The organism is Psychrobacter sp. 28M-43 (assembly GCF_014770435.1).
Taxonomy (GTDB): Bacteria; Pseudomonadota; Gammaproteobacteria; order Pseudomonadales; family Moraxellaceae; genus Psychrobacter.
In genome coordinates, this window is record NZ_CP061739.1 from 1,209,877 (window position 1) to 1,325,219 (window position 115,343).

General features: G+C 43.5%; 91 protein-coding genes (2 of these 91 only partly in view). 41 read left to right on the forward strand and 50 right to left on the reverse strand.

Features of this window, described 5'->3' with window-relative positions; translation table 11 throughout:
- From IEE84_RS05190 to pncB, 3 genes are all read left to right on the forward strand, one after another.
- Positions 1-1,233, forward strand: the 3' portion of a protein-coding gene (locus IEE84_RS05190) for a glycine betaine ABC transporter substrate-binding protein (RefSeq protein WP_191115102.1). The gene continues 696 nt to the left of window position 1, outside the view; the window shows 1,233 of its 1,929 coding nt (coding positions 697-1,929); the start codon falls outside the window, past its left edge; it ends in the stop codon at positions 1,231-1,233.
- An 85-nt stretch (positions 1,234-1,318) separates the two neighbouring features.
- Positions 1,319-2,230 (forward strand): ATP-binding cassette domain-containing protein, encoded by a 912-nt coding sequence (locus tag IEE84_RS05195; protein WP_191115103.1) that lies wholly within the window; start codon positions 1,319-1,321, stop codon positions 2,228-2,230.
- A gap of 272 nt (positions 2,231-2,502) precedes the next feature.
- On the forward strand, positions 2,503-3,729 hold the full coding sequence (pncB, locus tag IEE84_RS05200) for a nicotinate phosphoribosyltransferase (protein ID WP_191115104.1): 1,227 nt from the start codon (positions 2,503-2,505) through the stop codon (positions 3,727-3,729).
- An 85-nt stretch (positions 3,730-3,814) separates the two neighbouring features.
- On the opposite strand, the gene xseB is transcribed toward pncB, so the two are convergent.
- From xseB to IEE84_RS05215, 3 genes are all read right to left on the reverse strand, one after another.
- Positions 3,815-4,060 (reverse strand): exodeoxyribonuclease VII small subunit, encoded by a 246-nt coding sequence (gene xseB / locus IEE84_RS05205; RefSeq protein WP_101205385.1) that lies wholly within the window; start codon positions 4,058-4,060, stop codon positions 3,815-3,817.
- Between the two features lie 58 nt (positions 4,061-4,118).
- Positions 4,119-5,651, reverse strand: coding sequence for an exodeoxyribonuclease VII large subunit (xseA, locus tag IEE84_RS05210; RefSeq protein WP_191115105.1), 1,533 nt, complete (start codon positions 5,649-5,651; stop codon positions 4,119-4,121).
- Positions 5,652-6,020: 369 nt separating this feature from the next.
- Positions 6,021-6,389, reverse strand: a complete 369-nt coding sequence (locus IEE84_RS05215) for a hypothetical protein (protein ID WP_191115106.1) — start codon at positions 6,387-6,389, stop codon at positions 6,021-6,023.
- Between the two features lie 302 nt (positions 6,390-6,691).
- Between IEE84_RS05215 and IEE84_RS05220 the strand changes: the two genes are divergently transcribed.
- From IEE84_RS05220 to purF, 11 genes are all read left to right on the forward strand, one after another.
- The gene (locus tag IEE84_RS05220) at positions 6,692-7,351 is read left to right on the forward strand and encodes an alpha/beta hydrolase (RefSeq protein WP_191115107.1); all 660 of its coding nucleotides are present in this window, start codon (positions 6,692-6,694) and stop codon (positions 7,349-7,351) included.
- Between the two features lie 133 nt (positions 7,352-7,484).
- On the forward strand, positions 7,485-8,585 hold the full coding sequence (gene zapE / locus IEE84_RS05225; RefSeq protein WP_057759500.1) for a cell division protein ZapE: 1,101 nt from the start codon (positions 7,485-7,487) through the stop codon (positions 8,583-8,585).
- A gap of 256 nt (positions 8,586-8,841) precedes the next feature.
- Positions 8,842-9,375: a nitroreductase family protein gene (locus IEE84_RS05230; protein WP_416383483.1), complete on the forward strand. Its 534-nt coding sequence runs from the start codon at positions 8,842-8,844 to the stop codon at positions 9,373-9,375.
- Positions 9,376-9,501: 126 nt separating this feature from the next.
- On the forward strand, positions 9,502-10,794 hold the full coding sequence (locus IEE84_RS05235) for an NAD(P)H-dependent glycerol-3-phosphate dehydrogenase (protein ID WP_191115109.1): 1,293 nt from the start codon (positions 9,502-9,504) through the stop codon (positions 10,792-10,794).
- A gap of 57 nt (positions 10,795-10,851) precedes the next feature.
- Positions 10,852-11,310 carry a SixA phosphatase family protein gene (locus IEE84_RS05240; protein ID WP_191115110.1) on the forward strand — a complete coding sequence of 153 codons (459 nt, stop codon included), beginning with the start codon at positions 10,852-10,854 and terminating at the stop codon, positions 11,308-11,310.
- A gap of 191 nt (positions 11,311-11,501) precedes the next feature.
- A complete protein-coding gene (gene gspL / locus IEE84_RS05245) occupies positions 11,502-12,773 on the forward strand; it encodes a type II secretion system protein GspL (RefSeq protein ID WP_191115111.1) in 1,272 nt (423 codons plus the stop codon).
- 32 nt (positions 12,774-12,805) lie between these two features.
- Positions 12,806-13,375 carry a type II secretion system protein GspM gene (gspM, locus tag IEE84_RS05250; protein ID WP_191115112.1) on the forward strand — a complete coding sequence of 190 codons (570 nt, stop codon included), beginning with the start codon at positions 12,806-12,808 and terminating at the stop codon, positions 13,373-13,375.
- A 202-nt stretch (positions 13,376-13,577) separates the two neighbouring features.
- Positions 13,578-13,979, forward strand: coding sequence for a DUF4870 family protein (locus tag IEE84_RS05255; RefSeq protein WP_224737910.1), 402 nt, complete (start codon positions 13,578-13,580; stop codon positions 13,977-13,979).
- A gap of 214 nt (positions 13,980-14,193) precedes the next feature.
- On the forward strand, positions 14,194-15,228 hold the full coding sequence (locus IEE84_RS05260) for a quinone-dependent dihydroorotate dehydrogenase (protein WP_191115114.1): 1,035 nt from the start codon (positions 14,194-14,196) through the stop codon (positions 15,226-15,228).
- 30 nt (positions 15,229-15,258) lie between these two features.
- Entirely contained in the window at positions 15,259-15,756 is a 498-nt protein-coding gene (locus tag IEE84_RS05265) for a CvpA family protein (protein ID WP_191115115.1), read from the forward strand.
- 236 nt (positions 15,757-15,992) lie between these two features.
- Positions 15,993-17,528, forward strand: coding sequence for an amidophosphoribosyltransferase (gene purF, locus IEE84_RS05270; protein ID WP_191115116.1), 1,536 nt, complete (start codon positions 15,993-15,995; stop codon positions 17,526-17,528).
- Between the two features lie 118 nt (positions 17,529-17,646).
- Here purF and IEE84_RS05275 read toward each other — a convergent pair whose 3' ends face one another.
- From IEE84_RS05275 to yajC, 6 genes are all read right to left on the reverse strand, one after another.
- Complete coding sequence (locus tag IEE84_RS05275; RefSeq protein WP_191115117.1) at positions 17,647-18,006, reverse strand: AzlD domain-containing protein; 360 nt, start codon at positions 18,004-18,006, stop codon at positions 17,647-17,649.
- Complete coding sequence (locus IEE84_RS05280) at positions 17,996-18,727, reverse strand: AzlC family ABC transporter permease (protein ID WP_224737912.1); 732 nt, start codon at positions 18,725-18,727, stop codon at positions 17,996-17,998. The genes IEE84_RS05275 and IEE84_RS05280 overlap by 11 nt, the downstream gene beginning before the upstream one ends.
- Positions 18,728-18,874: 147 nt before the next feature.
- On the reverse strand, positions 18,875-20,278 hold the full coding sequence (locus IEE84_RS05285; RefSeq protein ID WP_191115118.1) for an MATE family efflux transporter: 1,404 nt from the start codon (positions 20,276-20,278) through the stop codon (positions 18,875-18,877).
- A gap of 230 nt (positions 20,279-20,508) precedes the next feature.
- Positions 20,509-21,771 (reverse strand): protein translocase subunit SecF, encoded by a 1,263-nt coding sequence (secF, locus tag IEE84_RS05290; protein ID WP_191115119.1) that lies wholly within the window; start codon positions 21,769-21,771, stop codon positions 20,509-20,511.
- Between the two features lie 9 nt (positions 21,772-21,780).
- Positions 21,781-23,658, reverse strand: a complete 1,878-nt coding sequence (secD, locus tag IEE84_RS05295; RefSeq protein ID WP_101205370.1) for a protein translocase subunit SecD — start codon at positions 23,656-23,658, stop codon at positions 21,781-21,783.
- A 392-nt stretch (positions 23,659-24,050) separates the two neighbouring features.
- Positions 24,051-24,380, reverse strand: a complete 330-nt coding sequence (gene yajC, locus IEE84_RS05300) for a preprotein translocase subunit YajC (RefSeq protein ID WP_057759529.1) — start codon at positions 24,378-24,380, stop codon at positions 24,051-24,053.
- A gap of 835 nt (positions 24,381-25,215) precedes the next feature.
- On the opposite strand from yajC, the gene IEE84_RS05305 reads away from it, so the two are divergent.
- The 3 genes from IEE84_RS05305 to IEE84_RS05315 all read left to right on the forward strand — a co-directional run bounded on the left by IEE84_RS05305 (position 25,216) and on the right by IEE84_RS05315 (position 30,331).
- Positions 25,216-26,226 (forward strand): CNNM domain-containing protein, encoded by a 1,011-nt coding sequence (locus IEE84_RS05305; protein ID WP_323969959.1) that lies wholly within the window; start codon positions 25,216-25,218, stop codon positions 26,224-26,226.
- A 374-nt stretch (positions 26,227-26,600) separates the two neighbouring features.
- Complete coding sequence (locus tag IEE84_RS05310; RefSeq protein ID WP_191115120.1) at positions 26,601-27,095, forward strand: hypothetical protein; 495 nt, start codon at positions 26,601-26,603, stop codon at positions 27,093-27,095.
- Positions 27,096-27,340: 245 nt separating this feature from the next.
- Positions 27,341-30,331, forward strand: coding sequence for a LysM peptidoglycan-binding domain-containing protein (locus IEE84_RS05315; RefSeq protein WP_191115121.1), 2,991 nt, complete (start codon positions 27,341-27,343; stop codon positions 30,329-30,331).
- Positions 30,332-30,495: 164 nt separating this feature from the next.
- Here IEE84_RS05315 and IEE84_RS05320 read toward each other — a convergent pair whose 3' ends face one another.
- Positions 30,496-31,704, reverse strand: coding sequence for a transglycosylase SLT domain-containing protein (locus IEE84_RS05320; RefSeq protein WP_191115122.1), 1,209 nt, complete (start codon positions 31,702-31,704; stop codon positions 30,496-30,498).
- A 1,094-nt stretch (positions 31,705-32,798) separates the two neighbouring features.
- Positions 32,799-33,623, reverse strand: a complete 825-nt coding sequence (locus IEE84_RS05325) for a Nif3-like dinuclear metal center hexameric protein (RefSeq protein WP_191115123.1) — start codon at positions 33,621-33,623, stop codon at positions 32,799-32,801.
- 380 nt (positions 33,624-34,003) lie between these two features.
- Here IEE84_RS05325 and IEE84_RS05330 point away from each other — a divergent pair, with 380 nt between their 5' ends.
- Positions 34,004-35,329 (forward strand): S1C family serine protease, encoded by a 1,326-nt coding sequence (locus IEE84_RS05330; RefSeq protein WP_191115124.1) that lies wholly within the window; start codon positions 34,004-34,006, stop codon positions 35,327-35,329.
- Positions 35,330-35,489: 160 nt separating this feature from the next.
- On the opposite strand, the gene yfaE is transcribed toward IEE84_RS05330, so the two are convergent.
- From yfaE to IEE84_RS05385, 11 genes are all read right to left on the reverse strand, one after another.
- Positions 35,490-35,759: a class I ribonucleotide reductase maintenance protein YfaE gene (gene yfaE / locus IEE84_RS05335; RefSeq protein ID WP_101205363.1), complete on the reverse strand. Its 270-nt coding sequence runs from the start codon at positions 35,757-35,759 to the stop codon at positions 35,490-35,492.
- 170 nt (positions 35,760-35,929) lie between these two features.
- On the reverse strand, positions 35,930-37,063 hold the full coding sequence (nrdB, locus tag IEE84_RS05340; RefSeq protein WP_057759544.1) for a class Ia ribonucleoside-diphosphate reductase subunit beta: 1,134 nt from the start codon (positions 37,061-37,063) through the stop codon (positions 35,930-35,932).
- A 97-nt stretch (positions 37,064-37,160) separates the two neighbouring features.
- Positions 37,161-37,532: a hypothetical protein gene (locus IEE84_RS05345; RefSeq protein WP_191115125.1), complete on the reverse strand. Its 372-nt coding sequence runs from the start codon at positions 37,530-37,532 to the stop codon at positions 37,161-37,163.
- Between the two features lie 34 nt (positions 37,533-37,566).
- On the reverse strand, positions 37,567-37,806 hold the full coding sequence (locus IEE84_RS05350; RefSeq protein ID WP_191115126.1) for a hypothetical protein: 240 nt from the start codon (positions 37,804-37,806) through the stop codon (positions 37,567-37,569).
- Between the two features lie 14 nt (positions 37,807-37,820).
- Positions 37,821-38,351, reverse strand: a complete 531-nt coding sequence (locus tag IEE84_RS05355) for a toll/interleukin-1 receptor domain-containing protein (RefSeq protein ID WP_191115127.1) — start codon at positions 38,349-38,351, stop codon at positions 37,821-37,823.
- A complete protein-coding gene (locus tag IEE84_RS05360) occupies positions 38,352-39,350 on the reverse strand; it encodes a caspase family protein (RefSeq protein WP_191115128.1) in 999 nt (332 codons plus the stop codon).
- A gap of 59 nt (positions 39,351-39,409) precedes the next feature.
- The gene (locus IEE84_RS05365; RefSeq protein ID WP_191115129.1) at positions 39,410-39,682 is read right to left on the reverse strand and encodes a hypothetical protein; all 273 of its coding nucleotides are present in this window, start codon (positions 39,680-39,682) and stop codon (positions 39,410-39,412) included.
- A 17-nt stretch (positions 39,683-39,699) separates the two neighbouring features.
- Positions 39,700-40,071, reverse strand: coding sequence for a TIR domain-containing protein (locus IEE84_RS05370; protein ID WP_191115130.1), 372 nt, complete (start codon positions 40,069-40,071; stop codon positions 39,700-39,702).
- 75 nt (positions 40,072-40,146) lie between these two features.
- Positions 40,147-42,423 (reverse strand): class 1a ribonucleoside-diphosphate reductase subunit alpha, encoded by a 2,277-nt coding sequence (gene nrdA, locus IEE84_RS05375; RefSeq protein ID WP_102090443.1) that lies wholly within the window; start codon positions 42,421-42,423, stop codon positions 40,147-40,149.
- Positions 42,424-42,925: 502 nt separating this feature from the next.
- Positions 42,926-43,216: a YbeD family protein gene (locus IEE84_RS05380; protein WP_057762424.1), complete on the reverse strand. Its 291-nt coding sequence runs from the start codon at positions 43,214-43,216 to the stop codon at positions 42,926-42,928.
- A gap of 543 nt (positions 43,217-43,759) precedes the next feature.
- Positions 43,760-44,719 carry a bestrophin family protein gene (locus IEE84_RS05385; RefSeq protein WP_191115132.1) on the reverse strand — a complete coding sequence of 320 codons (960 nt, stop codon included), beginning with the start codon at positions 44,717-44,719 and terminating at the stop codon, positions 43,760-43,762.
- Positions 44,720-45,373: 654 nt separating this feature from the next.
- On the opposite strand from IEE84_RS05385, the gene IEE84_RS05390 reads away from it, so the two are divergent.
- Positions 45,374-46,873 (forward strand): SulP family inorganic anion transporter, encoded by a 1,500-nt coding sequence (locus IEE84_RS05390; protein ID WP_191115133.1) that lies wholly within the window; start codon positions 45,374-45,376, stop codon positions 46,871-46,873.
- Between the two features lie 367 nt (positions 46,874-47,240).
- On the opposite strand, the gene IEE84_RS05395 is transcribed toward IEE84_RS05390, so the two are convergent.
- The 7 genes from IEE84_RS05395 to IEE84_RS05425 all read right to left on the reverse strand — a co-directional run bounded on the left by IEE84_RS05395 (position 47,241) and on the right by IEE84_RS05425 (position 56,230).
- A complete protein-coding gene (locus IEE84_RS05395) occupies positions 47,241-47,549 on the reverse strand; it encodes an ArsR/SmtB family transcription factor (RefSeq protein ID WP_101204781.1) in 309 nt (102 codons plus the stop codon).
- A gap of 543 nt (positions 47,550-48,092) precedes the next feature.
- Positions 48,093-48,608 carry a DUF2798 domain-containing protein gene (locus IEE84_RS05400; protein ID WP_191115134.1) on the reverse strand — a complete coding sequence of 172 codons (516 nt, stop codon included), beginning with the start codon at positions 48,606-48,608 and terminating at the stop codon, positions 48,093-48,095.
- Positions 48,609-48,638: 30 nt separating this feature from the next.
- Positions 48,639-49,433 carry a siderophore-interacting protein gene (locus IEE84_RS05405; RefSeq protein ID WP_191115135.1) on the reverse strand — a complete coding sequence of 265 codons (795 nt, stop codon included), beginning with the start codon at positions 49,431-49,433 and terminating at the stop codon, positions 48,639-48,641.
- Positions 49,434-49,449: 16 nt separating this feature from the next.
- Positions 49,450-49,893, reverse strand: a complete 444-nt coding sequence (locus IEE84_RS05410) for a MarR family winged helix-turn-helix transcriptional regulator (protein WP_191115136.1) — start codon at positions 49,891-49,893, stop codon at positions 49,450-49,452.
- Positions 49,894-50,261: 368 nt separating this feature from the next.
- Positions 50,262-52,184, reverse strand: a complete 1,923-nt coding sequence (gene rpoD, locus IEE84_RS05415; protein ID WP_191115137.1) for an RNA polymerase sigma factor RpoD — start codon at positions 52,182-52,184, stop codon at positions 50,262-50,264.
- Between the two features lie 530 nt (positions 52,185-52,714).
- On the reverse strand, positions 52,715-54,901 hold the full coding sequence (locus IEE84_RS05420; protein WP_191115138.1) for a DNA primase: 2,187 nt from the start codon (positions 54,899-54,901) through the stop codon (positions 52,715-52,717).
- 147 nt (positions 54,902-55,048) lie between these two features.
- Positions 55,049-56,230, reverse strand: a complete 1,182-nt coding sequence (locus IEE84_RS05425; protein WP_102094802.1) for an outer membrane protein assembly factor BamD — start codon at positions 56,228-56,230, stop codon at positions 55,049-55,051.
- A 757-nt stretch (positions 56,231-56,987) separates the two neighbouring features.
- Between IEE84_RS05425 and IEE84_RS05430 the strand changes: the two genes are divergently transcribed.
- Entirely contained in the window at positions 56,988-58,223 is a 1,236-nt protein-coding gene (locus tag IEE84_RS05430) for an RluA family pseudouridine synthase (protein ID WP_191115139.1), read from the forward strand.
- A gap of 40 nt (positions 58,224-58,263) precedes the next feature.
- On the forward strand, positions 58,264-59,142 hold the full coding sequence (locus IEE84_RS05435) for a purine nucleoside phosphorylase YfiH/LACC1 family protein (protein WP_191115140.1): 879 nt from the start codon (positions 58,264-58,266) through the stop codon (positions 59,140-59,142).
- 234 nt (positions 59,143-59,376) lie between these two features.
- Here the strand turns inward: IEE84_RS05435 and IEE84_RS05440 are convergent, their stop codons facing one another.
- Entirely contained in the window at positions 59,377-60,630 is a 1,254-nt protein-coding gene (locus tag IEE84_RS05440) for a YeeE/YedE family protein (RefSeq protein ID WP_101204789.1), read from the reverse strand.
- 718 nt (positions 60,631-61,348) lie between these two features.
- Here IEE84_RS05440 and IEE84_RS05445 point away from each other — a divergent pair.
- The 5 genes from IEE84_RS05445 to guaD all read left to right on the forward strand — a co-directional run bounded on the left by IEE84_RS05445 (position 61,349) and on the right by guaD (position 69,752).
- Complete coding sequence (locus tag IEE84_RS05445; RefSeq protein ID WP_191115141.1) at positions 61,349-61,966, forward strand: flavodoxin family protein; 618 nt, start codon at positions 61,349-61,351, stop codon at positions 61,964-61,966.
- Between the two features lie 935 nt (positions 61,967-62,901).
- Positions 62,902-64,608 carry a xanthine dehydrogenase small subunit gene (locus IEE84_RS05450; protein ID WP_191115142.1) on the forward strand — a complete coding sequence of 569 codons (1,707 nt, stop codon included), beginning with the start codon at positions 62,902-62,904 and terminating at the stop codon, positions 64,606-64,608.
- 95 nt (positions 64,609-64,703) lie between these two features.
- Complete coding sequence (gene xdhB / locus IEE84_RS05455) at positions 64,704-67,277, forward strand: xanthine dehydrogenase molybdopterin binding subunit (RefSeq protein ID WP_191115143.1); 2,574 nt, start codon at positions 64,704-64,706, stop codon at positions 67,275-67,277.
- Positions 67,270-68,241, forward strand: coding sequence for an XdhC family protein (locus IEE84_RS05460; RefSeq protein ID WP_191115144.1), 972 nt, complete (start codon positions 67,270-67,272; stop codon positions 68,239-68,241). The genes xdhB and IEE84_RS05460 overlap by 8 nt, the downstream gene beginning before the upstream one ends.
- A gap of 104 nt (positions 68,242-68,345) precedes the next feature.
- A complete protein-coding gene (gene guaD / locus IEE84_RS05465) occupies positions 68,346-69,752 on the forward strand; it encodes a guanine deaminase (RefSeq protein ID WP_191115145.1) in 1,407 nt (468 codons plus the stop codon).
- A 125-nt stretch (positions 69,753-69,877) separates the two neighbouring features.
- Here guaD and IEE84_RS05470 read toward each other — a convergent pair whose 3' ends face one another.
- The 7 genes from IEE84_RS05470 to uraD all read right to left on the reverse strand — a co-directional run bounded on the left by IEE84_RS05470 (position 69,878) and on the right by uraD (position 76,408).
- Positions 69,878-70,672: a DUF5020 family protein gene (locus tag IEE84_RS05470; RefSeq protein WP_224737917.1), complete on the reverse strand. Its 795-nt coding sequence runs from the start codon at positions 70,670-70,672 to the stop codon at positions 69,878-69,880.
- A 499-nt stretch (positions 70,673-71,171) separates the two neighbouring features.
- Positions 71,172-71,702 carry an ureidoglycolate lyase gene (locus IEE84_RS05475; protein WP_191115147.1) on the reverse strand — a complete coding sequence of 177 codons (531 nt, stop codon included), beginning with the start codon at positions 71,700-71,702 and terminating at the stop codon, positions 71,172-71,174.
- Positions 71,702-72,826, reverse strand: coding sequence for an allantoicase (gene alc / locus IEE84_RS05480; protein ID WP_191115148.1), 1,125 nt, complete (start codon positions 72,824-72,826; stop codon positions 71,702-71,704). The genes IEE84_RS05475 and alc overlap by 1 nt, the downstream gene beginning before the upstream one ends.
- Positions 72,827-72,911: 85 nt before the next feature.
- On the reverse strand, positions 72,912-73,892 hold the full coding sequence (puuE, locus tag IEE84_RS05485) for an allantoinase PuuE (protein WP_191115149.1): 981 nt from the start codon (positions 73,890-73,892) through the stop codon (positions 72,912-72,914).
- 81 nt (positions 73,893-73,973) lie between these two features.
- Positions 73,974-75,329, reverse strand: coding sequence for a urate hydroxylase PuuD (locus tag IEE84_RS05490; protein ID WP_191115150.1), 1,356 nt, complete (start codon positions 75,327-75,329; stop codon positions 73,974-73,976).
- A gap of 111 nt (positions 75,330-75,440) precedes the next feature.
- Positions 75,441-75,809 carry a hydroxyisourate hydrolase gene (uraH, locus tag IEE84_RS05495; RefSeq protein WP_057759601.1) on the reverse strand — a complete coding sequence of 123 codons (369 nt, stop codon included), beginning with the start codon at positions 75,807-75,809 and terminating at the stop codon, positions 75,441-75,443.
- A 65-nt stretch (positions 75,810-75,874) separates the two neighbouring features.
- Positions 75,875-76,408 carry a 2-oxo-4-hydroxy-4-carboxy-5-ureidoimidazoline decarboxylase gene (gene uraD, locus IEE84_RS05500; protein ID WP_191115151.1) on the reverse strand — a complete coding sequence of 178 codons (534 nt, stop codon included), beginning with the start codon at positions 76,406-76,408 and terminating at the stop codon, positions 75,875-75,877.
- Positions 76,409-76,931: 523 nt separating this feature from the next.
- Here uraD and IEE84_RS05505 point away from each other — a divergent pair.
- The gene (locus IEE84_RS05505) at positions 76,932-77,597 is read left to right on the forward strand and encodes a TetR family transcriptional regulator C-terminal domain-containing protein (protein ID WP_191115152.1); all 666 of its coding nucleotides are present in this window, start codon (positions 76,932-76,934) and stop codon (positions 77,595-77,597) included.
- 142 nt (positions 77,598-77,739) lie between these two features.
- Here IEE84_RS05505 and IEE84_RS05510 read toward each other — a convergent pair whose 3' ends face one another.
- From IEE84_RS05510 to tolQ, 5 genes are all read right to left on the reverse strand, one after another.
- Positions 77,740-79,146, reverse strand: a complete 1,407-nt coding sequence (locus IEE84_RS05510) for a nucleobase:cation symporter-2 family protein (protein WP_191115153.1) — start codon at positions 79,144-79,146, stop codon at positions 77,740-77,742.
- Positions 79,147-79,655: 509 nt separating this feature from the next.
- Positions 79,656-80,948: a PD40 domain-containing protein gene (locus tag IEE84_RS05515; RefSeq protein ID WP_191115154.1), complete on the reverse strand. Its 1,293-nt coding sequence runs from the start codon at positions 80,946-80,948 to the stop codon at positions 79,656-79,658.
- Between the two features lie 136 nt (positions 80,949-81,084).
- Positions 81,085-82,107, reverse strand: coding sequence for a cell envelope integrity TolA family protein (locus IEE84_RS05520; protein ID WP_224737919.1), 1,023 nt, complete (start codon positions 82,105-82,107; stop codon positions 81,085-81,087).
- A 73-nt stretch (positions 82,108-82,180) separates the two neighbouring features.
- On the reverse strand, positions 82,181-82,639 hold the full coding sequence (gene tolR / locus IEE84_RS05525) for a protein TolR (RefSeq protein WP_191115155.1): 459 nt from the start codon (positions 82,637-82,639) through the stop codon (positions 82,181-82,183).
- Positions 82,636-83,358: a protein TolQ gene (gene tolQ / locus IEE84_RS05530; protein ID WP_057759620.1), complete on the reverse strand. Its 723-nt coding sequence runs from the start codon at positions 83,356-83,358 to the stop codon at positions 82,636-82,638. Before tolQ ends, tolR begins: the two co-directional genes overlap by 4 nt.
- 628 nt (positions 83,359-83,986) lie before the next feature.
- On the opposite strand from tolQ, the gene IEE84_RS05535 reads away from it, so the two are divergent.
- From IEE84_RS05535 to IEE84_RS05545, 3 genes are all read left to right on the forward strand, one after another.
- Positions 83,987-85,282 (forward strand): NCS2 family permease, encoded by a 1,296-nt coding sequence (locus IEE84_RS05535; protein ID WP_101204806.1) that lies wholly within the window; start codon positions 83,987-83,989, stop codon positions 85,280-85,282.
- Positions 85,283-86,020: 738 nt separating this feature from the next.
- Positions 86,021-89,284 carry a bifunctional proline dehydrogenase/L-glutamate gamma-semialdehyde dehydrogenase PutA gene (gene putA / locus IEE84_RS05540; protein WP_191115156.1) on the forward strand — a complete coding sequence of 1,088 codons (3,264 nt, stop codon included), beginning with the start codon at positions 86,021-86,023 and terminating at the stop codon, positions 89,282-89,284.
- 11 nt (positions 89,285-89,295) lie between these two features.
- Positions 89,296-89,988 (forward strand): 1-pyrroline-5-carboxylate dehydrogenase, encoded by a 693-nt coding sequence (locus IEE84_RS05545; RefSeq protein ID WP_191115157.1) that lies wholly within the window; start codon positions 89,296-89,298, stop codon positions 89,986-89,988.
- A gap of 190 nt (positions 89,989-90,178) precedes the next feature.
- On the opposite strand, the gene IEE84_RS05550 is transcribed toward IEE84_RS05545, so the two are convergent.
- Positions 90,179-91,351, reverse strand: coding sequence for a cupin domain-containing protein (locus tag IEE84_RS05550; RefSeq protein WP_191115158.1), 1,173 nt, complete (start codon positions 91,349-91,351; stop codon positions 90,179-90,181).
- A 190-nt stretch (positions 91,352-91,541) separates the two neighbouring features.
- On the opposite strand from IEE84_RS05550, the gene IEE84_RS05555 reads away from it, so the two are divergent.
- Positions 91,542-91,727 carry an NF038104 family lipoprotein gene (locus IEE84_RS05555; protein ID WP_057759633.1) on the forward strand — a complete coding sequence of 62 codons (186 nt, stop codon included), beginning with the start codon at positions 91,542-91,544 and terminating at the stop codon, positions 91,725-91,727.
- A gap of 213 nt (positions 91,728-91,940) precedes the next feature.
- On the opposite strand, the gene purB is transcribed toward IEE84_RS05555, so the two are convergent.
- The gene (gene purB / locus IEE84_RS05560; protein ID WP_191115159.1) at positions 91,941-93,332 is read right to left on the reverse strand and encodes an adenylosuccinate lyase; all 1,392 of its coding nucleotides are present in this window, start codon (positions 93,330-93,332) and stop codon (positions 91,941-91,943) included.
- Between the two features lie 212 nt (positions 93,333-93,544).
- On the reverse strand, positions 93,545-94,657 hold the full coding sequence (mnmA, locus tag IEE84_RS05565) for a tRNA 2-thiouridine(34) synthase MnmA (protein ID WP_267443119.1): 1,113 nt from the start codon (positions 94,655-94,657) through the stop codon (positions 93,545-93,547).
- A gap of 374 nt (positions 94,658-95,031) precedes the next feature.
- On the opposite strand from mnmA, the gene ispF reads away from it, so the two are divergent.
- The 5 genes from ispF (at position 95,032) to IEE84_RS05590 (ending at position 100,514) form a co-directional block, all read left to right on the forward strand.
- The gene (ispF, locus tag IEE84_RS05570; protein ID WP_191115161.1) at positions 95,032-95,535 is read left to right on the forward strand and encodes a 2-C-methyl-D-erythritol 2,4-cyclodiphosphate synthase; all 504 of its coding nucleotides are present in this window, start codon (positions 95,032-95,034) and stop codon (positions 95,533-95,535) included.
- Positions 95,536-95,651: 116 nt separating this feature from the next.
- Positions 95,652-96,002, forward strand: coding sequence for a Grx4 family monothiol glutaredoxin (grxD, locus tag IEE84_RS05575; RefSeq protein ID WP_057759647.1), 351 nt, complete (start codon positions 95,652-95,654; stop codon positions 96,000-96,002).
- A 268-nt stretch (positions 96,003-96,270) separates the two neighbouring features.
- Positions 96,271-96,819 carry a hypothetical protein gene (locus IEE84_RS05580; protein ID WP_191115162.1) on the forward strand — a complete coding sequence of 183 codons (549 nt, stop codon included), beginning with the start codon at positions 96,271-96,273 and terminating at the stop codon, positions 96,817-96,819.
- 600 nt (positions 96,820-97,419) lie between these two features.
- Positions 97,420-99,315 carry a tRNA uridine-5-carboxymethylaminomethyl(34) synthesis enzyme MnmG gene (gene mnmG, locus IEE84_RS05585; protein ID WP_179797299.1) on the forward strand — a complete coding sequence of 632 codons (1,896 nt, stop codon included), beginning with the start codon at positions 97,420-97,422 and terminating at the stop codon, positions 99,313-99,315.
- A 239-nt stretch (positions 99,316-99,554) separates the two neighbouring features.
- Positions 99,555-100,514 carry an AEC family transporter gene (locus tag IEE84_RS05590; RefSeq protein ID WP_101204815.1) on the forward strand — a complete coding sequence of 320 codons (960 nt, stop codon included), beginning with the start codon at positions 99,555-99,557 and terminating at the stop codon, positions 100,512-100,514.
- Between the two features lie 111 nt (positions 100,515-100,625).
- Here the strand turns inward: IEE84_RS05590 and IEE84_RS05595 are convergent, their stop codons facing one another.
- From IEE84_RS05595 to katG, 5 genes are all read right to left on the reverse strand, one after another.
- Entirely contained in the window at positions 100,626-100,790 is a 165-nt protein-coding gene (locus IEE84_RS05595) for a hypothetical protein (protein ID WP_160021934.1), read from the reverse strand.
- A gap of 48 nt (positions 100,791-100,838) precedes the next feature.
- The gene (locus IEE84_RS05600; RefSeq protein WP_191115163.1) at positions 100,839-101,840 is read right to left on the reverse strand and encodes an LLM class flavin-dependent oxidoreductase; all 1,002 of its coding nucleotides are present in this window, start codon (positions 101,838-101,840) and stop codon (positions 100,839-100,841) included.
- A gap of 347 nt (positions 101,841-102,187) precedes the next feature.
- A complete protein-coding gene (locus IEE84_RS05605) occupies positions 102,188-104,662 on the reverse strand; it encodes a glucose/quinate/shikimate family membrane-bound PQQ-dependent dehydrogenase (protein WP_191115164.1) in 2,475 nt (824 codons plus the stop codon).
- Between the two features lie 204 nt (positions 104,663-104,866).
- A complete protein-coding gene (locus IEE84_RS05610; RefSeq protein WP_057759664.1) occupies positions 104,867-105,796 on the reverse strand; it encodes a LysR substrate-binding domain-containing protein in 930 nt (309 codons plus the stop codon).
- Between the two features lie 380 nt (positions 105,797-106,176).
- Positions 106,177-108,360, reverse strand: coding sequence for a catalase/peroxidase HPI (gene katG / locus IEE84_RS05615; protein ID WP_191115382.1), 2,184 nt, complete (start codon positions 108,358-108,360; stop codon positions 106,177-106,179).
- Between the two features lie 784 nt (positions 108,361-109,144).
- Between katG and IEE84_RS05620 the strand changes: the two genes are divergently transcribed.
- The 5 genes from IEE84_RS05620 to IEE84_RS05640 form a co-directional block, all read left to right on the forward strand.
- Positions 109,145-111,061, forward strand: a complete 1,917-nt coding sequence (locus IEE84_RS05620) for an AmpG family muropeptide MFS transporter (protein WP_191115165.1) — start codon at positions 109,145-109,147, stop codon at positions 111,059-111,061.
- A 50-nt stretch (positions 111,062-111,111) separates the two neighbouring features.
- Positions 111,112-111,984, forward strand: a complete 873-nt coding sequence (gene prmC / locus IEE84_RS05625) for a peptide chain release factor N(5)-glutamine methyltransferase (RefSeq protein WP_191115166.1) — start codon at positions 111,112-111,114, stop codon at positions 111,982-111,984.
- A gap of 47 nt (positions 111,985-112,031) precedes the next feature.
- Complete coding sequence (locus IEE84_RS05630) at positions 112,032-112,835, forward strand: HesA/MoeB/ThiF family protein (RefSeq protein WP_416383484.1); 804 nt, start codon at positions 112,032-112,034, stop codon at positions 112,833-112,835.
- 170 nt (positions 112,836-113,005) lie between these two features.
- A complete protein-coding gene (locus tag IEE84_RS05635) occupies positions 113,006-114,349 on the forward strand; it encodes an ABC1 kinase family protein (protein WP_191115168.1) in 1,344 nt (447 codons plus the stop codon).
- A 128-nt stretch (positions 114,350-114,477) separates the two neighbouring features.
- A protein-coding gene (locus tag IEE84_RS05640; protein ID WP_191115169.1) for a YbfB/YjiJ family MFS transporter crosses the window boundary here: on the forward strand, positions 114,478-115,343 show its 5' portion. The gene runs 391 nt beyond the window's last position; only the first 866 of its 1,257 coding nucleotides appear in the window; it begins with the start codon at positions 114,478-114,480; the stop codon falls past the right edge of the window.

A 115,343-nucleotide genomic window follows, 5' to 3' on the forward strand; every position in this document is an offset into this window, starting at 1 on the left:
CAAAATCTGCTGCTCGCTGATGGTAAGATGGATTGCGTTTCAGGATTCCCAGTGTCACCGTTAGGTATTGCTGTTTCTACCCCGTTTGTCGAATCTAATCCTGAACTAGCAGCTGTCTTTAAAAAGGTGCAATTTACCTCTGATGAGCTCAACGCTGCTATCTTGGAGATGAGCGAAAGTAAACGCACTGGCGATGAGCAAGCCATGGTTTTTTTGCGTGACAACCCAGAGGTTTGGCAAGCATGGTTATCCGATGAGGCCGCTACCAATCTCGCTAATAAGTTAGGCCTTAACTCAACGGGTGCTATCTCTACTGGTACAACTGCATCTAGTATGAATGCGTCAGCGCTCGCTTCAAGCTTTCCTTCATGGTCGCTTGAGACCCCGCTTAATAACGCCTTAGCAAATCTTGTCCAAAACTATGGTGACGTATTTCGTACTATTAGCACGATGGCGCTTACTTATCTGCTATTACCTATTGAACGATTATTAACGGTTATCCCGCCTTGGCTGATTATTGCATTTGTGACTGTGCTTGGCTGGCTTGGTGTCCGCAAGATTTGGTTCGCGCTGGCATGTGGTGCAGGGCTATTTTTGATAGGTGCTTTTGGCTTATGGGGCGCACTGATCGATACTTTAGCGCTGCTTATCGTATCGGTACTGGTCACGGTCGTGATTGGTATTCCTATTGGTATTGCCATGTCAGGCAGCAAACTGCTACGCAAGATTGTGACGCCAGTGCTAGATATCATGCAGACCATGCCAAGTTTTGTATATCTCATACCAGTGCTAATGCTGTTTGGTATTGGTAAAGTGCCTGCGTTATTCGCAACCGTGATTTATGCGTTGCCGCCCTTGATTCGTCTGACGACATTAGGGATTACACAAGTCAATCATGAAATGGTCGAGGCAGGACGCTCTTTTGGTAGTACGCATTTACAGCTACTTCTCTGGATTAAATTGCCACAAGCGTTGCCCAGTATTATGGCAGGTATCAATCAGGCTGTGATGATGTCGCTTGCCATGGTGGTATTGGCCTCAATGATTGGTGCTCCTGGGCTTGGTGAAGATGTATTGCAGTCTATCCAAACGCTCAATATCGGTCAGGGTCTACAAGCAGGTACGGCCATCGTTATCGTTGCCATTATCATTGACCGTATCACGCAAGCATTCGGTCAAGGTAAGCGTACCCGTCAAAAAACTATAGAAGCTGGCAGACGTCCGATTGGGTAGAAGGTTATCTGGTGGTATACAACCGACCCCATGGTAATCGACCGAAGCCCTGATAATAAAAACCACGTGAATAGTGAGAGCACCGATGAATCATATTCAACTAAAAAATATCAGTAAGATTTATAATGCCAGTAGTACGCAAGCACAGTCTGCATTGGCATTGCTGGCTGAGGGTATGGATAGCATCAAAGTAAAAGAGCAAACGGGCTATTCAGTGGGTCTGTATGATATCAATCTAGATATCAAGGCAGGCGAGTTGCATTGCATCATGGGTCTGTCAGGCTCTGGCAAGTCAACGCTGATACGCCATATTAATCGTTTGATAGATCCAACCAGTGGCGAGATATGGGTAGATACTGCTCTGAATAGAGAACATGCGACTCACACAACAGCTGATAGGCAATCAGCGACAGCTAATATGAGTACGGTAGTAGAAGAAAGCTCTGCTACGGCTATTAATATTTTAGCGCTCAACGATAAGCAGTTGCAGCATTATCGTCAGCAGACCGTCAGTATGGTTTTTCAGCATTTCGGCTTAGTGCCGCACATGACGGTCATACAAAACGTCGCTTATGGGCTGCGTGTTCGAAAAATGAGCGCAAACGAGCGACATGAAACGGCACGACATTGGCTCAATGAAGTCGGTCTATCGAATTTGGAAAACAGCTACCCTGATGAGTTGTCAGGGGGTATGCAGCAGCGTGTTGGTCTGGCTCGTGCCTTAGCGACGGACAATCCAATTCTACTAATGGATGAAGCATTCTCTGCGCTTGATCCGCTTATTCGCGCTCAACTGCAAGACCAATTACTCGAATTGCAAGAGCGATTGAACAAGACCATCGTATTTATTACCCATGATATCGATGAAGCTGTCAAAGTAGGTCAGCGTATCAGTATGCTAAATGGCGGTCGTCTTATACAAACGGGGACGCCAAACGAGTTACGGCATAATCCTGCTGATGATTATGTGGAGCAGTTTATGAGTGCAAAAGCGTAAGCCGTGTTAACCATCCATGAATAGGTTGTCTGGATAGACTTATACGATGTTTTTATGAATGGTTTAAATAATCGCAATCGTTTTACTGGCTTTTCACTGTCATTTTACGGTAATCAAAAGTGAACTCTGAAATAAATACCAAACTTCGTTATACTGAACGGTTTATCGATGGCTCATAATGAATGAGCGTGTATTGTTTATCGTCCACATATGATGTCGCTTTGTCTATCAAATGACGTTTGTTTCTTATTTTGCACTTTTAAGGCCATAGCATGACCGTTTCTTATGCACCTATTATTACTTCATTGCTTGATAATGATTTGTACAAATTTACGATGTTACAAGCCATGCTGCATCAGTTCCCGCAAACCCATGGTGTTTATCGCTTTCGCTGCCGTAATAACAAAGATGCCGCCTATCCATTGGCTGATATCCAAAAAGATCTAGAGCAGCAACTAGACAGCTTATGTGAATTGCGCTTTTTGCCAGATGAGCTCGAGTACTTGCGTAGCTTACGCTTTATTCGCTCAGATTTCGTTGACTATCTAGAATTGTTTAAGCTAAAGCGTCGTTTTATTACGGTAAGTACAGACGATAAAGGTCGCCTGTTTATCGATATCGAAGGGCCGATGATTCAAGCGATGTTTTTCGAAGTATTTGTACTGGCTATTGTTAATGAGCTGTATTTTAATGCGCTATCTAATGACAGCGTGATTGAAGAAGGACAACGTCGCCTCGATGCAAAAGTAGCGCTATTACATCAGTACGCCGAAGAGCAAACCCAATACGGTCAGGATATGCCGCCATTTATAGTTGCTGATTTTGGCACGCGTAGACGTTTTAGTCGACGCTGGCAAGCACATGTTGTAGAGACGCTACATAAAGCTGAGCCAAAGATAGTCGGTGGTACATCTAACGTGTATTTGGCCAAGCAATTAGGGATGACACCAATAGGCACCATGGCGCATGAGTTTATGCAGGCGTTTCAGGCATTAGATGTGCGTCTGCGTGACTCACAAAAGGCCGCGCTTGAAGCGTGGGTGCATGAGTACCGTGGCGACTTGGGTATTGCATTGACAGATGTGGTTGGAATGGATGCGTTCTTACGTGATTTTGATTTATATTTTGCCAAGTTATTCGACGGTCTGCGTCATGATAGCGGTGACCCTTACATCTGGGGCGATAAGGCGATTGCTCATTACGAAAAGTTAAAAATAGACCCAAAAACCAAGATTTTGACCTTTAGCGATGGGTTAAATTTAGAGAAGGCGTGGGAGTTGCATCAATATTTTAAAGGTCGCATTAGAACCAGTTTCGGCATCGGCACCAATCTAACCAATGATATGGGCATTACACCGATTAATATCGTGCTCAAGTTGGTAGAGTGCAATGGTCAGCCAGTCGCCAAGCTGTCTGACAGCCCAGGCAAGACCATGATCAATAACGACACGTATCTTGCCTATCTGCGCCAAGTGTTTGAGGTTGATGAGCCTGAATAAGCTAAATATAAGGCTGTGACAGTGTCAAATGAGCTTGATGTAACTAATTTAACTAATCAGCTGCTATCTAGCGGCTGATTTTTATTTAACTATCAACACTGCTGGTAGATTTTTCTTCGGCAAAGGCGGCATCCAATGCTTGCTGTACAGCATTGATACGAGTCTCGCAAACACGATAAGCGGCAATAGATTCTTCGACCGTTGTCATTAGATTATCAATATCAGGCTCATCCTGTTGCTGTAGTTCCGCCGCATTGGTTTTTAAAATATCGTAAGCCGCTTTAAAGGTTTTTGGGGCGGCTTTTTTGCGTCGGCGAGTAGGGGTTGTCATAAAATTTCCTAATTGTTAAAGGTAAGTCGGTGAGTAATCTGTAGATATTATTATGTGGTTAAGTTAGAGCGCCTGAGGTTTCCGTCGCTTCTTTATCCATAGTGACATCGATAATCTGCGCTTTTGCGTTGCCATCTTTTAAAATGATATTAACGGTTTGCTCAGGATACAGTTGGGTACTATTAGTGAGTATTTGCTTGTTTTTAGCATCCGTGAGCATGGTGTAGCCTTGCTTGAGCACGCGAGAGGGGCGATGTAATAGCACGATGTCACGTAAATGTTCGCTATCGCGCTGTGCTTGCACAATTTGCTGCTGCGCGTTCTGCATGATTGATTTTTGATAACTTTTGCTATTGGTAGCGACTTTTGCGAGCTGTTGATGTGCCAAGGTTTGCGTTTGTGTGTATCGCTCAGCCGTCAGTCTGACGGCTTGCTTTACTTGACGCTGGGCACTTTGCTGAATACTGCGCCATGCATAGTCACTGTCTTTTCGTAGAGCGGTGAGCTGCCCAATCGTTTGTGACTGCATTTGGCTTAACTGGCGTGCGGTTTGTTGCTCAGCAGTATTCAATTGACGCTGAGCCGCTTGCTTGATTTGCGCTTGATATTGTAGCGTTTGAGTGACGAGCTGGGCTAAATGGCTATGGATAGCAGCGATTACCTTCGAGGGCGTATCAAAACTGGTATGTGCCACTTCATCTAAGATGACTTTGTCACGTTCATGACCGATACCTACCCAGACAGGGACAGGCTGCTCGGCAACCAAAGCTGCCAGCTCATAATCATTGAGATAAGCCAAATCACCAACCGCACCGCCGCCGCGAATAATAACCAACAAGTCTGGTAGACGCTGATAAGTATAGTAAAACTGCTGCTGGGCGCTAACGATGGTTTGACGGATTTCAGCGGGTGCATGATTGCCTTGAAAAGTCGCATTATGGTAGTGGAAATGACAAGCACCTGTACTGGCTAAGCGATCCGCATCTGCTTGAAAATCGCCCAATCCAGCGGCCTTTTCAGGGGCGATGACCAGCACATGCTCGATATCAAAAGGAGCAGGTAGCTGTTGATTAAGATGTAATAGCCCTTCACCTGTTAGGCGGTCAACCATTTCTGCATATTGCCGTGCCAAGTCGCCTAGCGTATAACTGGGATCGATATCTTCAATGGTGATTGAAAAGCCGTACTGGGCATGGAAGCCTGCCGATACTTTAAGAAGTACGGTCAAATCACGCTCAAGCGGCATACCAGTTGCACGTTCAAACTTAGCTAATACACGAGCAGCTTTGAAACGCCAGAGATTGCCACGGCAGCTGGCGACCACTTTGCCATCGTCATCTTTTTCTGCCAGTTCAAAGTAGTAATGACCACCTTTACTCGATAGATTGCGGATTTCAGCCTTTACCCAGACACGGTGGTCAAAAGTTTGTTTGATGACCATTTCAACCGCTGATAAATAATCACTTAGGCGTAGGACCGTATCCTCTAAATGGTCTTCCTGCTCAGCGAGTTCTGCCTCTAGAGTGGCCAAATCTTTGGCAGGTGCTAATACTTTGGCCTGTTTAATATTTGAAAGATTGGGTTTGCGCATAATATTAGACCAAAGATAATGAAAATATAAAGACTGACGAGGATGTGCTGAATACGTAGCGGATAGTTTAACGTAAAAGCGCGCACACAAAAAGCGAAGCCAACAAGCTTTGATTGATATATTATCTATATCGCAGTTTGTTGGCTGTTTAATCAGAGAAGGATTGTATGTCACTTAATGTTAGCGATTAGATCGTAAACCTGTTTGCGTCTAAAAGAAGTTGTCGTGTAGAGAAAAGTAGATAGATATTTTTAGCTAGATATAGTCGGTTCAAGATAATATAGATACAAGGAAGGCAAGCGAAAGTGATACAAATAGTAGGCTGAGTGAGCCTGACACTGTATCTGATTTATATGGTATTGACGATATTTATTGGCAACGGAAGTTAATGGTGTATTCATAATCATCGCTACGTGACAAATCTGGTGTGCCCGTGCCAAATATCGAGCCAACGACAGCACCTACTTGACCAACCATACGACCAGTACGTTCGTTTAAAATACCATTATATTTTACATTATCATCCACGATAATCACTTTCTTGCTTCGACAAGTTTTTTGAGCACTATCGATCGCATTTTGTTGTGCTTTGACCTTGGTATCAGCGATACCTGTTGTCTCATAGATAGAGTTGGCACGCTGAATCACGGGTGAAGAAGGCGTACTCTGACAGGCGCTCAAAGCAAGTGCAGCCACTAACGTAGCCGTCAAACTGGCAGTTTTATTAAAAGTATTCATAAATAATTCCTGATTTATATAAGCAGAACGTCTTAGCTATAGGCAAAGCTTTATGAATGTAGCTTATCTAGATATTACCTGTCTAGACAGTTATTGTGTGCTGTATTACCGGTATATTGCCGATGAACCATGCCCTAGATATAAATCAATTTAAAACTTCAAGAGCAGCAATATTCCAAAACGGCAGACAACCGTTATTGACCAAAAATAAAACAAGTCGCATCCGTACACAGCAAATCACTTGAAATATAAATTGTATCTAGGATAATTGAGCCATTCATTTTTTATTAATAAGTAATACTATGCAATTAATTCCTGCTCCTGCTGGTGTGCTCGAGGTTGACGCACTGTGGCAAAATGACAATCCTAATGACCCAAATACAGACACGGTGGCGCTGCTGTGCCATCCTAATCCGTTGTTTGATGGTACGATGAATAACAAAGTGGTCACCACTATGTATCGCTTTGCTCGCGACAATGGTATGCATGTGGTGCGCTTTAACTTTCGCGGTGTTGGTCAATCGACAGGCGAGCATGATTATGCGGAAGGTGAAGTGGTCGATGCAATGACCGTGCTACAATGGATTGCTGAACAAACCAATGCTCGAAAGCTATGGCTGGGTGGTTTTTCTTTTGGTGGCTATGTCACGGCACGCGTGGCTGAGCAAGTGCTTGAAGCCGCACATATATGGGGATTGGGTGACTTTGAGGTAACGAAAATCGCCCTTATCGCACCATCAGTCGAAAAAAATGACAGTACTGATATTAGTCTGCCTGCGGATAGAACTTTTGAGATTTATGGTAATGCGGATGAGGTGATTGAACCTGACAATATGCAGGCATTTGCAGACCGATTAGGTATTGAAGTCAGCGTGGTCGATGGCGCGGGTCATTTCTTCCATGGGCGCTTATCAGAGCTCAAAGGTTTATTAGACAAGTATAGCTTTGGGCAGGACAGCTAATTTATTTGTGACCTAGCTTAGCTTCATAGTTTTCGTTTTGATATGGTTTAGCATGGCTTGCTGGGTAGCACCAGCCTTATGCTAAATTATCCTACTATTTTGATATTTATTTAATTCAACGATGAGTCGTATTATGAGTTTATCTCCATTGCAACGTTACGAGAAAGCCGTCAGTACAGATGAGTTTACTCGGGATGAGCAGCAATTTCAGGCCATGAGCTATCTTGATGAGATATACCATCAGCTCATCAATAGCGCACCGCAAAAGAAAGGTTTTTTTGGCTTTTTAAAATCTAAGCCAGTCGCGCCAACGGGCCTTTATATGTGGGGCGGTGTTGGCCGCGGTAAAACGTGGATGATGGACATGTTTTATGACTCGTTGACCATCGAGCGCAAGATGCGTCTGCATTTCCATCATTTTATGCAGCGTGTCCATAGAGAGCTTAACAAACTACAAGGTGAGAGCGATCCACTCGAAAAAGTCGCTGATATTATTTATAAAGAAGCGGTTATCATCTGTTTTGATGAGTTTTTTGTGTCTAATGTCTCTGATGCCATGATACTAGGCGATTTGTTCACTATGCTTTTCAATCGCGGTATTACTTTGGTTGCTACTTCAAACATTGAGCCAGCTGGACTGTATAAAGATGGCTTACATCGTGACCGTTTTATGCCTGCCATTGCGGAAGTTGAGCGTCATACCACGGTAATGAATATCGACTCGGGAATTGATTATCGTCTGCGCGTATTGCAGCAAGCTGAGCTATACGAAGCGCCACTTACTAAGGCGAACTACCATTGGCTAGCCAACCGTTTTGCGAGCTTGTCGAATAATCAGAAAATCAGTAAAGAGCCTATTACTATTAATGGACGGGAAGTAAAAATCAACGCTTGTACCGAAGATATCTTATTCTGTGACTTCCGTCATCTCTGTATGGCGCCGCGTTCAGCCGCTGATTTTATTGAGCTTGCCAAACGCTTTAGCACCGTTTTAGTTGACTCCGTGCCAGCACTAGATGATGACTTGCGTGATCCAACGCGACGTTTTATTTATCTCGTCGATGAATTTTATGATCGCCGTGTAAAACTATTGGTACGGGCAGAGCAGCCGATTCTAGACCTGTATCAAGGAGAAAAGCTGGCGTTTGAGATTGAGCGTACTCGCTCACGTCTGCTTGAGATGCAGTCAGAAGACTATCTGCGCATGGACCACCGAGTCGAAGATGTTGCGTAGTTTATTGCTGAGTTGAGACTGCCTATGTGTAGCTCTCAACTGCTTTATAATTGTTAGAAAATAAGAGAAAGATATTATAAATGACAAGTAGTGATAGATAATAATAAATAAGGATAAAACAATGACTACAACTGACAATGCTGATAATGAAAGCCAAGAAATAGAAGGCAAAAAACTGTCTGTTAAGAACGTAGCAGCGAATGATATCTCATCTACCAGTGATGAGCTGATAGGTTGGATCAACTCAAGACGCAGCATGGGCAATCTAGATGAGCCAGCACCGACGCGTGCGCAGATTGAATCTGCCATTGAATGCGCGGCGACTGCGCCAGATCATAAAAAATTGCGTCCTTGGCGCTTCATCGTGACGCAAGGTGAGGCACGCCATGAGTTAGGCCGTGCCTTGCTCGAAGCAGCCCAAGCAAAAGCGCTACAAGATGGCGAAGAGTTGTCTGAGAAGACCATCATTAAAACTCAAAATATGCCGCTGCGAGCGCCGCTAATCATAACGGCTGTGACTCAAATGCAAGAGCACAAAAAAGTGCCACCTTTTGAGCAGATGCTCAGTGCGGGTGCTGCTGTACAAAACCTAATCTTAGCATTAAAAGCTCAAGGGTTTAGTACCGTTTGGCGCACTGGGCTGCTGTGTAATGAGCCTGCAGTAAAAGCATATTTCGGTGTAGGCGAAGATGATTATGTGACCGCTTTTGTTTATACTGGAACAAGTCCCAAGGATGAGTCCAAACGCAAACCTATTGATATCGAACTGCTAGTTCGCTTCGAGTCGTAATGTAGCTCAGTACTGTCTATTAATAAGATTATAATTTCATAAAGTTATAATTCAAAGATAATAAGGCCAGTAGCTGAGCTCGATAGATTCTATTGATAATACGTCAGTCAACACGGATAAAAGAACATGACAAGCCCTAACAATAGTAATAAAAACAACACCAGTGCTAAGAATGAGACGGACAAAGAGTCGTCTGAAAAACAGAACGGTATGCTTGCAGGTATTCTTGAGCGAGCAACCAAGTCAGGTCTCGGCCGAAAAAAGTCAAATCCTAGCCCTGTTGAATCAGCTGTGGCAAAGGATATGGCCGACATTCATAGCAATCCAACCAAGCTGCGTTTGGCGTTTTTAGGGGGTGGTAGCTTTGGTACGGCAATGGCAAATTTAGCCGCACGTAATGGCTGTGATACTACGCTGTGGGTACGTAATAAGCGTACCGTAAAAGCGATGGCCAAAACACAGACCAATAAAAAGTATCTACCAGGCTATAAGCTTGATGATCGATTGAAGTACAGCCATGATTTGGCGGCAAGCGTCAAAGACAAAGACATTATTTTTATCGCTGTGCCAGGTTTAGCCTTTCGTGAAACGCTAAAGAATATTGCGCCTTTTATTAGTGGTCAGTCTATTGTGTCGTTGACTAAAGGCATGGAAAAAGACACCTTTGCGATGATGAGCGATATCATCAAAGAAGTGCTGCCAGAAGTGAACTTTGGCGTCATGTCAGGACCGAACCTCGCTATCGAAATCATGAAAAATATGCCGTCTGCTACGGTTATCGCAAGTGAATCGGAACCATTACGTCATGCCGTACAAGCAGCACTACACAGTGCCTTCTTTAGGGTATTTGCTAGTGATGATATACGCGGCGTCGAGCTTGGCGGCGCGCTCAAAAATATCTACGCAATTGCCATGGGTATGGCAGCCGCTTATGAAGTAGGTGAGAATACTAAAGCGATGATTCTTACTCGTGCTTTGGCAGAAATGAGTCGTTTTGGTGTTGAAGAAGGCGCCAATCCGCTCACTTTCTTGGGCTTATCAGGGGTAGGCGACTTATACGCTACCTGTAGCTCAGAGCTAAGTCGTAACTATCGTATCGGTAATATGCTCGGTCGCGGTATGAGTATTGATGCCGCGGTCAAAAAGCTTGGACAGACCGCTGAAGGGGTAAATACCATTCAGCAAGTACATGAAAAGGCGACCAAGGCGGGTATCTATATGCCAATTACCCATGCGCTCTATGCAGTCATTTATGAAGACAAAGCCGCTCTAGGCGTTGCATTGCATCTAATGGAAGCAGGATTCCGTAGCGATGTTGAGTTTGTCATGGCGCATGATCATAGCAATGCTGCACTTACCGCTCATATGAAAACCTCTGGCAGTCATACCAAAAGCAAAGACAGCGATGCTGATAAGTAAGACACACCGTTAAAAATCAGTATTAAGAAAGTCGAACTTAGCGCTCCAAGGAAGGTTATGAAAATTATATTAGTACGTCATGGTCAAGCAGAAGACGAAACACGTCCAGATAGCGCGCGTCAGCTGACGGACTTTGGTCAGCAGCAGGCAGCACAAACGGCAGAGTATGTGACTACTCACTATAGCCCAGATCGTTTTGTGGTTAGCCCTTATATTAGAGCGCAGCAAACTTTATCTGCGCTCCGGTCGCGAGCGCCGCAAGTCGCCTCATCTGTGCAGGACAATATCACGCCCTCTGATAATGCTCGCCAAGCTCTGATAGATATTGCCAATATTGAAGCTGAGTGTTTGGTCGTTGTTTGTCATATGTCTATCGTCGCATATATCGCGGGATTGCTGACAGGCGATTATCCAGAGTCGTTCTCTTTAGCGGAAGCCAGAGTGTTTGACATGGAGTTTGTGATGACTGGCATGGCAACGGAAGTTGATCGTTTTGTTCCTGACCAGCCGTACTAGACTAGATATTCTAATATTTTGTTTATATGTAACTTGCTAGAACAGAATTGATTAGATATGACGGATTTAAAATGGTATTGGTACAAAGTTCAGCCTTTTATCAATCATATGAAATCGTCCAGCTCTTTCAAAAACCCCATCAATCATTAACAATATTTTGATAACCGCAGCAATAATTGAGGACACGTTTAGTGTTACATGTTTGGTTACGAGCGCAGCATAGCCCGCTAGCTGTCTGGCACAAAGATGTACAGCAATGGCAAATGGTTGATGGTTGGCAACAGCTGCAAACAATCTATGGTAACTATAAGTCCAATAGCCAAAAGACGCTTTGTCTATACTTTCCCTCAAGTCACGCATTGCAAGTAGACACGGTGCTCAATGCTGCTCAGCTTAAACAGCTTGGTAATGGCGGCAAGCAATACTTATTTGAAGAAACCTCATTAACGCCTATTGAGCAATTGAACATCCGTCAATTGAGCCATGCTGATACGACGCAACTATACGCACTGGCACAAAACGATATTGAATCATGGCAACAAAGCGCGCAGCTAGCCGGTATGAATATAGTGGCGTTACTACCAGATTTTTTATTGTTGCCACCGCCAGAAGAGGGCGCAGGTCAACAAGTAATCCTTTATCAAGATTCGCAGACTATGCTGCTGCGCCAATCATTTGGTCAGGGTATGGCCGTTAGCTATTTACCGTTAATGTTTGAGCGTTTCCCGCATTTAAGTGAGGTAATGGTACAGCCGTCTATTGAGGCAGCTATTGACGCATCGGTCGACTCACTAGATTCATCATCGTCCATGGATTTAGTAGCGCAAACTAAAGCGCTGATCGCTGATCATCAGCTGCTACTGACGATCCTACCTACAGTACCTAAGCCAATTGACAGTCCCGAACGTCACGCGCTTAATTTCTTTATGAAATCTACTGACTCACAATTATCACCATACCTACGGGTGGCGATGATGGTTGCGCTATCAGCGTTAGTACTGCAAATGGCAACCGATGGTGTGCAGTGGTACAAGTATAATGAAGCGACCGCAGCAACCAAGACTGCAATTGCAGCACAGTATCAATCTTGGTTCGCCGATGAGCCACTGAGTACGCGCACCAAACTGCAAGTACAGCTGCAACCAAAACTACGTAGCGATAGCCAAGCGCCTGCATCACATATGGCCGCACTGTCACGCATATCACCATTAATCAAGCAGTCTTCATTGCATGCACAGTCACTGGTAATGCAGCCATCAGCGCTCAGCTTTACCTTGATTGCTCCAGATCGCGGTAGTCTTGATAAATTCACAAGCACACTGGTAGCACAAGGCTTAAATGCCAAACTTGCGCAAGTGAATAGTAATGAGCAAGGTCAGTTTAGTGGTCAAGTCACTGTCAACGTAGTAGAAAACAATATTGCAGAAAACAGCGACATGGCAAACAATGCGGCAGCGTCGTAACTCATCAAGGTATTGGTAATAAAGGTCAAAACATGAAACGATTACAACGCCGTACCAAACGTAATGCAGCGGTCTCTGCAACCAGTACTAAGGCTCATGTATTGTCAGAGCGTATGAATAATTATCAAAATGTACTAACGACGCGCTGGCAAGCATTACCTCCCCGTGATCAACTAGCGCTAGCTATATTGTCTATATTTTTACTGTTATTTATTGGCGGCTATGGTGGCTATAGCGTTCATCAAGCAGCAAGCGATAGTAAAAACGACTATCAGGAGCAAGTGGCAGATTATTTTTGGTTGCGTGCTCAAGCAGGTAATATTGATAGTAATGCATTGAATACTAGGAATAACGCTACTGGAGAGGCTGATATGCCATCCACTAGTCGTATCAATGCGCTGCTCAATAACTCAGGTATAGCAGGTGCTCAGGTGGTTGCGACTGGCGATGCAGTGCAATTGAGCTTTACGCATCCTAGTCAAGCGGTCGTCAGCACTGCACTGGGTAAGCTTGAACAGCAAGGCTGGCAATTTACACAGTTATCTATGCAGCAAGATCTGACCAATAAAGCTATTCAGGTACAAGCAACGGTCACTTCATAAAACGCGTCAGACTGTGATAGAAATTTTAGATACTTATAACACTGTGTGTCTAGTACTCGACACTCAATCCTCGACAGCAAAATAATGCTTTATCGTTGGTATCATTGAAAAGCCATTTATCTGGCTCCATTAAATAGTTAATCATATGACTATTGAACAAAAATATTACCAGTAAGGAAAACCTCACATAATGCGGGACAGTATGAGCAACGATAAGCGCCGTTCGTTAATTACTTATAACCATATCACTTATTTCTTATATGTGATCAGCTACTTTACTGCGGGTCTGTTGTGGATTGTGCCGATTGTCATGAACTATGCTAAGCGCCATGATGCTAGTGGGTCATGGTTGGCCACGCATTTTGACTGGCAAATCAAGACCTTTTGGTACAGTATCGTTTGGTTCGTCATGGGCATTATTTTGATTACCTTTGCATTAGGCGGCTTTGGCGTTAGCGTATTGGCGGATAGTGGTAATATCGCTATCGGATCAATATTATTGGCTGGTCTTGGTTTACTAATTATGACCTTCACCTTTATCTGGCATTTATATCGCATTATACGTGGTTGGATTGCGTTAACTGATGGACGTCCAGTACCGTAGACGTTTAAGAGTACCTTTGTGCTATGTTTTTAGCTTAGAAAGCGGCAGCTTATCGTTATTTAGTAGAGACTCATCAGCATTGGTTACTGCTTAAATGTAGAAATTTAGCGACTGAAACTTTGCTCTTATTTCTGTTAAGCTGATATAATCGCTGCGCCCGATTTCATTCGCATTTTTTATTCACTATTTCTTCCAAGCAGGGTCTGCCATCACTATGTCTTATGCCTTACTTCGTCCTTTTTTGTTTAATATGGATCCTGAACACGCCCATGAGATGACACTATCTTTATTGGATAAAGCGCATAAAGCGCGTGTTTTAGGCTTGGCGTATGGTCAGTCAATGCAACCAACAGATTGTATGGGTTTGCAGTTCTCTAACCCAGTTGGTCTGGCAGCAGGCTTGGATAAAAACGGCGATTATATTGACGCGCTGGCTGAGCTAGGATTTGGTTTTATAGAAGTAGGAACCGTCACGCCAAGACCGCAAGTAGGCAACGACAAGCCAAGACTGTTTAGAATCAAGCAAGCAGACGCGATTATCAATCGTATGGGCTTTAACAATGAAGGCGTTGATTATCTGATCGACAATGTCAAACGCTGTAAATACAGAGGCAATATCGGTATCAATATTGGTAAAAATGCCGATACGCCGGTAGAGCAAGCCGCCGATGATTATGTGTATTGCTTAGAGCGTGTGTATCCGCATGCCTCATATATCACGGTCAACATCTCATCGCCAAACACCAAAAACCTACGTGATTTGCAAAGTGGTGAAGCGCTGACTCAGTTAATGGATACGATTAAAAACCGTCACAGTCAGTTGGCTACTGAATATGGTTTCTATGTCCCATTAGTGCTTAAAGTTGCTCCAGATTTAGAGCCATTGCAAGTTGATTATATCTCGCAGCAATTAATAGACTTTGAAATTGATGGTTTGATTGCTACTAATACGACATTGAGCCGCGTCGGTGTCGAAGACTTGCGTGATGGTGACCAAATGGGTGGCCTATCTGGTCGTCCTGTGAGTCATATTAGTACCCAGATTTTGCAACAATTCTCTGATCAGTTAGATGGTAAAGTCGCTTTGATAGGTGTAGGCGGTATCGATAGTGGTGCCAAAGCCGTCAAAAAAATCGAAGCAGGCGCAGACATGGTACAGCTCTATACGGGGCTTATCTATCGTGGTCCTGGGCTGGTGCAGTCTTGCATTCAGGCAATCGGTGGCTATTACGATGCCATGGAAAGCTAATCCAATAAATAAGGTAATAAGGCGTAAAGCATGAGTGGTTTAGATATTGTGATTGCTATCGTTGTCTTGATTGGCTTATGGCGCGGCTTTCAAGTAGGACTGATTAAAACAGCAATAGGCTTGGTAGGTTGGTTTATCGCCCTTATCGCTGCTACTAGGCTAGCAGGAGTAGTGTCGCCCCAATTGACGGGTATCGTACAAAATCCTGTACTACAGATGGCTATGGCTTTTTTATTGGTAGTGATTGCGATATTAGCAGTCATGCATCTGATGGCTTTCGTATTCTCAGGCGTGCTCAAAACCTTACGTTTGGGCGTCTTGGATAAAATGGCGGGCGGCGTACTAGGTGCTGCCAAAAACATATTGATGGTCTTGGTTGTACTGAGCGTCAGTGCGCCATTGCTAGTACAGATGCCGCAGTGGCAAACCTCAGTACTAGCGCCTGAGCTAATGCCATACGCACCGATGGGCAAGGCGTTGGTATCAGACGTATTAGGCATGGCTTGGGATCAGGTCAATCAGTCGTGATTGTTTAATTGCCTATTATTTTATCTAACTGTCTATTATTTTACTTCTTTTTATACTTCTAAATGTTTGCACGTGTCACTGATAATCAAATATAGATTATCGAAAAATCTCGTTAAGTTTCTTACAATATCATCAGGTTAGCGGCGTGCGACAGTGAATGATTTTAGCAATATACTGTCGTTAAGTTTGCCGTTATTGTCGTACTAATGTATGAGTCAAAATAGGATATAGCTATTATGTGTGGAGTCATTGGAGTTGCAGCTCACGAACCAGTCAATCAGATTCTTTATGACGGTTTGACGATGCTACAGCATCGCGGGCAAGATGCAGCAGGTATTGTCACTTTGCAAGATGGGCGACTCTATCTACGTAAAGAAAATGGCATGGTACGTGACGTATTTATGAATCGTCATATGATGAAACTGGTTGGTAAGTTCGGTATCGGTCACGTTCGTTACCCGACAGCTGGTACTTCTAGCAGCGCTGAAGCGCAGCCATTTTATGTTAACTCACCATATGGTATTACCCTTGCGCACAATGGTAACTTGACCAATGCTGAGAGTTTGGCCAAATCTTTGTATATCGAAGATCGCCGCCACCTTAATACTGACTCAGATTCTGAAGTACTGTTAAACGTACTGGCACATGAGATGCAGAATTTAGGCAAAACACACCCAACTGCTGATGATATCTTTGAAGCAGTAAAAGCCGTCTATAAACGCTGTGAAGGCGCTTACGGCGTTGTCGCTCTGATCACTGGTCATGGCTTACTGGCATTCCGCGATCCAAACGGTATCCGTCCACTTATCTTTGGTAAGCGTATGGCACCGAATGGCGGCACTGAGTATATGGTTGCCTCTGAATCAGTTGCATTGACAGGTTCTGGTTTTACTATCGTTCGTGATGTAAAACCAGGCGAAGCGATTTTTATCGATTTGAACCATAAGCTGCATACGCATCAGTGCGTCGAGCAAAAAGAATACACGCCTTGTATCTTTGAATATGTTTACTTTGCTCGTCCAGATTCGATTATGGACAATATCTCAGTTTATAAATCACGCCTACGCATGGGTGAAAAACTGGCAGATAAAATCCTTTCTGAATGGGGTGAGGATCATGATATCGATGTGGTCATTCCAATTCCAGATACATCGCGTACTTCAGCGATGGAGCTGGCGCTAAAAATGAACGTCAAGTACCGTGAAGGGTTTATGAAAAACCGCTACATCGGTCGTACGTTTATTATGCCAGGTCAGCAGCAGCGCAAAAAATCAGTTCGCCAAAAGCTGAGCGCTGTGCCGCTAGAGTTCAAAGGCAAAAACGTACTGTTGGTTGATGATTCTATCGTTCGTGGTACGACTTGTCATGAAATCATTCAAATGGCACGAGATGCTGGTGCTAACAAGGTGTTTTTTGCCAGTGCTGCGCCACCAGTGAAATTTCCAAACGTATATGGCATTGATATGCCCGTACGTAGCGAGCTTATTGCCTCAGGTAATAGTGTTGAAGAAGTACGTGATATCATCGGTGCAGATCGTTTGATCTTCCAAGATTTGGATGATTTGATCGACGCAGTAAAAGATACCAAGCATAGCCGAGTGGAAGGTTTTGATTGTGCGGTATTTAACGGCTGCTATATCACTGGTCAGATCAATGAAGCGTATCTTGATCACTTGCAAGAGCAGCGCAATGATACTGCCAAAACTGGTAAAAAAGGTGTACAAATAGTGGCTGATACCCCAGTTGATATGATGGGTGTAGAAGAGCTTTAAGCTAAACTAAAGCCATTGTTTTTAGCTAAAAAAAGCTAGATTCTAAATAGAATCTAGCTTTTTTATGTTTAAAATACAGCTAAGGGTACTGACATTTATATAATTAGGCGAAACAGTTTTAGCCTAGAAAGCTGCTAAATAACCAAAACAGACCATTGATTGCCGCAATACCAACAACCATACTGACCAAAAGCTGACGGCTGATATGATAGATAAACAATACCAAAATAAGTGCACCGACTTGTGCCATTAATAGATGTAATTCGGTATCGTTTAAAGCAACAGTCGTCGATAGGTCTTGATAGGACAGGCTAGTCAAAATAAGCAGCACCATCACCGACAACGGTAGGCTCTCATTTAAACGATGTAGCCAAGGTGTATCTAGCAGCTTTCTAGGTATCAATGCTGGCAATGCACGAGTGATAAAGGTCACTGCTGCCATAGCAAGCGTAGCAAAAATAAGATAACTACTGGTCATGAGAGTCTCCCGTCTTTTGACGCTCTATCCAAAACCCACGTACCAAGATCATAAACATACAGATAGTAATGGCTACTAGTAGCAACCAGTCGCTGGTAAACAGCGAAGCAATGATTAAGCCAAGCACGGCAATACCAATCGGGAAGTAGCGTTTGATACTTTGAAATTGCTCATAAGCAAGAATTGCAAACAGACAAACCAACGCAAAGTCTAAATTTGGCACCAAATCACTGAGCGTACTACCAATCATTACGCCAACCGTACTCGCGAGTACCCACCAGCTTTGGTTAAAGAGGCTGATAGGAAGTATCAGCGCTCGTCGCGACTCATTTGGCAAGCTGGTCATGATCGAAAAAGTTTCGTCAGTCAACGCAAACAGACAGTACGTCTTTGCCAGCTTATTTTTCGGTAAATACTGTAATAACGGCATACCATAGAATACATGACGTAGATTAATCGCAGCAATATTGGTGGCGATATTACCAATCGGCAGGCCTGTGCTCAGCATTGGCAAACAAGCATACTGAGCTGCACCAGCATAGAGAATGATACTGAGCATAATCGTTGCCCATATGGGGATACCAGCTACCTGTGCGAGTACACCAAAGGCAATACCGGCAGGCAGATATCCCATAGCAACTGGCAAGCTTTTCTTAAAGCCCTCAGCCCAGTGGTAGCGGTTTTCATGTTGATGGCTTAATTCATTTGAATGAGTATTCACATGACATCCTAAATTTTTCTTATGATATTTTTATAAATCTATCGATATAAAAATTATTAATTCAAACGGTATTGCTGCAAAATGAAAAACGAGCTTAATAAAAATGATTTATCGAAAATTGATAGAGCAAACATAGTATAAAATTAACTAAGCTTCAGGTTGTAGTTTTTCATAGCTGCCAGTCTGATTGGCACGGTACAAAAACCCACCTAGAATGACTAGTCTTAATAATAATAGACACCACACGCTAAGCCAAATACCTGTCATATCCCATTGCTGATAGAGCAACCAGCTCAAAGGGAAGAAAATAGCAGCCAGTATCAGCGCCGCATTACGAATCACGCTACCAGCCGTCAAACCGAAAAATATCCCATCTAGCCAATAGGCACCAACACCGACAAGAGGCAATAATACGGCATATAAATGGTAGTCATAGGCGAGGGTAAACACCGACTCAATATTGGTCATAAATCCCAAATACGTAGGCATTGCAAGCCACCAAATGGCGCTCAACATGATAGCAAGACCATAACTAACCACGCCTGTACGATTCACAATAATACGAAAACGTGGCCAGTCACGTCGTCCTGCAGCTTGTCCACTTAACGTTTCAGCAGAGACAGCGACGCCATCAAGAGCGAAAGCAGATATGCTTAATACTTGCAATAAAATAGCATTGGCAGCCAGTATGACATCACCGCTTTGGGCAGACAGTCGAGTAATCCAAGCAAAGCTTAGCGTTAAAATAAGAGTACGTACAAAGATATCTTTGTTTAAAGAAAATAGCCTAAGCATTTTTTCTTTCGTAAAATACTGACGATCCGCTTTGAATAACACAGACCACGATATTTTTAAATGTTGGCGGCTCAACCACAGTGCCATCAGTATTCCAAACCAAAATGCAATAGTGGTTCCTAGTGCGACACCAGTTAATCCCATCTGCATTGCAAATACAAAAAACAGAGTCAGTACGATATTAAGTACGGCAATAAAGCCCTGTTGATACAGCATATAACGGGTCTTACCTTGTCCTGCAAACCAACCAATAAATGCAAAGTTCATCAGCTCCGCGATCACGCCCCAAAAGCGTACGTCTAAGTAGGTCTTCGCCGCGCGTCCACTTTCAGGATTGGCTGATAGTGCTTGTAAGCCAAAATCAATCAGCCATGGCTTTGCGAGTAGTAATATTGCTCCAATAGCAAACGCCAATAGTAACGCGCGTTGCAAGATAGACAGCAAAGGCGTGGGCGCTGATACGGCTGATGTATTGCTATTATTAGCTAATTGTCCCAATGCCTGCGCAGCAAGCCCAGATGATGCATACTGCAAAAAGTTAAAACTAACAAGCAATAGCGACAGCAGTTGTATGGCCAAACCCATGCCAGCAAGTTTCGCCGTGTCATTCATATTGCCTACAATGGCCGTATCAATCACGCTTTGTAATGGCATGGCCAAATTCGCCAATAGCACAGGCAATGCAATCGTGATAATACGCTTGTAGCTTGTGTCAATAGGTGGCATCGCGTGAGAAGTTGCTGAATTAGCTGACATGGGTGACTCGTTTATACGTGAACGCTAAAGAGGTGTGTTCGTTAAATGATAATAAAATTGTAAGGCAGTACATTTAATATAAGAGACAAAATAGCTATAAAGACAAAAGCACCTAGACTCATTATTCATGAGTCAGGTGCTCTTATTTAAACGTTGTAGCTGTGCACTCAGTAGGTATATTGGATTGATGACACGCTATTTCAGCTTATTAATCCATCTAATATACCTTACTAAACGTTGTCTTGCTCAAACATTTTTGGATCGTTGAAAGTAACGATTTCTTCTTCAAACTCTGGTTTTACTTTTACGATAAAGTCATCACGCGACAGGCCCATGCGCAGCGGAATCGAGCTGGCGATATAAGTCGATGAGTAAGTACCCGCAAGCAAACCAATAAACAGAGCTACTGAGAACCAGTATAATCCATCACCGCCCAAGAAGAGCATGGCTAGTACGACCAATAGAACAGTTGAAATGGTCATAATCGTACGGCGTAGCGTTTCGGTCAATGACAAATCAATCGTCTGTTCTGGCGTAATTCCGCGAACACGGCGGAAGTTTTCACGAATACGGTCATAGACAACGATAGTATCGTTCAATGAATAACCAATCAATGCCAATACCGCAGCCAATACCGTCAGATCAAACGGGAAACCGAATAGTGCAAATACACCGATGGTTACGACGGCATCATGGAACAGTGACAGTACAGCACCTAGAGACAATTTGAACTGGAAGCGTAGGGCAACATAGCCAAGCATACATACCAGTGCCAATACCAATGCCATGACGGAGTTTAGATAAACTTCATTACCAACTTGGCTACCGATGATATTTACGTTGCTAATTGTAGCGGTGTTGCTAGGTAATGCCAATGCTTGCGTCAGATTTGCGCTTAGCCCATCGACGTTATCAGATTGAGGAGGCAAACGTACTAATAGCTCTTCACGCGTACCTAGATACTGTACAACCGCGTCATCGAAGCCATTGTCTGCTAGTGCTTGTACCACAGCAACTTGCTCAACAGGCTGCTCATAACGCACATCAGCAGATACACCACCAGTGAAATCGAGGCCTAAATTCAGACCGTTTACCGCGATAGCAATGATACTACCGATCACCATAAATAAAGATAATAGCGCCATCGGCTTTTCTATCTTCATAAATGGAATGATACGTTGGTTGCCAACCGCTTTGATGCCACCTTCAGCGACAGCTGCGGCATCATCAGCGGCGTCACCTGATATTACGTCAGAAACAATAGCGGTAGACAGCGCTTGACTGTCTTTGGCATTTTGACCTTTACCACCGCGACGACTAGGGCTTTTGCCTGACTTTGCGGTAGTAGGGTTATTGGTTTTAGTATTGCTACCTTTACCATCACGACGCGGTTTGTTACGGCGACGCGTACTTGCATTGGTCGTGTCACCGTTTGAGCCATTTCGATCAGGATTATTCTGCTGTTCTAAAGGGTTGTTATTATCGATCGCCATAATATTCTCCTAACCGATGCTCAGACTTTTGATGGATTTACGCTTACCATAAGCAATTTGTACCAGTGCACGTGTCACCAAAATTGCAGTGAATAGCGAGCTGACAATACCAATAGCTAGCGTAATCGCAAAGCCTTTAATCGGACCAGTACCAATCGCAAATAGGATAAACGCGACCAATAAGGTTGTAATGTTGGCATCAAAAATACTGCTAAATGCGCGGTCAAAACCTGCCACAATGGCTGATTTTGGCCGTACACCATTGGCAATCTCTTCTCGTATTCGCTCAAAAATCAGCACGTTGGCATCAACTGCCATACCGATGGTCAAAACGATACCTGCGATACCAGGTAGGGTAAGTGATGAACCCAAAATTGACATAATCGCAATGATAATAATAACGTTAACGGCTAGCGCAACGTTGGCAATCACACCGAACAGACGATAGAAGATAATCATAAACGCGAAGACTAGTAGATAGCCGACCTGCGTAGAGAACAACCCTTTATCAATGTTTTCTTGACCAAGTGATGGACCAATAGTGCGCTCTTCTACGAAGTACATCGGTGCAGCAAGTGCGCCTGAACGTAGCAATAGCGCAAGCTCAGCTGCTTCAGCACTACTGTCTAGACCAGTAATACGGAATGATGAACCCAGTACCGCTTGAATGTTGGCACGGTTGATGACTTTGGTTTCAGCGTAAGGTGTGCGTACTTCAGTCGTCTCACCAGTCGCTGGATCTTCTTCGTAAGTGATTCTTTGTTTGTTTTCAATAAACAATACAGCCATCTGTTGACCAACAGCTGTACGAGTGGCGTTCTGCATGAGCTTGCCGCCAGCACTGTCCAAGGTAATACTTACTTCAGGTAAACCACTTTCATCCAAGCCAGTTTGCGCATTGGTTACTTTGTCCCCGGTGACGATCGCTTGACGATCTAACAATACAGGAGGACCATCCAGTGTCTCAAATGGGAATGCCTCTGTACCCGCTGGAGGTATGCCGCCTGTATAGGTATCAGCATCTTCTGCCACCATACGGAACTCAAGGTTTGCAGTACGACCAAGTACACGTTTTGCTTCAGCAGTATCTTGTACACCAGGTAGTTCAACGACGATACGGCTAGCGCCTTGCGACTGTACCAAAGCTTCGGTAACACCCAGCTCAGCAATACGGTTACGTAGAGTCGTCAAGTTCTGGTTGACCGCGTAGCTATTGATTTCGTCAAGTGTCGCATCGTTATACGATAAGACCAATGCAGGACCTTGATCATCAATAGAAGACTGCAAGTTGAACGTATTACTCATTGAGCCTTGTAATACGTTTTGGGCACGGTTACGAGTATCAGTATCAGCAAAATGCAATACCACGCCGCGATCTTCGGTTTTGATACCTTTGATTGCTACTCGCTCAGCACGTAACTCACGTCGCATATCACGACTGGCACTGGTCAAACGCTGTTCAAGCGCCTTGTCCATATCGACTTCGAGTACAAAGCGTACACCACCACGCAAATCGAGACCAAGCTTCATCGGTCTTGCACCGATATCGCGTAGCCACTGCGGGGTAGTCTGTGCTAGGTTAAGGGCAACGACATAGTCTTCGCCCAAGTTTTGACGTAGCACTTCTTGTGCTTTTAGCTGATCGACTGGGTTGTTGAGGCGTACCAGCGCGCTGTTGCCCTCAAACGTACCATCGTGGTTATCTAGACCTGCCTCTTCGAGTAAGCTTTGAGACTCAGTCAAGATGCCTTCAGATAGCTGAGTTCCTGCGGCTGCGCTCGTAATCTGCACAGCAGGTTCGTCAGGATAAAGGTTGGGGGCAGCATATAGACCGGCAACGAGTAGCACGACGGCAATTAGTAAGTATTTCCAAGCGGGATATTGCATAATCACTTCTTTAAGTTGATAAACGACTGGCGACGTAGGCCACAAGTTAGCAGATGGGAAGTTAGCGATAGCAACGGTCGAGTGCTATGTTCAGCAGCCGTCATCATGCACCATTGCGATCATCCGCGATGATAGTAACGCATAAAACAGTAAAGCAAATAATACAGATGTCTGTTTATCTGGTCACCAAAAATCATATGGCTGACTTGGATAAAAATAGGACATCTGAACAGTAAGCCTAATTTATATAGCAATTTTACCTTACTGTGTTAATAGCGAAAAATGACCGTAAATCATATACGGTCATTTTTTAGTCATTACATTCATTAATGTGACGACTATCGAATGTTCACTAATAAATTTTCACTAATAAAAACTAGTGAGCATTCTAATTAGACGCTTTCGATCGTGCCAGCAGGCAATACTGAAATAACAGAAGCACGTTGTACTTTCACGTCAGTATTGTTGTTTAGGCTCACAACGGCATAATCGCCTTCGATTGCTTTGATACGACCCATTAAACCACCAGCAAAAATGATTTCACTACCAACGGTTAATGCGTTAACCATGGCACGGTGTTCTTTGGTACGCTTAGACTGCGGGCGAATGACCAAGAAGTAAAAAATCGCAAAAAACGCAACAGGCAGTAAAATCTGACCGAATAGACCTGCAGCACCTGCAGTCTCTGGTGCAGCATGGGCAGCTTGAATAAATAAGCTCATAATATCTCTCAGTAAGTCATAGACAATAATAAAATTAGACGCATAGTAACAAAAAATCCCAGACTTGGTAACTGTTAATCATAGGCTGAGCGTGTTTTTCTTAGCGTAAGGCATACTATCAGCCAACGGATAGGACAACAATGTTTTTACTACATTCAGATAACCTATATAAAGCCTCAGCCTAAATAGCTGTCATGAACTGGCTAGTAAAAATGTTGTCATACAACCGTTAATAGTAGGGCAATAAAAGTCATCAAAAAACAAAAACTTAAAAATGGCGACTTATTGTGAAATGGTATCATCAATGCTACTATCAAATGGCAATGATTGCCTGCATTTAGTATGCTACATATTGAACCATATTACGGCTTTTTAAGGCATAGTATGACTTTGAAATAGCGATTAAATCAGCTTTGAGTAACTATTTATACGATAGACAGAAGTCTTTTATTACTTTGTTAATGATAATCTGAAAATCAATATAAATTGCTCATGACATTATCTTCCTTTTACTCTTTTTAGGTTACCTAACTTGTTCACCACTTTTATGTTTGTACCTCGTTTATGTCGTCCGCGCGCTCATCGTAAAGACGCATCTGCAGAACCTCCCCCGAGAATGACTACTAGTTCTCGATTTGGTTATACTTCTTTTTCCGTACTATCTGCATTAGCAATTCTTATGCTACCGCAGGCAGTGTGGGCAGCTGGTGCTGTATCAACATCCAGCGAGGCGGCAGCACCAACCGCGCTTAGCGTTTCTTTATTGATATTTTTTGTCTTACTCGCTATTGGTGTCTCCTTTGTCTGTTCATTAGCAGAGTCTGTTTTGCTGAGCATGACGCCATCGTTTATTGCGGATGTACAAGAGACCAGTCCAAAAAAAGCAGAAATGCTTAAAAGTCTCAAAGTAGACAATATTGACCAGTCGCTAGCTGCTATTTTAACGTTAAATACGGTTGCCCATACACTTGGCTCTATCGGTGCGGGTGCACAGGCTACGATTGTCTTTGGTAGCGCGTGGTTTGGTCTGTTTTCGGCCCTCATGACGCTTGCTATCTTATTCTTGTCTGAGATTATCCCAAAAACATTAGGTACAGTTTACTGGCGTCAACTAAGCGGTCTGGTTGCTTATTTCGTTCGTGGCATCATCATGCTCTTGTATCCATTAATCTGGTTCTCAGAGCGTCTGACAAAACTATTGGTACGTGGTAAAGAGCCGCAAACGTTTAGCCGCCGTGAGTTTGCTGCTCTTGCTAGTATCGGTGAAGAGTCAGGACAAATTGACCCACTAGAGTCGCGTATCATTCGTAACTTGCTCGCGTTTGGCGCGATTAAAGTCGAAGATATCATGACACCGCGCTCGGTGATGCTTGCATTCGAAGAGAATAAAACCGTCGCTGAGCTATTGGTTGATCGTCCAAAGCTGACGTTTTCTCGCTTGCCAATCTATGATGGTGATTTGGATAACATTACAGGTTTTGTCCTAAAAACCGATATGCTACTGGCTAAAGTTAACCATGCTATGCACAAGCCGTTGACACAATTTCAGCGCGACATCACTTTTGTCTTCTCTAAGATGAAGCTGTTTGACTTGTTAGAGTTGATGCTAAAAAACCGTATTCATATTGCGATTACAGTCGGTGAATATGGTGAAGTTAAAGGCTTGGTCACGTTAGAAGATGTGTTTGAGACATTGCTAGGTCTTGAAATTGTTGATGAGATAGACCGCGTCGAAGACATGCAAGCGTTAGCTCGCCAGATGATGGATAGACGGGTAGAGCGTTTGGGTATGAAGCTCAGCGATGATGAGCAGTATGAAGACAGTAACAGCGAACCTAAGTCCTAGCGAAACCTTAATGAAGCCAAACTCTAACGTTGATAGCTTAGCCATAAATATTGACGGTTCTAAAGATTAATGATTTAAAAATGGTCAGCTCATTATGGGCTGACTATCAAACTAGACCTACAAAGCATCTAACCGTTTGAGCTAGGATTTACAGCATAAAATGTTAAGAACATTTGATTTAATAGCTTGGATTTTTATTCGCAATAATTACACAGGGTGTCACATGGCTGTGAGAATTCGATGATAGGCTCGGCATATGATATGAGTATACTTATATAGATATATCTATACAGATACACTGCCAAAATAAATGATAGAAAAGCGTTAAACGTCCCTATATGACACTAACGAAAAAAATATCGCTAAGGATTATCATGAAAAAATTATTGGGAAATAGGCTATTAGCTCTATTGGTGAAAAGCGCCAGCATCACTGCAATCGTAGCAGTAGCTAGCACCATCAGTATCAATGCACAAGCGGCTACTATGACCGAAGATTTGGTACAAAACTATGCCGCCGCAATGAAAGCATCAGCGAATGGCCAGAGCATCAATCAGGTATCGCGCCTTGTGTCAGATGACGCGCTTATTTCTTTATCTAGAAGAGGTAAATCTACTAGTCTAGACAAAGACGCCTATTTAAAGCTGCTTCAAAACAGCTGGAATGATACGTCTAATTATCGCTATGATATTTCGGTAGATAATGTGGTGATTACTGGTTCACAAGCCAAAGCCAATGTGACGACCAATGAGAGCTGGGTAAAAAACGGTCAGCAAGTATCATTTGTCACCACATCTCGTGTGACCTTGACCTTGTCTACTGGTAATGCAGTGCTCTTGCGCGCAGTATCACAGGTAGCTATTAATTAAGTCGCTATTGACCTAGCAAGACTCAAAATACAATAGGTAACATAAACAATAGCTGATTGAGCTAGCTGCAATTTCAACCTATAAAAAGTCTTAGCTGGCTAACAATAGTCATTACTTAGTTTTATAGGCTACTTGAGCGTCTATTATTATCTTTTATATTAGGCTAGTCTTTGCTTTACATTGCATACTATACTATCCATCAACTTTATCTTATTAATTTCTGTCGTTAGGAAACCTCCAATATCATGTCTACTGTGCTATCACACTCTCGCTCATTTATTGCGTTGCCATTGACGCTTGCGGTATCCACTTTACTGATTAGTGCGTGTAGCAATACATCAGCGGTAAAAAACAAAGGTGCGACCAATAGCTCATCTGTCATCACCAAAAGTCCTGCCAATCAAGGGACTAATACAGGTAGTGCAGACTACTCAACTGCGTTTTTAGATGCAGAGAGTTTGGATGAGTTGGCTGACTTGTTAGAAGCCACTGACATGACCATGGTAGAAGGTAACCAGCTTGCTATTCAGCAATATGGTGATTTGTGGAATCGTCTACGCGCAGGCTACCGCATGAATGGTGGTAAGCCAATCTATAATCAGCGCATTGAAGGTCAAAAAAGCTGGTTTACCAGTAGACAGGATTATCTCAATCGCCTAACTGCACGTGCCAGTCGTTATATCTATCATACGGTACGAGAGGCAGAGCGTCGCAATATCCCAACAGAACTTGCCTTGTTACCAGTTATCGAAAGCTCTTACGATCCAAGTGGTACGAGTAGTGCAGCAGCTGCGGGCTTATGGCAGTTTATCCCAAGTACGGGCCGTATCTATGGCTTGAATCAAAGCAGCACTTATGATGGTCGCCGTGATGTTATTGAGTCGACACGTGCTGCCTATGACTTCTTAACAGCATTGCACAACCAGTTCGGTAGTTGGGAGCTAGCATTGGCTGCTTACAACGCGGGCCCTGGCCGTGTACAAAAAGCAATCGATGCCAACGCAGCGCGCGGACTACCAACAGACTATTGGTCACTTCAGCTGCCGACTGAAACGATGAACTATGTGCCGCGTTTCTTAGCTGTAGCCGAAATCGTTGCCAAGCCTGAGCAGTATGGTGTGTATCTACCAGCTATTGCTAACCGTCAGCATTTTCGTAGTGTACCAGTTAATTATGGTGTGAGCTTGGCAGAAGTATCGCAGTTGACTGGCGTTAGCTACGATGAGCTAGAGCGTCTAAATACTGCACTAACATCAGGCCGCGTTGATTCTTCAGGTCCACAGCGTGTCATCATTCCTAACGACGTCAGTCTCAATGCCGATGCCAAATTAAGTGGGCTCAGAGGTAATGGTACAGGCAATGTGCTTGCCTCAAATAACGCAGGTAGCTCAAGCACGACAGCGACTACGCCAAGCTATAATAACAAACCATATACTGCCTCATCTCTGCCATCGACTGGTAGCGCATTGGCTGATTATGCGGCTAGTGCAAGTGTACCTCAGCAGACCACAAGCTATATTTCACCATCTGCGACACCGACTAGCAGCTCGGTATACAGTGGCAATTCTTCAGCTCGTACTGAGCCACCACTGACCACTGCAGAGACTAACAAGATTAATGCTGAGCTTAAGAGCAGTAACAGTCTACCGACTACCTCAGCTCAAATTACTCAAAATAATACAATTGTCCAAGAGCCACCGCTTAGCAAAGAAGAGCGTGATTTCATCGCCAATCAAATCCGTAGAAATACTTCTGAGACCAATGTTATCAATGCTGATGGCAACATTAACCTATCAGCCGTACAAACACAGCAGTCTATCTTAGAAGCGAGTGGCGCAGAGAAAAAACTTAGCTTTGCTAAAACCTCGGTCAGTAAACCAAAACCACAAGGCGCACGTACCACTTATACGGTAAAACGTGGCGATACGCTCTCGAACATTGCGAGTCGAGCAGGGGTCAGCTGGCGTGATATCGCAGAATGGAACCAGATAGATGCCAGTGCCAATCTGCTCTCTGGCAGCACGTTATATCTATATGATGCCAAGACTATCGAGCCATTGAGTACTGCTAATAACGCCGCCGCTAGTCAGCCTGACAGTTATGTTGTACAAGGTGGTGATACGCTTATCGGTACGGCCAATCGTTTTGGATTATCGGTTACCCAGCTAGCTAGCTACAATAATCTGAGCAGCCGTGCTGATCTGCTCAGAGGTCAAAAACTATGGCTCATACCGGGTAAAGTGACTGCCCCTGCAACGACGCCTGCAGCGCCTTCTACTAAGCCGAGTAAATCAAGTACTGCGACCAAGAATTATAAAGTAAAAGCAGGGGACGGCTTAATTGCATTGGCACGTCAATTCAACGTGTCGACAGATACTTTAGCCAGCCTCAACGGCATCAACAGCACAAGCTCGCTATATGTTGGTCAGACACTTAAAGTGCCAGCCAGTGTTGATTTCGATGCTGCAAGCACGACAAGTGCTAGCAGTAGTAACAGCTCAAGCTCGGTCGCGACCACCAATTACAAAGTAAAATCAGGTGATACGCTGATTGGCATTGCGAACAGCATCGGAGTGAGTGCAACGGAACTGGCTGCGGTAAACAGCAACTTTGATGCAAAGGCTCGCTTGCAACGTGGTCAAACGATTAAAGTTCCTGCTACTAAAGAGTTGGTCGATCGTCAGTTGAATGACAAAGCGGTCAGCTACAAAGTAAAATCAGGTGATACCTTAACGGGTGTCGCCAAACGTTACAATATTGGCTTAAGTGATTTGGCATCAGCGAATAACTTGAATACCAACTCGAATCTGATACTGGGTCGTACTATCACTATCCCTGCTGGCGGCAGTGTGGCAAGTGCATCTAGTAGTAGCCAAAGCAGCAGCTCTGCTAGTAGTAACAGTAGTAGCTCAGCAAGCAGTGGAACAAAACTGAGCAACACTGAAAGCTACAAAGTTAAATCTGGCGATGGTCTGATTGCTTTGGCACGTCAGTTTGGCATATCGGTAGAGGACTTGGCAGCGACCAATGATCTAGCGACCAATGCTCAGCTACAGCGCGGCCAAACGCTTAAAGTACCAAAAGCGACAGTAAGCTATACGGTTGGCTCGGGTGATAGCTTGATTGGTCTAGCACGTAAATATGGTGTCTCAACACAAGAGCTGGCCGATATGAATAATATTGCCGCTGATACGATGTTGCAACGTGGTCAGCGTCTGACTGTACCTAATCGCTAATGAATAAGATATTAATGAATGCCTTTTACATAAGGCGTCATTAATATTAATTATGAATCGTATCGCACAAAAAAAGCTGCTCTTTATAAGAGCAGCTTTTTTATTTAATAAGAATAAATTACTGTGAAAAGTTAGCTTGCGAACCGTCTAGTAATAGTTACAAACTAGACCGTCTGAGTTTTAATAGTCTCAAGATAGCTTCTGATATTACTGACATAATGCATGGCTTGACCATAACGGCTATTCGAGGCTCTATTATCTGCTAAATAAGCATAGACGTTCGCCCAACTTTTATCATCGATACCTTGAGCTCGTAGTTCGCGCTGGATTCTTTTTACCGCATTGGGACCCATGTTGTAACCTGCAAGGGCAAACCAGATACGGTCAGTTTTTGGCACATCAGAGAAGTCTGCTTTTACTTGCTCTAGATAGCGTGCACCGCCACCAATGCTTTGGTAAGGATCAACACGGTCTGAGACGCCCATCGCTTTTGCAGTGTTGTTGGTCAGCATCATTAACCCGCGTACGCCAGTCGGCGAGACAGCGTTGGCATCAAGGTGTGACTCTTGATAACCCATCGCGACCAGTAGTTCCCAGTCGTGATTATAATTGCGTGCTTGCTCTTCAAACGAAGACTGATAGTCCGGTAATTTTTCCGTCAACGTTCTCTGGAAATGATCCTGACTATAGGCATCTTTAAGCAAGTTTTGATTGTAGAACGCGGCAAGTTTTTGTGTGTTTTTTAGCTTGATGCTATCGCACAAAAAGTAACTGGCCTTTCTTGATAGTGGATCATTGGATGAGCTAAACGTCCAACTTACCTTAGGATGTAGACCATTCTTAGTCAGACTAGAATCGTAACCACAGCTGACATTAATAGACGATAGGTTCAGCTGGCTTTTTAGCTTGGTGCTAGCCGTAGTCAACGCCATGTCAGCGTTGCCGGTTCTTAGTGCTTTTAGCGCCGCTTCTTCATTGGCATAGGCTTTTAGATTGATATCGACACCGAGCTCGTCGGCGTAAGTGCGCACCAGATCAAACCCAAAACCATGTTGGAAGCCATCGGTAGCAAAGTAAGTGCTATCGCCTGGTACCGCAGCAATGGTCAAGGTGTTTTCCAGCATGACATTGTCATAGGCTGGTACCGATGTGTTCATGGTCGTCAAACTCTCAGCGGGCAACGAGAGTAGAGCGATGCTAGAGATTTGTGCCAGCTTCTTGGTTCTGGCAAAACGATTAGACGCAATAGGGGTAACGGATGAAACGATGTTACTTTTGGTGTTTAGTAGGCGTTTAGATGGACGCAGTAAATAAGAAATACGGCGTTTGGCCCCTTGCGCAGATACTTTTACACGATAAGTAATACGCTGCATGGATGTCTCCTGATTTTAGCCATCCTTCTTACCGCAAAAACACGTATAAATATATGTGCATAATATTGACATATATCGATATCGTGTCTTAAATAGAGTGGCATTTTTAATAGGATAAATGCCGCTCTATCTTGTTTGACTATAGCGCCACTAGCGTACTCTCTCTAAGAGTTAGTGGGATAGTTTGTCGTCAGCCAGCTATCGATATATCATAAAAGCGTTCTAAACCGTATTTATAAGTACTGGTTTAAAATACTGAACGCACAACAACGCGAAGGATATAAATCAGATGATTCCTTCATCGATAACTAAATATGGCTAGTGGCCAAACAACTATATATCAAACATAGGTAAGGTCATGATTAAGTTATTGAGACAAAGACATAGCTTGAAACATTGAGGTAAGGTTTTGCCAATGAGGCAAATACATTCATCTGTTTTAACTATGCTAACTTTGATGGCTGGCTATACTTTGAATCACTAATATTAAGTTACTAGTAATAGGATAACTGGCTACTAAAGTTGTTTGTCCAGCGATAAGGGTAAGCAAAATAATCAGAATTGATAGTTTATAGCGGTCTATCAAACTGGCTAGGTCATACCGTCATCGCGACACCGAAAATAAAAAAATACCATGCTGCTAACATATATAGTGCAAACATAGTATTTCAATGAGTAGCGGTTTAAAATCTTATCACTGATATAGCGCGATAAAGTCTTAAACAACTACCAGCATTATTTTAGTGCCATAACCGGAAGCTGTAATAATGGGAAGTTTCATGACAAAACGTTCTTTCTTACGGGTAGTAATATGCGGTTACTAATTGCATTATTCAAGTGGAGTTAAGAAAAAAGCGATAAAACTTAACAATTAAGATATAAACGGTTAATTTTCCAGATATTTGGTACATAATAATCAAAAATAGAATAACAAAGTCCAAATAGTAGTCAAACTAGACTTTATGCTTATGCTTTAACTACAGCTATTAGCAAGTCTGGTTTGGCTTTTGAGCTATCATTTTCTCTAGAAGTTTTTCTCTGCAAATTTTTCTCTATCAATGACAACCGTTTAAACTGATTTTTAAATGGCTACTTTATGCTGGGTTTTCGATATCAATAAAAGTAACTGGCAGACCAAATTTTTGAGCGACTATCTCTCCTAATGCCTGAATACCGCCACGCTCCGTCGCATGATGACCACAAGCAAAATAGTCAATCCCAAGCTCGCGCGCGCTATGCGTGGTACGCTCAGATATCTCACCAGAGATAAATGCATCACAGCCCATGCTAGCCGCTTGCTCAATCATATCTTGCGCACCGCCTGTACATATACCAACACGTTCTATCAGCCTACCATTTGTCTGAGCAGAAGCGTCTGTATGATACTCAGCTGAGATATGTAATGGCGCGCGACCTAAGGCTTGAGTAATGGTGGCAATGAGATCGTCAGAATTTTGCGGTGTACAAGTAGCGATATTGCCCACAGGATGTGACTCGGTAGGATAGAGAGCACCGTTGATCGTCATGCCGAGCATGTCAGCAAGTTTTGCGTTGTTGCCAGAGACTGGGTGTGCATCCAGCGGTAGATGATAGCCAATCATAGAAATACCGTGTTGCATCAGTTTGCGCACGCGTCGACCTTTCATACCAGTAAGCGGTGCAGGTTCGCCTTTCCAGAAGTATCCATGATGCACCATAATCGCATCGGCATTGTCAGCGATCGCAGCATCAATTAGGGCTTCACAAGCCGTGACACCAGTGACAATACGTTGAATCGGGCGCCCACCATCGACTTGTAGGCCATTTGGCGCATAGTCTTTGAACGCGCTGGCAGATAAGTAGTCGTCACAGAACTGTGTCAACGCTTGGGCGCTAATGCTTTGAGTATTGGGTTCAGCTATCGTATGATTTGCAGTCATTATGTTTTCCTGTCATCAATAAAATGTATGTCGTAAGGTGCTATAGATTAACTAAGCAAAAATTATGTATTATCTGTCATGTTTGAGAGTATTTGGTTTTGATCTTTTGACTTTATGTTCAATTCTCGAAATGCTGAAGTGTCGAGCATTGTAAAAGCTATTTTAACATGTCGTTGTAAGCAAGCAGACAAGCTGGATAACTGAAATGGTACACGATACGTTACTATTTACTGGTATTGCGGTTATAATTTATACACGTGAGTCTGCCTAACTGTATAGCATTTGACCATTCAATTGATGATTCAAGACTAGTTAAGCGGTTGCTATTATCTCACTTCGTTTTTCACTGTCTGTTTGCAATAAATTTATAGAGGTTTTATATGTCGTCATCCCGGAACACCAATAACAAGGCGTCTTTATTAAAATGGTTACCTTGGGTCTTATTGCTGCTAGTGTTGGCAGCGTTTATCTGGTTGTTCACGAGTATGAAATCGACGTCGGAGGCCACATGGGAGCCGCCGAGAACCCCGCCTGCGGAGCAGCAAGCAGCAGAGCCAGTGTCGGACACGCCAGCGCCTATCTCTTCTTATCATAATGCGGTGGCGCGTGCGTCGCAGTCTGTGGTCAATATCTATACGACGCAAACGATGACCGAGCATCCTTATATGGATGATCCCGTACTGCGCCGGTTTTTTGAATATCATGGTGGCCCATCACAAGAGCAGGGCAATACCAACTTAGGCTCTGGTGTGATCGTATCAGAAGACGGCTATATCGTGACCAATGCCCATGTGATCGAAAAAGCAGATGAAATCACAGTCGCGTTCAATGATGGTCGTAAGAGTCGTGCCAGAATTATCGGTACAGATCCTGACAGTGATCTAGCTGTGATCAAGGTTGACATGACAGGGCTGACACCACTTGGCTTCCGCGAAGATCCGATTCGTGTGGGTGATTTGGCATTAGCGATTGGTAATCCATTTGGTGTGGGTCAGACAGTGACGCAGGGGATTATCTCAGCAACTGGACGTACTGGACTGGGCGTCAATAAGTTTGAAGACTTTATCCAGACTGATGCGGCGATTAATCCGGGTAACTCAGGCGGTGCACTGGTCGATGCTCATGGCGAGCTAGTCGGTATCAATACCGTGATATTCTCGCGCTCTGGTGGCTCGATGGGTATTGGCTTTGCGATTCCAACGGCACTGGTTGAGCAAGTGATGAATGCTTTGATTAAAGACGGCCGTGTCAGTCGTGGCTGGTTAGGTATCGAGATTCAGTCACAGCTACGTGATCCAACGCAGTTAGAGACATCAACAGGCGTAGAAGTACTAAACGTCATTGATAACAGCCCAGCGGCGAAAAGCGGTCTACGCGTCGGTGATATCGTCCTAACCATCGACGATGTCGAGATGACAGATGCCAATACCTTGATTCAGTATGTTGCTCGTAAGCCACCAAATACTGAACTGGATGCACAAATATTGCGTCAAGGTAAAAACGCCCAAGTAAAAATCACGCTAGAAGAGCGTCCAGCACAAGAGCCACTTGAGCGTCCTGTCGTACTACAAAATGAGAGCATGGGCGGAATGGAGCAGCCAACCATCCAAGGCGATGAAGAAACGCCAATGATGTCAAAGGCAGAGCGTGATCGTATGCGTGAGGAGCTGATGAAACTGTTTGAGCAAGATACCGCAACGCAGTAGGTCATCATAACAATGTGTTGACTCATAACGTGTTTATGGGACAGCACATTGATGTAGCTAATAGCATAAAAAAGCGCGTTCCTTATCCAAAGGAGCGCGCTTTTTGTTGGAGCTGATTTTTCTAAATTTTAAGGGCTAGCTTTATCTATATATAACCCTGCTATAGCTTTTCAATCGGATCATGATTGATATAAATGACACCTTGCACACGGCAACAGCAAGGCAGGATTTCATCTTCTTCAATCATTGCCAATGGGTCAAATGGATAATCGACCGTATGCGAGCTAGCAATACGTTTGACTCGGCAACTACCACAGTAGCCTTCGCGGCATTGATAGTTTACCTCGTGTCCGGTGCGTAGCAGTCCATCTAGCAGACTCTCGTCATCATGTAGATAGAACTGCTTTTTACTGGTCATTACCCAAGTCATCGTGAATCCTATTGGGATATGTCTGTGCTACTGCTATCCCTACTATTAACCCATAAGACGATTACAGCGGTAGAAGTTTTATAGCTTCAAATCTCTACCGCTCAAGCCTTTATCATTCAAAGCTCTTATGATTCAGACTTTTACAGCTCAAAGCTCTTACAACTCAGCTTTTATAATTCAAAGTCGTCAAAATCACTGTCTGATAAGTCAGAGTCAATCTGACCAACCAAGTACGAGCTAATCTCGGTCTCTTGCGGTGCTACTTGCACATTGTCAGACGACAGCCACGTGTTGATCCACGGGATTGGGTTTGATTTTGAGTTCGGGAACGCCGCTGGCAAGCCGACCGTTTCCATACGTAAGTTAGTGATGTATTCGATATATTGGCATAAAATGTCTTTATTTAGACCAATCATCGAGCCATCTTTAAACAGATAACCTGCCCATTCTTTCTCTTGCTCGGCAGCCTTGCGGAAGATTTCGATGCTTTCTTCATAACACTCTGCGGCAATCTCGACCATTTCAGGGTCGTCACGACCATTGCGCATGAGGTTTAGCATATGCTGCGTACCCGTCAGATGCAGCGCTTCATCACGAGCGATTAGCTTAATGATTTTGGCATTACCTTCCATCAATTTGCGCTCAGCAAAGGCAAACGAGCAGGCAAATGAGACATAGAAACGAATGGCTTCTAGGACATTGACCGCCATGATGCATAGGTACATCTGCTTTTTGAGTGATCTTAAATCAACCGTCACTTGCTCGCCATTGATATTGTGCGTACCTGGACCGTACAAGCTATATAGCTGTGAGTTGCGGTACAGCTCATCATAATACTGGGCGATATCAGAAGCACGGCCTAAGATGTGCTCGTTTTGCATAATGTCATCAAAGATAATATTTGGGTCATTGACGATATTACGAATGATATGCGTATAGCTGCGCGAGTGAATGGTCTCAGAGAATGACCATGTCTCAATCCACGTCTCAAGCTCAGGGATAGACACTAGCGGCAGTAGCACCACGTTTGGACTACGACCTTGGATAGAGTCGAGTAGGGTCTGGTACTTGAGGTTGCTCAAAAATATATGCTGTTCATGCGAGGACAGATTGCTAAAGTCGATACGATCGCGTGATACATCGACTTCTTCTGGACGCCAAAAGAACGATAGCTGCTTTTCAATCAATTGCTCAAAGATTGGGTGTTTTTGTTGGTCATAGCGCGCCACGTTGACGGGCTGACCAAAGAACATCGGCTCTTTTAGCGCATTGTTTGGCGTTTGAGAAAAAATCGAGTAAGTCATGGGACTGCCTTTATAATTGATACGGTTATTAATTTATAGGGGTTTGACTGGTTTTGATTTGAGGTTATGACACGTTTTTGGATTATAGCGTTTTGGCCTAGAGGTTCTCTAGTGATATCTGCGACGACTCTTGTCCATCGTTCATATAGGCTTTGAAAATTTCGCTCAGTTCACTATCATCGAGTGCTTCTAATTCATCAAGCGCGCTTTTGCGTAGGGTACTTACATCAGGCTCTTCTGCTACTGTTTTTAAGTCTTTTTTAGCTGCTCTCGATACTGGTTTTTTGGCCGCTTTTGCCACGCTTTTTTTGGCGACAGTTGTCTTTGGTGCTTCATCCACACCTAACTGCTGACGCACCTCTGCAATATCAACCTCGACTTGTACGATATGCGAGCCACCATCGTTTAGGTCTGAAAATACGTTTGGAATAAACAAACCACCGTCTTTGATGATTGCGGTATATTGCACATGACCTCCGTCGTTTTAATTCTATCTGTATGTTTTAATTATAACAGTAGCCAATCCCGCCTACCGCTTGTATCTGCTTAGCCGCTGGCGTACAGTCTATTGTGTCTGACCGCATTCCTGTTGTCTCGATACTACGTTCAGCCACGGACTGCATCGCCATCGTCGTCAGCAGGATACCGCTATAGTCGGGGCTAAAAAGCCTTGCTAGGGCGTCTTTCTTTTTTCTTAGTGACTCTTCCGTTTGGGCGTAATTTGTAGAGTGCGCTGGGCGCACCCTACAATTCAAATTTATAACCGCATTTTTAGAGCATCATGAAATGCATCTGCGCCACTTTTGGTAAGTTCAGACCTGCTAAATGATTCACTTTTATTTCGTCGACTTTCAAAACCCTCACCAATAGAGCTCCTAGTATCTCGCTTATACTGTTCTATGAATTTATCTAAATCCATTTTAGAAACTAAGACTGGCCATTTACGTAAATATTCAGGTAAGAAGTTTGAAAGGAATCTAAAAGACATCCCACTAAGGTTTAGAGAGCTATTTGATACAGCATAGGAACAGATCCTCCGATTAGAAACAGTAGCTTGACCGATCTCAAAAGGAACCCACCATGAACCGCTTGTGGTAGGAGATATTATAGCTAATAGGTGTGTGCTCTTCTTAATATTCTTGGTTATAACTTCTGTAATATCTTCAGTACTTTTCGATTCATCATCAATTACATCTAAGTAATAATCAACGTTGTTAGTATTGAATTCATGAGCTATTTGAATAGCTGTGTTCCTATCAGTATGGCGATAACTTATAAAAACAGACATTTAAATATAACCTTTTAAGCTGAGTTTTCTGTAATATGCTCCAAATGCTGTTAATTTACAACCAGTTGACTCAATAGCCGCGTCATACATATGTTCTACTTCGTGTGGGACTACGAGTCCATGCCGATTGCACTTTTGTAGCTTTTTAAAAATTTCTTCATTATTAATATTTTGAGGTAAGTGTCTTAAATTTTCTGGAATATTCTTCCTGTCTGGTTCAAAAGATGGGTCCAATGGAAATATATCGGTAGGGTCTTTAAAAAAATTAGGAAGCTCTCTTAGAATTGAGGGGTCTACTAAGGGTATATTTTTTCTCAAACAAACAAAACGCGATACATTCGTTTTAAATATAGGTCGTTGATCCCAAGGTCCCAATGCACTGTCAATAAAGCTATAAAGACTACCAGGGGTTACTTGACCTAAAATATTTGAAGCGCCGCCTGTTAAACCTTCTATAAGCAGACTTGTAAATAGTCCATGCCGGTCTACACTGTTTTCCATGGCATATTCTTCTTTAGCACATGCCGTAAGGATAGTTATACCATCTCCAATTACACTGGAATCGTTTTTAATATTTCTATCATTACCAGCAGCTCCTGATTGACAGGAATCCAGAATTATAATTTTATTTTTGATTTTAGATTCATTAGCTATGTGTAATATATCGGAAATGCGGATAAATCCTTCATGGTTCTGCGAATAATTTTGCAAGCATATAATACCTTCGCTCATATTCTCATTGAATCCTCCATGACCAGCAAAGAAAAATACAGCTACATCAGCTTCTCCACTAAATAGTTCTTGAATTTTTTCATAAACAAGACTGTGTGTTATTTTATTTCTATTGTTAGTTGTTAATAGCTGAGCTGAAAAGTTAGGGCTACCATCTGCATTCTTGGTCAGTACTTGGTCAATAGATATAGCATCATTCTCGCACCAATTTAATGAACCAATGTGCTCGTAATCATTTACACCAATTATCAAAGCTTTCCTTGACATCTTTTTGTCCCTTATTAAATAAATTAGTCAAATACTTTTCAGATTTGAAAGCATAGTTGTTATTGTTCTTTGAATTCTAGAATATAATGCAAATATTTCATCACTTGCTCTCTATCACTTTTTTTCTCTTCTTCACTTAACTCGAAGTAATTAGTTTCTATTTGGGTACTCCATCTTTCGACTAACTCTTTTGGTATAGTCAAGCTACCATCGTCATTTTTTTTACACTTTGAATGTAAGTAACTTTGCCAATGAGCCCAACGATCATGTTCGACTGCTGATAGCTTTTCAATTAACATTTGAGTTTTGTCTGACAATTCATTGAAGCTCATAATTTTATCCTCAAACATCAAAGTGAGTCGATAAATGAAATAATATTTGCGTCAGTCCACACTTTAGTATTTACACCTTCAATATTTGTTCTGTCGCCCTTGTAAATCCATATACCTAAGATTCGTTTGCCTTCTTCCTTTGCACATTGAATTTCCCATTTCTGACCATCTGAATTCAATGAGTTTTCGCTAACTAAAACTATTACTCCATCAGATCTTTTTATACGAGTACGAACTCTCATTTTCCATTCTTTATCGTAAGGTTCTTTTACCGACATATCAATAAATTCATAAGGAGCACGAGGACTTAAAGACTGTCCTTTTAAAAAGTCGCGTTGACGCTCATCTGGCATTGCAAAGGCAATGAATAATACTTTTTTATCTGACATAGTAGATTCCTATTATTAAAGTTAATTTCAAATCAAGATTCTTCTAAAATAATTTCGTAGCTTAATAATGTAAACTTAAATCTTACACGCCCCGCCAGCACAATCATCTTCCATATCCGCTTGGGCATCGTTCGCACCATCACGAGTGTTATGGTAGTACAACGTCTTCACACCCATTTTATAAGCGTTTAGCAAGTCTTTTAGCAATATCTTCATCGGTACACGGCCGCCAGCATAACGAACGGGATCGTAGTTGGTGTTGGCAGAGATACTTTGATCGACGAATTTTTGCATGATAGCGACCAGCTTTAGGTAACCGTCATTGTTTGGCATTTGCCATAGTAGCTCGTACTGATCTTTTAGCTTATCAATCTCAGGCACGACTTGCTTTAAGATGCCATCTTTTGACGCTTTGATAGAGACCAGACCACGTGGTGGCTCGATACCATTGGTCGCGTTGGCGATCTGACTAGAGGTCTCAGACGGCATCAAGGCGGTTAGGGTAGAGTTGCGTAGACCGTGCTCAGTGATCTCGCCACGTAGCGTTTCCCAATCGAGATGTAGCGGCTCTTGGCAGATTTTGTCCAAGTCGGCTTTGTACGTATCAATCGGCAAGATACCTTGTGAATATGTAGTCTCATTGAACGCAGGACACGCGCCTTGCTCTTTGGCTAATTTGTTCGACGCTTTCAAGAGATAGAACTGTAATGCTTCAAACGTCTGATGGGTCAGACCAAGTGCGCTGTCGTCAGAGTAGCGTGCGCCATTCTTAGCTAAGTAGTAAGCATAGTTAATCACGCCCACACCTAACGTACGGCGACGCATGCTGCCGTTTTGAGCGGCTTTTACTGGATAGTCTTGATAGTCGAGCAGGGCATCAAGCGCACGGACGATTAGCTCGGCTGGCTCTTCGATGTCGCTGACGTTTTCAACTTTACCTAAGTTGACTGCTGATAGCGTACATAGGGCGATTTCGCCTTCTTCGTCATTGATGTTATCAAGTGGCTTGGTCGGTAGCGCGATTTCCATACATAGGTTTGACTGACGAATCGGGGCAACCGTCGCGTCAAATGGGCTATGCGTGTTGCAATGATCGACGTTTTGGATGTAGATACGACCCGTACTGGCGCGCTCTTGCATCATTAGGCTGAACAAGTCTGCTGCTGGGATCTGACGGCTACGTACGTTAGGATCATTTTCGTACTTGGTATATAACTCTTCGAATTTGTCTTGATCTTCAAAGAACGCATCATACAGGCCTGGCGTATCGCCTGGTGAGAATAGCGAGATGTCTTGGCCTTTGATTAGGCGAGTGTACATCGTTTTGTTTAACTGTACGCCGTAGTCCATATGACGGACACGGTTGTCTTCGACGCCGCGGTTGTTTTTCAGTACCAGTAATGACTCAACTTCTAAATGCCATAGTGGGTAGAACAGGGTCGCAGCACCGCCACGGACGCCACCTTGTGAGCAGCATTTCACTGCCGTTTGGAACAGTTTGTAGAACGGGATACAGCCAGTATGCTGCGCTTCACCGCCACGGATAGGGCTACCAAGGGCACGGATACGACCTGCGTTGATGCCGATACCAGCACGCTGTGATACATAGCGCACGATGGCGCTAGTGGTTGCGTTGATAGAGTCTAGGCTATCACCACATTCGATCAATACGCACGAGCTAAACTGGCGCGATGGCGTACGTACGCCTGACATGATAGGCGTTGGTAGTGAGATTTTGAACTCTGAGGTTGCATCATAGAAGCGTTTGACGAAATCAAGACGATCTGACTTGTCGTATTGGCTAAACAGACACATACCGACGAGCATATATAAGAACTGCGGGCTTTCATAGACAGTCTTGCTCACACGATCCTGTACCAAGTATTTACCAGCCATTTGCTCAACAGCGGCATAAGCCAAGTTCATATCGCGCCAGTGATCCAGATATTCTTCTAACTCGTCAAATTCAGCACGGCTATAGTCAGCTAGGATGTGCTGATCGTATTTGCCAGCATCAGTCAAAGTTTTGACATGATCATATAGGTGCGGCGGGGTGAATTTGTTATAAGCAATCTTACGTAGATGGAAGATAGCCAAACGCGCAGCCAGATATTGATAGTCAGGCGTGGTTTCAGAGATTAGGTCGGCGGCAGATTTGATGATGGTTTCGTGAATATCACGAGTCTTGATACCTTCATAAAACTGAATGTGCGACTTTAGCTCAACTTGAGACACAGACACGTTGTCCAAGCCGTGCGCTGCCCACGCTATTACCTTGTGAATTTTGTCTAAATCAATAGGCTCTAAACGTCCATCACGTTTGGTTACTTGGATTTTGTCAATATGTGTCATGCTGGCCTCTATTTTGATTGCTTATTGTGATGCTGCGCGCCGAGTGGGCGGCAGACATTCTTTATAACGCTATTATGCGGGGTTGTGCTAGCTGGTTTTTTTGGGCAAAAAGCTACCACTACTCATAGTGACGGTTAAAATCACTGAGTACTACATATAGCGTGTTTGTTAATTGGTAGGCACAATATAGCGGGAAAATTTTGAAAATACTATATTGATTTTAGAATAAAACTATGTTGTTACAAGGTTGTAGGCAGTCCAAATTTTGGCAAAGGACGATGGGATAAGGGTTAGACGCAAATGCGGTCAATAATAAAATTTTTGTAAAAATATCGTGAGATTTACTTTTCATTCTCTCGGTTATTGTCGACTGATAATGCGAGTCATGGCGGCAATAATGCGGGCGCAGATTGTACATCAAACCACAAAAAATCGCCACCCATATGTTATTACTAGCGAGTGACGATTTGGACTAAAAAGGCGTGAAAGTTTTTTAGGCGACTTATAAAACAATACGAACCGTTTTTGCATTATCAAGTGAGGCATAAAGCGCATTTACTTGCTCAGCAGCCGTTAGGTACAAATTGACCCGTGCCGAGTGAAAACGACCTGTTTTAGACGGCTTAACTTCGATAGACGCCAAATCAAAATCAGGGAACTGGCTACCCAAAATCAGCTTCACTTCATTAAGCAAACTCTCACGCTCGCCTTCATGACCGATGATGCTTAATGGGTAGTTCATCGGGAACTCCCAAAGCTCTGGGTTTTGAATATCGGTCTTTTTGCCTACCAACGCACCTTTATTTGGCGTCAAATCAGTGACTTTAACTGATGGCTGATTGCTGGTTGGGTTATTTGCGCTGTTGTCGACGTTGTCGTTGTTGTCTTTTGAATCATCACTCATGATATGAGCCTCGCTTATATAGGTAAATAGGAAAAAGTTAATCAGTTATTAGTAGTAAGTAACTAACGTTAAGTCATTCGAAAATCGCTGCTATAGACATTCAGTTAGTTAAACATCTGCTCAAACTATGCCAAAAGCATAACGCCAAAATCTGAGACAGGCTCAGTGTAGACATTAGTGGCATTTAAATCAGTCAAGCTATAGTCGATTCAATTTAAAAGTAGTACAAGGCAACCGAGTATGGATGTATATTTGATACTTCAAGCAGGTTAACGCTGTCATACTTTTATAGTGGAATGGCTATATTAGGCAGAGAATATATGCACTGTTTATAGTGGTCTATGAGCGATTATTCAAGTAAAGTCTGTATTTAGTCCGTTCTATTAAGAAATAGTAGATGAATTAGCTATTGTTAATAGCTATTAATAAAAATTACTGCAAATAGCCATTGATAGGAGTGATATCAGGCGGAATATCCGTCTCTCCCAATGCTTCTCGCAGGTTAATCTCAATAGTGCGTGACAAGGCAGTCAAAGGTAATTGATTAGCGGCCAAGCCAAAAGGCTCTTCTAGCTCTTCACTAAGCGCATCCAAACCAAAAAAGGTATAAGCAATCACCGCACAAATCAACGGGGTCGCCCAACCGAGTGATGCCACCAAGCCAAAAGGCAACATAATGCAGTACAAATAGGTGGTGCGATGTACCAGCAGCATGTAAGCAAATGGCAGTGGCGTATTATGAATGCGCTCGCAAGCTGCCAGTACAATTGTCATAGAGGTCAGGCGCTCGTCCATGTTTTGTATGACTTGTTCCGATACCAGTCCTTGACGCCGAATATCGCCAAGCTGCTTACCCATCAGGCGCATTATATAATCAGGTACATTTTTCGCTTGGCGTATACGGTCATGATGTATCGCTGCGACAAAAGGCTCGATATCCGCCCAAGGTGGCGTACCACGCAATCGATGACGCACCGCATGGGCAAACGCAATAGTCAGATATACCATCGTTCGCTGAGTATCGCGCCCAGTCGCATTGTTATCCTCGCCATCCTCTGTACCAGTCGCATCGTCCTCATCTATAAAAGACAGTACTTGGCGCGTTAAGCTACGAGAATCATATACTAGCTGACCCCATAGTCCGCGTGCTTCCCACCAACGTTGATAACTGGCATTGTTCCGAAACCCAAGAAACAACGATAAAGCAATCCCGAGTAAGGTAAACGTTGCCATACCATAATAGGGAAACGAGTCAGGAAGCCAGTGCTGGATAATCGTGATGAGCGTACTAAGAATAGTAATCAGCAAAATTTGCGGATAGATTTTTGGAATGATTGATCCACGCAGGGTGAAAAATATCTTAAGGGCATTTGGCGTTTGCCGGACAATCATGTCAGTTTCCTAGCGATGGGGTATATGGAGACACTATTCAATGTCACGTGTGATTCTAATATAGAAACGAAATCTGTAAAGCCCAAAAGGCTATAAATTTATTCAAACAGAAGAGTAAGGTAATCACTTAAGCTCGGTAATTGAGATAGCTAAAGGAGTTAAATCCTCGGCGAAAAGGGCGATGTTTTTATTAATCCACTTTATGTATGTTAAAATGACGCGAAATATCATTTCTTAACTCTATAAAAGCTGCCACCACAAAGATGAATACGCCACCCTAGCTGACCCTCTCCTCAGTAACGATTGCTTCCTATAGCAATTACTCTCATAAAGCGTCTGACGCTTTTTCTTGTGCGCACGCACTGCTTTAACGTTTGTATCACTATTCGATATATCTAATGGATCATAAAGATTACCCCACTGAAAGTATGTTATGACGATAACTATCTGACTATGATCGTTCACATTTTTATATTTATTACCTGATAGGCAATGGGCAACGTACCTAGATAGAGATGTGTCAGACTTTTGATGTGAGCGGGTTTTTAACTACTTTTTAGATATTTCCTAAGTAACCATTGGATACTTTCCAAATAACTATCAGATACCTCGTTTATTGACAGACTATAGCAGTTCCCCAAAACTGAGTTAAATATGTTAAATACAATTAAAGAGCATTGGCTATCCAATGCGCGCGGCGATGTCTTGGCTGGCATGGTCGTCGCTTTGGCGCTTATTCCTGAAGCGATTGCGTTTTCTATCATTGCTGGTGTCGATCCCCAAGTAGGGCTTTATGCCTCATTTTGTATCGCGGTAGTGATTGCGTTTGTCGGTGGTCGTCCAGCGATGATTTCGGCGGCGACTGGTGCGATGGCGTTACTAATGGTAACGCTAGTCAAAGACTATGGATTGCAGTATTTGTTAGCAGCCAGTGTGCTGACAGGTGTTATACAGATTATCTTTGGCTTCTTAAAGCTGGGGAATCTGATGAAATATGTATCGCAATCCGTAGTGCTCGGCTTTATCAATGCCTTGGCTATTTTGATTTTTATGTCGCAGGTTCCTGAGCTGATGCCGCAGGCAGGTTCAAACCTAGTACATGTTTACGGTCTTGTGGCGCTAGGTCTAGTTATTATCTATGGCTATCCATATATTCCAAAGATCGGTAAAGTGATTCCATCGCCATTGGTCAGTATCGTACTGGTCACGGCTATAGCCATCTTATTAGGTGCAGAGGCTCGAACCATCAACGACATGGGTCAGCTGCCTGATACCCTGCCGATGTTTTTGATACCTAATATCCCGTTGAACTTAGATACATTGATTATTATTTTTCCGTATTCTATCAGTTTGGCGATAGTGGGCTTACTTGAGTCTATGATGACCATGACTATCGTAGATGATTTAACTGATACCAAAGGCGACCGTACGCAAGAGTGTAAAGGACAAGGTATTGCCAATGTGGTTAGTAGCTTTTTTGGCGGGATGGCAGGCTGTGCGATGATTGGCCAGTCGATCATCAACGTCAAATCAGGCGGCTATACGCGTCTCTCTACCTTGGTAGCAGGCGTGTTTTTATTACTGATGGTTGTGTTCTTAAGCGATTGGCTAAAGATTATTCCAATGGCCGCATTGGTTGCTGTAATGATTATGGTGTCTATCGGTACTTTTAACTGGGGCTCTTTTAAAGAGCTAAAAACCAAGCCGCTGCAAAGTAATGTGGTCATGATTACGACCGTCGCTGTGGTGGTCGCAACGCATAACTTGGCCTATGGCGTATTGATTGGTGTATTGCTGTCAGCACTGTTCTTTGCCAATAAAATTGAGCGCTATATGAGTGTGCATAGCCACATGGATGAAGCAGCGCAAACGCGTTATTATCAAGTTGATGGCCAAGTATTTTTTTCATCAGCAGAGCGTATGATTGATTCCTTTGATATTAAAGAGTCTGTCTCTAAAGTAGTCATTGACGTGTCGCGCGCGCATTTGTGGGACGTGACAGCAGTCGCTGCCATAGATAAAGTGATTATTAAATTTCGCCGCGAAGGCACTGAGGTAGAGCTCATCGGTTTGAACGAGGCGAGCCAAGCGATGATAGACAATTTCAGTGTGCATGATAAGCCAGATGCTGAGCAAAGCTTAGGCGCGCATTAAATTAGCTACGTATTAATAGTGTCATATTGATAAATATTATAAAGCTGAGTGTATCTCGGCTTTTTTTATGCAGATTAAAACCAAGAATACATGCTATTTATTGAGAGAGTTTACTATTCATTATTGGCTTATTAAGGACGATAGAAATGTAATGAGTATTTAGGCATTTGTTCTGGCGACTGACCAGAAGGCAATATTCTATTATGAATAAAATTTTAGAAGGCAATATGTCGGTAGAAGGAAAGGGCAGCTAGAAGGAAGGAGGTAATAGGTTGAATGATGCGACATTGAGATAGTTAATCGTTATATTGAAATATCTAGATGTTTTGTAACAAAGAAAAATAGCTCTATAGATTATGAGAAATTTTTAAAGCTTCAACAGCTCTTTTTCAACTTCATTGAGAAATGCTTCGATGTTAGCTTCATGACGCTGATAAAACGTCCATTGTCCATGGCGTTCGGACGTAACCAATCCTGCTTTTTTTAACACACCCATATAATTTGAAATGGTTGATTGCGACAATCCAGCTTTTTCTTGGATGTAGCTGACGCATACACCATCCAAATTAGCATGCTCTGGTAATGACGCTGGAAAGTTCGACCTGTCCTTCAACCACTTTATGATTTGACGACGCATGGGGTTGTTAAGTGCAGATATTATGTTTTCTGTATTCATAAAATGTGTGATATCGATACCTAGTTAATAATCAACAACTGTCAGAGTGAAACATTAGATTTTTAGCTTACTCATTATGGGTCTAGACACCAAAGCGGAGTAGAATCTATCTACCACCAATGTGCTAATCATATACAAATAAACGGCTACTAGTAGGATACTGCTTATAACTAGCGTTTATATTCTGACTATACGTTGCTATAACAGTAGAGTATACAGCCAAAACCAGTTTAATTATGACAGTTGTACTGTCTAGTCATCGGAATATTGTCGAATAGTAATAATATATGACGGGTAAAAAAAGACTGTTTTAAATCGAATCTAACACTAAACGTTGTTACGACTGACTTATTAAATACACGTTAGTTCTTTACCAAACCAGCAGTAAAATAGTATTAGAAAGCTTCTGACATGACAAGGGCGTGTTGAATATTCAACACGCCCTTGATGCTTTATGTTCTTAAATTTTATTAAGCTTTTTTATTAATTTAGTTAGCATCGCGGTCGTGTGCCAAAAAATCTAATAAACATCGTCGTGATATTTTAACTTTTTAGAAATGCCTCAATTTTTGGTTTAATAGTCATAGAAATGATGACCATTAACGTCAATCCTACTGGTAATGCAACTAGAAACCCTTCTAACCAACCGTTCAAAAATGCTGTTCGATTGGCAAAACCAATCGTCTTTGAGGCAGTACTAAAGGCCAACATAGACTCCATGATACAAGCCATCAATACACCTGTGATGAGATTTCGCTTGTACGCTTTGGTATTAGGTAGCTTATAATTAATAAATTTTGTGACTAGACCCATCAGTAAGAAGCCAATCGGCATGATCGCATACGCCGCCAGTAGCGCTCTAGACCAGTCTATAAAAAATGTATCGGAATATCCGATATTCATATAGGTCATCACACCTGTTAAGAGACCACCTATGACAGTCATTAAGGCAAGTATTAACAACACTTTGTAGAGCAACGGTGTCTTTTTAGTGCCATCATTCTTAGCGCCACCACTTTTAGAGCCATCAATGAGCAGGGTCTCGGTATTTGCCGGCATCGTTATTTTCCTATCATAAAGAGCGTTTAATTAGTCGGTGTTTTTTTCTGCCTGTCGATCGCTTACAGATTGGTCTTCTGCAACACCTGCTTTCCAGTAAGAAAAGGCATATAGCTCATCCTTAGACCACTGTTGCTCGACTTTTAGGTAATGACGTAGGGCTTTGACAGATGAGAATTCGCTAGCGATATAAGCAAAACGGCTCTGCTCTGCAGTTGGCAAATCGAGAGATTTTACTGTGTCGATTAATTGACTGCCTTGCGTTGGATCTGGGTTATGTAACCATGTCATGGTGATATTGGCTGCTGTCGGCAATTCTTGCTCATCTTCTGTACCGTGCACTTCGATGATGCATTGACCAGTCGCACTGGCAGGCAAGGTTTCTAGTATTGAGCCGAGCACTGGTATCGCTGTGGCATCGCCAATCAGTAGAAAATTATCTGCATCGGGACAAAGCGCTTTGGTTTTAGGCTTCATTAAGATACCAACCTCGTCGCCAACCTCAGCATGAGTGGCCCAGCCTGAAGCAGGCGCCTCATCACCATGAGCAACAAAATCAATCCAGATCTGTTGTTTTGCTACATCAGCGCCGCGGTGAGTATAAGTGCGGACAACGAATGTAGTATTGTCATTTAGATCAATTGGTTGAGCTTTATCGACAGGGATAAGCATTTTGTTATTTGCGCCGACTGTCATGGTCGCGATATTGGCAATAGTATCTGCTTGTCCTGTGAGGTATATACGGAGGTAGTGCGGAGTAATCATTTGCTTGTGAGCAACGGTCATGATTTCGCGTACTGGTTTTTGATTTATTGTGTTATTCATACGGATCTGTCCTTACTTATTTATCGGTAGTCTTGCTAGTGCCAACGTTGTCTATCATGGTGCGACTGACACGGAAAAATAACGCAAGCTCTACGAGGCTTAAATCTTTCGTTAATTGCTGTCTTGTCCATTCCTCTGCTGCATCAAGCTTTGTCATAACCTCTTCACCTTTAGGGGTCAGCTGTAGTAATTGGCTACGACCATCAAGCGGGTTTTCTGTCTTTAATATTAGCTCAGCTGCTAAAAGGTCATTTAAGGCACGGGTGATTTGCGCTTTGTCTCGCTGCATATGCTTAGAGATAGATAGCGCAGTGCTATTCGGGTTATAACAAACGCCTTTTAAGGTTCTGATATTGGTCACTGACAACTCTACCCCTTGCTGGCGAATGCCTTCGAGCAGTAGGTTGGTATAGGTATGCATCAATTGATGTAGTGTTTCGCTCAATGAATTGTTAGACATAAAAACTCTTTGATATAGTTGATAGAAGCAACTATATAGAATAAGGTTGACAGTGTCAACTATAAAGTGTTTTTTGAAGGAATGTGTCTATCTAAACTTGAATAGTTTTGAATAAGAGAAGACAGTAGAAGGTAAAGTAAATAGGGGTGTATATTGAATAAGGAGCGCTTGGGTTAAAGAGATTTATGACTAGGAGGCTATGCATTTATGGAGCTTTGTAATTAAGTAGCTTAGTAATTAATAAACACAGTGATTAATAAGTTCTAGAATTAAAAAGCAGGCACAAAAAAAGCTGAGATATACTCAGCTTTTTTATTTTTAGCAACTATCTGAAACCTATTAGCTAGGCTCAGTATTTCTCTGAGAATCTAGTCATTTTCAAGGAAAGAGCGCAAGTGCTCAGAACGTGATGGATGGCGCAATTTACGTAATGCTTTTGCTTCGATCTGACGAATACGCTCACGCGTTACATCAAACTGCTTGCCGACTTCTTCTAGAGTATGATCCGTTGGCATATCGATACCGAAACGCATTTTTAGGACACGCGCTTCACGCTCAGTCAGGTTACCGAGTACATCACGAGTCGCTTCTTGCAGGCCAGCAGCCGTCGCATCATCCACAGGACTTGAGATTGTACCATCTTCTATGAAATCACCTAGGTGCGAATCTTCATCATCACCGATAGGGGTTTCCATAGAGATAGGTTCTTTAGCAATCTTCAGCACTTTACGGACTTTAACTTCGTCCATCTCTAAGCGTTCGCCTAATTCCTCAGGTGTTGGCTCGCGACCCATTTCCTGTAGCAATTGACGTGAGACACGGTTTATCTTGTTGATCGTCTCAATCATATGCACAGGAATACGAATGGTGCGCGCTTGGTCAGCGATAGAGCGAGTAATCGCCTGACGAATCCACCAAGTAGCATAGGTCGAGAACTTATAACCACGACGATATTCGAACTTGTCAACGGCTTTCATCAGACCGATGTTACCTTCTTGGATAAGATCCAAGAACTGTAGGCCACGGTTGGTATATTTCTTCGCGATAGAGATAACCAGACGTAGGTTAGCTTCAACCATTTCTTTTTTCGCGCGGCGAGCTTTTGCTTCACCAACTGCCATACGACGTGCCACATCTTTCATGTCGTGGATTTTCATGTCGAGCTGCTGTTCGTAATCACGAATGCGACGTTGTAATAAAATAACGTCATCAGTGACTTTTTCTAGCGTACCAGCAAATGCAGGCTTACCTTTGATACGCTCAATCAACCAATCTACGTTAGTCTCATTGCTAGGGAAGGTCTTACGGAACTCTTCACGCGGCATACGACCACGGCGAATTACCAGACGCATAATCTGACGTTCTTGCTTACGCACGTCGTCATAGACGTCATGCATGATGGCCATGACCTGATCTGACAAGCGGTTGTTTAGCTTCAACATCATAAAGCGTTCAGCAAGTAGGGCATACGCGGTATCAGCCTGTACGCTACCACGGCCATAATCTAGCAAGGCTTGCTTGGCTTTAATGAATAGATGCTCGATCTCTTCTAGACGCAAACGAACTTCTTCTGGATCAAGACCGCTGGTTTCTTCTTCAGCTTCGTCTTCAACGTCATCTTCGTCTTCGTCGTCATCATCAAGCGCGGCTGCTTTCGCATTGACCTTGGCTTTGATAACTGGTGGGTTTTCTTTTTCTTCTTTAATGCGCTCACGCTCTTCTTTCGCTGCTTCTTTTGCTTCTTGGGCTGCAATTTTATCTTCTTCGGTTTCAGGGTCTAAGAAACCAGTGATGACGTCAGATAGCTTTTTTTCGCCATCTTGTACTTTTTGATACTCGTCAAGGACAAACTGTACGGTACCAGGCCAGTAAGACATGGCATGCTGCACATCACGAATACCTTCTTCGATACGCTTAGCAATGGCAATTTCGCCTTCGCGAGTCAATAGATCAACCGTACCCATTTCACGCATATACATACGTACAGGGTCAGTGGTACGACCAGGCTCAGTTTCAACAGAGGCGAGTACTGCCGCTGCCTCATCTGCTGCCATATCATCATCACTTGAATCATCGTTCATCAAGATGTCATCGGCATCAGGAGCTGATTCAAAGATTTTGATACCGACATCGGTCAGCATTTGCACAATGTCTTCGATCTGATCGCTTTCGGTAATAGAGTCGGGCAGCTGGTCATTCACCTCAGCGTAGGTAAGATACCCTTGCTCTTTGCCCATTTGGATTAAGGTGGCCAGTTGAGATGTGGACTTAGAAACTGACTTATCGTTCATAAATACTCGCTTACTTGCATCGGACATTTTTATATTGTGACTCGCTATCGCTCGCTCTTTGCGTTGATCTTATCAATCGATTGATCAAAATATGGCGTAGAGGTTGTCAATAATATCAAAAATGAGTTGATATGAATAAAGGCTCAAAACACTACAATAACAATGCTGATAAACAGCTAAAAATTAAAAAAGCTAAAAAGACTTCAATACAGTACCTAAAAAAATATAGTACTTAAAATTTAATACTCAAAAATAGTATCTAAAAGCTGATACATAAAAATAATACCTAAAATTTGTGCTTAACGATGCATGCTCACAACCATCCACCAAGCAGTGCTGTCAATATACAGCGACACAGTTTAACACAGACCACAGTCGTCAAGCACGAGCTAGTGATAGCTACCGACCATTTTTTACTGATTATTTGCCATCAGCCAAATGATTTGGGAGCGACTCATGCTACTGGGCATAATCATTAGTAGTGGGGGCAGCTGCTAGACTTTTAAAGGGTCAACATTTGAAATTAGACATTAAGACTGCACAGTGACCATCTGTGCCGATTGCTCTGCCTGCTGTGCCCGTAGCCAATCATTCAATAATTGGGTTTGTTTGCGGACGATCGCAAGCTTAATATGATCTGGGTTCTGTATCAGCTCTTGTATTTTTTTCTTCATGTTGCGCTCAAGCAGCTGACTGACTAGCTCTTCGATTAGGCCATCAAGCCCCAAAATATTGCGTGCTGTTAGCGCTTTATAGAAGCCGCCCCAATTACGGCTGAGCATGTCTTGGGTCGCAGGCTTTACGTTCGATAAGATAAAATGCGCCGCTGCATTGACATCTTTTGGTAGGTAATTAAGACAGCGCTTGATAGTACTTACGATGTCTAGCAGAGCAGCATCTTGCAAGTCTTCCCAGGCAAGAGGACGCAGAGTATCAGGCGATGCTTTTTGTTTAATGTGGGCAGGTAGGTGTAAGCCATTAATCCCTGACTGTTGCCAAATCGACTCAATAGGGTCGTCGATTAACGCGCGAGGCTGAAACAAAAAGCAAAGCTGCAATTGCTGACTGATGGTCATATCACCATCAAAATCTAACAGCGCATCTTTGGCCTCGACATTCTGACTGCGTTTACCGCCAAGCTTTTGATAAACATCATTGTTAAGCAAATAGCGAAAGCTACTGCCTTTAGGTAAGGCAGTCGTCAACGAGCGTACTTGGGACATGAGCTTGGCTTTGCCTTCAGCCAGACTCATGTCATAACGTTCACTCAAATACGCAAAAATATACTGTGATAGCGGCATGGCATTAGCGATTTGCTCACGCATGGCATCGCTGCCCTGACTCTTAATAAAAGTATCAGGATCATGATTGTTAGGCAGGGTTAAAAACCGCAGCTCTTTATCATCGGCCAATACAGGCAGGGCAACTTCAAGTGTACGCCAAGCGGCTTTTTGTCCTGCACTATCTCCATCAAAGCTTAAAGTAAGCGTTGGATTGAGTGTCAGTAGACGCGATATTTGGCTTTCATTAATCGCTGTACCCATCGAGGCGATTGCCCCATAGATACCCGCTTGATACAGGGCAATCACATCCATATAGCCTTCGACCACCAGCCAGCTATCTGCACGCTGCTGACGTGATTCATAATAGCCGTATAGTACATGCTGCTTATGAAAGACGGGCGAGTCTGAGGAGTTGATATATTTAGGCTTTACTTCGTCATCAAGCGCTCGACCACCAAAACCAATGGTGCGGCCTTGATTGTCGCGAATTGGGAAGATGACTCGGTCGCGCAATAGATCGTAGTCGCGGCCAGACTCTGACTGACGTACCAATCCTAAGGCTTTTAGACCCTCAATATCCTGCGGAAATTGATGCTCAAGATGCTGCCAACCAAATGGTGCATAGCCCAGACCAAAGGTTTCAAAGATGTCTTCGGTGATACCGCGTGATAAAAAGTAGTGCTTGGCATGGGGATGCGTGGTCAGATTGTGCTGATAGAACTGTTGGATTTGCTCTAGCAGCTCATATAGATTGCCATCTTTATCATTGATTTGGTCAATACCATGAGTGTCCTGCATACCAGTGCTAGTATCGGTATCTGTCAACCATGCTGGCGGATAGCCACTATCGTCTGCATGGTTTGGCAAATACGGCTCTGAGGAATACGAGTCCATCGAATAGGACGCTGAATCATACGCTTCTAAGGGTGGAAAATTCTCATAGCCCTGATTGTCATCGTAACTAGGCTGATCTATGTAATTTTGGTCACTTTGGGCAACATTGTCTTGATGGTTGTTGTCTTTATTTGCACCATCTTGATTTACTTTGCTATGTTCTACAGTTGGTTTAGGTACATTGTGCACAGGCGGCGGTGCAATAGGTTTGGGTGCGCGACGTTGATAACTAACGTTTTGCTGCTCTTCTTTCGGCACTTCAATGCCTGTTTGTTTTGATAGTTCATTGACCGCTTCAATGAATGTCAAATTCTCATAATCACGCAAAAAACTGATGGCATTGCCACCGACGCTACAGCCGAAGCAGTGATAGATGTTTTTTTGTGGATTGACATAAAAAGAAGGCGATTTTTCACCGTGAAAAGGACAGCAGCCTTTATATTCACTACCAGCCCGTTTAAGCGTGGTGTGTTTACCAATGATGCTGATCAGGTCAGCTTGGCTATTTAGTTGTTCAAGAATATGGTTAGGAATGCTCATACAAAAAACAGTTTACCATAGGTCGATTATGTTGGGGCAGAGGTAATAAGGTACTGCTAGAAAAATAAGGCCAACATAATGTTGACCTTATTATCAATGAATACAGACTGTGTTAGTTAGGCTAAGCTAAGAAGAGACTTTACGTAATCAATTATTATCCATATCACTCACACTGTCGTCATTTAGCGTAGTGCGGCGTGTTGGATTGGTATTTAGTGGATCGACGTTGGCTTCTCTTGCAGTCGAGCCAGTACTTGATTGGCTGGTCACGCGCTCAGCTGATGCTTCAGGCAGACCTAAGCCTACGCTAATACCATTACGTGCAGCAGCATTATTGGCGACTGGAGTATTGGCAGGCGTCGTGTTAGTCCCTGCTAGTCTCAACTGGGCTGCATTACGAATCATTTGTGTCTTAGTTGCGCCGTTATACTCGCCAGATGCGACTGATTTGTCAGTTGTGTTCGAACGACCAAGCTTACCAAAGGTAATCTTATTGAGCCAAGTACGGTCACGCTTGGTGCTTAATTTCACACTACCGTTGCTGGTTAGCATTTCTGGATAGTTGATCTGCAACAGCGTTTTGTACTCATTGGCCAAATCGTTTAGACCAAGTTTTTCATGGCTATAAGCTAGTACCGCAAGAGCATCTGGGGTTGACTCACTCAGCGGGTAGTACTGGAACACCCATTTGGCACGGTTGACCGCTGCTACATAAGCTTCACGCTCGATATACCAATTGGCTGCGCTCATTTCGCTCTCAGCAAACTGGTTATAGATGAACGTCATACGCTGAGCGGCATCTGGTGCATATGGGCTGTTTGGATATTTATTGATAAGCTCTTGGAAGTTGGCAAAGGCAATACGCAAATACGCGGTATCACGCTCAGCTTGGTTCAGTTTAAAGAGCTTTAGGCTCTCAGATGAACCTTCCATATTGGCAACGCCGCGCACATAGTAGGCGTAGCTGACTTGTGGGTTAGACGGGTAGAGACGGATAAACTGCTCAGCACTTGCTGCCGCCATCTCATACTTGTCACCTTCGTATTGTGCATACATCATGTCAAGCAAGGCTTGCTCAGCGTACTGTCCGGTTGGATAGAATGTGCGCAGATTGGTCAGCTCTTCGATACCTTGGATATAGTGACCTTTGTCAATCTGATTGACGGCCTCGTTATAATATCCTTGCTCTGACTTTTCAGCTGTTTCTACTGCCTCACCATCTTTGGCGCCAGTTAGATTTTTGAAAGTCTGGCAACCCACTAGATTGACGCTAAGCGCCAGTAAGGTTATTGAGGACAGTTTGATAAACGTATTGCCAACAGCTTGCATACTTCTTCTCCGACACAAGACGCATAATAGCAGCGGCGCTATCATGCTATATAAAAGGTTAGTGATAAAAAACGACGCTAAATAGTCAGCGATCCACCAGCAAAAATTTTTTATCGAATGCAGTTTTTGTTATGACGTATTGTACTGATAGATTGGGTCTGATACATAGCGCTTGTATAGTAAGCCAGTCATAGACCACATGAATTTAGCCATAATCAAACGGTTTAAATGGCAAACACGATCAACAAAGCCCAATGCTATTTTCATACTGTATCTAAATACGGCATTCGCATACAGTGCCATAGCATACAGCAAAACATGGCTATACTTTATAGAATAACATTTGCTACGTCTATTTTTTCGCCATCTATATTGTATAGGCAGTTTAACATGAGCGGCTGTCACGAGCGATATCGAATGTCGCTAGCATGAGTAAATATACAGTAAATTACAGCAATGTCATGTTCTAGAGAGTTAAGCGAGGCATCTTACAGCCCAAAGATATGCTCAAAAATTAACAGATAGCATGCAGCTTCTATAGGGCTTATGCGTGCGACATGATACACTAGAGCGGTATTGTCTTCGCTTTTTTGTACCTTAAAGGTGGTTATCTGCCATTTATAGGCAAAGACTATAATAAAAAAACGACAATTTTTTATACTGCTATTTATAATACTATCTTCGAAGTCACCTTACAAAACACTGTCAGGGGCTTTGCCACGTATCAATGTATCAATCCGCTATGAATAATGATGCCATGACTACCAATTTATCACCGAATCAATCGCTAGATACTGATTCATCAGCACAAGAGTCACCAATGCCAAATGAAGTTTTGAACAATAATGAGCTACTTGATAATCAAACAATTACAAATGAGCAAGTGCATGATGATGCTCTTGATAATGAAGAGATGCTCATCGATGATGGTAATGATCTGAACGATAGTCACATTGATGATAATGATATTGATGACAGCGACATGGACGGTGACGACGATGAAGCTCCAGTAGCGGGTCAAGCTGTACCAGTGATTGTAGATATGACGCATGTGGTCACAGAAGATCAAGCTGGTCTGCGTATTGATAAGGTCGCCTCACAAGCGTTTTCGGACTTTTCGCGTGTACAACTCCAGAACTGGATCACTGACGGCAGTCTGCTCTATAACGGCAGTGTTCAAAAACCGAAAGTCCGTGTCAAAGCAGATGACGTATTGCATCTATCAACGACGTTACAGCAGCATGGTGAAGACCAGCCAGAAAACATAGATATCGATGTCGTCTATGAAGATGACGACGTATTGGTAATCAATAAACCTGTCGGTATGGTGGTTCACCCAGGCGCGGGTAATCAAAACGGCACTTTGGTCAATGCATTGCTATATCATTATCCTCAGCAGCATCATTTACCGCGTGCAGGTCTCGTACACCGTATTGATAAAGACACCTCTGGATTGCTATTGATTGGCAAAACCAAACCTGCTCAGATGGCACTGATGGAACAGCTAAAAGACAAGTCTGTTTATCGTCACTATAAGTGTGTGGTAGCAGGGGACCAAGCAAGTTTATCTCGTCATCGTCGTATCGATGCGCCGATTGGTCGACATCGCAATCAGCGTACTAAAATGACGGTGATGACTGCTGGTCGCGAAGCAGTAACGCATCTGCTAAATGTCACACCATTGAACGAAAACTACTGTCTGCTAGATGTTGGACTTGAGACTGGACGTACGCATCAAATTCGTGTGCATCTAAGTCACATTACTTATCCATTAGTCGGTGACCGTGTCTATGGTGGCCGTCGTCAGTTACGCTCTGGATTGACAGAAGCTCAGCGTCAAGCTATTAATAATTTCCCGCGCCAAGCACTGCATGCCTATACGTTAGGATTCGTACATCCGACGACAGGTGAAGACATTGAAGTAACGACGCCATTACCTGAAGATATGCAAAAACTGATGGCCGTACTAAGCGACGGTTATTATGAAGAGTAAACGCTAACGTTTACTAGATGAGAGGTGAGAGCGAGCAGCCATGACGAACACGTTCCCGATGACAATGATTGCGCAAATTGATAATGTGGCTATTTTTCAGACGGCTGCTTTTGCGTATGATGATATTGATGACTCTGCTGCTAAAAACCAGCGTACAGGGTATGAGGGTCAGTCAAATTACGGTGAGCTGAATCTAGGCCTCCATGTCAATGATAATGCACTGCAAGTATTAAACAACCGCATGAATCTATTAGCTGCGATCAATGAGCAACTGACAGATAAGTCTGCACAAAACGAGCAGCATGCGGCTATTAATCGTTTGCATTGGGTCAGTCAGGTTCATGGTAAGCATATTCATGATGTCGATGCTACTACACTGAATATGGCGCCACTGTCTGCTGATGCGATGGTTAGTCAACAAAGTGGTCGCGGGCTGGCAATCATGACGGCAGACTGTGTGCCAATTGTCTTATATCAGCCTACCAGTGGCAAAATTGCAGCGATTCATGCAGGCTGGCAAGGGTTGGCCTGCGGTGTGATACAAGAGACTGTCAACCGCTTTACCGATTCAGGCCCTATACAAGCTTGGATAGGTGTATGTATCAGTCAGGGAAGTTATGAAGTAAATACAGACGTTCGCGATAAGCTATTGGCTGGGTGTATAGCCAACCAGACGTTACAAGAGACGCATATCGATAACTTTGTTTCGCTATTTTCTATATCGTCTCATAATGACAAAATAAAGTTGGATTTACCGAAGCTTGCTGCCATGCAGTTAGAAGCTGCTGGTGCTACAGTTGTGAATGATTTACCTGTTGACTGTAGTTACGCAGATACTCACTATTACTCGTATCGCCGCCAGACTCATATGCAGCAAGCTGCCACAGGTCGGATGGCACTGGTCATCGTTCGTCGTTAGCAGCTTTATAGTCAGCGAACGACTAAACCGCTACGGTGTTACCCTCCCTAGATGTACTATATGTACAATCTACGGTCGGCTGCCTTGTAGCTGTTTTAGATTTCTTTGACTATATAATAATGAGTAGTGGAAACAAAGTCATAAACAATAAAAAAACAGCAGATTATTCTGCTGTTTTTTATTTGAGTGCTACATTCGTATTAACATAAGGTCTGTATTAATACAAAATCTGTATTAACAAACGGAGTCGCTAGATTTTGGTACTGATAAGCCAAATAGAGGACGTAAATACAGTGCCAAGAACGTACCTGCCATTGCCAATATGCCCCAGATATAGCCATGTAAGCTAAAAGAAGCGATACCACCAAAGTAAGCGCCAATATTACAACCGAACGCGAGACGTGCGCCATATCCCATCATCAATCCGCCAATGACTGACGCTGCAAAGTTACCAGTAGTAATCTTAGTGAATTTGAACAAACCACCCGCAGCAGAGGCGATAAACGCGCCAATGATAATACCGATATTCAATACAGTGGTCGAATCTGCAAAGATAGAAGCCTCAAGCGCCGCTGCATTAGCCCCTTGCCAATAGCCCCAGCTAGCCACATCCATGCCAAAGCCACTTGCAATTTTAGAGCCCCATAATGTAAATGCCGACGTAATGCCCCACGGTTGACCACGTGTAAGTAATGTCAGACCGTTAAGTAAAGCTAAGACGATTGCGGCAGCAAATAGCGGCCAAGAACCACGAAAGATTCGTTTCCAGCCAGACTCGGAAGGCACGGGAGCCATCTTCGGTGCGTTTCTTTTTTTCTCAACGACTAACGTCACCCATGCGATAATGCCGAATATGGCCAGCGACACCAGCCATGCCCCTGTATAGCCAAGACCTGTAGAGGTTGCCAAAGAGAAAGGCGCATAAGCAGGCATTTCTTCTGTCCAGAATGGTAAATGATAAGCCCCAATCGTAGCGCCCACTATGAAGAAAATAAAGGTGATGAACATAACAGAGCGTCCACCGCCTACCGCATAGAGCGTACCAGAGGCACAGCCACCGCCAAGTTGCATGCCGATACCAAATACAAATGCGCCTACGACTAGACTGACCCCTAATGGCGCGACATAACCTGCGACAGGACCGCCAAATAGCGTCGTGCCATAAGCAAGGATTGGTGCAAATAGCGTAACAGCAACTGCCAACATCAGCATGTGAGAACGCATCGCTTGACCGTTACCCACTGCCATCATACGTCTAAAGGCAGAGGTAAAGCCAAAGCGGGCATGAAAAAGGGTATAACCTAACAAGAGACCTATGCCAAGTAGCAATGATTGAGAGATATGTTGAGTGGCTAATAGATACGCAAGCACCATCAATCCTACGATGCCACCACCCATAATTAAGGGTTTTTGTGGTGCATTTAAGGCCAGATCATCTCTGACGATAGGATCTTTTGTGTCGTTTACAGGTTGAACGAGAGTAGTCAAGGTAATAGCTTCCTTATCCGATGATGTTATCAGATATCATTTTTATAAGAATTTATATGAGTATAGTTGCGCAGGTTTGCAGAATTGGAAACTGTATTTCTGTTAATTTGGTTAAGCAGTAACAAGCGTTACATCATAATCCTATTGTTATTAATGTAAATACGGAGAGATTAGAAAAAATAGAATTAGTATATGATGATATGGAATAAATAAACTGCTGTATATATTATTTGATATTAATAGTTGCCTATACTTCTGATAATTATGGGTTTATCAGGTATCGGGAATTTGTTTGTATCATATCATCAGTTAATACGACTTACCCATTTATACAAAATATATTAAAAGTATATATGATCTGATTAGTCAGACTTTAATAAATAACTTAAAAACGAAAATACGTCTGATACAATGGGCTTGAATTGAATGAAGTTCATCGCATATATACTGGTATGTATATGCTGACGTATAGAGACTATGTAATTAAAGACAGTGCAATTAAAGACTATGCGATTGCTCCATCACTATTGATATTTCTGCCAGCTAAATTGACTCAAAGAAGCGTTGCTTGATTCTGTTATATCGCCTGATAGTTCGAAAGTTTGAGCTATCGATAAGTACTTATCAGTGAAAATAAGGCCACTAACTGTCGACTGTGGCTAAGTATCCAATATTTTATAAGTTTATATTCAACCAATTATTTATTATTAGAGTACGTATGAATACACTTGCTAAATCGTCTAACACCTCTACATCTACTGATAACGCGCCTAATGTCTCAATCGCTGTTATCTTCCATAGTAATTATGGTCATACCAAGCGTGTCGCTGAGGCGATAGTACAAGGTGCGCATCAGCAATTGCCAGAAGCGCAAGCCAAGGCTGTCGATGTGTATGATGTTGATTGGGAATACTTAGATCAGGCAGATTTGCTGGTTTTCGGTAGTGCAGTGTATATGGGTAGCGTGACAGCTGAATTTAAGACCTTTATGGATGAGACATCCAAGCGTTGGTATCATCGTAAATGGGAAGGCAAGTGGGCAGCAGCGTTTGCCAATTCGGGCGGTCTGAGCGGTGATAAACTTGCTGTATTGCAGCAGATTTCTCTATATGCAATGCAACATGGTATGAATTGGATTGGTCTGCCATTGATGCCGACAGGTCATGAGGCTCACGACTTAAACCGTCTGTCTAGCTTTTTGGGTCTAATGACTCAGTCGCTTGATGGCCCACCTGAAGAGACACCAGGTTCGGGCGATATTGATACTGCTATTTGGTTTGGTGATCATCTGGCCAAAACGATTATTAAGCATCAACCAGCTGATGCTAAGCTATAAAAACAGCTAGAACCGACAGAGCGATCGAATAAAAAAGCAGGCATTATTGATGTCTGCTTTTTTTTGTGCCAATTTTTATTGAGCGGTAAGTTCTATTAAGTGCTAGGCTTTTTATGGAGCAACAAGCTTAGTAGGGGCGGGCTTCACGGGGATAGGACTATCAACGAATTGAAATGATTGACAACCTCCTAACAGCATCGTTGCTACTAGCAAATAGGTAAAGGCAAATGACTTCATAGTAATATCTCAAAAACGATTTTAGCCCAACGATATCTCACGACTAATCATCATTAGTAATAATAGTAGTGTAGAGTCAGGCTTATTTGCAGACATTATATATAAAAATCGGCGGGTCATAGCAGTTTAAAGGCGATATATGTATTCGGTACTGTTTTCAAGCAAGCTATCTCGCTATTTAGAGTATAGCTTATCTAACGCTCAGCTTTATTATTCACTATATATGAAATTAAAGCTATTTATAAAAACAGCGTCTGGTTTTGAGTTGCTGAGCAATGAATAAAGTCTACAAAACGTATAGGTATTTACTTAGATTTAAATTATTCACCAATTATTCGCAAACTGTTCGATAGTATCTATAGGCATTTTAACGGGTTGTGTTATAAATAAGAATAGTGATAATATGTTGAAAGCTGACCAAATAGTCAAGTATCCTATAGTACGAGTTTTCTAACAAAATTGTTCGATGAATGCTGATATCTACAATCAGTTTACCTGATATAAAAAAGTACGCTGTCCTAGATTCTTTGGTCTCTTAAGAATGTGTTAGCAAATAAAACAGAATAACCGTACTTGAGCGGTTGCAACATGATGTAAACCAAGTGCTTACGTTCAGCATTTAAGCCGTCAAATTCCTTAAGCCTTAAGCCTTAAGCCTTATGCTTATCTTCATTATTTTATTTTAGCCGAGTCTTGCTATGATTAGTTTTTACTTAAATGGGAAACGCCACAAGCTAACCCAGCTTAACCCTAATACGACGGTGCTTGAGTATCTACGATTGCATGAAGGCCAGACGGATACGAAGGAAGGCTGTGGTAGTGGTGATTGCGGTGCCTGTACTGTGATGGTTCAGCAACTGCCTAGTGCTAGCCAGCCAACGCTCAATGATGAAAATGGCGACGAAAAAAATGTGACGCCACCGTTCTATACAGTCAACTCCTGCATTACGCTAGTGTCGCTTATGGATGGTCATCATCTGATGACGGCTTCTTATTTGGCAGATAATCCAGAACATCATCCAGAACGAGCGCTATTGCATCCAGCACAGCAAGCGATGGTTGAATGTCACGGATCACAGTGCGGTTTTTGTACGCCTGGGTTTGTGATGTCGCTTGCTTGTGTGTACGAAAACAATCGTATGCAGACAAGTCCAGAAGCCGCAAGTCAGAACGATGCCAAGCAATTAAGCTATGATGAGGTGGTTGCTTCAATCTCTGGCAATCTATGCCGCTGTACAGGTTATCGTCCGATTATCGAGGCGGGCCTATTGATGAGCGATATCGGTCAGCAGAGAGAAGCAGAGCATTCAGCGGTGAAAGACTTGACTATCAGTCTAGCCACAGACGCAATGCGTAGTACAAAAGAATCAGCAGTATCTGAAAACGTGCTAGATAACGTCGAATTAAAGAATGAAGAGTCGAAAGCGATTGCCCCTGCAATCAGTGATGCTGGGCGACAATTATATATGCCCAAGTCACTAGATGAGCTTAATCAAGTATTAGCGGCCAATCCACAGGCTACGATTTGGGCAGGTGGTACGGACTTGGGATTGAGCGTAACCCAACATTTAGTTGATCACGAGGTCATTATCCAGCTTTCAGCTGTTGAGGCATTAAAGTCATGGTCATTATTTGACGCAAAGTCTGACCCAAGCAATGAAGACTCGAATAACGAGCAAGCTTCTAGCCAATCACTAGTACTGGGCGCTGGCATGAGCTATCAGCAGATGTTGCCTGTGCTTGAGCAGTATTTTCCAAGCTTTGCGCAAGTATTTGAGCGTATTGCCTCTCCGCAAATCCGTAATATGGGCACCATCGGCGGCAATATAGCTAACGCGTCGCCGATTGGTGACTTGCCACCGATTTTATTGGCGTTAGATGCGTCAATTCATCTGCGTCATTGCGCGCCTAATCGTGCAGAATCAGATAATAGCAATGAGATTTGTACGGATGAGATTATACCTTTATCAGAATTTTTCTTAGATTATAAAAAGACCAAACTGCAAGCAGGCAGTTACGTAGTCGCTATTCATATTCCTCTGATGCATGACAATCAACACTTATTTATTCATAAAATTAGCAAACGCTACGAAGATGATATTTCAGCGTGTCTATTGGCTGCGCGAATCGATGTATCAGCAGATGGCATGACGATAGAGAATGCAAAGCTTGGGCTTGGCGGCATGGCTGCCATACCATTGTTAGCCACAACCTGTCAGCAAGCGCTCGTTGGGCAAGCGGCTGAAGTTGCGAGTTTTGAGCAAGCAGCACAATTTTTGTCTGCAGACGTTACGCCTATGACTGATGTTAGAGCCAGCCGTGAATATCGCTCACATGTGGTACAGCGTCTACTGGTGAAGTGCGGTAAGCAATTGGTAGCAGGTAGACAGACCAAGACCGCTTAACTAGCAGAGTTGTTGTTTGCTAATACCGCCTTATCGTTATATTTGCCAAGAATAAAAGAGCATTAATCAAAGCGTCCTAATAAAAGAGATCCGCCATGAGCCACCATTCGTCCTTATTTGACAGTTATAGTATCCGCCGCGTGCGTCCGCCAAAAAACAAAATTGGTACCTCGGCTAAGCATGATAGTGCGATTAGCCATGTCATGGGGACGGCGACTTATGTGGATGATATTGCAAAACCGCAAGGCACGCTACATCTGGCAGTAGGTAAAAGCAGCCACGCTCATGCACGTGTACTGAGTATGGATTTGAGCGCTGTTAGAGATGCGGATGGGGTGGTAGATGTCTTAAGTTTTAAAGATTTACCGGCGCAGACGGATATCGGTGCGGTGTTCGACGGTGAGCCACTGATGGTGGATTACATCACGGAGTATGTGGGTCAGACGTTATTTGTAGTAGTAGCGAGTAGTCATCGCGCTGCCAAAAAAGCGGCTACTAAGGCAGTGGTAGAATATGAGCCATTGCCAGCAGTACTTAGTATTGATAAAGCGTTAGAGCAAGAGTTGTTTGTGCGTCCGAGTCACTTTATGAAGCGTGGTGACGCGGCGACTGCACTTGATAACTCACCGATTCGCATTGAAGGCCATATTCATATGCGCGGACAAGAGCACTTTTATCTCGAAGGCCAAGTGTCTTATGTGGTGCCTTGTGATGATGGCGGGCTAGAAGTATACACGTCGTCACAGCATCCAAGCGAAGTGCAGCAGTTGGTCGCCGAAGTGACAGATCTGCCATTTCATGCGGTAAACACAGTCGTGCGCCGTATGGGTGGCGGGTTTGGTGGTAAAGAAACGCAAGCCGCTGCATGGGCATGTCTGTGCGGTATTATCGCCAAACGCCATAATGTCCCTGTCAGTATGCGTCTAGATCGTCAGGATGACATGGTGGTGACGGGTAAACGTCATGAGTTTGCCAACCGTTACGAAGTCGGTTTAGACGAGTCTGGGCGTATATTGGGCGTCGATATGCAATTGGCTGGCTTGTGTGGCTATGCACCAGATTTGTCTGATGCCATCGTTGATAGAGCGATGTTCCATTGTGATAATGCTTACTATTATCCAGCTGCCCATGTAGCAGGTCATCGCTGCAAAACGCATACCGTATCCAATACTGCCTATCGCGGGTTTGGTGGTCCGCAAGGTCTGATGACTGCTGAATATATGATGGACCATATTGCCTATACGCTGGGGCAAGATCCATTACAAGTGCGTTTGGCAAACTTATATCAAGATGGTCAAAGCACGCATTACGGTCAGACTATTGAGCATTTTGATTTAGCGACCATCATGACCAAGTTGGCAGACGATTGCGATTATGACAAGCGCCGTCAACAAATCCTAGAAACCAATCAAAAAGCTGCCGCTGAAGGCAGTGATAAACGCTTAGGGCTTGCATTGACGCCAGTAAAATTTGGTATCTCATTTACGGTGCAAACGCTCAATCAGGCAGGTGCGCTGGTACACATTTATACCGATGGCAGTATCCACCTCAATCACGGTGGTACGGAGATGGGGCAAGGGCTGTATATTAAAATCGCCCAAATTGTTGCCAATGAATTTGACGTTGATCTGGATACAGTCAAAGTATCAGCGACACGTACGGATAAAGTGCCTAACACTTCACCAACTGCCGCGTCATCAGGGACAGACATTAATGGTAAGGCAGCACAGAACGCTTGTCTAAGCATTAAAGCTCGCATACTTGAATTTGCCGCTGAGCATTTCGACGTAGCGCAAGAAGACATACGTTTTGAAAAGAACCATGTCTATATTGGCGATAAAGAAACACTGACTTTTGCTGAAATGATTCAACTGTCGTACCAGAACCGTATCAGCTTGTCGTCTACTGGCTACTATAAAACGCCTAAGATATTTTATGATCGCTCTAAAGCATGGGGACGTCCGTTCTTCTACTTTGCCTTAGGCGCTGCCTGCGCTGAGGTTGAGATTGATACGTTGACAGGTGAGTACAAAGTACTACGCTGTGATGTGCTGCATGATGCAGGACAATCGATCAACCCTGCCATTGACATTGGTCAGATTGAAGGGGGTTTTGTGCAAGGTATGGGTTGGCTCACGGCAGAAGAGCTGATCTGGAATGATAAAGGTAAGCTCGCATCTGATAGTCCTGCTAATTATAAAATCCCAACCGCGCATGACTTACCTAAGCAGTGGAATGTCAAATTGTACGATCGCAAAAACGAAGAACAAACGATTTATAACTCTAAAGCCGTTGGCGAGCCGCCGTTTATGTTGGCAGCCAGTGTTTGGTGTGCCCTCAATAATGCAGTCGCGAGCCTTGGTGATTATAAAAAGAATCCAGAGCTGACCATGCCTGCGACGCCAGAAGCGGTATTAAAAGCAGTGATGCGCATGCAAGGTACGACGTGGGATTTAACAACTGAAGCCGATACAGATACGATTGATAGTTTGGTCAAAGGCGCAGAAGAGAACAGTGACCTTTACAATGAAAAAGCAATGCCACAAGACGTACGTCATGCTAAAGACATCGATCCAAAAGAAGTCGAAGGCAAACAAACCGATGACCAGCCTAATGCGATAGAGCATCCAAATGTAGCAGGGGCAAGAGGTCCTGCGCACAGTGAATGAGTCGTTAGCACCGCCAGTCGTTTGGTATGAAGGTCTAGCGCGATATCAGCAGCGCGGCATCGCTCATGTGTTAGCGACGGTCGTAGCTGTGAACGGATCTGCTCCTCGAGCGCTACAGGCGAAGATGATCATCACGCAAGATAATATCGTGGATACGCTGGGCGGCGGCGGTCTAGAGCACGATGTTATCAACACGGCTCGGCAGCTATTGGATGGTGAAATAGCGGCAACGGTATCAAAAGAAGTAAAACCAAAAGTCGCTGAAACTGACAGTGAAAGCGTGTCAGTACCTTCTAAAGCAGTGCGCCGTGATGCTGTCTATACTAAGCACTACCCGCTAGGTGCAAAGTTGGCACAGTGTTGCGGCGGTAGCGTCACCGTTATGTTCGAATGCTTCAATGTAACGCCACCGATGTCAGTACTAGTGTTTGGAGCAGGGCATGTGGCATCAGCGCTAATGACCATTCTCGCAGAGCTGCCTTGTCAGGTAGATTGGGTGGACAGTCGCCCAGAGATGTTTGAGCGTTACTTAGTGGATAAATCTAATACTAATCAATCACCACTGTATAACTTACCGGCACATATCCGACCGCATATCGATGATGAGCCTGTAGATTTTGTACGCCCATTTATCGAGCAGGGTGGTCAGCGTTTTATTCTGGTTATGACTCATGACCATAGTGTTGATTTTGAGTTGGTTCGGGCAGCATTGAGTACTATTTCTGACATGAGTGCATCACGTGATAAATGCTCAGATACTTTGACACCTTACATAGGTTGCATTGCCTCGGCAACCAAAGCCAAGCGTTTTAGAGATCGTTTGATGCAGCGTGGCTACAGTGAGCAACTGGTCAATCAGTTGGTCATGCCAATTGGATTGCAAATTGGCGGAAAAGAGCCGATGGCAGTGGCGGTTTCTATCGTGGCACAGCTCTTACAGCAGTATCATCAGGCCATTTCTTGAACGGCTCACTCCATACAAATTTTATACTTTTTATCAAATCATTAAAGCGCTCAGTACTATTTATCAAAACGCTCAGGACTACCAAGCCATTGTGAGATCTACGAATGACCCTACATATTTATCAAGCTCGACTGCTGCACTATTTGACCGAAAGCGATCGTACTGAGCGTGCAACCTCTGATCATTCACAGACATTAGCTGTGGAACGAGACATTACGTTGCTACCAGTGATTGAAGGTATACAGGTGTATCCTGAATATATCGCTGATGGTGCGCTTGTCGTAGATGATGTGACAGGGTGCATTGTAGAGTATGGTCATAATGAGACAATATTAGCGAAATATACTAATACCTCTGAGCAAGCAGGACAGTTAGTAATCAAGGTGCATGACTATCGCGATAAATTGATCATGCCAGGCTTTATCGATACTCATGTACATTATCCGCAAATAGATATGATTGCTGCTTACGGTGAGCAATTACTTGATTGGCTTAATAATTATACTTTCGTCACCGAGGCCAATTTTGGCGATCCAAAAGTAGCACATGACACGGCGCAGTTCTTCTTAAACCAATTGCTTGCTAATGGTACAACGAGCGCCATGGTGTTTTCTACCAGCCACCCTGAATCAGTGAACGCATTTTTTACGGAAAGTCACAAGCTCAACACTCGTATGATCACAGGCAATGTCTTGATGGATCAAAATGCGCCTGATAATTTGTGTGTGCCTGCTGAGCAAGGCATTCGAGATACCCAAAACATCATTGATAATTGGCATGAGCGCGGCCGCCAACATGTGGCGATTACGCCAAGATTTGCCATTACCTCGTCACCCAAGCAACTACAAATGGCAGGTGAGCTGTATGCCAGTTACGAGAGAGTTTATCTGCAAACGCATCTAGCAGAAAATCATGATGAGATAGCCTTTGTGAAACAACTGTATCCCAATCATAAAGGCTATCTCGATGTCTATGATACGATGGGATTACTGGGTCGACGCACCACCTTGGCACATGGTATTCACCTTGAAATATCTGAGTATGAGCGTCTGCGCGCAACTGGCACACAAATATCACACTGTCCGACGTCCAACCTGTTTTTGGGTAGTGGACTATTCGATTTGCCCAAGACGTTAAGTTATACCGGTGTCAGTATCGCCACTGACGTTGGAGCAGGGACAAGTCTGTCGATGCTGACGACTCTGTCAGAAGCGTATAAAATCCAACAACTTCAAAGCAATCAACTATCCGCGCACCAAGGGCTGTACCAAATTACGTTGGGTAATGCCCAGTCGCTATTATTGGACAATAAAATCGGTAACTTTATGCCAAATAAAGAAGCGGATTTTGTGGTCATCGATATGGGTGCAACGGAATTGCTTGAGCGACGTATGGCGCAGACCAAGACACTGGAAGAGCAGTTGTTTGTACTAATGATGTTAGGCGATGATAGAGTAATTGATCAGACAGTCATCGCCGGCGTAAGTCGCTATCGTAAATCAACTTTATAGGTGTAAATAAACGCTGTACCTAAATCAGGAACAAGTGAGACTGCTTTCAGATATAAAAAATGAACCCTTGTTCCAACTATATAGGAACAAGGGTTTATTTCTGCCAAGAGAGTTTTTATTAGGTATCAAAAATGGAATTTTACCAACGCACTAGGAGAGTTTTGATTCACGCCATCAACACCGTATTTATTTTTCCAATAGCTATATTCCATACCGACTTCTAAGCGGTTATCAATACCGAGCACTTCTTGTAAGTTGTATTTAATTTGCGGATTAATATGAATATTATCTTCAATATCATCGTTATTAAATGAATAATCAATAAAACCATCTACGACAAAATTATTGCGCTCCCAACCATAGGTTAAGGTAATTTGCTGATCATCGTCAGTATTGTCGTTAAAAGCATGATATAGAGTAGCCGACGCAAACTTCATTCCTGGAATAGGTACATTGAGATCTGCGCCAATACCAACCAGATAATTATCTTGGTCAAAGCCAGTACTGTTCGAACCAAATTCATAAGTAGCGGCTAAATTAACCTGCTTGATAAAACTGTCATTAAAAGTGGCTATTTTGAATGTAGGAGACAGCTCGCCATAAGTTTCTCTAAATCTATTGTTTTCAATGTCATCGGCACCTTGGTTTCGATCGACAAAGAAGAACACGCCACCCCAGTCGTGCGCAGAAGCATGCTCTAATGTAACGGTCGTCAGCTCTCCATCTTCTACGAGTTCATAATCATTACCGTAAAGTACGGAGACACTCGTATCAGTAAAAAAGGTCTTAGCATAGATGTTCGACATGCTACCTAAAGCAGCGATAGCAACAGCTGCCATCGACAATGGTTTGAGTAAAGCTAGCTTTTGGCTAGATGATTTGGTATGACAGGATAAGCTCGTTAATAAATCAAAACGCAAAATATGACCCCTTTATGTACAATTGATTGTTGATTGCCCCAAAACTGCATCGTTACTATTTGCTAGTAAACAAACTATTAATCCAATCCTCGTTAGACAACGGTTGGTTGATAGCGCTTAAATGCTTACTACTAAAGAGCATTCAATAACCGTGCCATAAATGCCCTAGAAGGCTGTCATCTACAGAGTCTTCTAATTCTTAGTCTTATTAGCCATTAATAAGGGTAGAAATAAGCAAAATAGTCCTTAACTGTTCTCAAATGAGAGAGCCAATTTCCGTACATTTAGATATATGTGATAAACAATGTTTTTCGAAGGATCAGATGCACCATAAAAGCACCAAAATGGATATCCATGTGCTCCAAGTTGGGTCGTCTGACGGGTCTTAATCAATTGATAGGCATATGATTTAACAACTCAATAAACATAAAAAAGCCAGCTAATAGAAGTTAGCTAGCGTTAAGTTTGTACTTGTTGGATGCGACTATTTTTTATTCAGTTAACTGCATTCGCCTTTTAACTCAATAGACACATGCCAATCCGTGATATCAATCTCATGACAGTTATTACCCTCGCCATTGATACGATCAATAACTAAGAAATCACTGTCACGTCCAAGCGCGAGTAGAGGGTGATGCCAGACATTAGCATCGTACTGTACACCTTGGTGAGATTTCGCATAAAACACTGCTAGGTCATCAGGCGACTGTGGCGGCACACCAGCTTTAGCAACCACGACGATATAGTCTTGGCCTTCCATAGATACAAATGCCTGCGTCCCAAGCGGATGGTATTCCATGACTGAGAGTGCAATCGGGTTCTCACGTTTCTTGGCTCGAAAGATACTCATACCAACTGAGCCACCGTCTAGCTTACTTTCGGCAAGTGCATGATGACGAACCGCATAGCCGTTGTTGATCTCATAAGTGTTGTCAGCGGTTTGCTCACAGGCATCATATCGCTCAATGACTGAACCATAGGGGGCAAAGTTTGCCTTGGTTAAAGGCTTAGCCGATAGAGTGATACTCATTATTTTGCCTCTTTACTGTCAGTACCAGTACCAGTATTAGTCTCAGCAATCTTGCCATACACGCGTACACGGCTGATACCACCATCTGGGAAAATATTAACCCGAATATGAGTGATAGGTTTATCAAGTTGAAGCTTGTCTTTACCAAAGTGATGAACGTCGTCAGCATTGGTTTTTTGCGGCTCAAGCAAGGTCTCCCAAAACATACTCTGAGTCACTAAAGTTTGCTCTGGTGTATTTGGTGAGTAGACGGCTTGGATCGAGACTTTATCAGGGTAATTGCCTTTAAAGTGGGCAGTATCTATCTCGATGGAATCAACGATACCTGCTTGACCTAGCGCGATGATGCACCAGTCATTGCCTGGCTCACGGCGACGACGGGTCTCCCAGCCATCACCCATGTTAGGCGCTTTAGTTGGTAGTAGTAAATTACTAGCAGCACCAAAATGTGCATCGTTACTAGCAATCGCACGACCACCATTTAATGCGCCTGCCAAGTCAAGTGTCTCGCCTTGTGTGTTTAGGCTTGCATCAAGTTGGATATCACCATATACACGTAGTCGGGCAACGCCGCCATCTGGATAAATGTTTAAACGAATATGGGTTACCGTTTGCTCGTTATCAATCTCGATAAGCTCATGGTTGTGACCTTGCAGTGGGGTCATACCCACTAGTGCCTGCCAATTTTTATTGTCCCAATCTTCTTTGCTTAGACTGGTAAGTTCAGCTTCATCTTGCTGCAGTAGCTCTGGCGCGTACAAGGCATCGACACTGGCGGAAGATGGGAAGTTACCCGTGAAGTGACTGGTATCAATATCTAGACCAGCTATTTTGGTTGGGCGAGCAAGTTGGATAACTAAATAATCGTAACCCAAGTGGCGTTTACGACGTGTTTCCCAGCCGTCCATCCATTTACCGTTGTTATCGAATTTACCCACGACAAAGATAGGCGCATCAGGATTTAAGATCCGGCTTTTATCTGCAAAGAAATCATCGGTTGCAAATAGGGATTTTGCGCCCAAACGACTGTCAGCGACGTTTGATTTTTTGGTAAATGCTGGCAATGTCTCAGGTAGGTTGTTTGCTGAGAGGATTTGTCCGACTTCTGAACTATTTTGACTCATCGTTATTTCCTTTATTCTATATTAGGTTTTATTTGCCGCATGCGGTCTGTCTTGTGTGGTCAATGTATCAAGATGATGGCTGAGATTACATCCAGTTGGCAGTATTGTCTGACGTGGCAGGATGGTTTTCGTACCAGTGTTTAGCGATGTCATCACGGCGGCATATCCATACGTCGGGCTTATTGGTAATATATTGCAAAAATTGCTTTAGCGCTTTGATGCGTCCTGCACGCCCAATAATGCGGCAATGCAAGCCAATAGTCAGCATTTTAGGGGTGTGTGTGCCTTCTTCGTATAAGGTGTCAAAGCTGTCTTTGAGATACTGATAAAATGGTTCAGCGTGGGTGAATCCTGGGCTAGAAGAAAAACGCATGTCATTGGTCTCGAGGCTATAAGGGATGACCAAATGTGGTTTACGCGTGATCAGATTGCCATCTTGGACCTTTACATTGAGCCAATACGGTAACTCATCACCGTACGAGTCAGAGTCATAGGTATAGCCACCTTGCTCGGCGACCAGTTCACGAGTATTTGGACTATCGCGTCCTGTATACCAGCCGAGAGGTTGTCCGCCTAGCATACGTTTAAATATCTGGGTGGCGCAGCGAATGTGTTCACGCTCCGTCTCACGGTACATATCCTGATAAGTAATCCAGCGTAAACCATGACTGGCAATCTCATGACCGTCTTCTAGTACACGCTCGATAATATGCGGTGTTTTTTCAGCAGCGGCGGCACAGGTAAACGTGGTGATTGGCACGCCGTACTCTTTGAATACATCTAATACACGCCACACGCCGACACGGCTACCGTATTCGAATGCAGATTCAATAGACTGGTGACGGTTGTTAAATTCTGGTGTGCCCAAAATATCAGACAAAAAACGCTCTGATTGACCATCGCCATGGATGACGCTATTTTCTGCACCTTCTTCGATATTTAATACAAACTGTACGGCGATTTTTGCGCCACCTGGCCATTTTGCTTTTGGTGGATTGCCAGCATAGCCTTTTAGGTCGCGGGGATATGTGCTCAGATCAAAGTCACTGGTAATTTTTTTGCTCATTATTTATGTTCCTATATCGCTTAGAGCCTTAGATATTTATTTAAATATTGCTCGTAAAGGACAGTTATTTTTTATCACAAATTAAAGTGATGACGCATATGCCACGAGCTGTTGGCGCTCGGCATCCGTCAGCTGAGTAATATTACCAAGCGGCATGTAGCCAGTCTGTACCGCAGTGACGATTTTCGCTTTATGAATTTTTAAGTCTTCTGGTGTTTGCAAAATAATACCTGCTGGCGGCGCGGCGAAGCCTTGTTGCGTCGGTTGTACCGCATGACAAGTACTACAGCGCGTATGCACGACATCCATCATAGCGTCATCTGCTGATGCGCTCACGGGTACGGCTTCAGCAGTAGCTGCATCATTACTAATACTGTTATTAGCATTGCTATTAGAACTGTTATTAGCGTTAGCAACAGTATCAGTGCTTGAGTCAGTAGTCGCGCTTGTAGCTGGCGGCGTGCTATCAGTCGTTGTAGGTGCTACGGAGGCAGTAGCAGGCATTGCAGGCAATGGCTCAATCGGCTCAGGTCGCATCCAAATAATCAACAATACGGTTAATACGGCTGGAATGACCAAGTAGCGTGGTTTTTTATGACCTAAGTGCTTTTGGTTAAAGTAATGACGCGCAGTCGCGGTAATGATACCGACGAAGACCAATACCAACCAACCTTTCTCATGAGCATACATCATTGGGTAATGGTTGCTGATCATGGTAAAAATCAGCGGTAGGGTAAAATAGTTATTCATCAGTGAGCGATTTTTGGCTTGTAATGCCAATTCAGCCACTTCTTTACCTGGTTTTTCGCCGCGCCGCACACAGTCAACGAGTGCGCGCTGAGCCGGCATAATACCGAAGAATACGTTACCTACCATCACCGTGCCCAAGATGGCACCGATATGTATAAATGAGGCACGATCACTAAACAGCTGGTAAGAACCCCAGCTCGCAATGACCAGCAAGATAAAAATCAGCGTACTAAAGATAAACGCGTTTTTACCCAAATGACTGCGCACAATAACTTCATAAATGAAGTAACTACCAAACAAGAAAAGCAAGCTGGTGGCGATGGCACCGATACTGGTAAAAGGTACTTTGCTTGGGTCAATTAGGTAGGCAGTTGCATTGGCATAATAGACGATAGACATCATCGCCGCACCCGTCAGCCAAGTGGTATAAGCTTCCCACTTAAACCAATGTAGCGTCTTTGGCATCTCTTCGGGTTCGAGTTTGTATTTGGCAATTTCATAAAATCCGCCGCCATGGACGGCCCAAAGATCACCCGAGATGCCTTTGTCTGTTTTCCACTGTGGCGGCTTGCGTAGGCTTAGATCTAGCCACACAAAATAAAACGATGCACCAATCCATGCTACCCCAGCGATAACATGAAACCAGCGGAAAAATAAACTCAACCATTCGAGAAGATAGGCGCCCATGTAATAAATGTCCTTTAATATGACAGTGTCTTAATAAAATGTCTTGGTAATTTCTTTTGATAGTATTTTTTGAAAATTAAAAACAAAGCAGAGAGCTAAACAGCACCAAAGCTATGATCCGCGATAGGTGCTATAACCGTGCGCACTAAGCAGAAGCGGCACGTGATAATGACTGGCATCGTTTACTACAAAGTCGATAACCACTTGCGGGTAAAATGCTGTTAGCTGCTGAGCATCAAAATAAGACTGAGTATCGAACGTTACGGTATAGCGGCCAATATTTAGCTGACGCTCTGTGCTATCGATGGCTGTATCAAATTGCCAAGCGTCTGGTGTGACACGGCCATCACTATTGGTTGTGCCATGTGCCAATAATGTGGCGACACCATTGTCTTGTACGCGGTGTAAGGTAACGGCGACATCAGCGGCAGGTTTGCCAAGATGAGTGTCTAAGATATGTGATGATAGGGTGGCAGACATAATGCTTCCTTTGTATTCGTGAGAAATATAAATAGGGTGAAAATGCTAGTCTAACTCTGCGACTACTATTTGCTTGTCGAAGCATTACCTAGTAATTTGTTTAAACGTAGACGCGTAATTTTATTTTGTTCAGCGGCTGCATTGGCAAGCTCTGTGGCACGATCGTTAGGCAAGCGAGCTAATAGCAGATCTAGCATTTGCTGCGCGCTTTTACCCGTTGCAAAGACAATAAAAATAAAACCAAATTTATCAAGATAGTCTCGATTGCCTTTGGCAAGTGCTTCGAGCACCTCATCGGCTGCATCGTTAGCGCCTGATTGTTCATGTGCGGCGCTACTTTGTGTGTTGCGGTATTTTTCTTTTAGAGATGCCACGTTACCGATTTGCGGATGTCCATCAAACGCTTCTAATAAGTTAGCCTCATCATTTTGTACTTTGTTCCAGATAGCGTCGCTACTTGCTAGCAGTGCGTCAACGTCTGCAAAAGGGCGGGCGTCTGCAAGTTTATATGCCCAGTTTTTACTGGTGCAGCAAGTTAATAGCTGAGCGATGGCGACTTCTTGTGATAAATCGTTGAATTGCGCTAAGGTTAAGCTCACGATGACATCCTTTTCTAATATGACAACCCGTTATCTGTATTGGGTGATAAGTGTTTGATAGAGGTTTATACCTTATGGTTATTTGCATAAACTTATAGGTATAAGCAGTAATTTTGATAAGTAGCGGTTGCTTCAGCTTCATGAATAATTTGATTAAGCTAGCAGCTACTAGTTTGCATAAAATCAAAAGCTGATAATCTATGTGTTCGTAGTCAGAGCTTTGGCGTTTATATACGCTTTGCATAACTTCAAGCTATAGTGAACTGACAATATGAAACAGATTTGCTAAGGAAACACTGATATTTTAGCCGTCCAAAACGTCTGGCAAGAAGTGATTAATGACGGCGTAATTGATTTACAGTTCCCATTTTGCTAAAACCTGACTAATTGGTCAACTGTTTTATGCGAAATATTTTTATTTAACAGGTTATGCTGATCAAATCTATGTGTTTATATAAGAATACACAGCGAAATATAGCGACTATTTTGTCGAACCTGTCTCTTAAAGTGAGATACCACTGCTATGACTCAAAACAATCAAAAGGAAGAAACCTCAGTGACTGATACGCCCTCGCACCGTAGCCAACAAGCCATTCGCGCACAGAACCAAGCGCTTATCTTAGCGGCAGCTGAAGAAGAGTTTGTGCTTCAGAGCTATCGCGGCGCTACGATGCAGGGCATTGCCGATAGGGCAGGCTTACCTAAAGCCAATGTTCACTACTACTTTAAAAATAAAAAGAATCTCTACATGGCAGTGCTGCGTTCGATCATTCAAGAATGGAACGAAGGTTTGGTAACCATGACAGTAGATAGCGACCCAAAAACAGTCATCGAAAAATTTGTCCGTACCAAACTACATCAGGCATTTATCAATCCAAGTCGCCATAAACTGTTTGCGATTGAAGTCATCGGCGGTGCACCGCATTTGCATGAATTTATGTCCACTACGATGAAGGAGTGGGTACACGATAAAGCACAGGTAATGAAAGAGTGGCACAAGCAAGGCAAAATTGGGATTACTGACCCTCTCCAACTACTGATATTGATTTGGGCGACTACCCAACGTTATGCTGAATTTGAGATTGAGATCGTTGGATTAATGGATAAGACGGCATATGACGCAGCAGATGAAGCACGTGCGGCAGATTTTCTGGTGCCTTTTATTCTAAAAGGCTGTGGCCTTGAATGATAACAAGATAGCTATTTGACAGGGTGCCTATTTAATAAGTCAGGTGCTTAATCAGCGAAGTGCACAGATTGTTTCTATTTTTCTGTGCACCTCGTTTACGGCTAAATACTTCGATATATTTAACCCTAGCTTGCGTTTAGTCTTAAGCGACTTCCTGCGTTGGTTCTAAACCGTCGTCAGCATGCTGTGCTTTGGTATCAAACTCGATGCCATAGTTTTTGGGTAAAATCATATCAAGCGTGATAGCCACAATCCCTGCCATCGTTACTGCTGAGCCAAAGATATTCTGAAAGAACTGCGGCGTTTGTGACAGTACGTCAGGGACGAAGGCGATACCCGTTGCCAGACCCAGTGAGGTGGCAATGATTAAGACATTACGATGCGTAAATTGCACGGTAGATAAGATACGAATGCCCGCAGTCGCCACAGTCGCAAACATCAGTAGCGTGACGCCGCCAACGACAGGCTTCGGTAATTGGGTAAAAATAGCACCAAGGACAGGGAACAGTCCCATCAGGCATAGGATGCCGCCCACATAGAAACCCACATAGCGACTGGCAATACCCGTCATTTGGATCACACCGTTGTTTTGGCTAAAGGTCGTCACGGGGAAGGTATTGAATACCGCTGCAATCAGAGAGTTAACACCATCTCCTAGTACGCCGCCTTTGATGCGTTTCTCATAGAGAGGGCCTTTAATCGGTTCACCTGATATCATCGAGGTAGCCGTCAAATCGCCTGAGGTCTCGATACTGGTAATGATATACATAAAGGCAACAGGAATAAAAGCTTGCCAATCAAAACCAAAGCCATATTTAAAAGGGATCGGCACCGTAAAAAAAGCGGCTTCAGAAACCAGTGAAAAATCGATACGTCCCATAAATACGGCCGCGATAAGGCCGAGCATCAAACCGATAAAGATGGCGCTTGAGCGAATGACTTTATTGTTGATGATACTAATCAGTACGACACTTGCCAGCACACCACCGCCCAAAAGCAAGTTGGGAATGCTACCAAAATCTTCAGCACCAAACCCGCCTGCTAAGTCAGTCAGACCTACCTTGGTTAATGACAAACCAATCGTGACAATCACGCAGCCTGTAACAATAGGGCTCATAAAAGATTTGAGTTTGGTAATAAACTGACTCAAAAATATCTCAACAAATGCACCGAGAAATGAAACGCCAAAAATAACGGATAATATCTCTTCTGGACCACCACCGCGGTTTTTTACCACAAATCCTGCCGTCAGTACTGCTGCCAAAAATCCAAAACTGGTGCCTTGTAACGCCATGAGGCCAGAGCCAACAGGACCTACTTTACGAGTCTGAATAAAGGTTGCAACGCCAGATACTATCAATGACATACTGAGAAGGTAGGGGATATGCTCTCCTAAACCTAATGTGCCACCTATGATAAGAGAGGGTGTGATGATACCTACAAACGCTGCAAGTACGTGCTGTATAGCACCTAAAAATGCTTTAATGGGGGTAGGACGGTCATGCAGTCTATACAGTAAATCGGTATTCGCTGGAACGTTTTCACTCATGGTGGTTTCCTCCTAAAATAACTGCTTAGTACCCGCTTGACTGTAGATATCAGACAATGTGGTAAATCACGAGATCAAAGTTTTAACCCAATCTTTGACTTGTTTTTTTATCGATGTAAACAATAGGGGTACGCATCCGTCTGTAAGATAAATAATGAAAATAGCTAATATATGTTGGCTAATATTTGAACAACCTGACCAATTAGTCAGGTCTATTTAGGGTATAGGTAAAATACAAGTCATTGCAATGTTTTTTTTGGTACTAGTGCGTTTACAGGTTTGTTACGAAAGAGGGAGGGTTAGGTAACATTGAAAAGTAGATCGAAAAAACGAGGAGTACTGACTGACCATTGAGAACGAATAAGTACTAAGATCTATCGGCAGCTCTATTGCTGTTTTTTAAACAAAAAAAAGCCCCAACCATAACGACTATGATTGGGGCATTTCAATTTTGCTTACTTGATATTTATTCTACTATAACCAAAATTGCTACTTTAGTGGTCGACCAGTTATTTTGGGCTTGATGACCATACAGGTGAGCGGATAACACCTTGTCCTGATTTACCAAACGCTTCGCCACCGTTGAGAGATTTGATGGTCAGTACGCCTTTGCCGCCTTGGGTCGATGCGTAGACCACGCGTTTACCGTTTGGTGAGAAGCTTGGTGCTTCATCAATACCTGTATTGCCAAGATTGGTAGTGATAGCACCATTACTATTCATAATAGCTGCTGAGCGCCCACTCAAAAAGGCAATTTGTGTACCGTCACTGCTAAACTGCGGGCTGGTTGCATAACCACCGTTTGACACTTTAGTCGTTTGTCCTGTGGCAAACTCGTAGCGATAGACTTGCGGCTTGTTAAAGCCAGTTTTATCACTGACAAACACAAAAGATTTGCCGTCTGGTGCATAGCTTGGCTGCACTTCACTGCTTGGTAAATTAGTGAGCCTTCTAGGTGTACCGCCGCTGGCACTCATCTCATAGATATCAGCGCTACCTTCAAAGCTGCTAGAGAATAATATCTTGCTGCCATCAGGAGAGAACGAGGGGCTTAGGTTACTACCTGAAAAAGGCGTCAGAGCAGTTGCACCGCCGCCACTGACGTTTTGCACGTAGATAACAGGATATGATTTCTCACGTTGTACTGAGTAGGCGATACGGTTGCCATCAGGTGACCATGCTGGTGAAAAAATAGATCCTGTCACTTCAGTAATGGTTCTAGCGTTTTCGCCATCAGCATCCATTACTTTGAGACGAGAGATCTTTTGCTTGCCAGTTCCTGTTTCTTCAATATAAGCAATGCGTCCTGAGAAGTCCCCTGGAATACCAGTAATCAGCTCGTACACTTTGTCTGCAATGACATGACCAGCGTAACGCATACTTTCTCTATTGTTGTCAGCAGTTAGGCTTTGCTTGCCTTCTATCACGCGACCAGATTTGACATCGATGACTTCGTAATCGGTGATTATTTTGCCACGATTGGTACGCGTGCTGCCGACGACCAGATACGGTATGCCCATGCTTTGCCAAACGGGTAATGTGCCTGTCAGCTCTTTACTACTGTGCGGCTGCTGCGGTAGATCTTGATTGGTTACTTTTAGCTCGGTTTTACTCAAGTCATTGAATATAATCGGTGATAAGACAGAGTCACCTGCAAACGGCACAAACGCGACTTGGTTTTGCTGAACAGGAATTTCATAGTCTAATTCTAGTACAACAGGTGCAGCGAGCACGCTTTGCGATATTAGCAATGCTGAGGTACTGGCGAGTAATGAGACTAGTAATTTTTTTTGGGTACGCATGAGTAAATGGAGCTCCTAAAATTAGTATGATATTCATTTTTTATTTAATGAGACAAGCATCTAGATGAGGCAGCAACCTATGCGAGACAAGCCGCTTAACGTCACGTTACCAATATTATAAGAACCTAGCAACTGATTAATTGCTGCCTTTAAACTGTATGGTAAAAGTCGGGTATTTAGGGTCATCAGCATCAATCGGGAGGCTACCAGTATTGAGTACCGCTTGTCTTGCCGCTTCGTTGACCGTGCTATCAGGTCCAGAGGCCGTCACATTGATCACATCGCCATTTGCATTGACAGTGATGGTCAGGGTGGCACGTTGAGTAGAGCCTCGCGCAGCAGTAGGCGGCGTATAGTTGCGCTTAATTAAGTTAATGATTTCATTATTGCTGGCACCACGGCTACCACTAGATGCAGAGCGGCTACTGCCCTTGGACGTACTAGAGGTTGACGTATCACCAGACACAGTAGACTGCCCATCTGACAGGCTAAAGGTTTTGCCTGCATTGCCAGAGCCGGCAGTATCAATCTCAATATTGCGATCAGTAGCAGTAGGACGTTTTATCTTTGGTGGATTGTTCTGCTTTTGACGAAACTCTCCCAGCCTTTTTTGTTCTTCTATGAGCTGATCGCGTTTGCTTTGATCCACTTGGTCAAGCTCTTCCATAGCTGATTCGTCTAGTTGTGCTGCCCACTCAGCCATTTTGCGCTCATACTCTTGATTCTGCTCAAGCAGACGTTGTTGATGGTCTTCGCTCATCAGTATGGGTTGACCAGCTGGCTCCTCAGATCGTGTAAATACAGGCACGCGCTGAGAGCTTGACTGACTTGGATTTTGTGCACTGACGCTACTACCAGACACTTCTGGCTGAGCACTACTGGACGAATCGCTAGTGCTGCTATCCATCTGCATTGCGCTGGCTGCTGCACGGTTGGCCAGTATTTGTCCTTGCATTTCAGCAAGTTGCTCAGGAGATACCATGACCGTCTCAATACTACCAGCAGTCTCAACTTCAGTGGTTTGATAGTTATAAACCAGTATGCCGATGATAAGGCCATGCGCCAGTAAGCTTAGCAACGTCGGCAGTGTTAACCCGTTGCTTTCTGGTTCGGTAGGTACATAGACGGCAGGAGCATTATGCATGGTAAGGATACTCATGAACGTGATTTGTCAGATTGACTACTAGAATTGGCTATTATGATATAAGACATTTACTAAAGGACGCTTATCACTATAAAGAAGGTGTGGGTAGTGGCGCACCAGTCAGTAACCCAACTTTCTCGATACCTGCTTGTTGCAAAGTTGCCATGAGCGTCATGATGGCACCATACTGATTGTTTTGATCGGCATTGATCATTACCTGTACTGGCTCAGTGTTACTATTATCGCTCTGAGACTGCAGGTTAGATAATGTATTAATCAGCTCAGGCTCACTTACTGGCACATCGACATTGCTTTCATAACTGATGAAAATATCACCCTTGTCAGTCAAAGAAACAATCACAGGTAATTGGCTTTGACTCATGGTATTAGTTTGTTCTTTTGGCAGATCAACATCGACACCTGTAATCAGCATTGGCGCTGTGACCATAAATATCACCAGTAGCACTAGCATGACGTCAATATAAGGTACGACGTTCATTTCTGCATTAAGGGCTTTTTTTTCACGGCCGTAGGGGTTTGGTTTCATAGCCCTGTCACCTGACCTGCATTAACTTGGGTTTCTTTGCTAATAGGCGCTTGTACGCTTGTCTCACGCTGCAGCATGCCCGTCATCTCATCACAAAATAAGGCACGCGAGTCATATAGTCGGCTCGATTTTGCTGTGAAGTGATTGTATGCCAATACTGCAGGGATAGCGGCAAACAAACCCATGGCTGTAGCAATCAGTGCTTCGGCAATACCGGGTGCTACAGAGGCGAGGGTAGCTTGCTCAGTTTGAGACAGTCCCAAGAATGCATTCATGATACCCCACACGGTACCGAACAATCCGATATACGGAGCAACGGAGCCAATGCTGGCTAGCGTCGTCAGTCCTGACTCAAGCAATTGCTGCTGACGACCTAGGCCGACACGTAGCTTGCGTTCAACACCATCGATAATATCGTCTTTAGGTTGACGTTTCTTATGCATTCTTAGGTATTCTGAAAAGCCTACATAAAAAATTTGCTCAAGTCCCTGACGGTCAGGAGAGCCCTGAATGCCTTGATATAGCTTGGCCAAGTCTTCGCCTGACCAAAACCAAGTCTCAAACTGTTGATCAAAGTTTTTGGCTGTACCAAGTCGCGCACTCATGCGAAAAATAATAACCCAACTGAGTAAAGAGGCTAATAACAATAGTGCCATCACAATCTGCACCAATAGACTGGCTTGGGTAATAAGATCGACAATATTTAATGATTCAGGCATGTAATGGACTCACGAATAATTGATAACAGCTGGCTGGAATAGTGATATCCGAACCAGACAACCTCTAAACAAACACTATTTACTTTTTATTATTTAACACGCAGCACGATTCTTCACTAAAAATTTGTAACTGTGCTTAGAAAAATGCTGCAACAGTAAGTATCGCGATTTAGGTATCGGTATAATAACCCCCTAGTTTACTTCTAAATGAGAGAAAGGTCATTATTAATGTGTTAAACGACTATTTAGTTGGGCTGCTACTGATTCATTCGATAGTTGGTTGGATAACATGAATAATGACCGAGCAAATACTTATCATCTAAAATTATTGACTCAAACCGAATATTATCTTAATGACGAATAGAAAGTAGTTTTTCGAATAGCGTAGGGCAACATGGCTGTATGTGGCTTTTCATATGGCTTTTCTGACCAATAGTCTTGAAGTCTTTCAAAATCGCATTTTGTACGAGATAGACATTATCAACGATTGAGTTTGTAAGATAACTGGTCTAATATGTTACGCTTTGTTACTACATTATTCTTATTGTGGCATCGTTATTTTTTCGCTGAGGTCATGTTTAATTTTAGGTAATGATGACTTTTTATTAGCCAGTCGGGGGCGACACTTATGAATGCAATTGAACGCTATTTTGGGATTAATGGTGAAAATACCACGATCAAAACAGAAATCATCGCTGGTATAACCACGTTCTTGACGATGGCCTATATTATCTTTGTCAACCCTAACGTCTTAGCCGATGCGGGTATGGATAAGGGGGCCGTATTTGTAGCGACCTGTATAGCAGCAGCAGTAGGTTGTTTCATCATGGGTATCTACGCCCGACTACCAGTTGCGCTTGCACCAGGTATGGGGCTTAATGCTTTCTTTACCTATGGTGTGGTGCTTGGTATGGGCTACGCGTGGCAGACAGCGTTAGGTGCGGTGTTCTTGTCTGGTTGTATCTTCGTACTATTGAGTCTATTCAAGATTCGTGAAGCAATCATTAATGCCATTCCAACGTCTCTCAAAAACGGCGTAGTTGCTGGTATTGGTGCGTTCTTGGCGTTTATTGCATTGCAAAGCGCAGGTATCATCGTCAATCATGATGCAACCCTAGTTGGCCTTGGTGACATGACGTCATTTGGTCCTGTCATGGCTTCATTAGGTTTTGTTGTTATCATTGGCCTGTCTTATAAGAGAGTCCCAGGTGCGGTAACCATTGGTATTTTATTGGTTGCACTGATTAGCTTATTAATGGGCTATACGCAGTTCACAGGTATCATCTCTTCACCGCCTTCTATTGCACCGACGCTTATGCAGTTAGACATTGCTGGTGCATTTGATGTGGGCATGATCAGTGTTATCTTTGCTTTCTTATTTGTCGATTTGTTTGATACTGCTGGTACTTTGATTGCTACCACTAGCCAAGCAAAGCTAACGGACAAAGATGGCAATATCCCGAACATGGGCAAAGCACTACTCGCTGATTCAACCGCGACAGTAGCGGGTTCTTTACTGGGTACTTCATCGACGACCAGCTATATTGAGAGTATCTCTGGTATCGCCTCAGGTGGCCGTACAGGCTTAATGGCTGTTACGGTAGGTGTGCTATTCCTATTCAGTATTTTCTTCTCACCACTAGCAGGTATGATTCCAGCTTATGCAACGGCTGGCGCTATCTTTTATGTAGCCGTACTTATGATGGGTACCCTAAAGGACATTAACTGGAGCGACTTAACAGAAGCGGCACCAGTGGTCGTGGTATTGCTATTCACACCACTTACATACTCTATCGCTGACGGTATCGCACTTGGTTTTATTACCTTTACAGCTGTAAAAGCAATTGCAGGCAAGTTTGCAGATATCAGTATCGCTGTCTGGATTTTGACTGCTATATTGTTGTTCAAGATTATTTTCTTATAATGCAAAGTGTAGTAAGACATTAATAGCATCTTAAACAAAAAACCCTCCTTACCAGCTGATGATAAGGAGGATTTTTTTTGTCAGCATTATAAGCCTATCGTCTTAATTTGAGCTCAGTATTCTTGGGGGTAATGTTTAGTATTTCTGATACCAGTATTAAGTAGGGTAATGCCAAACTATGGGCAATAGTAAACAAAAAAACGTAACCAAAGCGTCATGGCCAATAAAGTGCTTGTAAGTTATTGTTATTTAGATATATATTAATTTATGAAAATAATAAATTTCGTTAGTTTGAAAAAAACTTTCGTGATATTATAGCCGAGTTAAGCGCATCACCTCAATCAACGCCGTAGAGGTTTTTCTTACAGTGAATTAGCATCACCATAGATGACAGATTTGTGATTATTAGAGCGATTTTTCGGTTCAATAAGGCGATATTTGGTCATCACACTCCTTTCACTACTAACAAGAAGAAGGCACTAATGCCGCTTAGCTTTTCGTTGTTGCCTTTGTATTGTTAACGTAGCCCGTTTAACAGTCGAACGACCTACTTAACCGTCTCCAGCCTATGCTGGATTTTTAGTTTTGTGATGGCGCCGTTTGGTCTTTTGATTATTGCTGTGAATATCCGTCAATAACCACTATTTTTTGATAGCGGTTATGAGCAGTTATACAGGACGATCAGACTTCCTAAAGCACCATTTATTATGGTTTTTAAACGATAGTTATGGAGTTATTATGAACCCAGTAGACCAGTTTACCCCGCAAGAGCCGATCTTGTTTAATCCTGTTGATATGCTGTCGCCTGAGTATCTCGCCCAGTCAGCAGAAGCGCTAAATAAGCGTATTTCGCCGCTATATAGCGCCGATGAAGAACGTTGGTTGTCTGAGTTATTGCCACTTGCCAAACCCAGTATAGAAGAACGCGATGCTGCTGCTGAGCAAACGCGCAAACTGGTCGAGCACGTACGTAATGATGGTAAAGCCGTCAAGATGGTTGACTCATTATTGCTTGAGTATAGCCTTGATACCCAAGAAGGTATCTTGCTAATGAGCTTGGCAGAAGCCTTGATTCGTGTGCCAGACAACTATACGGCTGATGCATTGATTCATGACAAAATGAGTGTGGCTGACTGGAAAAAGCACATCAAAAATGACAACGGCTTTATGGTCAATGCCTCTACTTGGGGCATGATGATGACTGGTCGCGTTGTCAGTATTGACAGCAGCACCACTGCATCAGGTTTCTTGGATCGCATGACTAAAAAGATGGGCGAGCCTGTCATTCGTAGTGCGATGCAAAAAGCCATGCGTATCATGGGTCATCAGTTTGTATTGGGCGAGACCATCGAAGACGCCAATAAAAACAGCCAGCCATATCGTAATAGAGGCTATACCTATTCATTTGATATGTTAGGTGAAGCGGCCATCACGCATAAAGATGCGGAAAAATACTTCAATGACTATCTACATGCGATCAGAGCTACGACCAACGTAAAAGTTAAAGAAGGCATGCCAAAGCCGTCAGTGTCTATCAAATTATCAGCACTGCATCCTCGCTATGAAGCCACGCAAGAAGCGCAAGTAATGGGCTTATTGCGTCAGCGCTGCCTGCTATTGATTGAAGCGGCACGTGAAGTCAATGTCGATATCAGTATTGATGCTGAAGAAGCAGATCGCCTTGAGATTTCTCTAAAACTGTTTGAGTCTTTGTACCGTGATAATTTGACAGCGGACTGGGATGGTTTAGGTATCGTTGTACAAGGGTACTCTAAACGTGCTATCGCTGTATTAGCATGGCTTGCTCGTTTGTCTACTGAAGTCGGTGATCGTATACCAGTACGTCTAGTAAAAGGCGCTTACTGGGATACTGAGATCAAACTTGCTCAGCAAAAAGGTCTATCAGGCTATCCAGTTTGGACACGTAAAGAAGGTACGGATACTGCATACCTTGCTTGTGCGCGCTTCTTATTGTCAGACCATCTGCGCGGTCTAATCTGGCCACAGTTTGCGACGCATAATGCGCATACACTTTCATCAATCATGACCATGAGTGCACATAGAGACTTTGAATTCCAACGTCTGCACGGCATGGGTGATGCGCTTTATGATCATATTTTGCAAGCTTATGAGATTCCTGTACGTATCTATGCGCCAGTAGGTGCACACAAAGACTTGCTACCGTACTTGGTACGCCGCTTGCTTGAGAACGGTGCCAACAGCTCGTTTGTTCATCAGTTGCTAGACAAGTCTTACCCAATCGAAAAGCTAACAGTGCATCCATATGACAAGCTGCTTGGTAATGCAACATTGCACAATCCAGACATCCCGTTACCGTTAGAGATTTACGGCGAACGCCGTGCAAGTTTTGGCCCTAATATCTTTGTAGAGTCACAATGGTTGCCGTTCAAATCAGCTATTGATAGCCATCTACACAAAACATGGTCAGCAACCTCTATCATTAATGGTAAAGCTGTTGATACCTATGAAGTAGATGGTCAAACGAATCAGCTTGATACGCAGACTGTACTTGCGCCTTGGAACCACGAAGTTAGTGCTGGTAAAGTAACTTATGCCAACGCTGAAGTGGCTCGCCAAGCGATTGACGTTGCTGTTGCTGGTCAAGATGTATGGAAAAATGTACCAGCTGCTAAGCGTGCTGAGATATTACGTAAGATTGCTGAGCTATACGAAGAAAACTACGCTGAACTAATGGCACTATGCCAAGTTGAAGCGGGTAAAACCATGCAAGATGGCATCGATGAAATCAAAGAAGCCGTTGATTTCTGTCGTTTCTATGCTGACGAAGCAGAGCGTCTAGATGACGTCGTACATGAGTTTACAGACTTGGCTGGCAAGCAGTCTCGTCAAGTATATAAAGCACGCGGTACTTTTGTTTGTATCAGTCCATGGAACTTCCCATTGGCTATCTATACGGGACAGATTGTAGCTGCACTTGCTGCAGGTAACACCGTAGTAGCGAAACCTGCTGAACAAACCAGTTTGGTAGCTCACTTTGGTGCCCAGTTGATGTATCAAGCGGGTATACCTGCAGAAGCATTGCAATTGGTCATTGGTGCAGGCGACGTAGGTGGTGCTTTGACGGCTGCTGACAATATCGCAGGGGTAATATTTACCGGTTCTACTCAAACAGCCCAACGTATCAACCAAAGCCTAAATGATCATGCACAAACCAGCGGCGAGTTGCCTGTCTTTATCGCTGAGACTGGCGGTCAAAACGCAATGATCGTTGACTCAACAGCATTGCCAGAGCAAGTCGTTAGAGATGCGGTACTATCAGCATTTGGTTCAGCAGGTCAGCGTTGTTCAGCTTGTCGCATATTGTGTGTACAGGAAGAAATGGCGGATGATCTAATCGAGCTATTGCAAGGTAATATGGCTGAGTTGTCTGTAGGCAATCCTTTATATGCTGCCACAGATGTAGGTCCAGTAATTGATGCGGATGCTAAGCATGGTTTAGAGGCGCATATCGAACGTATGAGTGCTGAGCCGACTGCTACCATTTTGGCACAGACGCCGATGAGCTCAAGCTCAGTCGTCAGTCAAGAGAAGTCTACCTTTGTATTGCCAACCGCAATTGAAGTGAAGAGCATTGATGTGATCGGTGGTGAGCACTTTGGCCCAATTCTACACGTACTTCGTTATCAAGCACGTGATTTGAATAAGCTGATTGATGCCATTAACAACACAGGCTTTGGTTTGACGTTAGGTATCCATAGCCGTATTGAAAATACTGTTGAGCACATTGAGCGCCGCGCATTTGTCGGTAACACTTATATTAACCGTAACCAAATCGGCGCGGTCGTAAACGTACAGCCATTCGGTGGTTGTGGTCTATCAGGTACTGGCCCTAAAGCTGGTGGCCCGCATTATGTCGCGCGTCTGATGCAACTTAGCTCAGAAACAGTCAACGCTGAACAGTCAGCTGCTCATATGACAGCGACCGAAACCCAAACTACCACTCAAACAGAACTCGCATAAGGAGTAGCAACATGGCGACTGAATTCAAAAAAAATCATGCCCAGGTTTGTGAATCTTGGCGATTACTCGGCGCAGTCAACCGCGCAACGTATCTACAAGCAGCCACTCCAAAACTGGCATTGCTCACTGGTGATGCCAATAAAGCAAAGCGTTTATTCAACCATTTGTTGAGCGCTGCGCCTAGCTTGGATGAGATGCATCGTATGACAGGGGCAACAGGCGAGTCCAATGACTTGTATGTGACTGGTCGTGGTAAGACGATGGTCATCGGTGGCGAAACTGCTAGAGCCATGGCAGTATTAGGTCAGCTTATCGCGGCACTCCTAACAGGTAATGAAGTTATATTGCATTGCCCAAGCCAAGATGAGATGTGTAATGAAGCTGCTAAGATACTGCACGACACAGGTATCAGCGAAGATGTATTAAGTGTGGCTAATGATTCGCAAACAGTCACGCTTTTATATATCGATCGTCTAGCACAAGTGGCTGTCTCTGGTAGCCGCAGCGAAGTGCAAGCCATCAGTCAAGAGCTTGCCAATACTGACGGTATTTTGACACAGGTTATCAGTGTCACTGATATGGAAGGCTTATCAGAAATGCTAACGCCTGATTATCTGCATCGCTTTGTCACTGAGCGAGTCAAGACTATCAATACCACAGCAATCGGTGGTAACGCGAGCTTGCTTGAGCTTGGTACAGAGTAGAAGGATTGCAGTAATTACGAATCCGCTTCGCTTTTATATCAACTTTTATAAAGGCTAAGCGGTATTTGGTAGCGCTATAACTACCAAATTAGTGATTGCATAAGATGTATAAGAAAAAACCGCTATCTGAGTAATTATCAGATAGCGGTTTTTTTGTCTATGCTATTTAACTGAAGCTTGATACAGGATGTTATTCAGCAATATCAACCCATACCCAACCGTTTTCTAGCCATTCTCTCAAATCATCTGCATCAACATTGGTGACGTCGCTATGTTGTAATGCTTCACCATTGGCCAAGCGTACTAGTACTGCTATCGCCGCTTCATCAAGCCCATCGATACGTTGACCATTGGCATACAGCACGGTGCCATCAGTGGTCTGGCTATAGAGTAGGCGGTTGCTATAGTCCGCCTGCAATGTCGCCCCTTCTGATAAGGCTTGCACTAGCTCATCGGTATCTAACGTCTCTTCTGGCATCAGCGCATCATATTGGCGTTTACTAACCACTTCAGAAACTGCTTGGCGAATCATATCATCACCGCGATCAGATTGTAGCATCTCTAGCAATTGCGCCTTGATAGCGGCAATACTATCTGCTTGCAACTCACCTGACGCTTGTAGCGCTTGCGGTAGTAGCATCGGGATAAATAACTTGCTGTCATTGGTTGCGATATCGGCCACGCTATCGATGATTTGCATCAGGTTTGGACGGCGGCAACCAAACGAGAAAGTCAAACAGTCATCTTGTGCCACACCGAAATGTGATAATTTAGGCGGTACATAAAGCACATCACCCGCTTCTAGTATTTCATCAAAAATAAGCTCGCCCATGTCGTCGAACAAGCGTAAAGGCTCGTCAGCAACAAACTCTGTCTGGTCATCACAGAATTTGCCTAGTTGCCAACGTCTAGAGCCATAGCCTTGTGCCAAAAATACATCGTAGTCGTCATAATGCTTACCAACCGAACCACCTGCTGGTGCGTAAGATACCATGATGTCATCGCGCTGCCATTGCGGAATAAAGTCAAACGCTTGCCACAATTGGCCAAGCTCTGGAGACCATTGTTCAAGATTCTGTACTAATACGGTCCATTGCTCTGGTAGATTTTCAAAATCAGTCTCATTCAATGGGCTTTTTTTGAGTTGCCACTGTGCCTGACCTTCTTTTTTACTGGCTGCTTGGGTCAGCAGTCTTGCACTAGCATCTTCTTCAAGCGCAAGACCAATCATGTCATCTGGCTCAAACATATTAACTAGCTGTGGCAACCCTTGCTTGATAAGCAGTGGCTTCTTTTGCCAGTATTCAGATAAGAATTGCTCAGGCGTGATAGAGTCGGGTAAACAAAGAGGAATAGAAGTCATTGATAAATCCATATTTTGGCGGTGTACAAGATTAATAATAAGGGATGCTTTATAGGAAGGTTTTAATAGTTTAAGATTGTCATCTATTTGATGTCTATTATTTTGGTGACGTTTATATAGCACATATAAGCAATAACGATTATCAAAACAATAGCTGTCAGCAGAGCATCCACTCAATCGTAGGAACGTTATGAAAAAGCTGCATTTTGTTGTCATCATCGCTAGCGTGTTTTTGCTACAAGCCTGTGTCCATAAAATCGTCACAGTACCCGCAAAAATCGCTTATAAAACTACCAAAGGCGTGGTTAAAGGAACTGTTGCTGTGGGTAAAGCTATCATACCGGGCGACAGTGATGACGATGATGATAAAAAATAAAACCTTACTTATCGACTATGGGTTTTGACTCAAAAGCAATTGAATCAAAACCAATCATAGCGTTCAAAGTAAGGCTACTATTAATCCAGATAATAGCTATTAAGATAACAACTGAATAAGATAAAAATGCTAGCAAGATAGGAGCGAGTAGATAATACTAGGTGCTCCTACCTTTTCAGTCTGATCTTATTATCAGTATGCTCTTATCAGTTATTAAAGCTTGGCAATCCATTCTTTAATAGCGCGTGCTTGCTCAGCGGCATTACCGATATAAGTAGCAGGCATCAATGCACGTAGACGTTCTTTGTCCGCATCACTAACTGCCGATAGCTCATCACTTTCGACGAAAGTTAGCATGGCTTCACGAGTCATGGCATTACCACGAGTCAAGGCTTTTAGTTTTTCATACGGGTTTTCAACACGGTAGCGACGCATGACCGTTTGAATTGGCTCTGCCAACACTTCTTGCGCTTGATTCAAATCATCATTTAAACGCTGTGCATTTAGCTCAAGTTTACCCACGCCTTTTAGACAAGCATCAAACGCAATCATGCTCTGTGCTAGACCAACACCGATATTACGCAATACAGTTGAGTCCGATAGGTCACGCTGCATACGTGAGATAGGCAGCTTCTCACCCAAATGGGCTAGCATCGCATTGGCAACGCCTAAGTTACCTTCAGAGTTTTCAAAGTCAATTGGATTAACTTTATGCGGCATGGTAGAAGAGCCAACTTCACCGTCTTTTAGGCGCTGTTTAAAATAGCCTAAGCTAATATATTGCCAAATATCACGGTTGAAATCGATCAGGATTGTATTGAAGCGCTTAACGGCATCAAACAATTCAGCGATATAGTCGTGTGGCTCAATTTGAGTGGTGTAAGGGTTAAATGTTAGCTCTAAACGCTGATTAATAAACGCTTCAGCATGGCTCTGCCAGTCGACATCAGGGTACGCTGAAAAATGCGCATTATAGTTACCGACTGCGCCGTTGATTTTACCTAATAGCTCTACTTGATTGATTTGCTTGATTTGACGGGCTAGGCGGTAGGCCACGTTTGCCATCTCTTTACCCAATGTCGTTGGACTGGCTGTCTGACCATGAGTGCGTGATAGCATTGGCTGATCAGCATGAGCAATAGATAGATCAACGATGCTATCAGTCACTTGCTGCATTTTCGCAACGACTAGCTCGCGGCTGTCTTTGAGCATCAATGCATACGATAGGTTATTGATGTCTTCACTGGTACAGGCAAAGTGAATAAACTCAAGTGAGTCAATCAAGGCATCCTGACCACGGAACTTGTCTTTGATAAAGTACTCAACCGCTTTTACATCATGATTGGTCGTCGCTTCGATGTCTTTGATAGCTTGAGCATCTGCTTCGCTAAAGTCATCAACGATTGCATTCAAAAAAGCGTTGGTCTGGTCATCAAATGCTGCTAATTCACCAATTGCGCTGTTGTCAGCTAAAGACTGCAACCAGCGAATCTCTACCGTAACGCGGGCTTTGATTAGACCAAATTCAGATAAATAAGGACGTAAACTGTCAGCCTTTGATGCGTAACGGCCATCAATTGGAGAGAGAGCGGTAAGTGGGGTCATGGTTATGCCTCAGTAGTTATGAAATAAAAAACTGCAAGAGTCTAGATAAAAAATTACCATATAATAAACGACGTCGAAATCGTTGCGCGTAATATAGCAGAAATATGATATTAAAAAAGCGGTCTATGCAAATAAAGCGATGTTGACCCTCGTTAAAATTATGTTATTCACTGCATCAACATCTGTGCTTTAAGTTGGGTCTTAAGAAGTAATTAAAATCCGCAAGGTGCATCGATAGATTCAATCACGCCGCCGCCCAGACATACTTCATCGATATAAAATACTGCTGACTGACCAGGGGTGACGGCGCGCTGTGGCTCATCAAATATGACACGCACTTCGCTGCCATCAGCATTGGTCGCAAATACGCGACACGCTTGATCTGGCTGACGATAGCGAGACTTTTCCATACAGGCTAGACCTTCGGCGCTAAACACATCCGCAGGTGGTAAACCATCAATCCAATCGAGCTTATAGGCTTTTAGCTCGTTACTCATTAGCATCGGGTGTTCATGCCCTTGACCGACGATTAAACGATTTTTCTCTAAATCTTTTGCCAATACAAACCACGGTTCTTCAGGACGGTCTTTAACCCCGCCAATGCCGATGCCGCCACGTTGACCCAGTGTGTAATACATGAGGCCATCATGAGTACCGATGACTTTATTATCATCAGTAAGTATCTCGCCTTTTTGGGCAGGTAAGTACTGTTGTAAGAAGTCTTTAAAGCGGCGCTCACCAATAAAGCAAATACCTGTAGAGTCTTTCTTTTTAGCCGTCGCTAAGTCATGCTCTTCAGCGATCTGACGTACCACTGGCTTTTCAAGCTCACCAACTGGGAATAGCGTTTTGGCGACTTTGTCACCGCCAACCGCATGCAAGAAATAGCTTTGATCTTTATTATTATCAAGACCGCGCAATAACTGTGCAACCTCGTCACCTTCGGCATTGGTATAATTCACACTGCGGCGCGTATAGTGACCTGTCGCGATATAATCTGCACCAAGCGTCAACGCATAGTCCAAAAACGCCTTAAACTTAATTTCTTTATTGCACAAGATATCAGGGTTTGGGGTGCGTCCTGCTTTATATTCTGCCAAAAAGTGCTCGAATACGCGATCCCAATATTCCATAGCAAAGTTGGCCGTGTGCAGCTTCATACCGATTTTGTCGCACACGGCTTGCGCGTCTGCTAGATCATCCATTGCCGTACAGTATTCGGTGCCGTCATCTTCTTCCCAGTTCTTCATAAACAAGCCTTCGACCTTGAAGCCTGCCTGTTGAAGTAATACGGCTGATACAGAAGAATCGACCCCACCTGACATACCGACAATCACATGCTTGGTGCTAGGATTTTCGACATCAGCAAGTGTTAAAGGGCGATGAGCATTAAAAGACTCAGAAACGGTTGTGCTTGAGGTATTTTGTATGGCTGACATAAAACGGCTCAACTATTTATACGTTATCCAAAGTACATGCCGACGCCAAGTGTTATGCAATCACTACAATACGTAGTCTCAGCACAACAACGTCAGCTTGTCTTTTGGATCTGGTATTATGATAAAATAAACGTCATATTATACCAGTTAATTGAAACTGGTGGCGACCGATGGTGTCTGGCTACTAGTAAAACCACTTTGAAAATTCAGATAGTGGTTTTGAATTATTTTAATCACCTTTAACTCATCTTGGAATAATAATGATAAAAATTGGTCAAGGTATCGACGTTCATGCTTTTCATAATAATGGTCAGCAGCCACAATATGTCATTCTAGCGGGCGTGCCTATTGAGCATACTCACAGTTTGCTCGCACACTCTGATGGGGATGTGGTCTTGCACGCACTTGCTGATGCGCTTCTTGGTGCTTTAGCACTTGGCGATATCGGGCAGCATTTTCCCGATACCGATGCGGCACATGCTGGATTGGATTCACGAGTATTGCTGCGTTATGTTTATAGTAAAGTGCAAGAGGCTGGTTATAGCCTAGGCAACGCTGATATTACGGTGATGTGTGAGCGTCCAAAGTTAGCGCCGCATAATCTAGCCATGCGCGCTAATATCGCTAGTGACCTGCAAACGAATATTAGCAATATCAGTGTAAAAGCCACCACGACTGAAAAATTGGGATTTACGGGTCGTCAAGAGGGCATCATGGCCAATGCCGTGGTATTATTAGTCCCTAATGCTATCGAACCTATATAGATAGAAATTCGTGCTTGTAATACAGCGGCAGTCGCCCCATGTATCAGCCACGTCTTTATACATTTATTTTATATAAATAATCATTTTAATGAACCGCTTTATCAATAGGAGCTTTTATGAGTGAGCAAACCCCAAACACTGCTGCAAACGACGTTGAACAATTGATCCGTGATCAAATCCGTGACAATAAAGTTATTATCTACATGAAAGGCACACCACAATTTCCACAGTGTGGCTTTTCAGCGCGCTCTATCGAAGTGTTGACTCAGATCGGTCGTCCATTTGCTTTTGTAAACATTTTAGAAAATCCAGAAATTCGTGCAACGTTGCCAAAAATCGCGAATTGGCCAACGTTCCCGCAATTATGGATTGATGGTGAGTTGATGGGTGGATCAGACATCATCTTACAAATGTATCAATCAGGCGAGCTAAAGCCATTGGTTGAAGCAAACAGCCCTGCTGCTTAATACTTAAAAGTGTTAATTGGATGTCTTTAATGTCCAATTAGCCTTTGTAAGATACGAGCACAGCAAACCCAGATAGTCATGTGATGGCTATTTGGGTTTTTTTTATTGTCGCTATTAATGTCGTTAGTAGCGTATCTATTCTTGTCCCCATTAGTATTTTCACGCGCCTATGTCATTAGGCTTCGTTGTTTTTATAGGATTTACCCCCATATAGTGTCCAAGATACCAGCGATATAAATAATAATTATCAGATGAGTAAGAGAGCTTTATGAATAACCAAACCAGCGAACAGTTAAACGAGCAAAGAGAAGCGGCTGAGCAGGCGGCTATTGAAAAGCGCCGTGAACGTTTGAAAAATGAATCGACACGCATTATTGAGATTGCTAATAATGAGTCATACTCAGCACTCAAGTGTATTCATCAGCTTAGTGTGGCAGGCGGTGCAACTGAAGCGACATATGTCGCTATCGAGCAGCGCATCGTTGTAGACCAAGATCCTGCAGGTGCTTATCATTTGGCGCTGTTGGCACAGAACACACCAGATTTGCCAATTGATGCTCGTCAGCTTATCGAGTTGGTAGTAAACAAAGGTGATAACCATCAGCGTTTAGCATTGCTCAAAAACTTACCATTACCGCCAGTTGAGCTTATCAAAGAGCAGATCTTGGCCAGTGATGATGGTGAGGCGATTGGTCAAATGAACGCTTATCTACAGATCAATCCAGAGGGGTATGGTAGCCATCATATGCTGTCTAGTGGGCAGTCAGATCAGATCGTACCGCTTAGCCCTGGCAATAATAACCAAAATGATGATTAAAACAGTAACTAGGGCGTGTCTTCAATTCACCCGATAGTCATCTAAATGGGCTAAAAATGGCTAAATCTTGCCAAACATCGTCAAATAGCTGCTTAATATCCCGATATTATCTGCGCTATTTTTCTTGTTTGACGGCAATTTATCTCATTTTTACCACCATTTTTGAAATGAAAACACGCCCTAGTAAGGCAATAACTAGCAAAACAGTAACCAGAGTAGAGAACTTTTTGCTTAATTTTAATAGTTTTTGTTCTAACGTTTTTTAAGTATCAAAAAATTGTTATAATTATGGGTTATTCAGGGCGTGTCCTTAATCTGAACAAAAGCATCTGAATGGGCTAAAAATGGTTAAATATTGCCAAACTATGTCAAATAGCTGGTTAATATCCTGATATTATCTGCGCTACTTTCCTTGTTTGACTGCAATTTACCTCATTTTTATCACCATTTTCAAAATAAGAACACGCCCTAACCAATTATGAACGACTTATCTGAGTCGTTATCTTCTTATAAATTCGACTGACGTTTATTTGCTGACTGTTTTCTTATTTGAACATAAGATATGGTAATCAGTAGCGTTATGAGTCAAGTGAGGCACACATGCAATACCCAAAACATTACGACGTGATAGTGATCGGCGGTGGTCATGCTGGTACAGAAGCTGCTCTGGCGGCTGCACGTATGGGCGCACAGACCTTATTGTTGACGCATAATATTGAGACGCTCGGGCAGATGAGCTGTAACCCTGCGATTGGCGGTATCGGTAAATCGCATCTGGTGCGTGAGATTGATGCGTTGGGCGGTGCAATGGCATTGGCCACGGACAAGGCTGGTATCCAGTTTCGTGTACTAAACAGCCGCAAAGGAGCTGCCGTTCGTGCCACGCGCGCGCAAGCAGATCGTATCTTATATAAAGCAGCTATCCGTCATACGCTAGAGAATCAGCCAAACCTAGATATATTCCAGCAAGCTGCTGATGATATCTTGGTTGAAAACGGTCGTGCGACGGCAGTCGTTACTTCTACAGGTATTGTCTTTAAGACCGAAACAGTGGTATTGACTTCAGGAACTTTCTTGGGCGGCGTTATCCATATTGGTTTAGAGAACTCAAAGGGTGGCCGCGCAGGGGATCAGCCTTCTATCAAATTGGCAGATCGTTTACGTGAGCTTAAGCTGCCAGTTGGTCGTCTAAAGACAGGTACGCCAGCTCGTATCGATGCGCGTAGTGTTGATTTCAGTGTAATGACGGTACAGCCGGGTGATACGCCATTGCCAGTGATGAGCTATATGGGTGATGTCTCTATGCACCCTGAGCAAGTTAACTGCTATATCACGCATACCAATGCGCGTACTCATGACATTATTCGTGAAAACCTTGACCGTTCACCAATGTTCTCTGGCAAAATCGAAGGCGTGGGCCCACGTTATTGCCCATCGATTGAAGACAAAATCCATCGTTTTGCGGATAAAGACAGCCATCAGATTTTCATCGAGCCAGAAGGTCTGACCACGCATGAGCTATATCCAAATGGTATCTCGACCAGTTTGCCATTCGATGTGCAGTTAGACTTCATTCATAGTATGAAAGGCTTAGAAAATGCCCATATTACTCGTCCAGGTTATGCGATTGAGTATGATTACTTTGATCCACAAAACCTCAAGCCAACGCTAGAGACCAAGTCTATCGATCGTCTGTACTTTGCTGGTCAAATTAATGGTACGACGGGCTATGAAGAAGCAGGCGTACAAGGTTTGCTTGCCGGTACCAATGCGGCATTGGTCACTACTAATAATAGCGAGTTTGACACATGGACACCGCGCCGCGATGAAGCGTATCTCGGTGTGCTTGTCGATGACTTGATTACCCACGGTACTACCGAGCCGTATCGTATGTTTACAAGCCGTGCAGAATATCGTTTATTGCTACGTGAAGACAATGCCGATCAGCGTTTGACTGAGACTGGTCGTAAGCTAGGTCTGGTAGACGATGTACGCTGGCAAGCCTATCAAGAGAAAATGGAAGCCATTGCGACAGAAACTTCACGCCTAAAAGATATGTGGGCCACGCCTGCTAATGCATTAGGTAAGCAAGTGACTGAGCAAACAGGTGAAGTGCTGTCTAAAGAGTCGACTGCCTTCGATTTGCTAAAGCGTCCGCAAATACATTTTGCTGATATTGCGGCTATCACTGACTCAACTGTCGATGCACAAGTGGGTGAGCAGATAGAGATTTCTGTCAAATATGCCGGCTATATCGATCGTCAACAAGAAGATATCGATCAAATGAAGCGACTAGAAAATACGGCGCTACCGTTAGACTTTGATTATAGTATCGTGTCAGGTCTATCAAATGAGATAGTACAAAAACTTACGCAAGTTCGTCCTGCGACGCTAGCCCAAGCGGGACGCGTAAGCGGTGTAACCCCTGCTGCCATTCAGTTGTTGGCAATGACGGTTAAAAAGCATAAAAAAGCAAAAGCGGCATTGGATTCATAATAGCTATGCAATAAAGCCTTTTATAATAAAGCACTTATAGTATAAAAAGCCCGTAACGACATTTCGTTACGGGCTTTTGTTTATCAAAAAAACTGTCAGTTTTAAAAGAAAGTCACATGTAACCTTGTCCTACTTACTACTTTGTCTCTATACTAGGTCAGTAAATTTTCTTAATACTTGTTAATTTGTCTCGCTGATGTCCATATATTCATGGGCTTGTCACCGAACTGAGTCTACTTATGATTGATGCTATTGTTTTTGCTATTACTATTGTCTTACCCAACCTTGCCTTAATGTGGTTGGGTTTTTTTATGCAACGACGTGGTGAAGCAAGCCAAACTTTTATCGATCAGGCATCAAGTTTTGTCTTTAATTATTGCTTGCCGTGCTTATTGTTTTTTAGCGTGGTTGATAGCGACGTCGATTATGGTAAGCAAATTACGCTTATCCTTGTTGGTATCTTGGTGACGTTTATATTATTTATTGGCGCAGAGTTTTACGCCAAACGCTTCGTCAAGCGTCCTGAAGACCAAGGCGTGTTTGTACAAGGCGTATTCCGTAGCAACATGGCCATCATTGGCCTTGCAACCGTGGCCAACGCTTACGGCGCACAAGGATTAAGTATCGGTGCTGTCTATATGGGCGTGGTGACGATACTGTTTAATATTTTGGCGGTCATTACCTTGAGCCGCGTATCCAAAAGCGTGGATGACACATGGATTAGTCGCGGTACAATGATTGTGAAAAAGTTACTGACCAATCCTCTAATTTTGGCATTGGTTGGCGCATTCGTCTACAAAGCACTACCATTACCACCGCTTACTGGGGTGATTCATACCACTGGCGACTTATTAGCAGCGGTGGCTCTGCCGCTAGCACTAATCTGTGCAGGTGCTAGTATTAACCTAAAGTCTATGTTGCATCCTTCTGGCTTATCCATGCAAGCAAGCATTGGGCGAATTGTCATTGCACCATTGATTGCTATCGCTGTTGGGCTCGGGTTCGGGTTGTCAGGGGTGCATATGGGGGTGTTGTTTTTGATGGTGGCATCACCAACAGCTGCAGCCAGCTATGTCATGGCAAAAGCAATGGGTGGCAATGATGTATTGGCGGCTAATATTTTGGCATTTACCACTGTTGTCGGCATGTTCGGTATGGCGATTGGGGCAGCGACGTTACGTGCGCTTGGATTGATGTAATGCAGATTTTGTACTATTTTTTAAATAAGTAAGTACTTTCGCTTTATCTAACTTTGATAGCCTTAAAAAAGCCCTCTTTTCAAATAAGAAAAGAGGGCTTTTTGTATTAATCTAGCGTTCACTATTACGCTTGTCTTCACGGCGCTGCTTGCGCTTTGGGCTAGTACGGTAGGTCAAATAACCACCGATAGCCATAACTGCAAGAAAGGCAATGATATACATAAATATTGATGAGCCAATCATGAGCGATGCACCGATAATGGGAGTTGCTTCCATGTCAAAAATCCAGTTAAGGTTCATCAATAATTATGCAAGTGTCTCATTTCATTGTAAAGTAAATAAGTTTAGCTCCGGTGTAAGTTCAAGTGAACGGATACGGGCAGCTTGGTCATATATATTGGCCGTCACAATCAGCTCATCTGGCTGATAGGTTGCCAAAAACGCAGCGAGTCTTGGTTTGACCGTGTCAACAGAGCCAATGAATGATACTGACAATGCGTTATCTACCATCATTTTCTCTGCTTGACTCCAGATACTGTCCATGTCGTGAGTAGGCTTAGGCATTTGACCTGTTTCGCCACGACGCAGACGTACAAAGCTCTGCTGTGCTGAGGTAAAGTGATATTGAGCGGTCGCATCATCATCAGCCAATAACAAGTTTGCAGCCAACATGACATAAGGCTTATCTAGATAGACAGACGGTTTGAACTGTTCACGGTAAGCCTCAATTGCTTGCCCAAGCATTTGTGGGGCAAAGTGAGAAGCAAACACATAAGGCAGTCCTAAATGTGCAGCCAAAGTCGCACCAAATAGAGAAGAGCCTAATATCCAAATCGGTATGCCTGATTTTGCACCAGGGAATGCCTGTACAGGACTGCCATCTGTATCATTACCTAGGAAATACATCAGCTCTTGCACATCTTGTGGAAAGCGTTCTGCATCTTTCATTTGTCGACGAAGTGCCTGAAACGTCGCACCATCAGTACCAGGTGCACGGCCTAGACCTAAGTCTACACGGTCACCATATAATGCCTGCAAAGTACCAAACTGCTCAGCAATCACGAGAGGGGCATGGTTCGGCAGCATAACGCCGCCAGCACCAATACGGATACGGTCGGTTTGACTACCAATATGCGATAGTAGTACTGAAGTAGCTGCACTGGCAATACCGGGCATATTGTGATGCTCTGCCATCCAGTAGCGGTTTAAGCCTGATTTTTCTGCTTGCTGCGCGGTTTCGACCGTTTGGGCGATGCCTTCAGCGATGGTTTTGCCTTGAGGTACAGGCGCAAGATCTAAAAAAGATAAAGGGATTTTGTTACTCATAAATGTTCCAGTAGTGTGTAAATTATTTTCTACTGATATGCTTATAGGTAGTGGTAGTTTCAAGTGCCGCTAATCACTGTTAATGAATCATAACAAAGTCAGCTAACTCTGTTTTTAAACTCGCTTAACAATTACTAAGGTGTATTTATAAAGGTTGTCGTTGGTCAAAATAAGCGATAAATAAACCGTAAGTAAGGTCATAAAAGGATTTAGCAGCATTACACTATGGCATTAAAAAAAGATGGCATCAAAAAAAGCAGGCAACCTAAGTTACCTGCTTCTCTAATTAGTCGATTATAAGATAATGATAAACTAAATAATCACTATCTTAAGAACCAAATGCAACATTATTTATCTTGGTCACTAAGCTTATAAGCTAAGACATAATCACCAATGGTTGTGCCAACTGAACCATGACCACCTGCGACCAATACGACCATTTGCTCACCTTTAGAGTTCAAGTAAGTCATTGGCGTGGCTTGACCACCTGCTGGAATACGAACATTCCATAGTACGTCGCCATTTTTCAAGTCATAAGCTCGGAAGTTGTTTTCTGTCGCCGCTGACAAGAACGCGACGCCGCCTTTAGTGATGATAGGTCCACCGATACCAGGTACGCCCAGTTCCAGTTTGATAGGAATAGGAGACAAGTCTTGTACCGTACCATTTTTACGTTGATAAGCGATATCACCTGTGGCTAAGTCAGCACCAGCGATCGTGCCCCATGGTGGCTGCTGACAAGGTACGCCTAATGGTGACAAGAAGGGGCCCAATTCTACTGCATAATCTGCACCTTCATTGGCATTGACGCCTTGCTCGCCTTTATTGGTCTCTGCATCGCCCAACGTATCTCTAGGAATAAGTTTTGAGGTAAATGCCAAATATGTTGGCATACCGAACATCACGCCATTCTCAGGATCGACTGCGATACCGCCCCAGTTAAAGGTACCGAAGTTACCAGGATAGACTAAGCTACCATTGGTTGATGGTGGGGTATAGCGACCATCATAGTTGAGCTGATTGAACTCAATACGGCACATCATTTGATCAACGAGACTGGCACCCCACATGTCTTTTTCAGTCAGTGGTTCAGGCTCAAAGCTCAAGCCAGAATAAGGCTGAGTTGGCGCTGCGTGCTCTCCCGCTATGAGATAGCCTTGCGGTGCAGGACGTTCTTTAATCGGTACAATAGGCTCACCCGTTGCGCGGTTCAAGACGTATACATCACCTTGTTTGGTTGGTACAACTAGCGCAGGCTGTACACCATCGGCCGTATCTAGATCAAGTAAGGTTGGCTGCGCAGGCGTGTCCATATCCCAAAGGTCATGATGGACAAACTGCTGAACCCAGCGTGCTTCACCAGTCTCGATATCTAATGCGACAACAGACGTTGCATACTTTTCTTCAGCAGCATTTCGGTAGCTACCTAGCTGATCCGGTGTGCGGTTGCCCATAGGGAAGTACGCTAATCCAAGCTCTTCATCGGCAGTAGCGACTGACCATGAATTTGGTGAGCTGGTCTTGTAAGTTTGGGTTGGATCATTGACATCGAAAGGCGCTGTATTATCAGGATCGCCTGAGTCCCAGTTCCAAAGAAGCTCACCAGTATTGACATCATATGCACGGATCACACCAGAAGGCGAGTTGACGTCGTAATTGTCATTGACAGCACCAGCGACGATGATGGTATCACCCGCGATGACTGGTGGTGACGTCGAGTAATAGTAACCTGCTTGATTGAACGGCATGTTGTGCATCAAGTCTAATGCACCATCATCCCCAAAGTCTTGGCAGCGTTGCCCAGTATTTGGATCAAGTGCATATAGTTTCGCATCAGAAGTTGGGATAAATATCTTGGCATCGCATTGCTTAGATGCGTTTTCAAAAGTATTGCCGGCAATTTTTTGTACTTGCACAGGACTGGTTGCTTGACCAGCATAATAAGACACACCGCGACAGGTTTGATGCTGGCGTTGTAAGTTTTCCTCTACTTGAGGATCAAACTTCCATAGTGTCTCACCAGAGTCGGCATCTAGCGCTAGTACCCAGTTATGAGGGGTACATAGGTATAAACCGTTGCCAATCTTTAATGGTGTTGCTTGATAAGTGGTCTCACCGACATCGTTAGGCCCTTTGACATCACCTGTTTGGATTTGCCATGCTAGCTCTAGATCTTTGACGTTATCAGTATTGATTTTATCGAGAGGCGAGTAGCGCTGACCATAATCAGTACGACCATACGCGCTCCATTCGCCATCTGGCGTTTGCTGACCGTTTGATAATGGGTCACCAAGGTTGGCTGACGTCTCATCTGAGCTGACGTTTTGCTCGTCATCATTTGCAGCAGTCAAGTCTAGCTCACCGAGTTTGTCAGTGGCATTGTTGGCTAGACTACCAAAAGAGAGCAGGGCACCTACGGCCACGCTTACGAGCAGACCCCAATAATATAGAGGGCTTTTCTTGGCAGTGTTTGTGGTTGGTGTGCTATTTGAAGCTACTTGAGTTTTAGGTCCACGCATTTTGTTGGATACCCATGGCAGTAGCATGAGTAAACCGAAGATGAGCGGGAAGCCAACTCGAGGTGCTAACGCCCACCAATAGAACCCAGATTCCCAAAGTGCCCAAGCCATGGTTGCTACGATAAATAGCGCATATAACCCGTAAGCACTCCAGTGTTTTTTGAACAATAAAAAAGCTGTCGTTAGTATAATAACGCCAGCAATAAGGTAGTAAGAACTACCGCCTAAGGACAATAAATAAGCGCCGCCAATGAGTAGAGGGGCAGCAAAAATTGCCATAATGATCGCTACGAATTTTTCCATGAGCGGTATCACCTGTTTACAAAAGAGCAAGTTAATATGTATTGATATTTAGTCGTTAGTCAATTTCATTCGACCAAATATCAATACAAGTGTGAATAATATATAAAAGAAACATTGAATAACGTTCTAGAATCTATTTTATCATCCACAGCTCAGTCTAGTAAGGGTGAGCAAGTCTGAGATACTTTATTTAACAAATGCTCATTAATTTGCAAATTGCTTTTGGCATAGCTCCATGAACGCACGTCCATATTGACGGATTTCTGCATCATCACGTACCGCCATCCAGCTGGTAAAGCGGCCAAAATGATCGACGGGTATGGCAGTCAGGTTTTGATAATGGCTTGGCTCAAATGCCATTTCTGCGATGATACCAATACCTAGGCCCAGACCGACATAGGTGCTGATCACATCGGCATCAAGCGCCGCTAGTACGATATCTGGCTCCAGTCCTGCTTCATCAAACGTCTTGTCAATCGCGCCGCGTCCTGTAAAACCACCGTGATAGGTCACAATCGGATAGCTGGCAAGCGTGGGCAGATCAATAGACTCTTGGCTAGCCAGTTCGTGATCACTCGGTACAATAACGCGATGCGTCCAGTCATAGTAACGATAGCATCTAAGATAATTATTATGTAGCAGGGACTCAGTTGCGATACCGATATCGGCTTGACCACGTATGACCATCTGAGCGATGGTCTCAGGATCTGCCTGTTGCAAAATCAAATTTACCTTAGGAAAACGATCTTTGAACTCTTTAACCACTTGCGGCAGTACATAACGCGCTTGTGTGTGAGTGGTGGCAATCGTCAGCGTACCGATGTTAGGATTATTAAAATCTAAACTTAGGTTTTCAATGGTACGAATTTCAGCAAAAATAGACTCGATATGCGGCATGAGCGCTGTGCCCATAGTGGTTAGTCCCGTCAGGCGTTTGCCTTGACGCACAAATACTTCCGTTTTTAATTGGTTTTCTAGCGCAGCAATATGCTTTGATAAGCTTGATTGACTGGTATGTAGCACGGTCGCCGCTTGGCTTAAGTTATAACCGTTAATCACCGTATGCCATACTGTTTCTAGCTGTTTAAGCTGAATCTGCAAATGCCGTTGGTTGACCACTACGTCGATTGCCATAACTTAATCCTATTGTATAAATATACAAACCTCGTCTGTATATGAAAGTAAAAATGTCTGAACATACAGTAATAAAGTAGTGTAAAACAAAGCTATTATTCTTGTATATAATAAATAGCTATCAATTTATGATAATTATGAATATAGAATTTGTATTTTGCAATGCTAAAAAATTATTTGTTCAGTAAATGCTGTGTAGCCAGTGAATGCTTTTTTATTCAGTGAGGTAACTTGACCTAATAATTCATAAAGAACGGTTATGATTGAGCATAAAAAATTAATCATAAAAAAACAGCTACCTTCTAAAAGATAGCTGTTCGTTAGTTATAAAGTCATTTATTACTGTTAATTACTTGATACTTATCAACTTCAAACTTGGTTTATTTTGCAATATCAAAGCGATCTGCATTCATAACCTTGTTCCAAGCACGGACGAAGTCACGAACGAATTTCTCTAAGTTATCATCTTGCGCGTATAGCTCAGCATAAGCACGTAATATAGAGTTAGAGCCAAATACCAAGTCTACACGGCTTGCTTGCCATTTGACGTTTCCTGTACCACGCTCACGTACTTCGTAGCTATTAACAGTATCGTCTGCTGCTTTTACAGGATACCATGTGTAGTTCATGTCCGTTAAATTAACAAAGAAGTCGTTAGTAAGCACGCCAGCACGTTCCGTAAAGACGCCATGTTGGCTCTGACCATGGTTGGTATCAAGCACTCGCATACCACCAAGCAATACAACCATCTCAGGCGCTGTCAATCCCATTAGCTGCGTGCGATCAAGTAGCATCTCTTCTGGTGATACCGCATAGTCGCCCTGAATCCAGTTGCGATAGCCATCATGTAGCGGTTCTAAATCAGCAAAAGATTCAGAGTCAGTCATTTCAGCGTCAGCATCACCGCGACCTGGATTAAACGGTACAGTAATATCTACGCCTGCATCGTTTGCTGCTTGTTCAATCGCAGCGTTACCAGCCAATACAATAAGGTCTGCTAAGCTAACGTCTTTCTCAAAGCCAGACTGAATGCTTGTCAATGTCTCAAGTACACGCTGTAATTGTTCTGGCTCATTGCCTGCCCAGTCTTTTTGTGGGGCTAAACGGATGCGTGCACCATTTGCACCGCCGCGATAGTCCGAAGCGCGGAAGGTACGAGCGCTGTCCCATGCTGTAACGATCAACTCACGACGACTAAGGTCACTGTCTAATATTTGCGATTTTAGCGTTGCAATATCATCAGCGGTCAAGTCCGTATTACCTGTAGGAATAGGGTCTTGCCATACAAAGTCTTCGCTTGGTACATCAGCACCTAAGTAACGAGATTTCGGCCCCAAATCGCGGTGAGTCAGTTTGAACCATGCTCTAGCAAACACTTCATCAAAGTATTCTGGGTTGTTATGGAACTTCTCTGAAATCTCACGATAGATAGGATCTTTGCTCAATGCCATATCTGCATCAGTCATGATTGGATTACGGCGAACACTTGGATCATGAGCATCTAACGGACGATCTTCTTCTTTGATATCAGTTGGTTCCCACTGCCATGCACCTGCTGGACTTTTGGTTAGTGCCCATTCATGGTTCAATAGTAGCTCGAAATAACCGTGGTCCCACTGGGTCGGATTGGTGGTCCATGCGCCCTCGATACCACTTGAAACGGTATCACCTGCATTACCACGACCTTTAGGATTGCGCCAGCCTAGACCTTGCTCTTTGACGTCAGCGGCTTCTGGCTCGTCTTCTAGTATCGTCGCATCACCATTACCGTGACATTTACCAACGGTGTGTCCACCAGCGGTTAGAGCGACAGTCTCTTCATCGTTCATTGACATACGAGCAAAGGTAGTACGCATATCTTGAGCAGTTTTTAATGGGTCAGGGTTACCATCGACACCTTCAGGGTTGACATAAATCAAGCCCATTTGTACTGCTGCTAGTGGGTTTTCTAGTGACGCGCGATCTTCGTCGCTGTCATAACGGTTTTTGGTAGCGGCTAACCATTCACGCTCAGAACCCCAATAGATGTCTTTTTCTGGATGCCAGATATCAGCACGGCCACCAGCAAATCCTAGGGTTTTGAAACCCATAGATTCATAAGCCATGTTACCTGCCAAAATCATCAAATCGGCCCATGACAATTTATTGCCGTATTTTTTCTTGATTGGCCACAATAGACGACGGGCTTTATCAAGATTGACGTTATCAGGCCAGCTGTTCAATGGTGCAAAGCGTTGGTTACCAGTATTAGAGCCGCCGCGACCATCAGCACCGCGATACGTACCAGCTGAATGCCAAGCCATACGAATCATCAAGCCACCATAATGACCCCAATCCGCTGGCCACCATTCTTGCGACTCAGTCATTAGATTTTTTAGGTCAGTTTTGACCGCTTCTAGATCTAGCTGTTTAAAAGCTTCAGCATAATCAAAGTCTTCACCCATTGGGTCAGTCTTTTTGTCTTGCTGATGCAATATGTCTAAGTTCAGAGCATTTGGCCACCAATCTGTCGCAGCAGAAGCAGTGGTAGTATGCGCTTGATGCATGACAGGGCAGCCACCCATGCTCGGACGCTGAGGCTCGTGCGAGTTATCAACGTTTTCGCTATGAATCGTTGGGCCTTGACCATCACCCTGATCATAGGTTGTGTTAGTAGGCGCATTATTGTTGTTGCTTTCGTGATCTATAGGACAACGAGCAGCATCTGGGGCAGTGTTTTTGTCAGTGGTGTTATTGGTTGAGTCGGACATGGTATAACTCCTGGGTTGTGATAATCGAAAAGAACAAACCGTGAATCTCGGTAGTCGTTGTTTATGTACAAAGCATAACTAAGCTGAATGGATTTATAAAACTAATATATAAGAATTATAAGTTTTAAATTACCAATCGTAAAAGACTTGATGTTTTGTTTATCTCAATCATTATTAACGCCCGTGCTTATCATCGCCAGTTAAGAGTGAATCAATAGAGTGCACCCAACCAATGGAGCCTGCGTCAATTTTACTACTACCTTTATATTACCTATAAATAATGCCATTGTCAGACATCTTTCAAAATAGAAATTAGCAATAAAAAAGAGAGCTAAGATAACCTTAGTAAAACACTGCGGTTTTTTGCGTTACTATTAAGAAATATAAGCGATTGCACATGGCCTGCAATCGCTAAGTTAATGCAAAAACATCTAGTCAAGATAAAGGTTCTCAAGTACCATAACTGGATTTTGTTGTAACGATAATATTAGTGCAACGTAGAGCAATTTTTATCGATCCTTTTGTGTATAACTGATTCTAAAGATTGATAAAAATTGTGCGCGGTTGTGTTCTTTGTCTGAATTGTTGGTGAGTTATTATGTCTGCTGTCAAATCTGTACCGCCCAATCAACCAATTGCCAAAAAGTCATGGGGCGAGGCTACAAAAGCTTATCTCGATCCTCGTGTCATTATTATGCTGTTTTTGGGGTTCTCAGCGGGTATACCTATTCTGCTGATTTTCTCAAGTCTATCGCTATGGCTGAGAGAAGCAGGCATTGATCGTAGTGTTGTCACTATGTTCAGCTGGGCGGCATTGGGATATTCGTTCAAGTTTATTTGGGCGCCATTGATTGATGCGCTTCCTGTGCCGTTTTTGACCAAGTGGCTAGGGCGGCGGCGTAGTTGGATGGTGGTATCACAGCTGCTTATCGTGCTGGCAATCTTGTTGATGGCAAGGGTAAATCCTGTTAGCGAAGATGTCTTGGTTTATATGGCAGGCGCGGCCGTGTTGCTTGGGTTCTCTTCTGCGACGCAAGATATCGTAATTGATGCGTACCGTATTGAGCTTGCACCGCCGTCTATGCAGTCTATTCTGTCCTCTATCTATGTGTCAGGCTATCGTATCGGTATGATTGTCGCAGGGGCGGGCGCGTTATATTTGGCTGATTATTTCGGCTCAAATGAGACGTTTTATAGTTATGAGGCATGGCGTAATACTTACTACATCATGGCAGGGGTCATGACATTAGGGGTATTAACGACGTTTGCCAGTTACGAGCCAACCGCTGAAACTTTACAAAGTAAAAAGCAAAAGGGTAATTTAAAAATATTCCTTATTTATTCTGCTTTACTGCTCATACCAGGTCTTCTTTTTGGTGTTATCTACCTGATCAATGCTTTGATTAACACAGTATTTGATAGCACATTGGCCTTGATACCATTAATAGCGATGCCGGCTATTAAATTTTACTTTTTAGCATTGGTCGCGTGCGCACCGTTGTTACTGCTGTACTTCATTATCAATCAACCAAAAATTATTAACAAAGCCCCGTTGGTCGCTGAAACTCGCGAAGATTATGTCAGACTGGTAGCATTGTTTGTGTTTTCAGTGATTGCCTTTATCGCAGCTTATATACTGATGGGACAGGTCCTGCCAGAATTTGAAGGCGCGTTTTCTAGCTTCTTTGTAGAAACCTTGCACTTGCTAGTGAGTTTAGGCGCAGCGATGGCAGCAGGTTATACCCTGGTACAAGTAGGACTGGTGAAAAAAGAAGTGGCCATGGCAACATGGATCGAGCCTGTCTTAGACTTTTTCCGACGTTATGGCAAAAAAGCCTTGCTACTATTAGCCTTGATTGGTCTATACCGTATCTCGGATATCGTCGCAGGCGTGATATCAAACGTTTTTTATCAAGACATGGGCTTTAGCAAAACCGATATCGCCAATGCCGTAAAACTGGTCGGTGTGATTATGGCAATTGCAGGCGGTTTCTTGGGCGGGATTTTGGCTCAGCGTTTCCGTATCATGCATGCCATGATGATTGGTGCGATTTTAGCGTGTGCGACTAACCTGTTGTTTGTAGTATTAACATACAACCCAGGTAGCCTGCCAATCATGTATATGGCAGTGATATTTGATAACTTGGCTGCGGGCCTTGCGAGCGCTGTATTTATTGCTTTCTTATCAGCACTGACCTCGATTCGCTTTACTGCTGTACAGTATGCGATTTTTTCCTCATTGATGACCCTGATACCAAAAGTGATGGGTGGTTATTCTGGTGCTATCGTCGATAATATGGGTTATCCGTTTTTCTTTATCTTTACCTTTGCTATTGGTATTCCAATTCTGGCACTGATTTACTTTGTCGATAGACATATTGTCATTGGTGATAACGATGATATCTATGGCGATGACAATAATGATGGCAGCGGTGGCAATGGGGTAGGTGAAAAACTAAGCAAAACCAACCCTAACCTGACCGATACCAAAGAGCCACCACGCGCATCAGAGTAGGCTAAGGAGTATTTTACCTTTATACATTCACTGTTTTTTAAGAGCTATCTATGACCATATCGACCATTCGTCAAATCAAGCAGCAGATTCAACAACTAACGAATGGTGATACTGATAATCAGCTACCGTCGTTTTGGCTGACGGACTGGTTGTTGTATGTCATTGATAAGCCTGCGATAACGTTGATGACTGACGAAGATTATCAGCTAACTGATAGTGAGATTGCACTTTTCAACGATGGTGTGAATAAGATGCAGCAAGGCATACCGCTTGCGTACCTGACTGGACAGCAGGAGTTTTGGTCGCTTAAGTTTAGGGTGAACGAGCATACCTTGATTCCTAGGCCTGATACCGAGGTATTGGTCGAGCAGGTATTGAACTGGATAAACGCTCAGCCAGCGCAACTTAGTAATAAGCGATTGTTGGATTTGGGGACAGGGTCAGGTTGTATCGCTATTAGTCTTGCCCATGAATTAAAACACGCTAATTGGCAAGTCGTGGCGGTTGATTTATCGTCAGAGGCGCTTAAAGTTGCTCAGTACAATGCCATGAGCAATAATGTTGCCAATGTTGAGTTTGTTCAAAGCAGTTGGTATCAAGCGCTACCTACTAACGATGAGCATCAGTTTGATGTAATCGTCTCCAACCCTCCTTATATTGACGAGACAGACGAGCATTTGGCGGGTCTAATAGCTGAACCGATTAGTGCGCTCAGTGCACCCAATCAGGGTTTGGCTGATATCGAACATATCGCCCAGCAGGCAACGACATACCTATGCACAGGTGGGCTATTGGCAATCGAACATGGCTATGATCAAGGTGATGCTGTGCGCAAGTTATTTTTGGATAATGGTTTTGAGTTAGTGCATACCGTAAAAGATTACGGTGGTAATGATCGCGTCACGCTAGGGCAAGTCAAATAGATGGTTTTTCGAGAGTAGATTTCTTTGATTATAGGTTGTAGATGAATATGGTAGAAGAGATGGTACAGCTATCAGATGACGAGCTGCTCCGTTATGCTCGGCAAGTATTATTAGACGGTTGGGATATGGATGCTCAGCTGCGACTAAAGACAGCACGTGTGGTCGTAATAGGGGCAGGCGGCCTTGGCTGTCCTGCGTCTGAGACATTGGTACGTGCTGGAGTGGGTCATGTCCATCTGATTGATGATGACGAGATTGAGGCGAGCAATCTACAACGGCAAACGCTGTTTTTGCCAGAAGATATTGGTCAGTCTAAAGCACTGACCGCAGTGCACATGTTAGAGCGCATCAATCCCTTGATAAAGGCTCGCGGCACAGTCGCACGATTAGATGAAGACAACGCTTATGAATTGCTCGATATGGCAGCAGGCAAGCCTGACTTACTCTTAGACTGTACGGATAATTTTGCCACGCGCGACATCATCAATCGTATTAGTGTACGCTATCAGATTCCTCTATTGTCTGCGTCGGCAATTGCGATGCAAGGGCAGTTAGCACTGTTCGAACCTCAGCTCGAAACTGGTTGTTATCACTGCGTGTTCGGCTCCGTGGTGCTCGACGCAGCCGCTGACGAACGTACGTGTGCCAATTCAGGAGTGCTTGCCAGTACCACCGCCGTAATGGGTAACCTACAAGCCAATGCTGCGTTGCAGTATTTAGGATTAACCAAAAATCCACTGACAAACAAGCTGCTCATATGGGATGGTAGTCAGATGCAGCAGCGGCTAATGGGCTATCGAAAAGACCCACAGTGTCCTGTCTGTAGCAGTCCTATAGTCAATCCTCTATAAATTGGATACGGTGTCAGGCTGGCTTAGTCTACGACTGGTAGTACTTTCACTCGCCTTTCTTGTATCCAAATTATATTGAACCGACTATAACTGAGTAATCTGATTTTAACGTATTTTTATATTGTATTGCCTATCTTCAAACATCCTTCTTATTACCATAGTTGTTTTTTATGAAAATTCATCGTCCGCATTTATTAAAGCATACTTTTAATGTCGTTAATCGTGTTCGCCAAACAGCGAGTGTGGCAGGTCTGTCTGCGCTAAGAGTGGCAAAAGGTGAGAAACCTGACGCGATGCTACTCAAAGAAACCTTTGAGCAGCTAGGCACGACTTATATCAAAATCGGTCAGTTCATCGCCAGTACGCCGTCATTGTTTCCACGTGATTATGTTAAGGCTTTCCAGAGCTGCTTGGATCAAACCACGCCATTGTCTTATGCTTATATCGAGCAAGTGCTAAAAGAAGAGCTGGCGAATGATGGCATGACGCTTGATGATACGTTTGCGCATATTGACTCAGAGCCATTAGCCTCGGCTTCTATCGCTCAAGTGCATGCAGCTCGTCTGCACAATGGCGATGAAGTAGTGCTAAAGGTACAAAAGCCTGGCGTCGAGACCATCATGCAGACTGACTTGGGTGTATTACATGGCGTAACTAAGCTACTTGAAATACTAATGCCATCGATGAAGTTTGCGAGTATTGCACCAATTATCGATGAGATTCGCCTGCGTATGCTTGCCGAGACGGACTTTATCGCCGAAGCACAGAATATCCGCGATTTTCAACAGTTCTTGGCGGTATCAGGAAATACTCGTGTCGTTGCACCAACTGTCTATGAAGAGCTGACTACTAAGCGTGTACTAACGATGAGCCGTCTATATGGCGTCTCTATGGTCGATGAGTCGCTCATGCGCCAATACTGCGCTGATCCTGCTCAAGTCATGGCAGATACGTTAAACACATGGTTCGCTAGTCTCATGCTGTGCAATAGTTTCCATGCTGATCTGCATGCGGGCAATTTGATGCTATTGACTGATGGCCGTATTGGCTTTTTGGATTTTGGTATCGTCGGCAAGCTAAAAGCTGAGAGCTGGCGTGCGTGCATGGGCATGATGCAAGCCATGCAAGACAGTGACTATCAAGCAATGGCACGTCATATGATTAATATGGAAATGACACATGGTGGCAATAAAGTTGATGTGACTGCACTGGGGAATGACTTGCAGCGTATGATGACAACCATCATGGCAGAAGACAAAACCTTTACCAGTGGTGTACCGTTTAATAGTAAAGAGCAAGCCGATGAGCTTAATAAAATGATGCTTGAGATTGTTGAGGTTGGTAAACGTCATGGCATCCATTTCCCACGCGACTTTGCTCTATTGACCAAACAGATGTTGTATTTTGATCGGTTTATGCGTACGCTAGCTCCAGATATGGATATGTTTAGCGATCAGCGGGTACAAATGCTAGGGCAGGATACAGTAGAGACGCCAACGTTAGATGTATCATAGTTTTCGCTAATAACTTTATGCTGGCCTAATACATCTGATAACTTCTCTATTTCTGCGTTTATTTATTACTGCTTTTGACTGTCTAACACAAAGGATTGTGTGCTAATTGCCACAAAAATGGCGCTGTCATGATGACTGCTTTTAAAAGCCGTATGATCCCGACGATTACCAACGAAGCTGCCATTGCCTGTATCGGTATGTACTGCATGGCAGTCGTTATGGGTTATGGCCGCTTTCTGTTTACCGCCACCTTACCGGATATTATGGTGCAATTGTCGCTATCAACGACGATTGCAGGCTGGTTGGCATCAATCAATTATATCGGTTACTTTATTGGCGCTCTTATCGCCATGTTTGTACCTCAGCGCTCGACATGGCAGGCGCTGACACTTTGGGCGATTATAAGTGTTGTCACAACGATGTTACTCGTTATACCAAATATGTCGCTCACACTATGGTATATCATCCGATTAATTGCAGGTATTGCAAGTGGCGTAGCGATGATTCTAAGCTCATCTTTTGTGATTCAAAACCTTAGCCCTGAGCGCCGTTCTGTATTGTCAGCAGTCCATTATGCAGGTATTGGCGTTGGCATTAGCGCCTCTGCCATCGTGACATGGTGGCTATTAAAACTAGGCTATCACTTCGATGTAATTTGGCTAGTCGCAGGTGTCACCAGTTTGCCGCTTGTATGGCTAATGTATGCGATAAAACCAAGACGTGTACGGGCTGTTGATTCACAGGAGATTGATGCCAAACAACACGTATCAATGCATCAGGCCTATTTAAACTTTAAACGCTCCTTATACGAAGCAATTTCTGGACATCATAAAGCGCTTACTTTACTTTTTGTCAGCTACGTACTGGCAGGGTTTGGTTATATCAGTTCAGCGACTTTTTTGCCCGTCATGGCAGCACAGCGGCTAACGACACAGACGTATGCTGGATTGATGATTTGGTTGGTTGTTGGTATTTTTGCAATGTTGTCAAACCC

What these genes read in the sequence shown, in the direction of transcription:
- IEE84_RS05215 (WP_191115106.1), bottom strand. Translation starts at nt 6,389, where the DNA reads ATGAATACTTTTAATAAAACTGCCAGTTTGACGGCTACGTTAGTGGCT.
- purB (WP_191115159.1), bottom strand. Translation starts at nt 93,332, where the DNA reads ATGACCCCACTTACCGCTCTCTCTCCAATTGATGGCCGTTACGCATCA.
- IEE84_RS05490 (WP_191115150.1), bottom strand. Translation starts at nt 75,329, where the DNA reads ATGGGCGCCTATCTTCTCGAATGGTTGAGTTTATTTTTCCGCTGGTTT.
- IEE84_RS05320 (WP_191115122.1), bottom strand. Translation starts at nt 31,704, where the DNA reads ATGCAGCGTATTACTTATCGTGTAAAAGTATCTGCGCAAGGGGCCAAA.
- IEE84_RS05550 (WP_191115158.1), bottom strand. Translation starts at nt 91,351, where the DNA reads ATGACTTCTATTCCTCTTTGTTTACCCGACTCTATCACGCCTGAGCAA.
- pncB (WP_191115104.1), top strand. Translation starts at nt 2,503, where the DNA reads ATGACCGTTTCTTATGCACCTATTATTACTTCATTGCTTGATAATGAT.
- IEE84_RS05435 (WP_191115140.1), top strand. Translation starts at nt 58,264, where the DNA reads ATGACGAACACGTTCCCGATGACAATGATTGCGCAAATTGATAATGTG.
- purF (WP_191115116.1), top strand. Translation starts at nt 15,993, where the DNA reads ATGTGTGGAGTCATTGGAGTTGCAGCTCACGAACCAGTCAATCAGATT.
- prmC (WP_191115166.1), top strand. Translation starts at nt 111,112, where the DNA reads ATGACCATATCGACCATTCGTCAAATCAAGCAGCAGATTCAACAACTA.
- IEE84_RS05420 (WP_191115138.1), bottom strand. Translation starts at nt 54,901, where the DNA reads ATGAGCATTCCTAACCATATTCTTGAACAACTAAATAGCCAAGCTGAC.
- IEE84_RS05305 (WP_323969959.1), top strand. Translation starts at nt 25,216, where the DNA reads ATGACGCCATCGTTTATTGCGGATGTACAAGAGACCAGTCCAAAAAAA.
- xdhB (WP_191115143.1), top strand. Translation starts at nt 64,704, where the DNA reads ATGAGCCACCATTCGTCCTTATTTGACAGTTATAGTATCCGCCGCGTG.
- IEE84_RS05405 (WP_191115135.1), bottom strand. Translation starts at nt 49,433, where the DNA reads ATGAATAACACAATAAATCAAAAACCAGTACGCGAAATCATGACCGTT.
- IEE84_RS05330 (WP_191115124.1), top strand. Translation starts at nt 34,004, where the DNA reads ATGTCGTCATCCCGGAACACCAATAACAAGGCGTCTTTATTAAAATGG.
- nrdA (WP_102090443.1), bottom strand. Translation starts at nt 42,423, where the DNA reads ATGACACATATTGACAAAATCCAAGTAACCAAACGTGATGGACGTTTA.
- alc (WP_191115148.1), bottom strand. Translation starts at nt 72,826, where the DNA reads ATGAGTCAAAATAGTTCAGAAGTCGGACAAATCCTCTCAGCAAACAAC.
- IEE84_RS05410 (WP_191115136.1), bottom strand. Translation starts at nt 49,893, where the DNA reads ATGTCTAACAATTCATTGAGCGAAACACTACATCAATTGATGCATACC.
- IEE84_RS05325 (WP_191115123.1), bottom strand. Translation starts at nt 33,623, where the DNA reads ATGACTGCAAATCATACGATAGCTGAACCCAATACTCAAAGCATTAGC.
- zapE (WP_057759500.1), top strand. Translation starts at nt 7,485, where the DNA reads ATGAGTTTATCTCCATTGCAACGTTACGAGAAAGCCGTCAGTACAGAT.
- IEE84_RS05395 (WP_101204781.1), bottom strand. Translation starts at nt 47,549, where the DNA reads ATGAATACAGAAAACATAATATCTGCACTTAACAACCCCATGCGTCGT.
- IEE84_RS05605 (WP_191115164.1), bottom strand. Translation starts at nt 104,662, where the DNA reads ATGGAAAAATTCGTAGCGATCATTATGGCAATTTTTGCTGCCCCTCTA.
- guaD (WP_191115145.1), top strand. Translation starts at nt 68,346, where the DNA reads ATGACCCTACATATTTATCAAGCTCGACTGCTGCACTATTTGACCGAA.
- grxD (WP_057759647.1), top strand. Translation starts at nt 95,652, where the DNA reads ATGAGTGAGCAAACCCCAAACACTGCTGCAAACGACGTTGAACAATTG.
- IEE84_RS05265 (WP_191115115.1), top strand. Translation starts at nt 15,259, where the DNA reads ATGAGTGGTTTAGATATTGTGATTGCTATCGTTGTCTTGATTGGCTTA.
- ispF (WP_191115161.1), top strand. Translation starts at nt 95,032, where the DNA reads ATGATAAAAATTGGTCAAGGTATCGACGTTCATGCTTTTCATAATAAT.
- IEE84_RS05580 (WP_191115162.1), top strand. Translation starts at nt 96,271, where the DNA reads ATGAATAACCAAACCAGCGAACAGTTAAACGAGCAAAGAGAAGCGGCT.
- rpoD (WP_191115137.1), bottom strand. Translation starts at nt 52,184, where the DNA reads ATGAACGATAAGTCAGTTTCTAAGTCCACATCTCAACTGGCCACCTTA.
- IEE84_RS05360 (WP_191115128.1), bottom strand. Translation starts at nt 39,350, where the DNA reads ATGTCAAGGAAAGCTTTGATAATTGGTGTAAATGATTACGAGCACATT.
- IEE84_RS05370 (WP_191115130.1), bottom strand. Translation starts at nt 40,071, where the DNA reads ATGTCAGATAAAAAAGTATTATTCATTGCCTTTGCAATGCCAGATGAG.
- IEE84_RS05595 (WP_160021934.1), bottom strand. Translation starts at nt 100,790, where the DNA reads ATGGAAGCAACTCCCATTATCGGTGCATCGCTCATGATTGGCTCATCA.
- uraH (WP_057759601.1), bottom strand. Translation starts at nt 75,809, where the DNA reads ATGTCTGCCACCCTATCATCACATATCTTAGACACTCATCTTGGCAAA.
- IEE84_RS05315 (WP_191115121.1), top strand. Translation starts at nt 27,341, where the DNA reads ATGTCTACTGTGCTATCACACTCTCGCTCATTTATTGCGTTGCCATTG.
- IEE84_RS05610 (WP_057759664.1), bottom strand. Translation starts at nt 105,796, where the DNA reads ATGGCAATCGACGTAGTGGTCAACCAACGGCATTTGCAGATTCAGCTT.
- IEE84_RS05445 (WP_191115141.1), top strand. Translation starts at nt 61,349, where the DNA reads ATGAATACACTTGCTAAATCGTCTAACACCTCTACATCTACTGATAAC.
- IEE84_RS05390 (WP_191115133.1), top strand. Translation starts at nt 45,374, where the DNA reads ATGTTAAATACAATTAAAGAGCATTGGCTATCCAATGCGCGCGGCGAT.
- IEE84_RS05230 (WP_416383483.1), top strand. Translation starts at nt 8,842, where the DNA reads ATGGGCAATCTAGATGAGCCAGCACCGACGCGTGCGCAGATTGAATCT.
- IEE84_RS05520 (WP_224737919.1), bottom strand. Translation starts at nt 82,107, where the DNA reads ATGAGTATCCTTACCATGCATAATGCTCCTGCCGTCTATGTACCTACC.
- IEE84_RS05600 (WP_191115163.1), bottom strand. Translation starts at nt 101,840, where the DNA reads ATGAGTAACAAAATCCCTTTATCTTTTTTAGATCTTGCGCCTGTACCT.
- IEE84_RS05260 (WP_191115114.1), top strand. Translation starts at nt 14,194, where the DNA reads ATGTCTTATGCCTTACTTCGTCCTTTTTTGTTTAATATGGATCCTGAA.
- xseB (WP_101205385.1), bottom strand. Translation starts at nt 4,060, where the DNA reads ATGACAACCCCTACTCGCCGACGCAAAAAAGCCGCCCCAAAAACCTTT.
- IEE84_RS05220 (WP_191115107.1), top strand. Translation starts at nt 6,692, where the DNA reads ATGCAATTAATTCCTGCTCCTGCTGGTGTGCTCGAGGTTGACGCACTG.
- IEE84_RS05240 (WP_191115110.1), top strand. Translation starts at nt 10,852, where the DNA reads ATGAAAATTATATTAGTACGTCATGGTCAAGCAGAAGACGAAACACGT.
- IEE84_RS05510 (WP_191115153.1), bottom strand. Translation starts at nt 79,146, where the DNA reads ATGAGTGAAAACGTTCCAGCGAATACCGATTTACTGTATAGACTGCAT.
- IEE84_RS05255 (WP_224737910.1), top strand. Translation starts at nt 13,578, where the DNA reads ATGAGCAACGATAAGCGCCGTTCGTTAATTACTTATAACCATATCACT.
- nrdB (WP_057759544.1), bottom strand. Translation starts at nt 37,063, where the DNA reads ATGACTTACTCGATTTTTTCTCAAACGCCAAACAATGCGCTAAAAGAG.
- xseA (WP_191115105.1), bottom strand. Translation starts at nt 5,651, where the DNA reads ATGCGCAAACCCAATCTTTCAAATATTAAACAGGCCAAAGTATTAGCA.
- secD (WP_101205370.1), bottom strand. Translation starts at nt 23,658, where the DNA reads ATGCAATATCCCGCTTGGAAATACTTACTAATTGCCGTCGTGCTACTC.
- IEE84_RS05515 (WP_191115154.1), bottom strand. Translation starts at nt 80,948, where the DNA reads ATGCGTACCCAAAAAAAATTACTAGTCTCATTACTCGCCAGTACCTCA.
- IEE84_RS05385 (WP_191115132.1), bottom strand. Translation starts at nt 44,719, where the DNA reads ATGATTGTCCGGCAAACGCCAAATGCCCTTAAGATATTTTTCACCCTG.
- IEE84_RS05430 (WP_191115139.1), top strand. Translation starts at nt 56,988, where the DNA reads ATGACTACCAATTTATCACCGAATCAATCGCTAGATACTGATTCATCA.
- IEE84_RS05635 (WP_191115168.1), top strand. Translation starts at nt 113,006, where the DNA reads ATGAAAATTCATCGTCCGCATTTATTAAAGCATACTTTTAATGTCGTT.
- IEE84_RS05425 (WP_102094802.1), bottom strand. Translation starts at nt 56,230, where the DNA reads ATGCAAGCTGTTGGCAATACGTTTATCAAACTGTCCTCAATAACCTTA.
- IEE84_RS05590 (WP_101204815.1), top strand. Translation starts at nt 99,555, where the DNA reads ATGATTGATGCTATTGTTTTTGCTATTACTATTGTCTTACCCAACCTT.
- IEE84_RS05475 (WP_191115147.1), bottom strand. Translation starts at nt 71,702, where the DNA reads ATGAGTATCACTCTATCGGCTAAGCCTTTAACCAAGGCAAACTTTGCC.
- IEE84_RS05310 (WP_191115120.1), top strand. Translation starts at nt 26,601, where the DNA reads ATGAAAAAATTATTGGGAAATAGGCTATTAGCTCTATTGGTGAAAAGC.
- IEE84_RS05195 (WP_191115103.1), top strand. Translation starts at nt 1,319, where the DNA reads ATGAATCATATTCAACTAAAAAATATCAGTAAGATTTATAATGCCAGT.
- mnmA (WP_267443119.1), bottom strand. Translation starts at nt 94,657, where the DNA reads ATGTCAGGTGGGGTCGATTCTTCTGTATCAGCCGTATTACTTCAACAG.
- gspM (WP_191115112.1), top strand. Translation starts at nt 12,806, where the DNA reads ATGAAACGATTACAACGCCGTACCAAACGTAATGCAGCGGTCTCTGCA.
- IEE84_RS05620 (WP_191115165.1), top strand. Translation starts at nt 109,145, where the DNA reads ATGTCTGCTGTCAAATCTGTACCGCCCAATCAACCAATTGCCAAAAAG.
- putA (WP_191115156.1), top strand. Translation starts at nt 86,021, where the DNA reads ATGAACCCAGTAGACCAGTTTACCCCGCAAGAGCCGATCTTGTTTAAT.
- IEE84_RS05535 (WP_101204806.1), top strand. Translation starts at nt 83,987, where the DNA reads ATGAATGCAATTGAACGCTATTTTGGGATTAATGGTGAAAATACCACG.
- IEE84_RS05285 (WP_191115118.1), bottom strand. Translation starts at nt 20,278, where the DNA reads ATGTCAGCTAATTCAGCAACTTCTCACGCGATGCCACCTATTGACACA.
- IEE84_RS05365 (WP_191115129.1), bottom strand. Translation starts at nt 39,682, where the DNA reads ATGAGCTTCAATGAATTGTCAGACAAAACTCAAATGTTAATTGAAAAG.
- IEE84_RS05555 (WP_057759633.1), top strand. Translation starts at nt 91,542, where the DNA reads ATGAAAAAGCTGCATTTTGTTGTCATCATCGCTAGCGTGTTTTTGCTA.
- IEE84_RS05275 (WP_191115117.1), bottom strand. Translation starts at nt 18,006, where the DNA reads ATGACCAGTAGTTATCTTATTTTTGCTACGCTTGCTATGGCAGCAGTG.
- IEE84_RS05545 (WP_191115157.1), top strand. Translation starts at nt 89,296, where the DNA reads ATGGCGACTGAATTCAAAAAAAATCATGCCCAGGTTTGTGAATCTTGG.
- katG (WP_191115382.1), bottom strand. Translation starts at nt 108,360, where the DNA reads ATGGGTGGCTGCCCTGTCATGCATCAAGCGCATACTACCACTGCTTCT.
- secF (WP_191115119.1), bottom strand. Translation starts at nt 21,771, where the DNA reads ATGGCGATCGATAATAACAACCCTTTAGAACAGCAGAATAATCCTGAT.
- tolR (WP_191115155.1), bottom strand. Translation starts at nt 82,639, where the DNA reads ATGAAACCAAACCCCTACGGCCGTGAAAAAAAAGCCCTTAATGCAGAA.
- IEE84_RS05235 (WP_191115109.1), top strand. Translation starts at nt 9,502, where the DNA reads ATGACAAGCCCTAACAATAGTAATAAAAACAACACCAGTGCTAAGAAT.
- mnmG (WP_179797299.1), top strand. Translation starts at nt 97,420, where the DNA reads ATGCAATACCCAAAACATTACGACGTGATAGTGATCGGCGGTGGTCAT.
- tolQ (WP_057759620.1), bottom strand. Translation starts at nt 83,358, where the DNA reads ATGCCTGAATCATTAAATATTGTCGATCTTATTACCCAAGCCAGTCTA.
- IEE84_RS05400 (WP_191115134.1), bottom strand. Translation starts at nt 48,608, where the DNA reads ATGCCGGCAAATACCGAGACCCTGCTCATTGATGGCTCTAAAAGTGGT.
- IEE84_RS05505 (WP_191115152.1), top strand. Translation starts at nt 76,932, where the DNA reads ATGACTCAAAACAATCAAAAGGAAGAAACCTCAGTGACTGATACGCCC.
- puuE (WP_191115149.1), bottom strand. Translation starts at nt 73,892, where the DNA reads ATGAGCAAAAAAATTACCAGTGACTTTGATCTGAGCACATATCCCCGC.
- IEE84_RS05355 (WP_191115127.1), bottom strand. Translation starts at nt 38,351, where the DNA reads ATGTCTGTTTTTATAAGTTATCGCCATACTGATAGGAACACAGCTATT.
- IEE84_RS05630 (WP_416383484.1), top strand. Translation starts at nt 112,032, where the DNA reads ATGGTAGAAGAGATGGTACAGCTATCAGATGACGAGCTGCTCCGTTAT.
- yfaE (WP_101205363.1), bottom strand. Translation starts at nt 35,759, where the DNA reads ATGACTTGGGTAATGACCAGTAAAAAGCAGTTCTATCTACATGATGAC.
- yajC (WP_057759529.1), bottom strand. Translation starts at nt 24,380, where the DNA reads ATGAGCTTATTTATTCAAGCTGCCCATGCTGCACCAGAGACTGCAGGT.
- IEE84_RS05450 (WP_191115142.1), top strand. Translation starts at nt 62,902, where the DNA reads ATGATTAGTTTTTACTTAAATGGGAAACGCCACAAGCTAACCCAGCTT.